Annotated in this window: 105 protein-coding genes and 2 pseudogenes (2 of these 107 cut by a window edge); 43 read left to right on the forward strand and 64 right to left on the reverse strand. The window is 72.5% G+C overall.

Annotated elements, in window-relative coordinates; translation table 11 throughout:
• The 18 genes from ABIQ69_RS00555 to ABIQ69_RS00640 all read right to left on the reverse strand — a co-directional run.
• A protein-coding gene (locus tag ABIQ69_RS00555) for an alpha/beta-hydrolase family protein (protein ID WP_350348449.1) crosses the window boundary here: on the reverse strand, positions 1-2 show a 2-nt sliver of it. It extends 1,741 nt beyond the left edge of the window; only 2 of the gene's 1,743 nt are visible here; only part of the start codon is in view: it crosses the left edge, with 2 bases visible at positions 1-2; its stop codon lies beyond the left edge, outside the window.
• Between the two features lie 5 nt (positions 3-7).
• Entirely contained in the window at positions 8-1,258 is a 1,251-nt protein-coding gene (gene arcA / locus ABIQ69_RS00560; protein ID WP_350348450.1) for an arginine deiminase, read from the reverse strand.
• Between the two features lie 17 nt (positions 1,259-1,275).
• Positions 1,276-2,724, reverse strand: coding sequence for a basic amino acid/polyamine antiporter (locus ABIQ69_RS00565; RefSeq protein ID WP_350348451.1), 1,449 nt, complete (start codon positions 2,722-2,724; stop codon positions 1,276-1,278).
• A complete protein-coding gene (gene nhaC / locus ABIQ69_RS00570) occupies positions 2,721-4,232 on the reverse strand; it encodes a Na+/H+ antiporter NhaC (RefSeq protein ID WP_350348452.1) in 1,512 nt (503 codons plus the stop codon). The genes ABIQ69_RS00565 and nhaC overlap by 4 nt, the downstream gene beginning before the upstream one ends.
• A gap of 156 nt (positions 4,233-4,388) precedes the next feature.
• Entirely contained in the window at positions 4,389-5,240 is an 852-nt protein-coding gene (gene pdxY / locus ABIQ69_RS00575; protein ID WP_350348453.1) for a pyridoxal kinase PdxY, read from the reverse strand.
• Positions 5,241-5,322: 82 nt separating this feature from the next.
• Positions 5,323-6,714, reverse strand: coding sequence for an FAD-dependent oxidoreductase (locus ABIQ69_RS00580; protein WP_350348454.1), 1,392 nt, complete (start codon positions 6,712-6,714; stop codon positions 5,323-5,325).
• On the reverse strand, positions 6,711-7,487 hold the full coding sequence (gene cobA, locus ABIQ69_RS00585) for a uroporphyrinogen-III C-methyltransferase (protein WP_350348455.1): 777 nt from the start codon (positions 7,485-7,487) through the stop codon (positions 6,711-6,713). The genes ABIQ69_RS00580 and cobA overlap by 4 nt, the downstream gene beginning before the upstream one ends.
• Positions 7,484-8,410: an ABC transporter permease gene (locus tag ABIQ69_RS00590; protein WP_350348456.1), complete on the reverse strand. Its 927-nt coding sequence runs from the start codon at positions 8,408-8,410 to the stop codon at positions 7,484-7,486. Before ABIQ69_RS00590 ends, cobA begins: the two co-directional genes overlap by 4 nt.
• On the reverse strand, positions 8,400-9,194 hold the full coding sequence (locus ABIQ69_RS00595; RefSeq protein ID WP_350348457.1) for an ABC transporter ATP-binding protein: 795 nt from the start codon (positions 9,192-9,194) through the stop codon (positions 8,400-8,402). Before ABIQ69_RS00595 ends, ABIQ69_RS00590 begins: the two co-directional genes overlap by 11 nt.
• A gap of 3 nt (positions 9,195-9,197) precedes the next feature.
• Entirely contained in the window at positions 9,198-10,277 is a 1,080-nt protein-coding gene (locus tag ABIQ69_RS00600; protein ID WP_350348458.1) for an ABC transporter substrate-binding protein, read from the reverse strand.
• A gap of 57 nt (positions 10,278-10,334) precedes the next feature.
• A complete protein-coding gene (locus ABIQ69_RS00605; protein WP_350348459.1) occupies positions 10,335-11,633 on the reverse strand; it encodes a GTP-binding protein in 1,299 nt (432 codons plus the stop codon).
• Positions 11,633-12,613 (reverse strand): sulfate adenylyltransferase subunit CysD, encoded by a 981-nt coding sequence (gene cysD / locus ABIQ69_RS00610; protein WP_350348460.1) that lies wholly within the window; start codon positions 12,611-12,613, stop codon positions 11,633-11,635. Before cysD ends, ABIQ69_RS00605 begins: the two co-directional genes overlap by 1 nt.
• On the reverse strand, positions 12,610-13,353 hold the full coding sequence (locus tag ABIQ69_RS00615) for a phosphoadenylyl-sulfate reductase (protein WP_350348461.1): 744 nt from the start codon (positions 13,351-13,353) through the stop codon (positions 12,610-12,612). The genes cysD and ABIQ69_RS00615 overlap by 4 nt, the downstream gene beginning before the upstream one ends.
• Positions 13,350-15,095: a nitrite/sulfite reductase gene (locus ABIQ69_RS00620; RefSeq protein WP_350348462.1), complete on the reverse strand. Its 1,746-nt coding sequence runs from the start codon at positions 15,093-15,095 to the stop codon at positions 13,350-13,352. Before ABIQ69_RS00620 ends, ABIQ69_RS00615 begins: the two co-directional genes overlap by 4 nt.
• Positions 15,096-15,190: 95 nt before the next feature.
• Entirely contained in the window at positions 15,191-15,919 is a 729-nt protein-coding gene (locus tag ABIQ69_RS00625) for a CbiX/SirB N-terminal domain-containing protein (RefSeq protein WP_350348463.1), read from the reverse strand.
• Between the two features lie 48 nt (positions 15,920-15,967).
• Positions 15,968-17,341 carry an MFS transporter gene (locus ABIQ69_RS00630; protein ID WP_350348464.1) on the reverse strand — a complete coding sequence of 458 codons (1,374 nt, stop codon included), beginning with the start codon at positions 17,339-17,341 and terminating at the stop codon, positions 15,968-15,970.
• Between the two features lie 100 nt (positions 17,342-17,441).
• Positions 17,442-18,263 carry an endonuclease/exonuclease/phosphatase family protein gene (locus ABIQ69_RS00635; protein WP_350348465.1) on the reverse strand — a complete coding sequence of 274 codons (822 nt, stop codon included), beginning with the start codon at positions 18,261-18,263 and terminating at the stop codon, positions 17,442-17,444.
• A gap of 63 nt (positions 18,264-18,326) precedes the next feature.
• Positions 18,327-19,301 carry an RIO1 family regulatory kinase/ATPase gene (locus ABIQ69_RS00640; protein ID WP_350348466.1) on the reverse strand — a complete coding sequence of 325 codons (975 nt, stop codon included), beginning with the start codon at positions 19,299-19,301 and terminating at the stop codon, positions 18,327-18,329.
• Positions 19,302-19,683: 382 nt separating this feature from the next.
• Between ABIQ69_RS00640 and ABIQ69_RS00645 the strand changes: the two genes are divergently transcribed.
• The gene (locus ABIQ69_RS00645; protein ID WP_350348467.1) at positions 19,684-20,268 is read left to right on the forward strand and encodes a TOPRIM nucleotidyl transferase/hydrolase domain-containing protein; all 585 of its coding nucleotides are present in this window, start codon (positions 19,684-19,686) and stop codon (positions 20,266-20,268) included.
• A 33-nt stretch (positions 20,269-20,301) separates the two neighbouring features.
• Here the strand turns inward: ABIQ69_RS00645 and ABIQ69_RS00650 are convergent, their stop codons facing one another.
• The 6 genes from ABIQ69_RS00650 to ABIQ69_RS00675 form a co-directional block, all read right to left on the reverse strand.
• Positions 20,302-21,657 carry a hypothetical protein gene (locus ABIQ69_RS00650; RefSeq protein ID WP_350348468.1) on the reverse strand — a complete coding sequence of 452 codons (1,356 nt, stop codon included), beginning with the start codon at positions 21,655-21,657 and terminating at the stop codon, positions 20,302-20,304.
• Between the two features lie 100 nt (positions 21,658-21,757).
• A complete protein-coding gene (locus ABIQ69_RS00655; RefSeq protein ID WP_350348469.1) occupies positions 21,758-22,513 on the reverse strand; it encodes a TIGR03943 family protein in 756 nt (251 codons plus the stop codon).
• A gap of 43 nt (positions 22,514-22,556) precedes the next feature.
• Positions 22,557-23,582 (reverse strand): permease, encoded by a 1,026-nt coding sequence (locus ABIQ69_RS00660; protein WP_350348470.1) that lies wholly within the window; start codon positions 23,580-23,582, stop codon positions 22,557-22,559.
• Between the two features lie 77 nt (positions 23,583-23,659).
• On the reverse strand, positions 23,660-24,217 hold the full coding sequence (locus tag ABIQ69_RS00665; protein WP_350348471.1) for a hypothetical protein: 558 nt from the start codon (positions 24,215-24,217) through the stop codon (positions 23,660-23,662).
• Between the two features lie 54 nt (positions 24,218-24,271).
• Positions 24,272-25,531, reverse strand: a complete 1,260-nt coding sequence (gene rlmN, locus ABIQ69_RS00670; protein ID WP_350348472.1) for a 23S rRNA (adenine(2503)-C(2))-methyltransferase RlmN — start codon at positions 25,529-25,531, stop codon at positions 24,272-24,274.
• 80 nt (positions 25,532-25,611) lie between these two features.
• Positions 25,612-26,370, reverse strand: a complete 759-nt coding sequence (locus ABIQ69_RS00675; protein ID WP_350348473.1) for a sulfite exporter TauE/SafE family protein — start codon at positions 26,368-26,370, stop codon at positions 25,612-25,614.
• A gap of 247 nt (positions 26,371-26,617) precedes the next feature.
• Between ABIQ69_RS00675 and dnaK the strand changes: the two genes are divergently transcribed.
• The 4 genes from dnaK to ABIQ69_RS00695 all read left to right on the forward strand — a co-directional run bounded on the left by dnaK (position 26,618) and on the right by ABIQ69_RS00695 (position 30,626).
• Entirely contained in the window at positions 26,618-28,486 is a 1,869-nt protein-coding gene (dnaK, locus tag ABIQ69_RS00680) for a molecular chaperone DnaK (protein ID WP_350348474.1), read from the forward strand.
• 2 nt (positions 28,487-28,488) lie between these two features.
• Positions 28,489-29,133, forward strand: a complete 645-nt coding sequence (locus ABIQ69_RS00685; RefSeq protein WP_350348475.1) for a nucleotide exchange factor GrpE — start codon at positions 28,489-28,491, stop codon at positions 29,131-29,133.
• Positions 29,134-29,220: 87 nt separating this feature from the next.
• Entirely contained in the window at positions 29,221-30,207 is a 987-nt protein-coding gene (locus tag ABIQ69_RS00690) for a DnaJ C-terminal domain-containing protein (protein ID WP_350348476.1), read from the forward strand.
• 2 nt (positions 30,208-30,209) lie between these two features.
• Complete coding sequence (locus tag ABIQ69_RS00695; protein WP_350348477.1) at positions 30,210-30,626, forward strand: MerR family transcriptional regulator; 417 nt, start codon at positions 30,210-30,212, stop codon at positions 30,624-30,626.
• A 53-nt stretch (positions 30,627-30,679) separates the two neighbouring features.
• On the opposite strand, the gene ABIQ69_RS00700 is transcribed toward ABIQ69_RS00695, so the two are convergent.
• From ABIQ69_RS00700 to ABIQ69_RS00710, 3 genes are all read right to left on the reverse strand, one after another.
• A complete protein-coding gene (locus tag ABIQ69_RS00700) occupies positions 30,680-31,306 on the reverse strand; it encodes a hypothetical protein (RefSeq protein ID WP_350348478.1) in 627 nt (208 codons plus the stop codon).
• Positions 31,307-31,483: 177 nt separating this feature from the next.
• Positions 31,484-32,353: an alpha/beta hydrolase gene (locus tag ABIQ69_RS00705; protein ID WP_350348479.1), complete on the reverse strand. Its 870-nt coding sequence runs from the start codon at positions 32,351-32,353 to the stop codon at positions 31,484-31,486.
• 107 nt (positions 32,354-32,460) lie between these two features.
• On the reverse strand, positions 32,461-34,233 hold the full coding sequence (locus tag ABIQ69_RS00710; RefSeq protein WP_350348480.1) for a 5'-nucleotidase C-terminal domain-containing protein: 1,773 nt from the start codon (positions 34,231-34,233) through the stop codon (positions 32,461-32,463).
• Positions 34,234-34,395: 162 nt separating this feature from the next.
• Here ABIQ69_RS00710 and ABIQ69_RS00715 point away from each other — a divergent pair, with 162 nt between their 5' ends.
• From ABIQ69_RS00715 to ABIQ69_RS00735, 5 genes are all read left to right on the forward strand, one after another.
• Positions 34,396-35,544 carry a methyltransferase gene (locus ABIQ69_RS00715; RefSeq protein ID WP_350348481.1) on the forward strand — a complete coding sequence of 383 codons (1,149 nt, stop codon included), beginning with the start codon at positions 34,396-34,398 and terminating at the stop codon, positions 35,542-35,544.
• A gap of 80 nt (positions 35,545-35,624) precedes the next feature.
• Positions 35,625-35,915, forward strand: coding sequence for an ATP-dependent Clp protease adapter ClpS (gene clpS / locus ABIQ69_RS00720; protein ID WP_350348482.1), 291 nt, complete (start codon positions 35,625-35,627; stop codon positions 35,913-35,915).
• On the forward strand, positions 35,912-36,403 hold the full coding sequence (locus ABIQ69_RS00725) for a DUF2017 family protein (RefSeq protein WP_350348483.1): 492 nt from the start codon (positions 35,912-35,914) through the stop codon (positions 36,401-36,403). The genes clpS and ABIQ69_RS00725 overlap by 4 nt, the downstream gene beginning before the upstream one ends.
• 57 nt (positions 36,404-36,460) lie before the next feature.
• Positions 36,461-37,618 carry a hypothetical protein gene (locus tag ABIQ69_RS00730; RefSeq protein WP_350348484.1) on the forward strand — a complete coding sequence of 386 codons (1,158 nt, stop codon included), beginning with the start codon at positions 36,461-36,463 and terminating at the stop codon, positions 37,616-37,618.
• Positions 37,619-37,780: 162 nt separating this feature from the next.
• Positions 37,781-38,452, forward strand: a complete 672-nt coding sequence (locus tag ABIQ69_RS00735) for a DUF6766 family protein (RefSeq protein ID WP_350348485.1) — start codon at positions 37,781-37,783, stop codon at positions 38,450-38,452.
• A 93-nt stretch (positions 38,453-38,545) separates the two neighbouring features.
• On the opposite strand, the gene ABIQ69_RS00740 is transcribed toward ABIQ69_RS00735, so the two are convergent.
• Positions 38,546-38,956: an SHOCT domain-containing protein gene (locus tag ABIQ69_RS00740; protein ID WP_350348486.1), complete on the reverse strand. Its 411-nt coding sequence runs from the start codon at positions 38,954-38,956 to the stop codon at positions 38,546-38,548.
• A gap of 246 nt (positions 38,957-39,202) precedes the next feature.
• Between ABIQ69_RS00740 and ABIQ69_RS00745 the strand changes: the two genes are divergently transcribed.
• From ABIQ69_RS00745 to ABIQ69_RS00765, 5 genes are read left to right on the forward strand one after another with little or no spacing between them, the layout of a single operon-like run.
• Positions 39,203-40,021 carry a mechanosensitive ion channel domain-containing protein gene (locus tag ABIQ69_RS00745; protein ID WP_350348487.1) on the forward strand — a complete coding sequence of 273 codons (819 nt, stop codon included), beginning with the start codon at positions 39,203-39,205 and terminating at the stop codon, positions 40,019-40,021.
• A 2-nt stretch (positions 40,022-40,023) separates the two neighbouring features.
• On the forward strand, positions 40,024-41,340 hold the full coding sequence (locus tag ABIQ69_RS00750) for an ion channel protein (RefSeq protein WP_350348488.1): 1,317 nt from the start codon (positions 40,024-40,026) through the stop codon (positions 41,338-41,340).
• 24 nt (positions 41,341-41,364) lie between these two features.
• Complete coding sequence (locus tag ABIQ69_RS00755; RefSeq protein WP_350348489.1) at positions 41,365-43,038, forward strand: SulP family inorganic anion transporter; 1,674 nt, start codon at positions 41,365-41,367, stop codon at positions 43,036-43,038.
• Between the two features lie 2 nt (positions 43,039-43,040).
• Positions 43,041-43,712 carry a GAP family protein gene (locus tag ABIQ69_RS00760; RefSeq protein WP_350348490.1) on the forward strand — a complete coding sequence of 224 codons (672 nt, stop codon included), beginning with the start codon at positions 43,041-43,043 and terminating at the stop codon, positions 43,710-43,712.
• A 1-nt stretch (position 43,713) separates the two neighbouring features.
• Positions 43,714-44,853, forward strand: a complete 1,140-nt coding sequence (locus ABIQ69_RS00765; protein ID WP_350348491.1) for an AI-2E family transporter — start codon at positions 43,714-43,716, stop codon at positions 44,851-44,853.
• Between the two features lie 271 nt (positions 44,854-45,124).
• Here the strand turns inward: ABIQ69_RS00765 and ABIQ69_RS00770 are convergent.
• Positions 45,125-46,408 (reverse strand): annotated as a pseudogene (locus ABIQ69_RS00770) (MFS transporter); the annotation flags it as partial.
• Complete coding sequence (locus ABIQ69_RS00775) at positions 46,405-47,928, reverse strand: DUF2252 domain-containing protein (protein ID WP_350348492.1); 1,524 nt, start codon at positions 47,926-47,928, stop codon at positions 46,405-46,407. The gene ABIQ69_RS00775 and the pseudogene ABIQ69_RS00770, both read right to left, overlap by 4 nt.
• Before the next feature lie 93 nt (positions 47,929-48,021).
• Between ABIQ69_RS00775 and ABIQ69_RS00780 the strand changes: the two genes are divergently transcribed.
• On the forward strand, positions 48,022-50,388 hold the full coding sequence (locus tag ABIQ69_RS00780) for an arylsulfatase (protein WP_350348493.1): 2,367 nt from the start codon (positions 48,022-48,024) through the stop codon (positions 50,386-50,388).
• 16 nt (positions 50,389-50,404) lie between these two features.
• Here ABIQ69_RS00780 and ABIQ69_RS00785 read toward each other — a convergent pair whose 3' ends face one another.
• Positions 50,405-52,060 (reverse strand): SulP family inorganic anion transporter, encoded by a 1,656-nt coding sequence (locus ABIQ69_RS00785; RefSeq protein WP_350348494.1) that lies wholly within the window; start codon positions 52,058-52,060, stop codon positions 50,405-50,407.
• A gap of 298 nt (positions 52,061-52,358) precedes the next feature.
• Between ABIQ69_RS00785 and ABIQ69_RS00790 the strand changes: the two genes are divergently transcribed.
• The 6 genes from ABIQ69_RS00790 to ABIQ69_RS00815 all read left to right on the forward strand — a co-directional run bounded on the left by ABIQ69_RS00790 (position 52,359) and on the right by ABIQ69_RS00815 (position 57,402).
• A complete protein-coding gene (locus ABIQ69_RS00790) occupies positions 52,359-53,426 on the forward strand; it encodes an AI-2E family transporter (RefSeq protein WP_350348495.1) in 1,068 nt (355 codons plus the stop codon).
• A gap of 74 nt (positions 53,427-53,500) precedes the next feature.
• Positions 53,501-53,929 (forward strand): DUF6325 family protein, encoded by a 429-nt coding sequence (locus ABIQ69_RS00795; protein WP_350348496.1) that lies wholly within the window; start codon positions 53,501-53,503, stop codon positions 53,927-53,929.
• Positions 53,930-53,973: 44 nt separating this feature from the next.
• Positions 53,974-54,294: an SHOCT domain-containing protein gene (locus tag ABIQ69_RS00800; protein ID WP_350348497.1), complete on the forward strand. Its 321-nt coding sequence runs from the start codon at positions 53,974-53,976 to the stop codon at positions 54,292-54,294.
• 73 nt (positions 54,295-54,367) lie between these two features.
• Positions 54,368-55,510 (forward strand): type III polyketide synthase, encoded by a 1,143-nt coding sequence (locus tag ABIQ69_RS00805; protein ID WP_350348498.1) that lies wholly within the window; start codon positions 54,368-54,370, stop codon positions 55,508-55,510.
• 4 nt (positions 55,511-55,514) lie between these two features.
• Positions 55,515-56,252: a methyltransferase domain-containing protein gene (locus ABIQ69_RS00810; RefSeq protein ID WP_350348499.1), complete on the forward strand. Its 738-nt coding sequence runs from the start codon at positions 55,515-55,517 to the stop codon at positions 56,250-56,252.
• Between the two features lie 4 nt (positions 56,253-56,256).
• Positions 56,257-57,402: an FAD-dependent monooxygenase gene (locus ABIQ69_RS00815; protein ID WP_350348500.1), complete on the forward strand. Its 1,146-nt coding sequence runs from the start codon at positions 56,257-56,259 to the stop codon at positions 57,400-57,402.
• 39 nt (positions 57,403-57,441) lie between these two features.
• Here the strand turns inward: ABIQ69_RS00815 and ABIQ69_RS00820 are convergent, their stop codons facing one another.
• The 3 genes from ABIQ69_RS00820 to ABIQ69_RS00830 all read right to left on the reverse strand — a co-directional run bounded on the left by ABIQ69_RS00820 (position 57,442) and on the right by ABIQ69_RS00830 (position 59,494).
• The gene (locus tag ABIQ69_RS00820; RefSeq protein ID WP_350348501.1) at positions 57,442-58,002 is read right to left on the reverse strand and encodes an alpha/beta hydrolase; all 561 of its coding nucleotides are present in this window, start codon (positions 58,000-58,002) and stop codon (positions 57,442-57,444) included.
• A gap of 101 nt (positions 58,003-58,103) precedes the next feature.
• On the reverse strand, positions 58,104-58,544 hold the full coding sequence (locus ABIQ69_RS00825) for a nitroreductase family deazaflavin-dependent oxidoreductase (RefSeq protein ID WP_350348502.1): 441 nt from the start codon (positions 58,542-58,544) through the stop codon (positions 58,104-58,106).
• A 32-nt stretch (positions 58,545-58,576) separates the two neighbouring features.
• On the reverse strand, positions 58,577-59,494 hold the full coding sequence (locus ABIQ69_RS00830) for a DMT family transporter (RefSeq protein ID WP_350348503.1): 918 nt from the start codon (positions 59,492-59,494) through the stop codon (positions 58,577-58,579).
• Between ABIQ69_RS00830 and ABIQ69_RS00835 the strand changes: the two genes are divergently transcribed.
• On the forward strand, positions 59,493-60,908 hold the full coding sequence (locus ABIQ69_RS00835; RefSeq protein WP_350348504.1) for a PLP-dependent aminotransferase family protein: 1,416 nt from the start codon (positions 59,493-59,495) through the stop codon (positions 60,906-60,908). The two genes, ABIQ69_RS00830 and ABIQ69_RS00835, sit on opposite strands and share 2 nt — an antisense overlap.
• 7 nt (positions 60,909-60,915) lie before the next feature.
• Here the strand turns inward: ABIQ69_RS00835 and ABIQ69_RS00840 are convergent, their stop codons facing one another.
• A complete protein-coding gene (locus ABIQ69_RS00840; RefSeq protein ID WP_350348505.1) occupies positions 60,916-61,617 on the reverse strand; it encodes a YceI family protein in 702 nt (233 codons plus the stop codon).
• Between the two features lie 122 nt (positions 61,618-61,739).
• On the opposite strand from ABIQ69_RS00840, the gene ABIQ69_RS00845 reads away from it, so the two are divergent.
• Complete coding sequence (locus ABIQ69_RS00845; RefSeq protein WP_350348506.1) at positions 61,740-62,255, forward strand: hypothetical protein; 516 nt, start codon at positions 61,740-61,742, stop codon at positions 62,253-62,255.
• Between the two features lie 6 nt (positions 62,256-62,261).
• On the opposite strand, the gene ABIQ69_RS00850 is transcribed toward ABIQ69_RS00845, so the two are convergent.
• Genes ABIQ69_RS00850 through ABIQ69_RS00860 form a run of 3 tightly spaced genes read right to left on the reverse strand, consistent with a single transcriptional unit; the run spans position 62,262 to position 64,350 of the window.
• A complete protein-coding gene (locus ABIQ69_RS00850) occupies positions 62,262-62,882 on the reverse strand; it encodes a class I SAM-dependent methyltransferase (protein ID WP_350348507.1) in 621 nt (206 codons plus the stop codon).
• Positions 62,879-63,745, reverse strand: coding sequence for a DUF3626 domain-containing protein (locus ABIQ69_RS00855; protein WP_350348508.1), 867 nt, complete (start codon positions 63,743-63,745; stop codon positions 62,879-62,881). Before ABIQ69_RS00855 ends, ABIQ69_RS00850 begins: the two co-directional genes overlap by 4 nt.
• A 41-nt stretch (positions 63,746-63,786) precedes the next feature.
• Positions 63,787-64,350, reverse strand: coding sequence for a helix-turn-helix domain-containing protein (locus tag ABIQ69_RS00860; protein WP_350348509.1), 564 nt, complete (start codon positions 64,348-64,350; stop codon positions 63,787-63,789).
• Between the two features lie 67 nt (positions 64,351-64,417).
• Here ABIQ69_RS00860 and ABIQ69_RS00865 point away from each other — a divergent pair, with 67 nt between their 5' ends.
• Entirely contained in the window at positions 64,418-64,987 is a 570-nt protein-coding gene (locus tag ABIQ69_RS00865) for a dienelactone hydrolase family protein (protein WP_350348510.1), read from the forward strand.
• Between the two features lie 41 nt (positions 64,988-65,028).
• Here the strand turns inward: ABIQ69_RS00865 and ABIQ69_RS00870 are convergent, their stop codons facing one another.
• Positions 65,029-66,057 (reverse strand): LLM class flavin-dependent oxidoreductase, encoded by a 1,029-nt coding sequence (locus tag ABIQ69_RS00870; protein WP_350348511.1) that lies wholly within the window; start codon positions 66,055-66,057, stop codon positions 65,029-65,031.
• A gap of 178 nt (positions 66,058-66,235) precedes the next feature.
• Between ABIQ69_RS00870 and ABIQ69_RS00875 the strand changes: the two genes are divergently transcribed.
• Complete coding sequence (locus ABIQ69_RS00875; protein ID WP_350350053.1) at positions 66,236-68,476, forward strand: AAA family ATPase; 2,241 nt, start codon at positions 66,236-66,238, stop codon at positions 68,474-68,476.
• Positions 68,477-68,506: 30 nt separating this feature from the next.
• On the opposite strand, the gene ABIQ69_RS00880 is transcribed toward ABIQ69_RS00875, so the two are convergent.
• Positions 68,507-69,778 carry an MFS transporter gene (locus ABIQ69_RS00880; protein ID WP_350348512.1) on the reverse strand — a complete coding sequence of 424 codons (1,272 nt, stop codon included), beginning with the start codon at positions 69,776-69,778 and terminating at the stop codon, positions 68,507-68,509.
• Positions 69,779-69,870: 92 nt separating this feature from the next.
• Between ABIQ69_RS00880 and ABIQ69_RS00885 the strand changes: the two genes are divergently transcribed.
• Positions 69,871-71,430 (forward strand): carboxylesterase/lipase family protein, encoded by a 1,560-nt coding sequence (locus ABIQ69_RS00885; protein WP_350348513.1) that lies wholly within the window; start codon positions 69,871-69,873, stop codon positions 71,428-71,430.
• A 23-nt stretch (positions 71,431-71,453) separates the two neighbouring features.
• On the opposite strand, the gene ABIQ69_RS00890 is transcribed toward ABIQ69_RS00885, so the two are convergent.
• The gene (locus tag ABIQ69_RS00890) at positions 71,454-74,843 is read right to left on the reverse strand and encodes a hypothetical protein (protein WP_350348514.1); all 3,390 of its coding nucleotides are present in this window, start codon (positions 74,841-74,843) and stop codon (positions 71,454-71,456) included.
• Positions 74,844-75,000: 157 nt separating this feature from the next.
• Here ABIQ69_RS00890 and ABIQ69_RS00895 point away from each other — a divergent pair, with 157 nt between their 5' ends.
• The 3 genes and pseudogenes from ABIQ69_RS00895 to ABIQ69_RS00905 all read left to right on the forward strand — a co-directional run bounded on the left by ABIQ69_RS00895 (position 75,001) and on the right by ABIQ69_RS00905 (position 76,480).
• Positions 75,001-76,050, forward strand: a complete 1,050-nt coding sequence (locus ABIQ69_RS00895; RefSeq protein ID WP_350348515.1) for a zinc-dependent alcohol dehydrogenase family protein — start codon at positions 75,001-75,003, stop codon at positions 76,048-76,050.
• Positions 76,051-76,076: 26 nt separating this feature from the next.
• Positions 76,077-76,256 (forward strand): annotated as a pseudogene (locus tag ABIQ69_RS00900) (pyridoxamine 5'-phosphate oxidase family protein); the annotation flags it as partial.
• Positions 76,257-76,306: 50 nt separating this feature from the next.
• Positions 76,307-76,480 (forward strand): hypothetical protein, encoded by a 174-nt coding sequence (locus ABIQ69_RS00905; RefSeq protein ID WP_350350086.1) that lies wholly within the window; start codon positions 76,307-76,309, stop codon positions 76,478-76,480.
• 36 nt (positions 76,481-76,516) lie between these two features.
• On the opposite strand, the gene ABIQ69_RS00910 is transcribed toward ABIQ69_RS00905, so the two are convergent.
• Positions 76,517-77,359 (reverse strand): NAD(P)H-binding protein, encoded by an 843-nt coding sequence (locus tag ABIQ69_RS00910; protein ID WP_350348516.1) that lies wholly within the window; start codon positions 77,357-77,359, stop codon positions 76,517-76,519.
• 62 nt (positions 77,360-77,421) lie between these two features.
• A complete protein-coding gene (locus tag ABIQ69_RS00915) occupies positions 77,422-78,534 on the reverse strand; it encodes an epoxide hydrolase family protein (protein ID WP_350348517.1) in 1,113 nt (370 codons plus the stop codon).
• 131 nt (positions 78,535-78,665) lie between these two features.
• Between ABIQ69_RS00915 and ABIQ69_RS00920 the strand changes: the two genes are divergently transcribed.
• On the forward strand, positions 78,666-79,331 hold the full coding sequence (locus ABIQ69_RS00920; RefSeq protein ID WP_350348518.1) for a TetR family transcriptional regulator: 666 nt from the start codon (positions 78,666-78,668) through the stop codon (positions 79,329-79,331).
• 42 nt (positions 79,332-79,373) lie between these two features.
• On the opposite strand, the gene ABIQ69_RS00925 is transcribed toward ABIQ69_RS00920, so the two are convergent.
• Positions 79,374-79,880: a MarR family transcriptional regulator gene (locus ABIQ69_RS00925; RefSeq protein WP_350348519.1), complete on the reverse strand. Its 507-nt coding sequence runs from the start codon at positions 79,878-79,880 to the stop codon at positions 79,374-79,376.
• A gap of 132 nt (positions 79,881-80,012) precedes the next feature.
• On the opposite strand from ABIQ69_RS00925, the gene ABIQ69_RS00930 reads away from it, so the two are divergent.
• The gene (locus ABIQ69_RS00930) at positions 80,013-81,377 is read left to right on the forward strand and encodes an MFS transporter (protein ID WP_350348520.1); all 1,365 of its coding nucleotides are present in this window, start codon (positions 80,013-80,015) and stop codon (positions 81,375-81,377) included.
• Here ABIQ69_RS00930 and ABIQ69_RS00935 read toward each other — a convergent pair.
• A complete protein-coding gene (locus tag ABIQ69_RS00935) occupies positions 81,278-83,656 on the reverse strand; it encodes a hypothetical protein (protein ID WP_350348521.1) in 2,379 nt (792 codons plus the stop codon). The two genes, ABIQ69_RS00930 and ABIQ69_RS00935, sit on opposite strands and share 100 nt — an antisense overlap.
• A 179-nt stretch (positions 83,657-83,835) precedes the next feature.
• Here ABIQ69_RS00935 and ABIQ69_RS00940 point away from each other — a divergent pair, with 179 nt between their 5' ends.
• Genes ABIQ69_RS00940 through ABIQ69_RS00965 form a run of 6 tightly spaced genes read left to right on the forward strand, consistent with a single transcriptional unit; the run spans position 83,836 to position 91,164 of the window.
• Positions 83,836-84,879, forward strand: a complete 1,044-nt coding sequence (locus ABIQ69_RS00940) for a LacI family DNA-binding transcriptional regulator (protein WP_350348522.1) — start codon at positions 83,836-83,838, stop codon at positions 84,877-84,879.
• Positions 84,876-86,468, forward strand: a complete 1,593-nt coding sequence (locus ABIQ69_RS00945; RefSeq protein WP_350348523.1) for an FAD-dependent oxidoreductase — start codon at positions 84,876-84,878, stop codon at positions 86,466-86,468. The genes ABIQ69_RS00940 and ABIQ69_RS00945 overlap by 4 nt, the downstream gene beginning before the upstream one ends.
• Positions 86,469-86,482: 14 nt before the next feature.
• Positions 86,483-87,760, forward strand: coding sequence for a sugar ABC transporter substrate-binding protein (locus ABIQ69_RS00950; protein WP_350348524.1), 1,278 nt, complete (start codon positions 86,483-86,485; stop codon positions 87,758-87,760).
• The gene (locus ABIQ69_RS00955) at positions 87,757-88,728 is read left to right on the forward strand and encodes a sugar ABC transporter permease (protein ID WP_350348525.1); all 972 of its coding nucleotides are present in this window, start codon (positions 87,757-87,759) and stop codon (positions 88,726-88,728) included. The genes ABIQ69_RS00950 and ABIQ69_RS00955 overlap by 4 nt, the downstream gene beginning before the upstream one ends.
• A complete protein-coding gene (locus tag ABIQ69_RS00960) occupies positions 88,718-89,554 on the forward strand; it encodes a carbohydrate ABC transporter permease (RefSeq protein ID WP_350348526.1) in 837 nt (278 codons plus the stop codon). The genes ABIQ69_RS00955 and ABIQ69_RS00960 overlap by 11 nt, the downstream gene beginning before the upstream one ends.
• On the forward strand, positions 89,551-91,164 hold the full coding sequence (locus ABIQ69_RS00965; protein ID WP_350348527.1) for a glycoside hydrolase family 13 protein: 1,614 nt from the start codon (positions 89,551-89,553) through the stop codon (positions 91,162-91,164). The genes ABIQ69_RS00960 and ABIQ69_RS00965 overlap by 4 nt, the downstream gene beginning before the upstream one ends.
• On the opposite strand, the gene ABIQ69_RS00970 is transcribed toward ABIQ69_RS00965, so the two are convergent.
• Positions 91,148-91,741, reverse strand: a complete 594-nt coding sequence (locus ABIQ69_RS00970) for a nitroreductase family protein (RefSeq protein WP_350348528.1) — start codon at positions 91,739-91,741, stop codon at positions 91,148-91,150. The two genes, ABIQ69_RS00965 and ABIQ69_RS00970, sit on opposite strands and share 17 nt — an antisense overlap.
• 169 nt (positions 91,742-91,910) lie before the next feature.
• Here ABIQ69_RS00970 and ABIQ69_RS00975 point away from each other — a divergent pair, with 169 nt between their 5' ends.
• Positions 91,911-93,701, forward strand: coding sequence for a S8 family serine peptidase (locus ABIQ69_RS00975; RefSeq protein ID WP_350348529.1), 1,791 nt, complete (start codon positions 91,911-91,913; stop codon positions 93,699-93,701).
• 72 nt (positions 93,702-93,773) lie between these two features.
• Here the strand turns inward: ABIQ69_RS00975 and ABIQ69_RS00980 are convergent, their stop codons facing one another.
• A complete protein-coding gene (locus ABIQ69_RS00980; protein WP_350348530.1) occupies positions 93,774-95,756 on the reverse strand; it encodes a helicase associated domain-containing protein in 1,983 nt (660 codons plus the stop codon).
• A 425-nt stretch (positions 95,757-96,181) separates the two neighbouring features.
• Entirely contained in the window at positions 96,182-96,898 is a 717-nt protein-coding gene (locus tag ABIQ69_RS00985) for a hypothetical protein (RefSeq protein ID WP_350348531.1), read from the reverse strand.
• A 283-nt stretch (positions 96,899-97,181) separates the two neighbouring features.
• On the opposite strand from ABIQ69_RS00985, the gene flgN reads away from it, so the two are divergent.
• From flgN to fliW, 4 genes are read left to right on the forward strand one after another with little or no spacing between them, the layout of a single operon-like run.
• A complete protein-coding gene (gene flgN, locus ABIQ69_RS00990; RefSeq protein ID WP_350348532.1) occupies positions 97,182-97,658 on the forward strand; it encodes a flagellar export chaperone FlgN in 477 nt (158 codons plus the stop codon).
• A 2-nt stretch (positions 97,659-97,660) separates the two neighbouring features.
• Positions 97,661-99,076: a flagellar hook-associated protein FlgK gene (flgK, locus tag ABIQ69_RS00995; RefSeq protein WP_350348533.1), complete on the forward strand. Its 1,416-nt coding sequence runs from the start codon at positions 97,661-97,663 to the stop codon at positions 99,074-99,076.
• A 6-nt stretch (positions 99,077-99,082) separates the two neighbouring features.
• Positions 99,083-99,964, forward strand: a complete 882-nt coding sequence (gene flgL, locus ABIQ69_RS01000) for a flagellar hook-associated protein FlgL (protein ID WP_350348534.1) — start codon at positions 99,083-99,085, stop codon at positions 99,962-99,964.
• A complete protein-coding gene (fliW, locus tag ABIQ69_RS01005) occupies positions 99,961-100,332 on the forward strand; it encodes a flagellar assembly protein FliW (RefSeq protein ID WP_350348535.1) in 372 nt (123 codons plus the stop codon). Before flgL ends, fliW begins: the two co-directional genes overlap by 4 nt.
• Positions 100,333-100,345: 13 nt before the next feature.
• Here the strand turns inward: fliW and ABIQ69_RS01010 are convergent, their stop codons facing one another.
• The 16 genes from ABIQ69_RS01010 to ABIQ69_RS01085 form a co-directional block, all read right to left on the reverse strand.
• On the reverse strand, positions 100,346-100,588 hold the full coding sequence (locus tag ABIQ69_RS01010; protein WP_350348536.1) for a carbon storage regulator: 243 nt from the start codon (positions 100,586-100,588) through the stop codon (positions 100,346-100,348).
• A gap of 48 nt (positions 100,589-100,636) precedes the next feature.
• Positions 100,637-101,647, reverse strand: coding sequence for a hypothetical protein (locus tag ABIQ69_RS01015; RefSeq protein WP_350348537.1), 1,011 nt, complete (start codon positions 101,645-101,647; stop codon positions 100,637-100,639).
• The gene (gene flhA / locus ABIQ69_RS01020) at positions 101,628-103,676 is read right to left on the reverse strand and encodes a flagellar biosynthesis protein FlhA (protein WP_350348538.1); all 2,049 of its coding nucleotides are present in this window, start codon (positions 103,674-103,676) and stop codon (positions 101,628-101,630) included. The genes ABIQ69_RS01015 and flhA overlap by 20 nt, the downstream gene beginning before the upstream one ends.
• Complete coding sequence (locus ABIQ69_RS01025) at positions 103,673-104,776, reverse strand: EscU/YscU/HrcU family type III secretion system export apparatus switch protein (RefSeq protein WP_350348539.1); 1,104 nt, start codon at positions 104,774-104,776, stop codon at positions 103,673-103,675. Before ABIQ69_RS01025 ends, flhA begins: the two co-directional genes overlap by 4 nt.
• Before the next feature lie 2 nt (positions 104,777-104,778).
• Positions 104,779-105,537 carry a flagellar biosynthetic protein FliR gene (locus tag ABIQ69_RS01030; RefSeq protein WP_350348540.1) on the reverse strand — a complete coding sequence of 253 codons (759 nt, stop codon included), beginning with the start codon at positions 105,535-105,537 and terminating at the stop codon, positions 104,779-104,781.
• Positions 105,537-105,812 carry a flagellar biosynthetic protein FliQ gene (locus ABIQ69_RS01035; protein ID WP_350348541.1) on the reverse strand — a complete coding sequence of 92 codons (276 nt, stop codon included), beginning with the start codon at positions 105,810-105,812 and terminating at the stop codon, positions 105,537-105,539. Before ABIQ69_RS01035 ends, ABIQ69_RS01030 begins: the two co-directional genes overlap by 1 nt.
• A complete protein-coding gene (gene fliP, locus ABIQ69_RS01040; RefSeq protein ID WP_350348542.1) occupies positions 105,812-106,660 on the reverse strand; it encodes a flagellar type III secretion system pore protein FliP in 849 nt (282 codons plus the stop codon). Before fliP ends, ABIQ69_RS01035 begins: the two co-directional genes overlap by 1 nt.
• Positions 106,657-107,199 (reverse strand): flagellar biosynthetic protein FliO, encoded by a 543-nt coding sequence (locus tag ABIQ69_RS01045; RefSeq protein ID WP_350348543.1) that lies wholly within the window; start codon positions 107,197-107,199, stop codon positions 106,657-106,659. Before ABIQ69_RS01045 ends, fliP begins: the two co-directional genes overlap by 4 nt.
• A complete protein-coding gene (gene fliN, locus ABIQ69_RS01050; protein WP_350348544.1) occupies positions 107,199-107,873 on the reverse strand; it encodes a flagellar motor switch protein FliN in 675 nt (224 codons plus the stop codon). Before fliN ends, ABIQ69_RS01045 begins: the two co-directional genes overlap by 1 nt.
• Positions 107,870-108,769, reverse strand: a complete 900-nt coding sequence (locus tag ABIQ69_RS01055) for a flagellar motor switch protein FliM (protein WP_350348545.1) — start codon at positions 108,767-108,769, stop codon at positions 107,870-107,872. Before ABIQ69_RS01055 ends, fliN begins: the two co-directional genes overlap by 4 nt.
• Before the next feature lie 62 nt (positions 108,770-108,831).
• Positions 108,832-109,641: a flagellar motor protein MotB gene (locus tag ABIQ69_RS01060; protein ID WP_350348546.1), complete on the reverse strand. Its 810-nt coding sequence runs from the start codon at positions 109,639-109,641 to the stop codon at positions 108,832-108,834.
• Positions 109,638-110,402, reverse strand: a complete 765-nt coding sequence (locus ABIQ69_RS01065; RefSeq protein ID WP_350348547.1) for a MotA/TolQ/ExbB proton channel family protein — start codon at positions 110,400-110,402, stop codon at positions 109,638-109,640. The genes ABIQ69_RS01060 and ABIQ69_RS01065 overlap by 4 nt, the downstream gene beginning before the upstream one ends.
• A gap of 2 nt (positions 110,403-110,404) precedes the next feature.
• Positions 110,405-110,656, reverse strand: a complete 252-nt coding sequence (locus ABIQ69_RS01070) for a flagellar FlbD family protein (protein WP_350348548.1) — start codon at positions 110,654-110,656, stop codon at positions 110,405-110,407.
• Positions 110,657-110,835: 179 nt separating this feature from the next.
• Positions 110,836-111,996 carry a flagellar hook protein FlgE gene (locus tag ABIQ69_RS01075; RefSeq protein WP_350348549.1) on the reverse strand — a complete coding sequence of 387 codons (1,161 nt, stop codon included), beginning with the start codon at positions 111,994-111,996 and terminating at the stop codon, positions 110,836-110,838.
• Between the two features lie 62 nt (positions 111,997-112,058).
• The gene (locus ABIQ69_RS01080) at positions 112,059-112,481 is read right to left on the reverse strand and encodes a flagellar hook capping FlgD N-terminal domain-containing protein (RefSeq protein ID WP_350348550.1); all 423 of its coding nucleotides are present in this window, start codon (positions 112,479-112,481) and stop codon (positions 112,059-112,061) included.
• 9 nt (positions 112,482-112,490) lie between these two features.
• A protein-coding gene (locus tag ABIQ69_RS01085) for a hypothetical protein (RefSeq protein ID WP_350348551.1) crosses the window boundary here: on the reverse strand, positions 112,491-112,840 show its final stretch. The gene runs 1,102 nt beyond the window's last position; only the last 350 of its 1,452 coding nucleotides appear in the window; its start codon lies off the right edge, out of view; it ends in the stop codon at positions 112,491-112,493.

Below are 112,840 nucleotides of genomic sequence, written 5' to 3' on the forward strand. Positions count from 1 at the left end.
ATGGCGGTCAGTAGTCGACGGGCTCGCGGATGATCGGGCAGGTCATGCAGTGCCCGCCGCCTCGACCGCGGCCGAGTTCGCCGCCGACGATGGTGATGACCTCCACGCCCGCCTTCCGGAGCAAGTCGTTGGTCTGCGTGTTGCGATCGTAGGTGTAGACCACTCCGGGCCTCAGGGCGACGGCGTTGTTCCCGCTGTCCCACTGCTGACGCTCCGACGCGTAGACATCGCCGCCGGTCTCGATGACGTGGAGCTTGGGCAGCCCGAGTCCGTCGGCCACGACCTCGACGAAGGGAGTGGTGCCCTCATCGGTGAGATGGATGGGGCTGCCCTTGCCGCCCGGCCGAAGCGAGAACGAGTGGATGCTGTCCACGATGTTCGGGAAGAGGGTGACGATATCGCGATCCGCGAACGTGAACACGGTGTCGAGGTGCATCGCCGCGCGGAGCTTCGGCATGCCCGCGACGATCACCCGCTCGGCCGCACCCTGTTCGAACAGGGCCGCTGCGACCTGGGTGATCGCCTGGCGGGAGGTGCGCTCGCTCATACCCATGAGCACCACGCCGTTCCCGACGGGCATGATGTCTCCGCCTTCGAAGGTGGCCTGCCCCCAGTCCTGCTCGGGGTCGCCCCACCAGACGACCGAGCCGGTGAAGTCGGGATGGAACCGGTAGATCGCCTTCATGAGCAGCGTCTCGTCGTGCCGTGCCGGCCAGTAGAGCGGGTTGAGGGTCACGCCGCCGTACAGCCAGCAGGTGGTGTCCCTGGTGTAGAGCGTGTTCGGCAGTGGCGGCATCAGGTACTCCCGCGCGCCCGTCGATTCGCGTGCGAGTGCCGCGTAGTCCGTGCGGTACTCGTCGGGCACGTCGGAGGTCGCCAGGCCGCCGATCAGGAATTCGGCCAGCTCCGCCGGCGAGAGGGTCTCGAGGAAGGCACGCGTCGCGTCGACCAGGCCGAGCCCGACCTCGTTCGCGGTGATCTTCCGGTCGAGCAGCCACTCGCGCGCATCGGCGATCGCCATCGTCTCCGCCAGGAGCTCGTGCAGCTCCACGACGTCGACTCCGTTCGCCCGGAGGCTCGCGACGAAGTCGGCGTGGTCGCGCTGCGCGTTCTCGACCCACAGCACGTCGTCGAAGAGCAGCGAGTCCGCATTGGTCGGAGTGAGGCGTCGGTGCGCGAGCCCGGGAGCGCAGACCAGCACCTTGCGGAGCGCCCCGACTTCGGAGTGGACGCCGTACGCGGAGGACGGAGTGTTCATTGGGATGCCTTTCTGAGCTAGATGTCGACGAATCCGGTGACGAGGCCGACGATGCAGGCGACGGCGCCGATGAGCACGACGACGAAGACCACCCACCCGGGCGCGGTGAACAGGCGCTGCCGTTGCTCGCGTCGCGCGAACCCGTACAGGAGGGTGGCCGGCGCGAGGAGCAGGCAGGCGAGCAGCAGGAACTGCAGCCCCGCCGCGAAGACCAGGAACAGCGTGTAGACCACGGCGATCGCGGCGACGACGAGCTCGCGGGTGCGCAGGGACCGCGGCAGACCCTCGTATCCGTCGCGAGTGATCGCGATCTTCAGCGCGTACCCGGCCGCGAGGGCGAACGGCATGAGGGCCAGGGACGCCGTGAGGTCGAGCATGAAGTCCAGGGCGCCGTCGACGAAGAGCACCACGACGAGGAGCAGCTGGATGAAGAGCGTCGAGACGAGCAGCGCGTTGCCCGGGACGCCCTTCGGCGTCCAGTTGGCGAGGAAGGCCGGCATGTCCTTGTCCCGGGCGGCCGCGAAGAGCACCTCCGCCGCCATGAGGCTCCACGCGAGGTACGCGCCGAGGACCGAGATGATGAGGCCCGCGCTGATGAACCAGGCGCCCCACGGGCCCACCGCGGCTTCGAGCACGCTGCCGACCGACGGCTGACGGACTTCGGCGAGCTCGGCCTGCGGGAGGACGCCGTAGGAGATGATCGAGATCGTCGCGAACAGGGCCAGCACCGACAGGAAGCCGAGGACCGTGGCCTTGCCGACATCCTCCCGCTTCTTCGCGTATCTCGAGTAGACGCTCGCGCCCTCGATGCCGAGGAACACGAAGACCGTGACGAGCATGGTGCCCTGCACCTGGCCGAACAGGCTCTCGCCGCCGATGTCGTACCCGCCGGTGAGGTTGCCGATGAACACCTCGGCGTCGAACGCGAAGACGACCACGACGACGAACAGCACGAGCGGGATGATCTTCGCCGCGGTGACGATCGCGTTGATCCCCGCGGCCTCCTTCACACCTCGCATGATGAGCAGATAGAAGCCCCAGACGAACACCGACGAGACCGCGACCGCCCAGATGGTGTCGCCGTCGCCGAACGCCGGGATCAGCGGTTTGAGCGTCGAGGTGATCAGCACCCAGTAGAAGGTGTTCCCCGCGCAGGAGCTCGCCCAGAACCCGAATGCCGAGAGGAAGCCGGGGTACACGCCGAACCCGGTCCGGGCGTAGACGTACACGCCGTTGTCGAGATCTGGTTTCCGCACGGCGAGGCTCTGGAACACGAACGCCAGCATCAGCATGCCGGCGCCGGCGATCAGCCACGCGATGACGGCGCCGTAGACGCCGGTCTGGCTCGCGAACCGCTGCGGAAGGGTGAAGACGCCAGCGCCGACCATCGACCCCACGACCATCGCGGTCAGGGCCGGGAGGCTGAGCTTGTCCTGCGCGGTGGTCCTCGTCGGCGTTGCGCTCATCCGTCGTTCTCCTCGCTGGTCAGTCCGCCGCCGGTTCTCGATGCCGGCGGTCGATCGGTCCGTTCGATCCTGAAACCGGTGAAGCCGTAGACGACGCTCAGGATCGGGCTGGCGATGTTGAAGAAGCAGTAGGGCAGGTACGCGAGCGTGGGGACGCCGAGGACGGCGGCCATGAATGCGCCGCACGAGTTCCATGGCACCAACGGCGAGGTGACGGTGCCGCTGTCGGCGGTCAAGCGCGAGAGCATCGTCGGCGCGAGCCCGCGGGCCTCGAACTCGGCGCGGAACACGCGCGTCGGCAGCACCAGCGCGATGTACTGGTCACCGGCGACCAGGTTGAGGCCGAAGGCGCAACCGAAGACCGTCAGGAACAGTCGGCCGGTGGTCTTGGCGCGATGGATGAGCGGGTCGATGAGGCGGGAGATCAAGCCGAATCTCTCGAGGACGGCCCCGAACGTCACGGCTCCGAGGATCAGCCACAGGGTCGGCAGCATGCTGTCCATGCCGCCCCGTGAGACGAGCTGGTCGATCTCCGGGATGCCGGTATCGATGGAGAACCCGTTGGCCATCGCCATCCACGCGGCGCGGATCGCATCGACGACGGCCGTCCCTGAGTCGCCGGCGAATGCTCGGACGACCTCCGGCTGCAGGAACGGGGCGAGCAGGCCCGCGAAGAGCGCCGAGAATGCCAGCGCGAGCGACGCCGGAACCTTGCGGATCGACAGCACGATCAGCAGGGCCAACGGCAGGAGATTCCACGGAGTGATCTGGTAGATCGAACTCAGGCTGCTCAGCTCGGTGTCGATGCCGACCGGATTCTCGACGTCGGGCGCGCCGACGAGACCCAGCACGAGGAATCCGGTCACCGCGATCACGAACGCCGGGACCGAGGTCCATGCCTGACGCTTGATGTGCTCGTAGATATCGGCCTTCACGAGCTGCGAGGCGAGCACCGACGTCTCGGACAGCGGCGAGAGCTTGTCGCCGAGGTACGCACCCGAGATCACCGCGCCGGCCGTGATCGCGGGCGATACCCCCAGCATCAGCGCGATGCCGACCAGACCCACGCCGATCGTCCCGGTCGTCGTCCACGAGCTTCCGATGCTCAACGCGATGAGCCCACAGATCACCGCGGCGGCGGCGTAGTACCAGGAGGGCTGGAGCACCTGGATGCCGTAGTAGACGAGCGTCGGAATCGTCCCCGAGAGGTTCCACGTCCCGATGAGCGCGCCCACCGCCAGCAGGATGAAGATCGCACTCGTGATCGAGGAGAGCGCCTCCTGGCCGGCCTCCTGCACCGACGACCACGGGTGCCCGTTCTTCACCGCGACGAGGGCGGCGATCATCGCGCAGAGGATCAAGGCCACCTGGATGGGGCCGTCGAGCGCGTCGAGACCGAAGACGGCCAGTGACCCGGCCAGCAGCACGCCCAACGCGAGCAGCGGAATGAGGGCGTCGACGAGCGATGGCGCACGGATCGCGCGCCGTGTGGCTCGTGCCTTCGCCAAACCGACCCCCGGGAGCCGGACAGTCCCCACCGGTCCGGCGCTTAGTGGCGAATCTACGCAGGTCGAGGCGAATTTGTCGAGAGCGGCCGGACCCTCGCTGGTGCGCGGCCGAGCAGCAGCCCTCGGCTCAGCGACCTCGGCTCAGCGCACCCCGGCTCAGCGCACGCGCTCGACCGTGAACTGCAGGCGCGGGTGCGCGAACGCCTCCTGCGCCTCGATGAGCTGCAGCTCGCGCTCGCCGGAGTCGAGCGTCGCCTGCAGCAGGTCGAACACGCTCGACGCGGTCGCCGCGAGGGCCTCGGCGCTCGACCCCGTGCGGAACCGGTGCGCGGTGAACAGCGCGGCCGTGACATCCCCCGAGCCGTTCGCCTTCAGCGGCAGGCGCGGCGTCTGCACGATCCACGCGCCCTCGTCGTCGACGGCCATCATCTCGATGGTGTCCTCGGGGGCGTCCGGGCGCTCGACGCTCGTCACGAGCACCGTGCGGGGGCCCATCGAGCGGGCGAGGTCGGCCGAGACGAGCGTCTCCTCGAGCGTGTGGGGCTCGGTCCCGGTGAGGAAGCCGAGCTCGAACTGGTTCGGCGTGATGAGATCGGCCGCCGGGACGACGCGCTCGCGCAGCAGCGGCGGGATCGCCGGGTTCACGAAGCATCCCGACTTCGCGTTGCCCATCACGGGGTCGCAGGTGTACGTCGCGGCAGGGTTCGCGGCCTTCACGCGGGCGACGGCGTCGAGGATGACGTCGCCGATGTCCTCGCCGCCCTGGTAGCCCGACAGCACCGCGTCGACCTGGCCGAGCACGCCGCGCTCCTCGATGCCCGTGATGACGTCGCGGACGTCGTCGGCCGAGAGCAGCGGGCCGCGCCACGCGCCGTAGCCCGTGTGGTTGGAGAAGTGCACCGTGTACACCGGCCACACCTCGACGCCGATGCGCTGCAGCGGGAACACCGCGGCCGAGTTGCCGACGTGGCCGTACGCGACCGAGGACTGGATGCTGAGGACCTTCACGTCCGGCATCCTCGCACGGGTTCGCGGCCGCCGCGGCATCCGATCACGGGATCCGCTCCGCCAGCTTCGCGCGTCGCGCCCGTCACCGGGTGAGGATGCCGGCGCGCGAGCGCGCGACCTGCTCCTCCCGCGGCACGACCTTCACGCGCTCGCGCGGGTGGGCGTCGGCGGCGCCGAGGGCGCGCTCGTGCGCGTCGAGGGCGAGCCAGCCGTCCCACGTCGTGACCTCGACCTCGCGGTCGGCGAGCAGCTCGAGGACGGCGTCGCGGTCGGCGACGGCGGGTGCGGTGAGGCGGCCCGAGACGGCGTCGGCGACGAGGTGCTCGATGGTCTCCATCGCGTCGGACTTCGTGTGGCCGATGAGGCCGACGGGTCCGCGCTTGATCCAGCCGGTGGCGTAGAGCCCGGGCACCGCCTCGCCTCGCTCGTCGAGCACGCGCCCGCCGGCGTTCGGCACGACCCCGCGCCGCTCGTCGAACGGCGCCCCGATCACAGGCGAGCCGAAGTAGCCGACGGCGCGGTACACGGCCTGCACGGGGTAGTCGCGGAACTCGCCGGTGCCTCGCACGGCACCCGGGGTGCCGCCGTCGGCGGCGGGCACCGGCTCGGTGCGCTCGAACCGCATGCCCTCGACGCGCCCGTCGCCGAGCACCTCGACCGGCGAGTGGAAGAAGTGCAGGTGCAGCCGCCGCGGGGCGCCCGTGCGCTCGCGCGTCCGCCACGACTCCATGGTGCGCAGCATGATCTTCACCTGGTTGTTCGGCGCCAGCGACGCGTCGACCGCGGCGAAGTCCTCGTCGGAGACGATGAGGTCGACGTTCGGCACCTCGCCGAGCTCCCGCAGTTCGATGGGCGTGAACTTCACCTCGGCCGGGCCGCGGCGGCCGAACACGTGCACGTCGGTCACGGGCGACGCCTCGAGGCCCGCGAGCACGTTGGCCGGGGCATCCGTCGAGCGCAGGTCGGCCGGATGCTTCGCGAGCACGCGCGCGACGTCGAGCGCGACGTTGCCGTTGCCGATGACCGCGATCTGCTCGGCTTCGAGCGGCCAGGTGCGCGGCACGTCGGGGTGGCCGTCGTACCAGGAGACGAAGTCGGCGGCGCCGTAGCTGCCGGGCAGGTCGATGCCGGGGAGGTCGAGGGTCGCGTCGCGCACCGCTCCCGTCGCGAGGATGACGGCGTCGTAATGGTCGTGCAGTTCGTCGATCGAGAGGTCGCGGCCGATCTCGACGTTGGCGATGAGCCGGATGACGCCGGCGTCGAGCATCTCGTGCAGCGAGTTCACGATGCCCTTGATGCGAGGGTGGTCGGGCGCCACGCCGTAGCGGATGAGGCCGTACGGCGCGGGCAGCGACTCGAACAGGTCGATGTCGACCTCGCCGCCGCGGTCGCGGACGGCCGAGGTGAGGATATTGCCGGCGTAGATGCCGGCAGGGCCGGCGCCGACGATGGCGACGCGGAGGGAGAGGGTCACGGGCTGGGGGCCTTTCGTGCTCGATCGGGCGCGGCCGAGGCGAGCTCGGCCGGCGCGTAGGGGCTGAGGGCGACGACGTCGCCGACCACGACGACGGCGGGCGAGCGGATGCCTCGTCGCGCGGCCTGCACCGCGATGGTGTCGAGGGTGCCGATGGTGACGCGCTGCCTCGGGCCGTAGCCGTCTTCGACGATCGCGACCGGGCAGTCGCCGCCGCGCGGCCCGCGGGCGAGCGTGAGGGCCGAGTTCGCGAGGGTGCCGATGCCCATGAGGAGGACCACGGTGTGGTCGCGCCCGCCGCCGAGCTCGGCGATCTGGTCGTGCGCCGTGACGACCGTGAAGGCCGTCGCCACGGCGCGGTGGGTGAGCGGGATGCCCGCGATCGCCGGGACGGAGACCGCGCTCGTGATGCCGGGCACGACCTCGCAGGCGACCCCGGCGTCGCGGCAGTGCGCGAGTTCTTCGCCGCCGCGGCCGAAGACGTACGGGTCGCCGCCCTTCAGCCGCACCACCCGCTTGCCCTCGCGGGCGAGCGTGACGAGGAGGTCGTTGATCGCGTCCTGCGGGACCGCGTGGTGGCCGGGCAGCTTGCCGACATCGATGACCTCGGCCGTGAGCGCGACCCCGTCGGCAGCGAGGCCGTCGAGCACCGCCCCGGCGCCCAGCCGGTCGGCGACGATCACGTCGGCCGCCTCGAGCGCGCGGAGCCCGCGCAGGGTGAGCAGCCCGGGGTCGCCCGGCCCGGCGCCGACCAGCGTCACCTGTCCGCTCATCGGCCCGCCTCCACGAGCAGGCCGCGGCGGCGGAGCATCCGGCGCTCGAGCGGGGCGAACACGACCAGCTCGATGAGGATGCCGATGACGAGGATGGTGAGGATCGTGGCGAGCACCCCCGCGAGATCGGCGAGCTCGCGGCTCTGGTCGAGCATCGAGCCGAGGCCGAACCCGATCGTGCCGCCCGTCGCGATGATCTCGGCGGCCATGAGCGACCGCCACGAGAACGCCCAGCCCTGCTTCAGCCCGGCGACGTAGCCGGGCAGAGCGGCGGGCAGCACCACGAGGGTCGCGAGCCGGGCCGGGCCCGCACCGAGCACCGTGCCCACACGGCGCAGCTGCGGCGGCACCTGCTCGACGCCCGCGATGAGGCCGTTCACGATCGACGGGATCGCACCCATCAGCACGACGAAGTACACGGTCGCGTCCGACAGCTGGAACCAGATGATGGCCGCCGGCACCCACGCCACCGATGGCAGCACCTGCAGGCCGGAGATGATCGGGCCCACGGCGCGGCGGAGGGGGCGCACCTCAGCGAGCAGCAGCCCCAGCGGCGTGCCCACCGCCACCGCGATGAGGAAGCCGAGGATGCCGCGTTCGAGGCTCGTGGCGACGGCGAGCTGCAGCCGGCCCGTCTCCCAGGCGGTGCCGAGCGCGCCGGCCACGTCGAGGGGGCCCGGCGCGAGGTCGGGGCGCGGCTGCGCGAGGACGACGTACAGCTGCCAGGCCGCGAGGAGGGCGAGGACGAAGACGATCGGCGGCACGACGCTCGTCGCGAAGCGGCGCCACGGACCGGGCCGGCGCTCGGCGTCGGTCTGGAGGCGGTCGAGGCCCGCGGCGAGCGAACGCAGCTCGTCGTCGGCGCGGGCGGGCGACGCGGCCGCCGGCTCGGCGGGACGGGTGAGCAGATCCTCAGGCGGCATTGCGACGGATCTCCTTCCGCAGCTCGTCGGTGATCTCGATGGAGAGGGCGGCGACCTCGGGCGACTCGATGCGGCGCGGGCCGGAGGCATCCAGCCGCCACTCGCCCGCGACCCGGCCCGGCCGGCTCGAGAGCAGCACCACGCGCTCGCCGAGGCGGGCCGCCTCGCGGACGTTGTGCGTGACGAATACGATCGTGCGGCCCGTCTGCCGCCAGACGCGCTCCAGCTCCTCGTGCAGCAGGTCGCGGGTGATCGCGTCGAGTGCGGCGAACGGCTCGTCCATGAGCAGCACCGGGCGGTCCTGGGCGAGGGCCCGGGCCAGGGCCACCCGCTGGCGCATGCCGCCCGACAGCTCGTGCGGCCGCTTGTCGGCGGCGTCGGCCAGGTTCACGGTGTCGAGGAGCTCCAGCGCGCGCGGACGGCGCTCGCGCCGCGGCACGCCGCGCAGGCGCAGCGCGAGCTCGACGTTCCGTCCGGCGGTGAGCCACGGCATCAGCGCGGACTCCTGGAACATCACCGCCGAACCCTCGCCCGGCGTCTCGATGCGGCCGGTGGTCGCACGGTCGAGGCCCGCGATGAGGTTCAGCAGCGTGGACTTGCCGCACCCCGACGCCCCCAGGAGGCACACGAACTCGCCGGGCGCGATCTCCAGGTTCACGTCGTCGAGCACGAGCGGGCCGTCGCCGAAGCGCTTGCCGACGTGCTCGATGCGGATCGCAGCGGGGCGAGACGTCGCGACATCGCGCGCGGGCGCGCCCGCCGGCGCCGGGGTGCGGACCGCCATGGCCTACTCCTCGCCGAGCCCGCCGGCCGAGACCGGCTCGCGGCCCTCGGCCTCGAGCAGCCCGTTCAGCAGCCGCAGGTCGAAGAGGCCCTCGATCGAGCCCTCCTTCTGGGTGCCGGCCTCGAGCCCGTTCTCGACGAGCGTCTGGAAGGTCGCGGCGACCGGATCGGCCGAGAACCGCACGTGCTCGAGCGCCCGGCTGATCACCGCGTCGGCCAGCGGCTTGCCCGTCTCTGCCTCGATCGCGCCGTTGATCACGACCGGGGCCTCGGCGGGGTGCTCCCCGATCCAGTCGATCGCGGCGACGTGCCCCTCGAGCAGCGCCTCGACGGTCTCGGGGTGCTCCTCGAGGAACTCGGCGCGCACGAGCAGCACCGTCGTGGGGAACGCGCCGCCCTCCCAGAGGTCGGCCTCGTCGACGAGCACGTGCGCGCCCGCGTCGACGATGAGGCGCGAGACCCACGGCTCGGGCAGCCACGCCCCGTCGAGCTGACCCTGCTGGAAGAGGGTGAGGGTCTGGGCGTTCTCGGTCGGCGTGATGTGCACGTCGCCGCCGCCCTGCACGTCGGTCTCGAAGCCCTCGTCGGCGAGCCAGCTGCGGAGCGCGACATCCTGCGTATTGCCGAGCTGCGGGGTGGCGAGCGTCGTGCCGGCGAGGTCGGCCGGCGAGTCGATGCCCTCGCGCACCACGAGCGCGGCGCCGCCGGTCGCGGCGCCCGCGACGATGCGCGCCGACGCCCCGCCCGACTGGATGAACGTGTTGATCGACGGGTTCGGCCCGATGTACGTCGCGTCGATCGCGCCCGCCGAGAGCGCCTCGACCGCGGCGGGGCCGGCGTTGAAGACCTGGGTGGTGAGCTCGGTGTCCTCGCCGAGCGCGTCGGCGAACAGGCCCTCCTCGAGTCCGACGAGCGCGGGCGCGTGGGTGACGTTCGCGAAGTACCCGAGCCGCAGCTCCGCCGCGGGCGAGGTCTGGGCCTCGCCGCCCGCGGCATCCGCCTGCGCACCGGTGGAGGCGCAGCCGGCGAGCATCATGGCCGCCAGTCCAAGTGCGGTGATCGTCGAGGTGGTCTTGATGTTCACGGTTCGCCTCCTTCGTGAGGTGCTACGGGGATGGTGCGGAGCCTGCGGCGGGATGCCTCAGGCGTGGGTGATCCCCGCGGCGAGCGTGGCGCCGTCCGCGGGGTGGATCACGAGGAACGACCCGGCGGACCGGTTCGCCTCGTACGGCTCGAGCGGCAATTCCGCCGCGAGGCGGAGGCTCACCCGGCCGATGTCGTTGGCCTCGAGCCGGGCGGCCGGCTCGTGGGCGAGGGTGTCGAGGTCGCGGCGCGAGTCGACCGACGCGACGAGCGCCTGCACCACCTGCGTGCCGTGCTTCACGAGCACCCGGTCGCCGCCCGCGAGCGGCCGTGCGTCGAGCTGGAACAGCTCCGCGGCGAGCTCGCGGCGACCGGCGGGCAGGGTGCCGGCGCCGGCGATGACGGCGCCGCGCGCGGCATCCACCTCGTCGGCGAGCCGCAGCGTGATCGACTGCGGCGCGATCGCCTCGTCGACGGATGCCCCGGCGACGTCGATGCCCGACACCTCGGTCTCGATGCCGGAGGGGAACACGGCGACGCGGTCGCCGACCCGGACGCGGCCGCTCGCGACGCGGCCCGCGAACCCGCGGTAGTCGCGGTAGGCCTCCGCGGCGTCGGGGTCGGCCGCGAGGTCGGGCGCGAGTCCGCCCTGCGGCCGGATGACGAGCTGCACCGGCAGCCGGAAGTCGTCGACCTCCACCTCGAGCTCGTCGTGCGCCGGGAGCGTCTCGAGCAGCTCGAGGAGTGCGGGGCCGTCGTACCAGGGCGTGTTGGTCGAGCGCTCGACGACGTTGTCGCCCTCGAGCGCCGAGACGGGCAGCACGTGCACGTCGCCGAGCGCGAGCTCGGTCGTCACCCGGCGCACCTGCGCCGCGACGTCGGCGAACGCCGCCTCGTCGTAGCCGAGCAGGTCGATCTTGTTCACCGCGACGATGACGTGCGGCACCCGCAGCAGCGCGATGACGGCGAGGTGCCGCCGGGTCTGCTCGAGCACGCCCTTGCGGCCGTCGATCAGCACCACGACGGCATCGGCCGTGGTCGCGCCCGTGACCATGTTGCGCGTGTACTGCACGTGGCCGGGGCAGTCGGCGAGGATGAAGCTCCGCGAGCCGGTCGAGAAGTAGCGGTACGCGACGTCGATGGTGATGCCCTGCTCGCGCTCGGCCCTGAGACCGTCGGTCAGCAGCGCGAAGTCGAACCCGGTGCCCTGCCCGAAGCCGCGCTCGGCCGAGGTGCGCGCCACCTGCTCGAGCTGGTCGGCGAGGATCGCCTTGGAGTCGTGCAGCAGCCGGCCGACGAGGGTCGACTTGCCGTCGTCGACCGACCCGGCCGTGGCGAAGCGGAACAGCGTGCCCATCAGAAGTACCCGTCCTTCTTGCGGTCCTCCATCGCGGCCTCGCTCAGCCGGTCGTCGGCGCGGGTCGCGCCGCGCTCGGTCACCGTGGAGCGAGCCACCTCGCGGACGACGGCCGACACGTCGGCGGCATCCGACTCGACCGCGCCGGTGCAGCTCATGTCGCCGACCGTGCGGTACCGCACCAGGCGGCGTTCGACCCTCTCCCCGGGCGCCGGAGGGCTCACCGGCCCGACCGCGCGCCACATGCCGTCGCGACGGTACACGTCGCGCTCGTGCGCGAAGTACAGCGACGGCAGCGCGATGCGCTCGCGTTCGAGATAGCGCCACACGTCGAGCTCGGTCCAGTTCGAGATCGGGAAGGCGCGTACATGGCGGCCGGGGGTGTGCCGGCCGTTGTACAGACTCCAGAGCTCGGGCCGCTGGCTGCGTGGATCCCACTGGCCGAACTCGTCGCGGAGCGAGATGATGCGCTCCTTGGCGCGCGCCTTGTCCTCGTCGCGGCGGGCGCCGCCGAACACGGCATCGTGCCGGCCCGCGGCGATCGCGTCGAGGAGGGGCCGGGTCTGCAGCGGGTTGCGGGTGCCGTCGGGGCGTTCCTGCAGCCGGCCGTCGTCGAGGTAGTCCTGCACGCGGGCGACCTCGAGCCGGAGCCCCAGCCGTTCGACCGTCTCGTCGCGGAACGCGAGGACCTCGGGGAAGTTGTGGCCGGTGTCGACGTGCAGCACCGGGAACGGGACCCGGCCGGGGCGGAACGCCTTCGCGGCCAGGTGCAGCACGACGACGGAGTCCTTGCCGCCGGAGAACAGCAGCACGGGGCGCTCGAACTCCGCGACGACCTCGCGGATGATGTGGATCGCCTCGGCCTCGAGCAGGTCGAGCGCGTCGAGCCGTGAGGGCGCGCCGAGCCGGGACGGCGCGCCGAGCCGGGAGGGCGCGCCGGCGGCGGCTCGCGCCTCGGTGCTGATGGCCGTGTCGGTCATAGGTGCAGCCCGCATTCCGTCTTGGAGAGCCCGGCCCAGCGGCCGGCCCTCGGGTCTTCGCCGGGGGCGACCGGCCGCGTGCACGGCGCGCAGCCGATCGAGGGATAGCCGCGGCCCAGCAGGTCGTTCACCGGCACCCCGAAGGCGCCGGCGTGGTCGAGGAGGTCGTCGAAGCTCCACGCCGCGAGCGGGTTCACCTTGACCAGCCCGTTCCGTTCGTCCCAGGCGACGAGCGGCGTGCCCGTGCGGGTCGGCGCCTCGTCGCGGCGCACCCCGGTGAACCACACCTCGTACCCGCCGAGCGCGTCCTGCAGCGGCGCGACCTTGCGGCGTGCGCAGCAGAGGTTCGGGTCGCGTGCGAACAGCTCGGCGCCGAACTCGGCGTCCTGCTCGGCCACGCTCTGCTCGGGCCGCACGTCGACGACCCGCACGTCGAGCGTCTCCGCCACCAGGTCACGTGTCTGCACCGTCTCGGGGAAGTGGTAGCCGGTGTCGAGGAAGAGCACGTCGACGCCGGGCAGCGAATGCGCCACCAGGTGGGGCAGCACGGCGTCGGCCATCGAGCAGGCGACGGCCGCGGCATCCGTGCCGAACTCGCGGGCCACCCAGGCGACGACCTCGTAGGCGGATGCCTCGCCCTCGGCGAGGCTCCGCAGTTCGACGGCGCCGCGCTCGGCGATGGCGCGGAGCTCGTCGTGCCCGCGTTTCGTCGCTGCCCGCGGGGCCAGCGCGACGCTCATCGCAGCGCCTCCTCGTCGGCCCGGTGCGCCCATTCGGCGAAGGTCTCGTCGCGGTCGGCGGCGCGCTCCGCGAGGAAGCGCCGCACGAGGCGCTCGACGTAGTCGGCGAGCCCGTCGGCGGTGACCTTGAGGCCCCGCACGGTGCGGCCGAGGCCGGGCTCCTCGCGGTCCGCCGAGGCGAGCCCACCGCCGAGGTGGACCTGGAAGCCGGGCGTCTGCCCGCCGTCGCCGTCGGGCAGCAGCTGGCCCTTGAGGCCGATGTCGGCGGTCTGGATCCGGGCGCACGAGTTCGGGCAGCCGTTGACGTGCAGCGAGATCGGGTGGGGCAGGTCGATGCCCGCGAGGCGTTCCTCGAGAGCGAGCACCGCGTCGGTCGCGGTCTGCTTCGTCTCGACGATCGCGAGCTTGCAGAACTCGATACCCGTACAGGCGATCGTGCCGCGGCGCAGGAGCGAGGGCCGGGCCTGCAGGCCCAGCCCGTCGAGCTCGGTGATGACCTGCTCCACATGCTCGGCGTCGAGGTCGAGCAGCACCAGCTTCTGGTGCGGCGTGGTGCGCAGGCGGCTCGAGCCGTGCCGTTCGAGCAGGTCGGCGAGCGCCGTGAGGGTCGAACCCGACACCCGGCCGACGAACGGGGTGACGCCGACGTAGACGCGGCCGTCCTTCTGCCGGTGCACGCCGACGTGGTCGCCCTGCGTGCGCGGCTTCGGTGCGGCGGGGCCGTCGGGCAGCGGGGCATCCAGGTACTCGGTCTCGAGGACCTCGCGGAACTTCTCCGCACCCCAGTCGGCGACGAGGTACTTCAGCCGCGCGCGGTTCCGCAGCCGCCGGTAGCCGTAGTCGCGGAAGATCGAGACGACGCCCTCCCACACCTCGGCCACCCGCTCGGGGGCGACGAACGTGCCGGTGCGCACCGCGAGATGTGCCGCCGTCGAGAGGCCGCCGCCGACCCACAGGTCGTAGCCGATGCCGAGCTCGGGGTGCTCGACCGCGACGAACGCGACGTCGTTGATCTCGTGCACGACGTCCTGGCTCGGATGCCCCGTGATCGCGGACTTGAACTTCCGCGGCAGGTTCGCGAACTCGGGGTCGCCGATGTACTTCCGCTGGATCTCCTCGATCTGCGGCGTCGGATCGATGAGCTCGTCGGCGGCGATGCCGGCGACGGGCGAGCCGAGGATGACGCGCGGCACGTCGCCGCACGCCTCCGTCGTCGAGAGGCCCACCGACTCGAGCCGGCGCCAGATCTCGGGCACGTCCTCGACGCGAACCCAGTGCAGCTGGATGTTCTGCCGGTCGGTGAGGTCCGCCGTGTCGCGGGCGAACTCGGTCGAGATGCCGCCGATCACCCGCAACTGCTCGGTGGTGAGCTGCCCGCCGTCGATGCGGACCCGCAGCATGAAGAACTCGTCCTCGAGCTCGTGCGGCTCGAGCGTCGCGGTCTTGCCGCCGTCGATGCCGGGCTTCCGCTGCGTGTACAGCCCCCACCAGCGGAACCGGCCGTGCAGGTCGGTCGGATCGATCGAGGCGAAGCCGCCCGCGGCGTAGGTCTGCTCGATGCGCTCGCGCACGGCGAGGCCGCCGTCCTGCTGCTTCCACGCCTCGTTCGCGTTCAGCGGCTCGGTGCCGTCGACCTTCCACTGCCCGTTCGGCTTGGACGACGGCCGGCTCGGGCGCACGCGAGTGGATGCCTCGGGCCGGGCGGATGCCTCCGGCCGGGCGGATGCCTCGCTGATCGTCATGCGGCGAAGCTAGGCGACCCCCGTCGGCGCGTCATCCCGGCCGTGTCGCCTGCCGACACGTCGGGTCATACGCCGTCACACGCGGAGAGACGACGTCACAGTGTTGACGCGACGGGTCCGTCGAGGCAGTCCCGGTAGCGGTCGACGACGAGGTCGACCAGCTCCGGCGCGGGGTCGTCGGCGTCGAGGAGCGGACGGGTGATGACGTCGCCGCCTGCCTTCGCGGCGAGGTCCTGGAAGTAGCCGGGGGCGAGCAGGTAGCTCGACACGACGACCTCGTGCCCGGCGCTCCGGGCGGCCTCGACGGCGTCGTGCAAGCGCGGCTCCGCCGCCGCGAGGAAGCCGACCTCCACCGGTCGTCCGAGCTCCTCGGCGAGGAGGGCCGCCTGGCGGCGGCAGTCGTCGTTCGCCCGTTCGTCGCTGGAGCCCGCGACCGCCAGCACCACGGCGTCCGCCGCGCGCGGCCCGTCGACGTCGACCCGCCGTCGTTCGTGCAGCCGGCGGGCGAGCACACGGGCGAGGCGCGGATCCGGACCGAGGGCGCCCGCGAGCTGCACCGACGGGTGCGCCGCGGTCGCCTCGACGAGGTCGACGTGCACGTGGTAGCCCGCGGACAGCAGCAGCGGCACGACGACCACGGGCGAGCCGGCGGGGAGGGCGGCGAGGGATGCCGCGACATCCGGCTCCTGCACGTCCACGTGTCCCAGGCGGACCGTCACGTCGGGCAGCCGCGCCGCGACCGCGTCGACGAGCCGGCGCACGGCGTCCTGCCCGGCGAGCGAGGCGGTGCCGTGCGAGATCGCGAGGAGCGCCGGGGTCGTCATGCCCCTATTGTGCCGCCGTCGGTGTGTCGCGGCGGTTGCGGCGGCGTGTCAGGCCGAGGTCTGCGGCCTCGCCGGCTCGGGCGCCCGCACGAACACCATCATCACGAGGCCCGCCGCGATGACGACCACGATGCCGAGGATGCCCCAGTACGTCGCCCCGAACACGGCGATGAGCGACGACCACAGCAGCGGCGAGAGGAAGCTGGCGGCACGCCCCGTGGTGGCGTAGAGGCCGAACACCTCGCTCTCCCGGCCGGCCGGCGTGACCCGGGCGAGGAAGGAGCGCGACGCCGCCTGCGCCGGGCCGACGAAGAGGCACAGGATGAGGCCGAACACCCAGAACACGAGCGTGCCGGCGTCGTGCAGGAAGAACACCGCGAGTCCCGCCACGACGAGGCCCGCGAGCGCGAACAGGATGACCGCGCGCGGACCGAACCGGTCGTCGAACCAGCCCGCGAGGATGGTGGAGACGCCGGCGACGAGGTTCGCGGCGATGCCGAAGATCATCACCTCGTTCGAGGTGAAGTGGAACGCGACCGCCGCGATCACCGCGCCGAATGCGAAGACGCCCGCGAGCCCGTCGCGATACACGGCGCTCGCGAGCAGGAACCAGAACGTCGGCCGCGACTCTCGCCAGAGCGCGACGATGTCCTTCACGAGCACGACGTAGCTGCGGAAGAACGAGACCTGCTCGCGGCGGGGTGCCGCCGGCGCCTCGGGCACGTAGACCAGCACCGGCCACGCGAACAGGAGGCCCCACACCGCGCAGCCGACCGCGATGACCCGGAACGCCAGGCCGTTCTCGGTCGGCATGCCCCACCAGTCGAACGAGGTCGCCACCACGACGAGCACGAGCGCGACGATGCCGCCGATGTAGCCGAGGCCCCAGCCGAGCCCCGACACCTTGCCGACGGTCTTCGGCGTCGACACCTGCACGAGCATGGCGTTGTAGTTGACGCCCGCGATCTCGCTGAAGACGGTGCCCGCGGCGATGAGCGCGACGCCCAGCACGAAGTACGACGGCTCGCCCTGCACGAGGAAGAGGGCGAACATCGTGAGGATGAGCGCGGCCGTGGAGCCGCCGAGCCAGAGCTTGCGCCGACCCGAGATGTCGGCCCGCTGACCGAGCACCGGCGCCAGCACCGCGATGAGCACGCCCGCGATCGTGATCGCCCAGCCGAGGCCGCTCGCGAGGTCGGCGAGCGCCGCCTCCTTCACGGGGTCGTCGTCGGCGAGGGCCGCGACGGACGGGTCGAGGAACGTGTCGCTCGTGAGGTAGAGCGCCGTGAAGACGAACGTGAGGATGACCGAGTTGAACGGCTGCGTCGCCCAGTCCCACAGCGCCCACGACCACACCTGCTTCCGCGGGATCTCGCGGTCGGCCTGCTGCTGGAGGCCCGTGGAGGGGGCGATGTCGGTCATGTCGGCAGTCTCATTCGGTCGGGTGAACGACGGGTGACGGATGCCGCGGACGGCCGCCGATCGTCGGTGATCTGCGCCGACCTTACCCCCTCGCGGGGCGTCAGGGCATGGTCGCCGTCGCGGGATCCGAGACGTGGAGGCTGATGTCGGCCACGACCGGGAAGTGATCGGACGGGAAGACGTCGTCCACTGGATCTTCCACCGTGAACGCGGCGGCGACGTCGACGGATGCCCCGCGCCCGATGAGCACGTGATCGATGCGGCGATCGATCTCCTTCACCGCCTCGAGCGGGGCGAACGGCACCGCAGAACTGAGCGTCACGGCCTCCGGGTCGCCGCCTCCGAGCTCCCACGTGTCGTCGGCGACCTCGGCGAGCGGGGCGAACTCCGGCTGCGAGGCGTCGCAGTTCAGGTCGGCGAGCAGGAACCGCGGGACGGCGGGATCACCTGACGCGAGCAGCTCGGCGAGCCGAGCCGTCTGGGCGAGGTGGTCGTCGGCGTAGGCCGGTTCCCACTCGGTCGCGGCGACGAGCACGTCGAACGGGGCATCCGGGCGCTCGATTCTCGCCTCGAGCGCCACCGGCGCGACCTGGCGGTGGCTGACCGGCAGCACATGCTCGCGCACCTCGGCGATCGGCCACCGGCTCACGAGGCCCACGCCCATCCGCGCGCCGGCCTGGTCGGGATGCTCCGGTGGATCGGGCACGGGCGGGAGCGACGGCGCCGCGAAGGCGTGGTGGAATGCGGTGCCGAGGTGCTCTGCGATGCGGGCGGCCTGCGTCAGGCCTTCGGCGTCGTACCAGCTCTCCTGCAGCCCGACGACGTCGGGAGCGAGGTCGTCGAGCAGTCTCAGCAGGGCACGCTCGCGCGCACGCCAGTCGGGTTCGAAGCGCCACAGCACGTTCCAGGTGACCAGTCGCATGGTCGAGCACGGTACGCCCGCGGGCGGCGCCGCGCACGGGGTTGCGCGGCGCCGCCCGGGCGCTCACCAGGTGCGGATCTCGCCGATCAGCTCGCCGAACAGCTCCTCGGCGTCGCACTCCAGCCGCTGCCGGGTGAACCAGGTGCAGATGTTCACGCAGTCGCGGTGCAGCAGGTCGAAGCCGCTCGGATTGGCGATGAGGTCGACGACCTGCGGCAGGTCGATCGCGACGACCCGGCCGCCCTGCACGAGCAGGTTGTACGGCGACAGGTCGCCGTGCGTCAGCCCGGATCGCGCGAGGATGCGCATGAACTCCACGATCTGCTGGAACAGGTCGCGGAGCTCCGAGGCATCCGCCCGCACCTGCGCGAGGCGCGGCGCGGCGACCCGGCCCTCGCCGATGAACTCCATCAGGACCTCGGTCTCGTGCACCTGCACCGGATACGGCACGGATGCCCCGAGCTGCCAGAGCCGCGACAACGCCTCGAACTCCGAGCTCGCCCACTGCACGCGCGCGACGGCGCGGCCGAACGTGCTCGACTTCGCGACGGCGCGGGCGTCGCGGCTGCGGCGGGTGCCGCGGCCCTCGGTGTAGATGGCCGAGCGGTGGAAATCGCTGTGCTCGCTGCCGCGGTACCGCTTCGCGGCGAGCAGCGTGCGCTGCCCGACCGCACGCGGACCGTCGAGTGGCGAACCCGGCACGGCCCGTTCGATGAGGTGCAGGTCGGCCTCCTTGCCGGTCTTCACGACGCCGAGCTCGGTGTCGATCGCCGCGGCGGAGGTGACGACCCAGTCGGGGCGGGGCTCGGGGCCCCGCTCGGTCGGGATCGTCGCTGGCCAGGTCGACCAGCGCTGGCCCTCCTCGGGCTCGGCATCCTGGAAGACGAGGTGGGCGGTCGCGCCGAACGGCGGGGACGCGGTGTCGAAGGAGTGCGCGTCAAAGGACGCGGAATCGAACGACGGGGTGTCGCGCGACGCGGTGCGGTCGAACGACGTGTGGTGGAACGAAGACGTCTCGGAAGACGAGAGGAATGACACGGTGTGTGCTCCAAGGTTCTGGAGGCCACCGGGTGCCGGCTCGACGAGCTACAGGCTGATGGGGGCCTCACGAGGAAGAAGGTCTGCTGAGCGCGCGACCATGACGGTGTTCATCAGCTGCTCCTTCCGATGCGTGAGGCGGATGCCGCGACTGCGGCGTGCTCGCACGAGAGTACGCCTCCCGGCCATCCCTGTAAACCCCCGATCCCGCGGTCATGCCCGGCCGGCCAGGCCGAGTCGGGCGCCGGCGGGCGTCGGTCTGGGAGCGGCATCCGTGATGTGGGCGCTATTCGCCGGTGCGACGGCGGCGTGACCGGCGGATTCCGCCGTCATGCCCGGCCGGGCAGGCCGAGTCGGGCGGGCCCGGGGCTAGCATGCAGGCATGGGCGCGGTGGGGATCGCATGCCGGACGGTCGTCCTCGTCGAGGGCGCGAGCGACCGGCTGGCGCTCGCCGCGGTCGCCGCGAGGCTCGGCGCCGATCTGCCGGCCGCGGGCGTCGACGTGCGCTCGATGGACGGCATCACGAACCTCCGCCAGCACCTCGCCGTCCTGCAGGCCGGTGCGGCCGGTGAACTGCCCGTCCTCGGGCTCTACGACGCGAACGAGGTCGGATATGTGGCGCACACCGTCGGCGTCGGCGCGAGCGGTGCGTTCGCCGAACTCGAAGCCCTCGGCTTCTACGCCTGCGTCCGCGACCTCGAGGACGAGGTGATCCGCGCCGCCGGACCCGACCTCGTCGAGCAGGCTCTGCACGCGGCGGGCGACCTGTCGCGCTTCCGCGTGTTCCAGGGTCAGCCGGCGCAGCGCGCCCGTCCGATCGAGGCGCAGCTGCACCGGTTCGCGGGCACCGCGTCGGGGCGCAAGGCCCGGTTCGCAGTGGACATCATCGACCTGCTGCCGGACGACCGGATGCCGCGTCCGCTCGTCGCCCTCGTCGAGACGGCCATGCGCACATCGGCGCGGTGAGCGGCGCAACGCCGGCCCGCCCGGGTTCGGAGCTCAGCCGCACCAATCCGATCCGCCGCCCGACTGGGTGCGCACGATCGCGCCGTCGGCGAGGTCGACGACCGTGGTGAGCCGGTCGCGCATCGCGGGCGCGTTCGGGTAGCCGTCGGACTCGGCGTCGACGTCGGCCGTCTCGACGGCGGCGTACCGGCCGTTCGGGGAGACGCAGTACCCGAGCAGGCGGCTGCGCGCCCCGGTGGCGTACCGCACCGCGGTGCCCTCGGGCCCCGCGACCGCGAGCAGCGACTGCGCCTGCACCGTGCCGTCGTCCGCGGTGGTCGTGAGCAGCACGGCGAGCGCGTGCGTGCCCTCGAGGTCGAGCTGCTCGACCCTGCCTGGGTAGGCGTTGTCGGGCAGCTCGGCCGCGGGCAGCACGTTCTCGCGGGCGTCGCCGGTCTCGAGGTCGATGACGAGGCCGCGATCCGGGTCGGCGACGACGAGGTCGGTCGTGCCGGGCACGAAGCCGCGGAGCTCGCTGTGGACGCCGAGCGGGGCGGGCGGGGTGAGGCCGAGCGCGTCGACGAGGAACAGGGCGCCGTCGAAGTCCTGCACGACGAGCGAGGTCGTGCCGGGCACGAACCGCCAGTCCATGACGCGCATCGGGGCGCCGCCGAGGCCGAGCACGGGTGCCGGCGCGGCCGTCTGGCCCGAGACGTCGAGGGTGAAGAGGGCGTTGCGGTAGGCGGGCTCGACGCCGCCCGGCCGCGGGGCGCCGTCGAGCACGAACGCGACGATCGGGTTGGTGGTCGACCCGGCGATGGAGCGGATGTGCCCCGGCTCCGGCAGCCGCAGGGTCTGGGTCTCCTGGCCGACACCCGCCACGCGGAGCGTGTGCAGCTCGTCGTCCTCGATCGCGACGGCGACCACCACGTCGGCGGCCTCGGCGAACGAGAGCAGACGCGGGGCTTCGAGGACGACCTCGGGGTCGCCGCCGGAGAGCGAGCCGCGGACGACGGCGTCGGGCCGGCCCGTGTCGCTTCGCCGGACGAGGGTGTGCAGCGAGCTCTCGGCGGTCGTGAAGCGATGCTCGATCGTCGCGGGCGTGGGCTGCGTCTCGCCGACGACGCCCTCGACGGTCACGGCGACCTCGGTGTCGTACGGCAGCGGACGGGCGAACTCGACGATGAGGCGGTCGCCCTCGACGGTCAGCTCCGCCGGCTCGTCGGGCTCGACCCGGAGCGATCCGTCGACGCGGGCGATCGGCTGGTTCAGCTCCAGCACCACCCGGGACCCCGCGAGCTGCGTCACACGCTCGGCATCGACGGCGGCCGTCTGCAGGCGCGGCCCCTGCAGCGCGCCGGCCACGCCGAGCGACGCGGTGGCGGCCGCGAGCACCGCGATCGTCGCCACGACGCGATGGCGGAAGGGGCGCGCGGCCCGCTCGGCCGGCGAGGAGACTGGCCGCGAGGACGGCTCGGGCTCGCGAGGCATCCGCTCGCGGGGCACCCGATCAGAAGACATACGGCTGCTCCGGCTGCTCGGTGGGCTCGACGGACTCCGGGACGAGGGCGAGCCCGTCGCCGTCGGGGTGGGCCGCGAAGCCGCCCGAGGCCTGCACCCAGTCGTCGACGGCGAACCGGTCGCGCCATCCTGGCAGATGCACCGGGACGCCCACCGGCTGGGCGTCGACCGCGCAGCAGGTGATCGTGAACCGCGCGAGGAAGAACACGTCGTCGGGGTCGCCCGGGGCGGGCGTCACGAACCCCGTCAGCTCGACCGGCTGGTCGCCGAAGGCGGCGGGGTCGGGGGTCTGCCGGATGAGCAGCGCCCAGTCCTTCACCGTGAACGTCGACGGGTCGGCGCCCGTGAGGTCGGGGGCGTCGCCGGCGAGGTCGGCGGTCGTGCGGTCGATGTCGCGCTCGACCGCGGTCTGGGCGGTGAGCGTCGCCGGCGGGAAGGCGAGCAGCGCGATCGCGGCGATCGCGATCACCGCGAGGCTGACGGATGCCCCGGCGACGGCCCGCCCCGTGCGGGAACGGCCGCGGCGACGGGACGGGGGCGGCGCGTGCCGGTGGTCCGCCGGCTCGTGGTCCGCTCGCTCGTGGTCCGCCGGATCGTCGTCGCCCGGTGCGAGCGGCACGAGTGCGAGTGCCGCGAGCGCGAGGATGCCGCCGACGACCGCCATCGCGACGGTGAAGCCGAAGTACCTCGGATGGATGTAGAGGGCCAGCTGGCCGGTCGCGGCGAGCCAGACGGTCGCGACCACGCCGACCAGGGTGAGGGCGACGCCCCTCCAGCGGGCGACGAGCCTAGGCCACAAGGTTCACCGCCAATCCGATCGCGGCGCTCGCGAGCGCGACGATCGCGGTGAGGAGCACGAGCGTGCGTGCGGTGAACGTGGTGCGCAGCAGCGCGAGCATCTTCACGTCGATCATCGGGCCGAAGACGAGGAAGGCGACGATCGCACCCGGCATGAACGTCGAGCCGAACGACAGCACGAAGAACGCATCGACGTTGGAGCAGATCGCGATGACGAACGCGAGCAGCATGAGCGCGAAGACCGACAGCACCGGGTTCTGCCCGAGCGTCACGAGCACGTCGCGCGACACGGCCACCTGGATGAGCCCCGCCACCGCCGAGCCGACGAAGAGCGCCGGCAGCATCGCGGACGTCTCGTCGGCGAACATGCGCGCCGCCCGGCGGGGCTTCGACCCGCCCGCGCCGTGGTCGTGGGCGCAGGCCGCCTGGAACGCGGGGGTCAGCAGGCTCATGGGCTCGGGGTGGCGGCTGAACACCCAGCCGACGAGGTTCGCGATGACGAAGCCGCCCGCGATGCGCGCCGCGAGGATGCCGTCCTCCCAGCCGAACGCCTGATACGTCGTGATGATCGTCACCGGGTTGAGGATCGGCGCGGCGAGGAGGAACGTCATCGACTCGCCGACGGTGAGTCCGCGCTGGATGAGCCCTCGGGCGAGCGGGACGTTGCCGCATTCGCAGACGGGCAGGAGGACGCCGAGGAGTGAGACGACCATGCGGCGGAGCACCGCGTTGCGGGGGAGCCGGCGGACGAGGAAGTCCTCGGGCAGCCAGAGCTGCACGGCGATGGAGAGCACGATGCCGAGGAAGACGAACGGCAGGCTCTCGATGACGACGCTCGCAGAGAGCGTGAGGAAGTCCTGCACCCGGTCGGAGAGCAGGTCGCCCAGCTCGGGCGGGGCGAGCAGCCGGGTCGCGACGAGGGCGAGCACCGCGGCGATGCCGATGCCGAGGCCGACCGCCGGGCGGACCGTGCGCCGGGGCGCGCGACCGGAGGTGAGGGCCTGGGGGAGGGTCATCCCCATCAAGGGTAGGCGACGCCGACGCGCACGCGAACGCGCCCTCCCGCGAGGTCGGGCGAGGTGCGGCGCGGGGTTCAGCCCGCTTCGGCCACCGAGCTCAGGAAGTCGGCGTAGCTGACGAAGACGGTGACCCCGTCGATGTGCACGATCGAGGGCGCGTAGTTCGCGTCGTAGTCCGCCGGCGCGGTGAGCGTGCCGGGCAGCGGGGCATCCGTCTGCTGCCATCCCTCGGCGACGAGCGCCGCCTGTCGCGCCTGCCAGGCGTCGTCCGGTTCCGGCAGCCGCGCGAACCACACCGCGATGTCGCTCTGCGGCTTCGTCCACGTGCAGGCGAGTGCGCCGTCGGCGACGAGGTCCTCCATGGCCGGCCCGAGGAGGAAGCCGGGCTCGCTCGCGAGGACCAGCCCGTCGGCGGCGAGCGCATCCGCGCCGGGCGCGGTGAGCACGGTCTCGCAGGTCGGTTCGCCGGCCGGCGCATCGGTGGGCTCCGCCGCCGGCGTCTCGGTCGGGCTCGAGCTCGGGTCTGCGGACGCGACCGGCGGCGCGGTCGTCGCGGGCGTCGAGGTGCACGCGGCGAGCAGTCCGATGGCGATCGCCGCCGTTAGCGCGGCGATCGGGCGGGTGCGCGACATGGCGCCACCCTAGGCGATCCGCGGCGCTCGCGGCTCAGGGCCAGCCCCGATGCGTCAGCCCGTCGTGGCGAGCTGCCCGCAGGCGCCGTCGATCTCCTTGCCGCGCGTGTCGCGGATCGTCGTCGGGATGCCGGCTGCCTCGAGCCGGCGCACGAACTCCTGCTGCACTTCGGGCTCGGAGGAGGTCCAGATCGAGCCCGGCGTCGGGTTCAGCGGGATGGGGTTCACGTGCACCCAGCCGCGGCCGCGGGCGTTGAGCTTCTCGGCGAGGAGGTCGGCGCGCCAGCCGTGGTCGTTCATGTCCTTGATGAGGGCGTACTCGATCGAGACGCGCCGGCCCGTCTTCTCGAAGTAGTCGCGGGCGGCGTCGAGCGCCTCGTCGACCTTCCACCGCGAGTTCACGGGGATCAGCTCGTCGCGGAGGCCGTCGTCGGGCGCGTGCAGGCTCAGCGCGAAGGTCACGGGGATGCCCTCGTTCGCGAGCTTGCCGATCGCGGGCACCAGCCCGACGGTCGAGACGGTGATGTTGCGGGCCGACATGCCGAGCCCGTTGGGTGCGGGGGCCACCATCGTGCGGACGGCCTGCATGATGCGGGCGTAGTTGGCGAGCGGCTCGCCCATGCCCATGAAGACGATGTTGGAGACGCGCTCCATCGAGTGGTCGTCGCGCTTCTTGCCGCCGAGGGCGCCCGAGGCGATGACCCGGTTGGCCTGCACGATCTGGTCGATGATCTCCGCCGCCGACATGTTGCGGGTGAGGCCCTGCTGACCCGTGGCGCAGAACGGGCAGTTCATGCCGCAGCCGGCCTGGCTCGACACGCAGAGCGTGATGCGCCCGGGATAGCGCATCAGTACCGATTCGACGAGCGCGCCGTCGTGCAGGCGCCAGAGGAACTTGATGGTGTCGCCGCGGTCGGTCTCGAGACGCTTGACCTCGGTGAGCAGCGGCGGGAGCATCCCTGCGACGAGCTCCTCGCGGCCCGCGGCGGGCAGGTCGGTCATGTCGGCGGGGTCGCTCGTCCACCGGGTGTAGTAGTGCCGCGCGACCTGCTTGACGCGGAACGCGGGCAGGCCGAGCTCCTCGGCCTTGGCCGCCCACTCCTCGGGCTTCAGATCGGCGAGGTGGGCCGGCGGCTTGCCGCGCTTCGGCGAGGCGAACTGGAGCAGCGGCCGCCCGTCGGCGCCCTTCTGCTGCTGCCAGCCCTCGGTCGCGGGGCGCACCTGGCGTGCGCCGGTGCGGCTTCCGGTGCGACGGATCGCCGCGGGCGCGACGGATGCCGCGGGCGCGGTGGTCTCGATGGCGTCGGAAGGCATGAGGTCAAGGGTACGCGGGCTGGTCGGGGAGAGGCTGGGTGCGGCTCCGGTTGCGACGAGTCGCGGGGCGGGGCATCCGATCAGGTGACGAGGAAGTACACCAGCGCGGCGAGCCCGACCGCGACGATCACGACGCGGTACGCCGTCTGCGGGATGTGCCGGCCGTAGCGGCCGCCGAGCCAGCCGCCGACGAACGAGCCGATCGCGATGGCGATGGCGGCGGGCCACGCCACCTCGGCCACCGAGACGAACACGATCGCCGCGGCGAGGTTCGCGACGGCGGCCATGGCGTTCTTGTAGGCGTTCGCGCGCACGAGGGTCCCGGCCATCGTCATCGACAGGAGGGCGAGCAGCAGCACGCCCTGCGCCGCGCCGAAGTAGCCGCCGTAGACCGCGGTGAGGCCGGCGACCGCCATGGTGGCCGCCGGGTGATCACGGTGGGATGCCTCGCCGTGCAGCCGCGCCGTCCAGCGGCGGATCATCGGGCCGAAGACGACGAGCAGCAGCGCGAGCACGATGAGCACCGGCACGATGACCTCGAACGCCTCGCCCGGCAGCTGCAGCAGCAGCAGCGCGCCGGCCACCCCGCCGGCGGCGGAGAAGCAGAGGATGACCCCGAGCCGGCGCCACTGGCCCGCGAACTCCCGGCGGTTCGCCCAGGTCGCGGCGAGCGAGGCGGGCAGCACGCCGACGTTGTTGGTGACGTTCGCGAGGACCGGCGGGTACCCGAAGGCGAGCAGGGCGGGGAAGGTCACGAGCGAGCCCGAGCCGACGACGGCGTTGATGGCGCCCGCGAGCACGCCGGCGACGCCGAGGACGGCGAATTCGAGGGGAGTCATCGCGTCGATTCAAGCAGGCGCCGAGTGGTCGCGCGGGAATACCAGACCGGCGCAGGAGGTTGAGCCGAGTACACTCAAGTTTCACCTCCGCGACTTGACAGGTTCACGAGCGGTTGCGACACTTGAGCCGTCGGGACTCAAGTCTTGGCGGTCACTGACTTCGGCTGCGGGCGAGGAACGCCGGGCCGACCGCCGAACGCGGGTGCGGGGCATCCGTTCGCCGCTCTCGGCAGAAGGAGATACACACATGTCACGTGCAGTTGGAATCGACCTCGGCACCACGAACTCGGTCGTCTCGGTCCTCGAGGGCGGCGAGCCCGTCGTCATCGCGAACGCGGAGGGCTTCCGCACGACACCCTCGGTCGTCGCATTCACCAAGGACGGCGAGGTGCTCGTCGGCGAGACCGCCAAGCGCCAGGCCGTCACGAACGTCGACCGCACCATCGCGTCGGTCAAGCGCCACATGGGCACCGACTGGAAGACGCCCGAGATCGACGGCAAGCGGTACACCCCGCAGGAGATCTCGGCGCGCATCCTGCAGAAGCTCAAGCGCGACGCCGAGCAGTACCTCGGCGACACCGTCACCGACGCGGTCATCACCGTGCCGGCGTACTTCAACGACGCCGAGCGCCAGGCCACCAAGGAGGCCGGCGAGATCGCGGGCCTGAACGTCCTGCGCATCATCAACGAGCCCACCGCGGCGGCCCTCGCCTACGGCCTCGACAAGGGCAAGGAGGACGAGCTCATCCTCGTCTTCGACCTCGGCGGCGGCACGTTCGACGTCTCCCTCCTCGAGGTGGGCAAGGACGACGACTTCTCGACCATCCAGGTGCGCGCCACCTCCGGCGACAACCGCCTCGGCGGCGACGACTGGGACCAGCGCATCGTCGAGTGGCTCATCAAGCGCTTCAAGGAGTCGACCGGCGTCGACGTCGCGAACGACAAGATCGCGCTGCAGCGCCTCAAGGAGGCCGCCGAGCAGGCCAAGAAGGAGCTCAGCTCCGGCATGTCCGCGAGCATCCAGCTGCCCTACCTCTCGCTCACCGAGAACGGCCCCGCGAACCTCGACGAGACGCTCACCCGCGCCCAGTTCGAGAACATGACGAGCGACCTGCTCGACCGCACCAAGAAGCCGTTCGAGGACGTCATCAAGGAGGCCGGCATCAAGGTCTCCGACATCGCCCACGTCGTGCTCGTCGGCGGCTCGACCCGCATGCCCGCGGTGTCCGAGCTCGTCAAGAAGGAGACCGGCAAGGAGCCCAACAAGGGCGTCAACCCCGATGAGGTCGTCGCCGTCGGCGCCGCCCTCCAGGCCGGCGTGCTGAAGGGTGAGCGCAAGGACGTCCTGCTCATCGACGTCACCCCCCTGAGCCTCGGCATCGAGACCAAGGGCGGCATCATGACCAAGCTCATCGAGCGCAACACCGCCATCCCCACCAAGCGGAGCGAGACCTTCACGACCGCCGACGACAACCAGCCGTCGGTCGCGATCCAGGTCTTCCAGGGCGAGCGCGAGTTCACCCGCGACAACAAGCCGCTCGGCACCTTCGAGCTGACCGGCATCGCCCCGGCCCCGCGCGGCATCCCGCAGATCGAGGTCACCTTCGACATCGACGCGAACGGCATCGTGCACGTGTCCGCGAAGGACAAGGGCACCGGCAAGGAGCAGTCGATGACCATCTCGGGCGGCTCGGCGCTGCCCAAGGAGGACGTCGAGCGCATGGTCCGCGAGGCCGAGGAGCACGCCGCGGAGGACAAGAAGCGCCGTGAGTCCGCCGAGACCCGCAACTCCGCCGAGCAGCTCGCCTACTCGGTCGAGAAGCTCATCAAGGACAACGACGACAAGCTGCCCGCCGACGTGAAGACCGAGGTGCAGGGCGACGTCGACGCGCTGAAGTCGGCCCTCGCGGGCGACGACGACGACGCCGTGAAGTCGGCGTTCGACAAGCTGTCGCAGTCGCAGGGCAAGCTCGGCGAGGCGATCTACGCCCAGGGCCAGCAGGCGCAGGCCAACCCCGGCGAAGACGCCTCGGCGACCGGCACCGAGGGCGGCGAGTCGTCCGATGAGGACGTGGTCGACGCCGAGGTCGTCGACGACGAGGACGAGAAGAAGTAATCATGGCCGACGAAGACCGGAACCACGACGAGCCGGTGATCCGCGACAAGCGGCGCATCGACCCCGAGACCGGTGCGGTCCGCCAGCCGGCACCCGAGGCGGCGGGCGACGAGCCCGCCGCCGAGGGCGCGGCGCCGCAGCCGGAGGAGACGGATGCCCCGGCCGGGGCATCCGACGACGACGAGCTGACTGTCGAGGACATCCTGAACGCCGCCCAGGCGGAGGTGCAGGAGCCGAGCGATGAGCACCTCGCCGACCTCAAGCGGGTCACCGCGGAGTACGCGAACTACCGCAAGCGCACCGAGGCGAACCGCGAGGTCGAGCGCGAGCGCGCGGTCGGCCAGACCGTCGCGGTGCTGCTGCCCGTGCTCGACGACCTCGACCGAGCCGAGAAGCACGGCGACCTCGAGGGCGACACCCCGTTCGCGACGATCGCCGCGAAGCTGCGCAGCCAGGTCGAGAAGCTCGGGCTCACCCCGTTCGGCGAGGTGGGCGAGCCGTTCGACCCGCAGCGGCACGAGGCGATCTTCCAGCAGCCCTCGCCCGACGTCGAGGTCGACACGGTCGCCGACGTCGTCGAGACCGGGTACACCCTCGGGTCGACCCTCATCCGGGCCGCCAAGGTGGTCGTGAAGACCCCGGCGTAGCCCGCACGGCCGGCTCGGGGCATCCCGCACGGATGCCCCGGCCGGCCCCGCTCAGTTTTCCCGCACGATCACGAAAGGAGGTGCCGATTGGCCAGTCAGGACTGGTTCGACAAGGACTTCTACGCCACGCTCGGCGTCTCCAAGGACGCCAGCGACGCCGACATCAAGAAGGCGTACCGCAAGCTCGCCCGCAAGTACCACCCCGACCAGAACCCGGGCGACGCCGCCGCGGAGGCGAAGTTCAAGGAGATCAGCGAGGCGAACTCGGTGCTCTCCGACGCCGACCAGCGCAAGGAGTACGACGCGGTCCGCGCGATGGGCTCCGGCGCGCGGTTCACCGCTCCGGGCGGCGCAGGCGCGGGCGGCTTCGAGGACGTGTTCGGCGGAATGTTCGGCCAGGGCGGCGGCACGCGCTACACGTTCCAGCAGGGAGGCGGCGACTACGACGACCTCCTCGGCGGCCTCTTCGGCAGCGGCCGGTTCGGTCAGCCGAGCGGCGGCTTCCGCGGCTACGGCGGCCCGACGCCCGGCCGGGATGTCACGGCGACGACCACGCTCGACTTCGTCACGGCGACCAAGGGCGACCAGGTCACGCTGCAGACCTCCGACGGCAAGCCGCTCACGGTGCGGATCCCCGCCGGCGTCGCCGACGGGCAGAAGATCCGCCTGCGCGGCAAGGGCCAGCCCTCGCCCGACGGGGGTGCGACGGGCGACCTCATCCTCACCGTGAAGGTGCGCAAGCACCCCGTGTTCGAACGCGACGGGCTCAACCTGCGCGTGAACGTGCCGGTGACCTTCGCCGAGGCGGCGCTCGGTGCCACGATCGAGGTGCCGACCCTTGGTGGCAAGCCGGTCAAGCTGAAGGTCGCACCCGGCACTCCCAGCGGCCGCGTGCTGCGGGTCAAGGGCCGGGGCGTCGAGACGGCGAAGGGCACGGGCGACCTGCTCGCCGTCGTGCAGGTCGCGGTGCCCTCGCACCTGTCGAAGGACGCGAAGGAGCGGCTCGAGGCGTTCGTCGCCGAGCTGCCCGACGAGAACCCCCGCGCGGACCTCATCGCCAAGGCCCGGGAGTAGCCGTGAACGAGACGAGCCCCATGTTCGTCATCTCGGTCGCGGCGGAGCTCGCCGGGATGCATCCGCAGACCCTGCGCCAGTACGACCGGCTCGGCCTCGTCTCGCCGACCCGCACGGCCGGGAAGTCGCGGCGGTACTCGATGCGCGACGTCGTGCAACTGCGCGAGATCGCCCAGCTCTCGGCCGAGGGCGTGAGCCTCGAGGGAATCCGCCGGGTGCTCGGCCTCGAAGACGAGGTCGCGACGCTTCGCCGCCGCGTGCGCGAGCTCGAGGCCGCGCTCGCCGACGAGATGCTGAACCGGCCCGGCCGGCGCGTGTTCGCGGCCGGGTCGCACGGCGAGGTCGTGACGCTGAAGGCGGGCACGCGCGTGCGGCGCGAGAACGCCGTCGTCGTGTGGCGGCCGCTCGAGCACGACTGAGCCGGGCCGCCGTTTGAGCGCGGGTCTGCGTGCGCGCCGTCATGCCTCCGCGCTCAACGCCCCCACGCCGAGGCGGGCGCCTCGATGACCTCGTACGGCCGCGAGCTCCAGTGCGTGCCGTAGCCGTAGTGGCTCGACGCCCACGGGGACGCCCAGATCGCCTGCGCCGTGGCATCCGCTGAATCGCCGCGCGTGAGCGCCGCGTCGACCGCCGGGTAGCGGCCCGACTTCAGGTTCTCGGCCGCGTAGTAGGCGGCCTCGACGAGCGTCGGATAGCTGCCGAGGCCCGAGCCGCCGCCCGACCCCTGCCCGTTGTTCAGCGGGTTGTTGCGGTTCCACCAGTTGTCGGCGCCGTTCTCCTGACGCATCCATCGCATCATGAACGTGACGTTCGCCTCGGTTAGCGGCCAGCCGCCCTCGACGAGCACGAGCTTCGCCCAGTCGAGGTTGGTGCCGCCGCTGATGAGCGTCTCGGGACCGGTCGACGCGGTGTACGACTCGCGCGACGCCGCGGGCTGCGTGGCATCGCCCGCGATGTCGACGCGCTGCACCTCGTCGCGCGCGGTCGCGGCGGCGAGCGACGCCTCCGCGACGGCGAGGTCGGCGGGCGGAGCGATCGGGGCGAGCGCGAGGGTCGCGACGATGCCGAAGACCGCGGCGGTCGAGAAGAGGGCGCTCACGCGACGGATGCCGCCCCCGCGCGCCGTGCGGGGACGCCGAACGGGCGTCGCACCCCGACGGGGCGCGACGTGACCACCCCCTGCTTGCTTCGACTGCCGCATGCGCAGCCGAGGGTAGCAAAGCCTTCCGGATGACTCCAGTGAGCAGACCCTGCGTCCCCCCGTCCCGCATGCCGCTCACCGTCGACCCACGAACGACAGCAGGGCGGATGCCACGTCCGCCGGCGCCTCCTCCGCCTGGTGGTGCCCGGAGTCGATTCCGTGGCCCTCGACGTGGTCGGCCCATGCGCGCCAGATCTCCCGGGGGTCGCCGACGAGCTCCTCGAGGTCGTCGCGGAGCGACCACAGCAGCAGCAGCGGCGCCTCGATCCGTCGCCCTGCCGCGCGGTCGGCGGCCTCGTGCGCGGCGTCGATCGTGAGGCCCGCGCGGTAGTCCTCGAGCATCGCTCGCACGACCGCCGGGTCGCGCACGGCCCGCATCAGCTCGGCGTGGTTCTCAGCCCCCATCGTCTCCGGATCGGCCTTCGCCCCGTACCAGGCCTCCGGGTCGGCCGTGATGACCCGCTCGGGGATCTCGGGCTGGGCGAAGAAGAACCAGTGCCACCAGGCGGTGGCGAAGCGGGCGTCGGCCCGCGCGAGGTGCTCGGTGATGGGGATGCCGTCCATCAGCACGAGCCGGTCGACGGCCTCCGGGTGGTCGAGCGCGAGGCGCAGGGCGACATAGCTGCCGCGGTCGTGGCCGACGAGGTGGAACCGGTCGGCTCCGAGCCGGCGCGCGACCGCCAGCATGTCGCCCGCGACGGCGCGTTTCGAGTGCGGCGCGTGGTCGGCGGCCGGCGCGGGACCCGTCGACCCGCCATACCCCCGCAGGTCGGGGGCGATCACCCGGTACCCGGCCTCGACGAGCCGTGGCGCCACCCGGTGCCAGGTGGCCGAGGTGCGCGGGTGGCCGTGGAGCAGCACGATCGCGGGGCCCTCGCCGCCGTGACGGACGCGGATGGCGGCCTCGGCGAGCTCGATGCGCTCATCGGCGAATCCTTCGAACATCCCACGAGCCAAGCAGGATGCCCCATCCCAGCGCACCGGGTTGCGCTGGGACGGGGCATCCGTCGATGTGCCGCGCGGTCAGGGGCGTGGCATCCGTTCGCTCGTCGTCAGCCGACGCGCACGCCGTCGACCGTCAGCCACCACGACTCGTGCCAGAAGTCGGCCGGATCGATGACCCCGCGCTCCTGCGCCCAGTCGATCAGCAGCTGGCGGATCTCCTTCTGCTCGTCGTAGACGACGGGAGCCGTCGCGATGTGCGGGAAGCCGCCGCCGCCCGAGCGACGGTAGTTGTTCACCGCGACGACGACCTGCTGGTCGGCGGCGAGCGGCGTGCCGTCGGCCAGCGTCAGCTGCTCGATGCGCGAGCCGAGCGGCTGCGACAGGTCGATCTCGTACGTCAGCCCCGAGATGATGTCGAGGTTGTAGTCGGGCGTGTTGCCGGCGCCCGTGTGCACGGCCGGGTCGAACGTGCCGCCCGCCGGCACCTGCGCGTAGTACTTCGCCGAGGCCTCCAGGTAGTCCTTCACCTGCGCGCCCGTCAGCTGCACGGCCTGCAGCGTGTTGTCGTAGATGTAGAGGCCCGCGATGTCGCGCACCGAGACGTCGCCCTGCGGGAACACGGCCGTGCGGCTGAACGGCGCGGCGATCGACAGGACGGGCAGCCCCTCGGCCGCCGTGCCCGCGACGCCCGCGGTCACCGTGTCGGTCTGCACCTGCTGGATGAAGTCGATGATCGGCGTGTCCTGGTACCGCGACGCGGTCGCCGGCAGCTCCTCGGTCGACTGCGCGACGACCTGGTTCACGTACGCGACGGTCGTGGCGTGCTGGTCGGCCACCAGGTCGAGGATCTCGGGCGACTCCGGGTAGTCCTTGGTGCGGATCGCGGATGCCTCCGCCCCGACGACGTCCCACTGCCCGCGCACCTTCTCGAGGTCGAGGTCGACCCGCGACACCGTCGAGCCCCACCGGTAGGGCTGGGTGAGCAGAACCGGCTCGCCCGTAACCTCGTTCACGATGACCTCGCTCGGCTTGTCGAGGTGGGTGTGGCCGACGACCATGACATCGATGTCGGGCACCTCTCGGGCGATGACGTCGGACGCGTTCTCGGGCGCGGCGATCGACTCGTCGTACGACGAGGCGCCGGTGCCCGAGTGCGAGAGCACGACGACGACGTCGGCTCCGGCCGCCCGGACCTTCGGCACCCACTCCTCGGCCGTCTCGACCATGTCGCGGAACTCGAGCTTCCCCTCGACGTTCGCCTTGTCCCAGATCGCGGAGCCCGGCGTGGTGATACCGAGGATGCCGACCGTCACGGGCTTCGCGCCCTTCACCTGCTTGCGGACGAGGGTGAACGGCTCGAGCGCGGGCTCGCCCGTCGCGACGTCGATCACGTTCGCGCCGAGGAGCGGGAAGTCGACGTCGTCCTCGTAGGCGCCGAGCAGGTCGAGGCCGTAGTTGAACTCGTGGTTGCCGACGACCTGGGCGTCGTACCCGATGGCGTCGTAGGCGGCCGCCATGGGGTGGGTCTCGCCGGTCTCCTGCACCGGCTCCTGCACGGCGTAGTAGTAGCTGAGCGGCGTGCCCTGCAGCGCGTCACCGTTGTCGACGACGAGCAGGCGGTCGTCGCCGACCTCGGCGCGCACGTCGTCGACGACGGACGCGACGGCGGCGAGACCGACCTTGTCGCCGGCCCGGTCGGTGTAGGGCGCGTTGCTGAAGTAGTCCCAGTTCGCGACGCGGCCATGCAGGTCGGTCGTGGCGAGCAGGGTCAGGTCGAGCGAGTGCGCGTCGTTCGGGGCGGCGACGGCGGGCATCGCGCCGACGCCGCCGAGCACGAGGGCGGCGGCGGTCGCCGTCCCGAGCAGTCGGGTGGTTCTCACGTGGGTTCCTTCCGGAGCGCGGCGGCCCGGATGGCCCCCGCATGGGGGACACCGTATTGCTCGCGCGTTCCCGGCATGTGAACCGCCGCGCACGTCGCGGTGAACGCCGTCCCGGAGGCATCCGTTCGCACCGCGCGTGCGTGCCGCTTGTAGCCTTCCGGGGTGGACTTCAGTGCGCTCCGGCGATCGCCCGACGTCGAGGGGCCGGGCCTCGCGGCCGCAGACGCGGCCGACCGGCTCATCCTCGACGAGGCGGCGGGCCTCCTGCACGAGGCACGTGAGACGCACGGCACGGATGCCCCGGTCGCGGTCATCGGCGACACGCACGGCGCCCTCGCCGTCGGCGCGGCATCCGATCACGGGCTGACCGACGTCCGCGCGCACCAGGATGCGCTCCTCGGCGAGCGGGCGATCTCGGCGAACGCCGACCGCCTCGGCGTCGGCGGCGCCGTGCGCACGCTGCCGCTCGATGCCGAACTCGTCGACGGCGCACGGGTCGTGCTGCTCCGCCTGCCGCGCTCGCTCGACGCGCTCGACGAGCAGGCCGCCCTCATCGCCGGGCACGCGGCATCCGACGTGGTGGTCGTCGCCGGCGGGCGCCTGAAGCACATGACGGTCGCGATGAACGACGTGCTCGGCCGGTGGTTCGAACGCCTCGACGTCACGCACGCCCGGCAGAAGTCGCGCGTGCTCCTCGCGCGCCGGCCGCGACCCGACGCCGGCGCGGCCGACGCAGGCGCGTGGCCGCGGCGGGCGCGGGACGCCGCACTCGACGTCGAGGTGGTCGCGCACGGCGGCGTCTTCGCCGGCACCGCCGTCGACATCGGCACGCGGTTCCTGCTGGAGCACCTTGATGCAGCGCTCGCCGGCGCGGCGCCCGCCACCGCCGTCGACCTCGCGTGCGGGACGGGTGTCGTCGCGGTCGAGCTCGCCCGGCGCCTCCCCGCGGTGAGAGTCGTCGCGACCGACCAGTCCGCCGCGGCCGAGGCGTCCGCCCGGGCGACCGCGGCGGCCAACGGCGTGGGCGACCGCGTCGAGGTGCACCGGGCCGACGGGCTGGAGTTCGCGGCCGAGGCATCCCTCGATCTCGTCGTGCTGAACCCGCCGTTCCACGCCGGACCGGCGGTCACGACCGCGCTCGCCGAGCGGCTGTTCGCCGATGCCGGCCGCACCCTCGCACGCGGCGGCCGCCTCGTCACCGTGTGGAACTCGCACCTGCGCTACCGGCCGGCGCTCGAGCGCCACGTCGGCCCCACCCGCCAGCTCGCCCGCAACCCGAAGTTCACCGTCACGGTCTCGACCCGGCCCTGACGTCCGCGCGCCCCGCCGGCATCGAGAGCGGGTGGCCGCGAACAGTGGAGGAGCCGGGGCGAGCGTGTCAGTCTGGAAGGGTGACCGACACGCTCGAACGAACCGACGCCGACCTCACGACCGACCGGGTCGTCGAGGGGTCGTGGCGCACGATCGTGTGGGACGATCCCGTGAACCTCATGACGTACGTCACCTATGTGTTCCAGAGCTACTTCGGCTACCCGCGCGAGGAGGCCGAGCGGCTCATGCTGCTCGTCCACCACGAGGGCCGTGCCGTCGTCGCGACCGGCAACCGCGAGGCGATGGAACGCCACGTCCAGGCGATGCACGGCTATGGCCTGCAGGCGACCATCTCGAGGGCCGAGGCGTGATCGTCGCCGGCCGCGGCGGGGGCGACGGGGTGCGCCTCGTCCTCGAGGCCGAGGAGGCGATGCTCCTGTCCGAGCTCGCCGATCAGGTCGACTCCGTCCTCCTGCTCGGGGCGGAGGACGACCCCGCACTCGGCCGGCTGCTGCCGAACGCGTACCCCGACGACGTCGACGCCGCCCGCGAGTTCGCGCGCTACACGCGGGGCAGCCTCGTCGACGGCAAGCGGCAGGCCGCCCAGTCGGTCCGCGACGCCACCGCCGTGGGCGACGGCGAGCGGCTCGTCGAGATCGAGCTCGACCAGGTGCAGGCGTGGGGGTGGCTGACCTTCCTCACCGACCTGCGGCTGATCCTCGCCGAGCGGGTCGGCATCATCGAGGAGGGCGAGCCAGAGCAGGACGAGCAGCGCGACGACTACCTCCGCGCGGCGTACGAGTGGGCCGGGTTCGTGCAGGGTTCGATGCTCGAGGTGCTCGACCCGACCGAGTCCTGACTGGCAGGCTGGGTGCCGCGACCGTCGTGAGGGTCGCCGAACCAGGGGGAGACACGGATGACCCAGGCCAAGGCCGAGCCGCACGCCACCGAACGCGCCACTCCGCTGAGCAGTGTGCTGCGCCGTCCGGCTGAGAACGCCGAGTCGCTCGAGTCGGTCGCGCTCGTGGTGGGTGCGATCGGGTTCGTCGTGATCGGCCTCATCGCGCTGGCCGCGTTCTGGGGCCGGGATCTGCCGATCTCGGGCGCGGGGTCGCTGGCGGAGTTCGTCGCGCTCTCGTCGGCGTTCGTCACCATCGCCGCCTTCGTGTTCGGCCGGCTCGTGCTGCGCACGCCGTCGCCGCAGCTGCGGGCCGAGGTCGGCACGGGGCTCGACGTGCCGGGCGCGAGGCTCCACTGGTTCGACCTCACGGCCCTCGCGCTCGCGCACGCCGTGATCGTCCTGCTCGGGTGGACGGGCCTCGGCGACCTGCTCGAACGCAGTTTCATCGGCGCGGTGGTCTTCACCTTGCCCGGGGCTCTGCTCGCGGGAGTGGGCGCGGCGGTCACGATGTACGCCGTCTTCCTCTCGGCCGCCAGGCTGACCCCGATGCTCCTCTCGCTGGTGCTCGCGATCTTCCTCGTCGTCGGGGCCCTCGCGAGCATGCTCAGCTCGAGCGACCCGCTCTGGTGGCAGAAGAACCTCTCGGCCCTCGGCATCTCGGGCGACTTCTCGGCGCTCGCGTTCAACGTGACGCTCATCATCGCGGGCGCCATCGTCACCACGATCGCGCGGTACGGCACGGCCTCGCTGCCCACGTCGACGCCTCGGGAGCTGCGCAACCGCAACCTGGTGCGCCTCGGTCTCGTGCTCATCGGCGTCTTCCTCGCCTGCGTCGGCGTCTTCCCGGTGAGCGAGTTCTTCGTGCTGCACAACAGCGTCGCCACGGGGATGGCGGTGGCCTTCGCCGCGATCGTGATCGGCCTGCCGTGGCTCGTGCCGTCGATGCCCCGCGTGTTCGTGATCCTCGGGTACGTCTATGTCGGGGTGATCGTGGTGCTGGGCGTCTTCTTCGCGACGGGCTACTACAACCTCACTGCGGTCGAGCTGGTCGCGGCGGTGCTCATCTTCAGCTGGATCATCGTCTTCCTCCGGAACGCCGGCGCGATGCGCAGCGAGCACCCGGCGCCGCCGACGCCGGTCCGACAGGCCGAGGCGGTGCCCATCAGCGGCTGACGAGCGCGGGGCAGGTCGGATGCCCCGTGGCAAGGGGTTCCGCTGAGCTCGCCCCGCCCGATACGGTCCAGCCATGCGAGTCGTCTTCAGTACCTGGCTGGCCGGGATCATCATCGGGTTGGTGTACATGCTCGTCATCGGGTTCTCGGGGCGGTGAGGGGGATGCGGATCAGGCAGCACTTCCTCAGCCTCTTCTTCGGCGCGATCTTCCTGCTCGCGCTCGCCGGGCAGTCGATCGCGGGGCTCTTCGCCTTCAACGAGGAGCAGGAGGCGCACGGGGCGGCGACGGTGTCGTGGCTGGAGTTCGTGACCTCGTCGGACTTCGTCGTCGACGTGGCCGAGAACTGGCAGTCGGAGTACCTGCAGTTCTTCCTCTTCATCCTCGCGACGATCTGGCTCGTGCAGGCGGGTTCGCCCGAGTCGAAGAAGCCGGGCGACGAGGGTATCGGCAGCGACGAGCAGCAGCTGGTCGGGCCGCACGCGAAGCCGGGTTCGCCGAAGTGGGCGAAGGCCGGCGGCTGGCGGCAGACGATCTACTCGAACTCGCTGCTGCTCGTCATGGGAGGCATCTTCCTCGTGTCGTGGTTCGCGCAGGGCCTCGCGGGCACCACCGTCTACAACCAGGAGCAGGCCGAGCACGGGCTGCCCGAGATCACGCTCGGCGAGTACCTCCTCTCGGCGGACTTCTGGAACCGCACGCTGCAGAACTGGCAGTCGGAGTTCCTCGCCGTGGGCAGCATGGTCGCGCTCTCGATCGTGCTGCGCCAGCGCGGCAGCGCGGAGTCGAAGCCGGTCGGCACGCCGCACGAGGAGGGTGCGGTCAGCGCGGAGTGACCGGACGGAGCCGGCGCCACGGCGTCGGGCCCCGGAACGCGGAGACGGGGCGGGCGCATCGCGCCCGCCCCGTCTCGTGTCGAACGTTGAGCGTCAGACCGTCTGCGACGGGTGCGCGAGGGCCTTGGCCTTCAGCAGGTCGTACTCCTGCTGGCTGATGGTGCCGCTGTCGAGCAGTGCCTTCGCCTTGGCGATCTCGTCGGACGGGCTGGCGGCGGTGCCGGCGGTCTGACGGATGTAGTCGTCGGTCGCCTGCTGATACTGCTTCGCCTCCTTCTGGGCGCGCTCGGCCATGCCGTTACCGCGGGCGATCAGGTAGATGAGCGCGGTGATGAACGGGAAGAAGATGAGGAAGATGATCCACACCGCCTTCCACCACCCGTTCAGCTTCTGGTCGCGGAACAGATCCGTGATGATCGCGATGACGGCCCACAGGTAGGCGATGAACGCGAAGATCCAGATCGTCCACCAGATGACGTCCCAGAAACTCTCCCAGAAACTCATACACGAGCCTTTCTTCGGTTGTGAGATGCCGGCCGCTGGGGGCGGTCGGCGGGTCGCCACTCCGACCATCGGGAGATGCCCCTGGTAAGCGGATCCATCCCCCCGGATCCTCGTGTTCCCCGGTTGCACCATAGCGCGCGGGAGTCGGCCGTGTCATCGTGTTCCCCGGATGACGCGCATCGCGGGTGCGTGTCGCTGTACGGGGGCGACGGCGCCCGGTAGCCTCGCGCTCAGGGGGAGGTCGGGATGAGCGACTGGTGGACGACGCTCGACATCGACGCATGGAGCATCGTGGCGGTCGTGGCGACGCTCCTCGCGACCTGGCTGCTCGCCCGGCTCGCGGCGAAGGGTGCGCGCAGGGTCGTCGCGCGCGTGCCGAGCCTCGAGGCGCCGGTCGGGGTCCTCGCCGCCCGCATCACGGGGTACGCCGTCTGGCTCGTCGGGGTCGGCGTCGCGCTCACCTTCCTCGGCGCCTCGGTGCAGCCGATCCTCGCCATCGCGCTCATCGTGGCGGTCGTGCTCGCGCTGGTGCTGCGCGGCATCGCCGACAACTTCGCGTCGGGCGTGGTGCTGCAGACGAGGCATCCCATCAACGTCGGCGACGAGATCGCGAGCGGCGACGTCGTCGGCGAGGTGGTCGAGCTCAACGGTCGCTCCGTCGTGGTGCGCACCGTCGACGGCCGCACGGTCCACCTGCCGAACTCGCTGGTACTGCAGGAGCCGCTCACGAACCACTCCGCGCACGGCGCGCGCCGGAGCGAGGTGCAGGTGCGTGTGACGGATGCCTCGACCGGAGACGCCGCCGACCTGCGTGCCCGCCTCGCCGAGGCCACCGCCGCCGCACCGGGTGTGCATCATCGGGAGACGGTCGCCGTGCTGCCCGTCAGCCGCGGCGGCGGGCGCGAGGTGCTGCGGGTGCAGTTCTGGCACCATCCGACGCACGGTGCCGCCGTCTCCGCGGCGGTCGTCGACGCGCTGGCCGACGCGCTCGCCGCGCGCGGCGTCGACGCCGTCGTGACGAGCGATCCGCCTCCGCCCGCGCTCGCCGAACCGACGGGGGTCTGACGATGGCGGGCGCAGCCGCACCGGCACCGGCCGAGCGGGAGCTCACGCCGAAGCTCCTGCTCGTCCTCTCGGTGCCTGCCGTGGTGGTGGGCGTGGTGACCGCGCTCGTGCTGTGGCTGCTGGACGCCGCGGCTGACGGCCTCGAGGGCGTGATCTGGACCACTGTGCCCGACGCGCTCGGCATCGCGGAGGGAACTCCGTGGTGGACGGTCCTCGTGCTCACAGCCACGGGGGTCGCGGTCGGCCTGGTGATCTGGCTCGTGCCCGGGCATGCGGGCCCCGATTCGGCGACGACCGATCTGCTCGGCCCGCCGCTCCGGCCGTCGGTGCTGCCCGGGCTCGCCCTCGCCGCGATCCTCGGGCTCGCGGGCGGCGTGAGCCTCGGGCCTGAGAACCCGATCATCGCGATCAACGCCACGCTCGTCGCCGCAGCGCTGGCGCGGCTCATGCCGGCGGTGCCGACGCAGCTCGCGGTGGGCCTCGCCGCCGCCGGCACCATCGGCGCCCTGTTCGGCACGCCCGTGGCGGCGGCGCTGGTGTTCACGAGCGCGCTCGCGGCGCAGCCCGGCGGCGGCCAGTTGTGGGACCGCATCTTCCTGCCGCTCGTCTCCGCGGGCGCGGGCGCGACGACGATGCACCTGCTCGGCGCTCCGCCACTCGGATTCCAGCTGCCGGCGTACGGCGGACCGACCCCCCTCGACGTCCTGACCGGGGCGGTGATCGCCTGCGGCACCATCGTCATCGGGTTGGCAGCGCTCGCGGTGTTCCCCTGGGTGCACCGCGCGTTCCACGCGTTGCGGCATCCGTTCCTCATCCCCGTCGCCGGCGGCATCGCGCTCGGGCTGCTCGGCGCGCTCGGCGGCCCGATCACCCTGTTCAAGGGGCTCGATCAGACGGCCGAGCTGTTGGAGAATCCCGATGGATACTCCGCGGGGGAGCTGGCCACCTTCGCGCTGGTCAAGCTGCTCGCCCTCGTGATCGCGGCATCTGCGGCGTTCCGCGGTGGCCGCGTGTTCCCCGCGGTGTTCATCGGCACAGCGCTCGGACTGCTCGGCCATGCGCTGATCCCGGCGGCGCCGTTGGCGCTCGCCGTGGCGTGCGGCGCGCTGGGCATGGTGCTCGTCGTCGCGCGCGACGGCTGGATCGCCCTCTTCCTCGGGGTGGCGCTCGTCGGCGACGTGTCGGTGCTGCCCGTGCTCTGCCTCGTGATCCTGCCCGCGTGGCTGCTCGTGTCCCGCGTGCCGGAGTTCCGCATCGAACCGGACCCGCTGGAAACGCCCCCTGCGCCGCTCTCGCCTCCCGGCGCACCGCGCCGCTAGGGTCGTGCCTGGGGAGGGGGATCCATGCAGAAGCCGCTCGCGGGGCTCGGCCGGCGCAATCTCGTGCGGGAGCTCACCGCGGGGGTGACGCTGCTCGCGATCGCCATCCCGCTGAACATCGGCTACGCCCAGATCGCGGGACTTCCCGCCACCGCCGGCCTGTACGCGCTCATCGTCCCGACCGTGGTCTACGCGCTCACCGTGTCGAGCCGGCAGCTCGTCGCCTCGCCCGACGCCGCGGCGGCGGCCCTCGTCGCCAGCTCCATCGGCGGGCTCGCGGCGGCCGGATCGGCCGACTACGCCACGCTGGCGCTCGCGCAGGCGATCCTCTGCGGGGCCATGTTCCTGCTGCTGGCCGTCTTCAAGCTCGGCTTCCTCGCGAACTTCCTCTCGAAGCCGATCCTGGTGGGTTTCGTCGGCGGCCTGGCGCTCGACATCCTCGTCAGCCAGATCGCGAAGATGCTCGGCGTGAAGATCGACTCGGGCGGCGAGTTCGTCGACAAGGTCGTCGGCCTCGTCACGGGGCTCGGGACCGCGAACCTGCTGTCGATCGCGATCTCGGTCGCGGCGGTGGCGGTGCTGCTCGGCGGGCGCCGGCTGCTGCCCGTGGTGCCGTGGGCGCTCGTGGTGCTCGTCGTCGCGACCATCGTCGTCGTGCTCGCCGACCTCGACGACGCGGGCGTCGACGTGCTCGGCGAGGTGCCCGCGGGGCCGCCCGCGCTGACGTGGCCGATCATCGACTGGTCGATGTGGCTGGCGCTCATCCCCTCGGCGATCGCGCTCACGCTGGTGACCACCGCGGAGGGCCTGCTCGTCTCCCGCTCGTACGGCGAGAAGCGCGGCTACCGCACGAATCCCAACCGGGACCTGTTCGCCTTCGGCCTCGGCAACCTGGCGGCGGGCGCGAGCGGCAGCTTCGCGGTCGGCTCCTCGACCTCGCGCACCGCCGCGATGGACCAGGCCGGCTCGCGTACGCAGCTCCCCTCGCTCGTGCTCGCCGTCGGCACGCTGCTGCTCCTGCTCTTCGGCACCGCGTTGCTGGCCGACATCCCCTCGCCCGCGATCGGCGCCATCGTGGGCGTCGCGATCCTGCCGCTCCTCGGCATCCGCGACTTCGCCAGGCTCTGGCGTCAGGACCGGTTCGAGTTCGTCGTCGGCGCCGCCTGCTTCCTCGTCACGCTCTTCATCGGCGCCATCCCCGGCATCCTCGTCGCCTTCGTCCTCGCGCTGATCAACCTCGCGAAACGCGCCGCCAACCCCGCGATCGACGTGCTGGCCGCCGGCGGCGAGCCGACCGACTCCCTGCTCGACGAGGCCCCGCGCGGGGCGCTCACCGCGCCGGGTGTCATCGTGGTGCGCCTGGCCGCACCGCTGTTCTTCGCCAACGGCAGCGTGTTCGACGACGCCGTGAAGCGCGCGGTGCGCAGCGCCGGCGAGCGGGCGGTCCGGCACGTCGTCATCGACATGGAAGCCGTCACCGACGTCGACGTCACCGGCGCCGAGAGCTTCGAGGCGCTGCTCGCCTGGCTCGACGGCGAAGGCATCGAGCTGTCGTTCAGTCGCGTGCGACCGGACGCTCGGGCCCGGCTCACCGAGCTCGGACTGCTCGGCGACCGCCGGGTGTTCGACACCAACCGCGCGGCGCTCGCCGCGCTGGCCGGCACGGCGGCGCCTCCGGCGACGCGGAAGGAGGACTGAGCATGGGCTCCGTCATCGGGGACATCCTGCCCCTCGCGCTCGGCATCACGATCAGCCCGGTGCCCATCATCGCGGCCATCCTGATGCTGCTCTCGCCGAAGGCGAAGGGCACGAGCGTCGGGTTCCTCCTCGGCTGGGTGCTCGGCATCGTCGTGGCGGTCGTGCTGTTCACGCTGCTCGCCTCGATCATCCCCGAGCAGGATCCGGATGCCTCCAAGCCCATCGCCGGCACGATCAAGATCGTCCTCGGGCTGCTCCTCCTCCTGCTCGCGCTGAAGCAGTGGCGCGGCCGGCCGAAGGCCGGCGAGGAGCCGGCGATGCCGAAGTGGATGGGCGCCATCGACCAGATGACGGCGGTGCGCGGCCTCCTGCTCGGCTTCGCGCTCTCCGCGGTCAACCCGAAGAACCTGCTCATGGCGGTCGCCGCGGGCGTGGCGATCGGCACAGGCGGCCTCGACGCGGGCGCGGCGACGCTGGCGATCGTCGTGTTCACGGTCGTGGCCGCGGCCTCCGTGGCGGTGCCGGTGATCGCGTACCTCGTGGCATCCGATCGGATGTCGCGCCCGCTCGAGTCCCTCCGCGGCTGGCTCGTCCACAACAACGCCACGGTGATGGCGGTGCTGCTGCTCGTGATCGGCGTCGTCGTGATCGGCAAGGGGATCGGGAGCTTCTGACATGACGGGGTCGACCGAGCGCGCCGGGCTCGCGCACGGCACCCGGGTGCTGCTCACCGTGGCGGCTGCGATCGTCGTCTTCGTGGGCGTGTGGCTCGCGCGCGACGTGCTCGCGCCGGCGGCGGTGGCCGCCGTGGTGGTGATCGTCGCGCACCCCGTGCGGCATCCGCTCGAGCGCGCCGGCTGGCCGCGCTGGGCGGCGACGACCGCCGTCATCGTCGTGGCCTACCTGATCCTCGCGGCGCTCGCCGCCCTCCTCGTGTTCGCGTCGGCGCAGTTCGTGCGGATGCTGCCCGACTACGCCGACGAGCTGCGGGACACCGCGGAGGCCATCGGGTCGCTCCTCGGCGGGCTCGGGGTCTCCGACGAGGCGGCCGAGGCCGGAGCGAGCCTGCTGCATCCCGACACGCTCGTCGGCGTGGCCACCGCGGTCGCCGACGCCGTGCTCGGCTTCGCCACCGCCTTCTTCTTCGTGCTCGCCTACGTCATCTTCATGGCCGCCGACGCCGCACGTTTCGCCCGCGGCGGCACGGTCTTCGGCGGACGGGACGGGGCCGGCGACGCGATCGGGCGCCGGTACTTCACCGGCGTGCGCCGGTACTACATCGTGAACGCGACCTTCGGCGCGATCGTCGCCGTCGTCGACGGGCTCGCCCTCTGGGCGCTCGGCGTGCCGATCCCCGCGGTCTGGGCGATCCTCGCGTTCGTCACGAACTTCATCCCGAACATCGGGTTCGTGCTCGGGGTCATCCCGCCCGCCGTCCTCGCGCTCGTGATCGGCGGCTGGCCGCTCGCGCTCGCGGTCATCGCGATCTACTCCGTCGTGAACGTGGTCCTGCAGGTGCTCGTGCAGCCGAAGTTCGTCAGCGACGCGGTGAGCCTCAGCCTCACGCTGACGTTCTTCTCCGTGGTGTTCTGGGCGCTCGTCATCGGCCCGATCGGGGCGCTGCTGTCGATCCCCCTCACGTTGCTCGTGCGCGCGCTGCTGCTGGAGCCCGACGAGCGGGCGGTCGTGCTCAGGCGCCTGTCGGGGGATCCGCAGGCGCCGCCGGAGGCGGTCCCGCCGCCGACTCCGCCCCCGGTCGGGCCCGCGGCCGGCGACCCGGAAGGTTCCGCGTCGACGGCAGCGCCAGGAGCGTGACGGCCGCGCAGACGAGGATGCCCGTCTTGACGCCCGTCAGCTGCGCCGTCGCGTAGGCGTCGACCAGGTCGTCGACCTGATCGGGGGCGACGACCTCCCCGAGGGCGGCCTCGAGCTCGCCGGGCGGTACGTACTCGATCCCCTCCGAGAGCCGGGTGCCGGCCTGCTCGGCGACCGACGCCTCGACGTCGGGGTCCTCGCCGATGAGGCTCAGGGTGGCACTGCCGAGCGCGGCCACCATGACCGCGCCGACGAGCGCGGTGCCGAGCGAGGAGCCGAGGTTCTGGGCCGTGTACTGCAGCCCGCCCGCCTCGCTCCGGGCCTCCGGCGGCACGGCCGACTGCACCACGTTGCCGAGCTGCGATGCGAGCAGGCCGGCACCGAGGCCGAGGAGCGCCATGCCGATCGCGAACGGGACGCCCGAGAGCTCGGGGTCGATCGTGGCGAGCAGGACGAGGCAGGCGAGCGCCACCGTGACGAGGCCCGCGCGCGTCATGGCGCGCGCGCCCAGCCGCCCGCCGAGGCGGGCCCCGAGGGCGGCGGCGACGAGCATCGCCACCGAGGTGGGCAAGAGGCGGATCCCGGTCTCGAGGGCGTCGAACCCCTGGACGACCTGGAGGTACAGCGGGATCGCGAAGAAGAGGCCGAGCAGCACGAAGTTCTGCGTGAGCAGCCCTGCGAGGCCGGCCCGCAGCGCCGGGATGCGAAGGTTCCCGAGGTCGAGCAGCGGCGTCCGGCCGGCGCGCACGACGTGCCGTTCCCACGCGGCGAACACCCACAGCACGCCGAGGCCGGCGGCGATGACGAACGGGGTGAGCGCGAAGCCGAACGGCGTCACCGGCGAGTCAAGCGGACGGATCCAACCCCAGGTACCGCTCTGCAGCACGCCGATGACCACGAGCGCGAGGCCGAGTGCCGACAGGACGGCGCCGGTCACGTCGAGCCGGCTGGTCGCCCGGTCGCCCGCGCGTTCGAGGATCCACCCGCTGACGGCGAGCACCACGACCACGATGACGACCTCGCCGGCGAACACCCACCGCCACGAGTACGCCGTGGTGAGCCATCCGCCGAGCAGCGGGCCGATCGCGATGCCGGCGCCCGCGACGCCGCCGATGAGTCCGTACGCCCGGGCGCGGGCGGGCCCCTCGTAGTTGCCTGCCACGAGCGCGGCGAGGGCCGGCAGCACCAGCGCGGCGCCCGCTCCTTCGATGACCGACCAGCCGACGATGAGCACGCCGACCGTCGGGGCCAGGGCGGTGAGGGCCGAGCCGACCGCGTAGATCACGAGACCGATGCGGAAGGCGCGCAGCCGCCCCATCAGGTCGCCGATCTTCCCGCCGGTGAGCATGAGCGCCGCCATCACGAGCGCGTAGAGCGTGATCGCGAGCTGGATCATCGAGACGGTGGTGTCGAACTCCTCGACGAGCTGGCTGATCGACACGCTCATCACGGAGCTGTCGAGCACCATGATGAACTGCGCGAGGGCGAGCGGCACGACCGCGCGGGAGCCCGCCCCCACCTCGGGTGCCGCCGTGGGCCCGGCCCCTGTGGTCATCGGGATGCCTCCGCTCGATCGGTGTCGCCGCGGTGGTCGGGCCCCGGCAGGTCGGACGCCGCCACCCGGCCCGACGCGATCGCGGCGAGGAGCGCCGCGTGGTCGGCCGCGGTCCGCGTCGCGTAAGCGTCGGCGAAGTCGGCGAGGGCGTCGGCGAACTCCCGGCCGTCGCCGAGATAGCCGGAGATTACCGCGGCATCGCCGCCGCGGGCATGGGCCCGGGCGAGCACGAGGCCGCAGGTCTCGGCGTAGAGCCCGAGTGCGACCGGGTCCATGCGCTCGGGCGTGAAGGAGGCCTTCATGTCGCGGAACTGGCGGACGAAGAAGTCGTGGGGGAGGCCGTCGGCGCCGAGCCCTTCGGTCCAGCCGAGCAGCACGTCGCTCAGCGCCTGCATCACGTGCTGACCGTCGACGACGCGTCTCCCCTGGTGCGCGTACGCGCTCGGGCCGTCTACGGGTTCGATCACCGACCGCTGCGCCTCCTTGGCCTGCAGCACGAGGACGTCGCGGCGACCGTTGCCTCGGAGGAGCACGACCCACGCGCGGGTGCCGACGCTGCCGACCCCGACGACCTTCAGGGCGGCGTCGACGACCCGGTACTTCGCGACGATGCGCCGGCGGTTCGGCGGGAGAGACGCCTCGTACCCGGCGAGGAGCGCGTGCAAACGGTCGTGTGCATCGGCCTCGGAGATCGCGCCCCGTTCGACGAGGGTGTCGAGCGGCGTCAGGATCGGCGGATCGACCCGGAACCTCACGGCGCCGTCGAGGCGTTCGGTGAGGGCGCGCGCCGCCTGCCGGCTCGTCCTCGTGCGCGCCTTGACCACGCCGCGGTGCGCACGCTCGACCGCCTCCGCCGGCAGACGCCCGGCAAGATCGGCGAGGACGCGCTCGAACTCGAGATGGCCCGAGAAGGTCGCGAGCACCGACATCCGGGATGCCTCGCGCACCGCGTCGCGGTAGGCGAGGGCGAACCGGCGGGTGAGGCCGCTCCGCTCGGCATCGGGCAGGCCGTTTGCGCGCGCGGCGACCTCGAAGCTCGCCGCCATCCGCTTGACATCCCATTCGAACGGGCCCTCCGCGGTCTCGTCGAAGTCGTTGAGGTCGAGCACGAGGCGGCGCTCGGGCGAGGCGTAGAGGCCCACGTTGCCGAGATGCGCATCACCGCAGAGCTGCACGCGGATGCCGCTGTCGCCGAGCGCCTGCAGATCGAGGGCCATGATCGCGGCGGCGCCGCGGAAGAACGCGAACGGCGACGCCGCCATGCGCGCGTGCCGGAGGGCGATGAGCTCCGGCAGCCTCGTCGCCGCCTGCGCCTCGAGCACCGCGACGGGATCCCGCACGCCCGGGCCGAGCGTCGCGTTCGCCGAGAGCGGCAGGATGTCACGCGCCGCCCGCCCCTGCGCGCGCCGCAGCTTCCGGGGTGCCAGGCCGGGATGTCCCAGGCGCGGCGATGCGGCGACGGACGGCGGGCGCCCCCGCGTGCGGCCGTCGCGGACGACCTCCCCCTGCCCGGCGTCCACGATGCGCTCAGGATAGGGCGTTCGCTCGGCCGCCGACACCCCCGCTCCAGGTGACCCTATGCACCGCCGCGGTCGGCCGGTAGCGTCGGGAACGTGACCGGCAGGTCGCCGGTCCATGCGCAGGGGGGAATCCGCGTGAACGAGGACTTCAACGGCAGGATCGAGCTGGACGTGCGGGACTCGGTGCCCGACTGGTCTCCGTACGAGCTGAAGCGGGCGCCCGAGGGGGCGCCGAACGTGCTGGTCGTGCTCTACGACGACACGGGCCTCGCGTCATGGTCGCCGTACGGCGGACGCATCCAGATGCCGACGATGGACCGGCTCGCGGCGAACGGTCTCACCTACACGCAGTGGCACACCACCGCACTGTGCTCGCCGACCCGGTCGACGTTCCTCACCGGGCGCAACCACAACGTCAACGGCATGGGCTCGATCATGGAGGGCACGAACGGGTTCCCCGGCTACGCCGGACGCATCCCCGACGACTGCGCCACCATCGGGCACATCCTGCAGGACCACGGCTACTCGACGTTCTGGCTCGGCAAGAACCACAACGTTCCGGAGGAGGACGTCGCCTCCGGCGGGAGCCGGTCGCAGTGGCCGCTCGCGATGGGCTTCGACCGCTTCTACGGGTTCCTCGGCGGCGAGACGAACAACTGGTACCCCGACCTCGTCGAGGATAACCACTTCATCGAGCAGCCGTACTCGCCGGAGGAGGGGTACCACCTCTCGAAGGATCTCGCCGACCAGGCCCTGAAGATCCTCCGCGACCAGCAGTCCTCGAACCCGTCGAAGCCCTGGTACCTGTGGTTCTGCCCCGGTGCGAACCATGCGCCGCACCACGCGCCCGAGGAGTACATCGAGAAGTACCGGGGCAAGTTCGACGACGGGTACGAGGCGTACCGCGAGTGGGTGCTCGAGCGCATGATCGAGCGCGGCATCATGCCCGAAGGCACCGAGCTGACGCCGTTCAACCCACTGCCCGACGACGTGGCCAACGCCGCCGACTACGTGAAGCCGTGGGACTCGCTGAGCGACGACGAGAAGCGGCTGTTCGCACGCTTCGCCGAGGTGTTCGCGGGGTTCTCGGAGTACACCGACGCACAGGTCGGCCGCATCATCGACTACCTCGACGAGACCGGGCAGCTCGAGAACACCATCGTGTTCTACTGCGCCGACAACGGGGCCTCCGGCGAGGGCAGCCCCGACGGCTCCGTGAACGAGAACAAGTTCTTCAACGGCTACCCCGACGACCTCGCCGAGAACCTCGCGATGATCGACCGGCTGGGCTCGCCCGACACGTACAACCACTACCCCACGGGCTGGGCGGCGGCCTTCTCCACCCCGTTCCAGATGTTCAAGCGCTACTCGCAGTTCTCGGGCGGCACCTGCGACCCGATGGTGATCTCCTGGCCGAAGGGCATCGCCGCCAAGGGCGAGCTGCGCCACCAGTACCACCACTCGACCGATGTGGTCGCGACCGTCCTCGACGTCGTCGGCATCGAGATGCCGACCGAGGTCCGCGGCCGCGCGCAGCGTCCGCTCGACGGCGTCTCGATGCGGTACAGCTTCGACGCCGCGCCCGACGGGCCGACCCGGAAGCACGCTCAGTACTACGCCATGCTCGGCACGCGCGGCATCTGGCAGGACGGCTGGAAGGCGGCGGCCATCCACGCGCCCATCAGCGGCACGGGCCGCTTCGAGGACGACGTGTGGGAGCTCTACCACGTCGACGAGGACCGCTCGGAGTCGAGGGACCTCGCTGCGGAGCATCCCGAGAAGCTGCAGGAACTCATCGACGCCTGGTTCCGCGAGGCGAAGGCGAACCGTGCGCTGCCGCTCGACGACCGGAGCGCCCGCGAGCAGCTGACCGTGGAGCGGCCGCAGGCCGAGCCGCCGCGCACCCGGTACGTCTACTACCCGGATACCGCGGCGATCCCCGAGAGCGTCGCCGTCAACGTGCGGGGCCGGTCGTTCAAGATCATCGCGGACGTGCGGTTGGAGGCAGACGCCGAGGGCGTGATCTTCGCCCACGGTTCGCGGTTCGGCGGGCACGCCCTGTTCATCAAGGATCACCGCCTGCACTACGTCTACAACTTCCTCGGCATCCCGCCGGAGCAGACCTTCACCTCGGAAGCGCTCGAGGTCGGGCCGCACGCGCTCGGCATGGAGTTCGTCCGCGAGGGCGCGGGCGAGCACGGTGAGTCGGTCGGCACGTGCCGGCTCTACGTCGACGACCGGGTCGTCGCCGAAGGGCCCATGCGCGCGCAGATCGGCAAGTTCACCCTCTGCGGCGACGGGCTGTGCGTCGGCTACGACAGCGCCGACACGGTGAGCCGGCAGTACACGAACCCGTTCCCGTTCCGCGGCGGCACGCTGCTCGGCGTCGCCGTCGACGTGAGCGAGGAGCAGTACCTCGACCTCGAGCTCGAGGCGGCCGCGATGCTCTCGCGGGAGTGACCGGTGGGGCGACGGGTCAGCCGCGCCCGTCGCCCGCCGTCTCCCCGGCGACCGCGTCGTCGACGGTGCGGAACACGCGCTGCTCGGCGACGAGTCCGCGGAACCAGCGCGTCCGACCGAGCACCTCCGCGACGGCGGGCTCGAGCCCCGCGAGCCGCAGGCTGACGCCCGCCTCGGCGAGCTCCCGGTCGAGGTCCTGGAACGTCTCGATGACGGTCACGGACACGTCGTTCAGCACGGCGGCGTCCAGCACGACCACCCGGATCCCCTCCTCCTCGCGCAGCCGGTCGAGCGCGGCGCGCTCGGTCGCCTCGGCGTTGGCGGTGAACAGCCCGCCGCCGAGCGTCACGACGGCCGTGTCGGGGGTGCGCCGATCCACCTGCAGCCGCACCTTCGACAGGGCGAGGAGCACCAGGAGGAGGGTGATCAGCACGCCGGCGGCGACCGCGACGAGGAGGCCGGCGACCAGCCCGATGACCGCGGTCGTGAGCGCGATCCAGAAGTCGCGCTTGGAGATGCGCCAGACGAGCACGATCGCGCGGACGTCGATGAGCCCGATGACCGCGACGAAGACGAGCGAGGCGAGGGTCGCCTGAGGCAGCAGCGAGAGCACCGGGCCGAGGAACAGCCCGACGAGCACGGCGAGCGCCACGGTCACCAGCGCCGCGACCTGGGATCTCGCTCCCGCGTTCTGGTTCACCGCGCTCTGCGAGAAGCCGCCCGCAGCCGGGAGCGTCGAGAACGCCGAGCCGACGATGTTCGCCGCGGCCGTCGCGAACAGCTCCCGGTTGCTGTCGACGGGCGGCTCGCCGGGTTTGCGGATGCCTCGCGCCACGGCGGCGGACTCGAGGAAGGCCATCACGGCGATCGCGAGCGCGCCGGGCAGCAGCGCCCCGATGTGCTCGAGGCTCGGCAGCGCCGGCACCGGCAGCCCCTGGGGCACCGGCGCGATGAGCTCGACGCCGGCGGGCTGCAGCACTCCGGCGGCGGCCAGCACGATGCCCCCGGCCACGACGATGAGGGGCGCGGGGACGCGCGGGAGGAACCGCTTCATCAGGAGCAGCACGGCGATGCTCGCCGCCGACAGCATGATGGTCGCCGGGTTGGCCTGCGGCAGCGCGACGACGGCCGCCTCGACCCCGGCGAAGAAGCCCTCGCCCGTCGGGTCGCCGCGCTCGCCGAGGAGTTTCGGCAGCTGACCCACGGCGACCGTGGCGCCGACGCCGATCTGGATGCCGATGATCGTCGGCCGGTTGATCACCTCCACCAGCCCGCCCAGACGGAGGAGGCGGGCGATGAGCAGGATGAGGCCGACCAGCAGCGTCAGCGTGATGAGGTCGCGCGGGATGTCGTCGGATCCGGCCGTCACCCCCGCGGAGACCAGCGTCGTGGCCGTCAGGGTCGCGATGGTCGAGGTCGTCGAGACGCTCATCGCGCGCGAGCCGCCGAGCGCCGCGTAGACGAGCATGGGCACCATGCAGGTGTAGAGGCCCGCCTGCACCGGGAGGTCGGCGATCGTCGCGTACGCCATCGCCTGCGGGATGACGACTGCGCCGGCGGTGGCACCGGCCAGCAGATCGCGTCGAAGCCACTCGCGGCGGTACCCCGCGAGCGTCGGGAACAGCGCCGCGCGGAACGCGCGCACTGCCGGCCGGGTCGACGGATCGGACATGCTTCCTCCTGCGGCGGATCGCGGCACGTCGCCGGACGTCCCACGAGCATGCTCCCAACCGGCGACGGTTCGCACAACGCACCGCGCGGCCCCGCGGCGGATGGATGCGCCCGCCTGGCTTCCGGCGGTACGCTCGCGGCAGACGACCGCGGGGGGCGCGATGTGGTGGAACCGGAGCAAGCGGACGGAGACCGGCGATCGAGCGAGCCGTGACGGCACCCCCGGACCCCCGACCGCTGACGGCCCCGCATCGGCGACAGCGGTCGCAGCGAACGCCCATCGCGGCGCGTTCATCGCGATGGGACTCGGCGGGGCGACCGTCGCGGCCTTCGGCCTGTCGGCCATCGGGTCGATCTTCGTGCCGACGTTCTTCGCGCTGGTCCTCACGATCTGCGCACAGCCGATCCGCCGAGGACTCGAGCGACGAGGCATCCCACGCGGGCTCGCGACGGGCTCGGTGATCCTCGCGACGACGCTGCTGCTGCTCGGGTTCGGTGCGGCGCTGTCGATCGCGGTGGCGCAGTTCGCCACGCTGCTGCCGCAGTACGCCCCGGAACTGCAGGACTGGGTCGCCGGCATCGGCGACTGGCTCTCCTCGCTCGGCATCGGCGAGGAGCAGGTGCAGCACATCCTGTCGGGCTTCGACCCGACGGCCCTCGTCGGCTTCCTGAGCGGGCTGCTCGGCAACGCCACGAGCCTGCTCGCGGCCTTCGTGGTGCTGCTCACCATGCTGATTCTGATGGCGATGGACTCGGGCTACGGGCCGACTCTCCTCGGCCAGCTCCGGCCGCGGAAGCCGGCGCTCGTCGCGGCGGTCACCCGCTTCACCTCCGGGGTGCGCCGGTACATGGTCGTCACGACGCTGCTCGGCGTCGCCCAGGGGCTCGTCAACTGGATCGCCCTCGTCATCCTGGGCGTTCCCGGCGCGCTGCTCTGGGGCCTCCTGGCGTTCCTCTGCAGCTTCATCCCGAACATCGGGTACTTCATCGCGCTCATCCCGCCGCTCATCTTCGGCGGACTCGTCGGCGGCTGGCCGACGGTCATCGCGGTCATCGTCGTCTACGGCATCATCAACGCCGTCATCCAGTCGATCATCCAGCCGAAGGTCGTGGGCAACGCCGTCGCGCTGAGCCAGACGCTCACGTTCTTCTCGGTGCTCTTCTGGGCGGTCGTGCTCGGGCCCATGGGCGCGATCCTCGCCATCCCGCTGAGCCTGCTCGTGCGCATGCTCTTCGTCGACTCGAACCCGCAGGTCGCCTGGATGCTGCCCGCGATCGGCGAACTCGACGAGACGAAACGCATCATGGACGACGAGGATGCCGCGGCGAAAGAGGAGCGGCAGCGCCGGAGGCATCCGTCGCCCTGACGGGGCTCTGGTGCCGAGCGGTTCCCGAGGGCTAGTCTCGGACCGATCGCGGGGAACGATCGAAGGGGGAGACGATGGCGGACTTCGAGTACGGACCGGTCGAGCTGTTCCTGGTGGGATTCGAGGGCGACCGCCTCGATCCGGGCACCGTCGAGGCGCTCGCCGACCTGGTGGAGGCCGGCGACATCCGGCTGATCGACCTCGTCATCGTGTCGCGCGAGCCCGACGGCCGGGTGCAGCTCGTCGAGGTCGACGACCTCGGCGACGAGATCGACGTGACGGCGCTCTCGCTCGACGCCAGCGGCCTGGTCGGCGAGGAGGACGTCGCGGAGCTCGCCGGCGCCATCCCGCCGGGCACGTCGGCGGCCCTGCTCGCGATCGAGCTCGTGTGGGCCAAGCAGCTCGCGTCGCGGTTCAACCGTGCGGGCGGCGTCGTCCTGCATTCGGAACGGATCCCGGCGCCGGTCGTGAACGCGGTCCTCGCCGAGGCGGAGGGGGAGTAGTCATGCCGGTCTTCAGGAGAGTCGGACGCCCGGGCCTGATCGGCATGGCCGCGCGCACCGCGGTGGTCGCGGGCACGGCGACGGCGGTGTCGGGCGGGATCGCCCGGCATCAGCAGGCCAAGGCCGAGCAGCAGTACGAGGCTCAGCAGTACGAGGCGCAGCAGCAGCAGGCCGCGATGCAGCAGGCGGCGCAGCAGGCCGCGGCCCAGCAGGCGGCGTACTCGCAGCCCGCCGCTCCCGCAGCCGCACCCGCCGCCGGCGGCGTCGATGTCGTCGCCGAGCTGACGAAGCTCGGCGACCTGCGAGCGCAGGGGCTGCTGAGCGACGACGAGTTCGCCGCCGCGAAGGCGAAGCTGCTCGGCTGACCGCAGTGTGCGTCCTGCGGGCCGCCGTGTCGACCCCTTGTTCCGGACTCGTTCCGCGGGTCAGGCTTCACGCATGACGATCGCGCTGCGAGGACTGTCCACCGTCGTTCCCTCCACCGTGCTGGTGCAGGAGGAGGTCCGCGACGTCTTCGGCGCGCAACCGGGCCTGAACCGCCTCGCCCAGCGGATCATCTCCACCTCGTTCGACGTCTCCGGCATCGAACGCCGGCACACCGTGCTCTCCGAACTCACGTGGGACGAGCACGAGGGCGAGGCGGTCTTCTTCGACCAGGCGAGCGGCGAGCTGCTGTTCCCCGGCACGAAGGCGCGCAACGAGCTCTACGCGACCGAGGCGACCGCGCTGTACGTGCAGGCCGGCGGCGCCGCCCTCGAGGCGACGCCGGGCATCGACGCCGCCGACGTCACCCACGTCATCACCGTCTCGTGCACCGGCTTCTACGCGCCGGGCCCCGATTTCGCCATCGCGCGCGACCTCGGCCTGCCCGCGGGCGTCGAGCGCTACCACCTCGGCTTCATGGGCTGCTACGCCTCCATCCCCGCGCTGCGGCTCGCGCGGCAGATCTGCGAAGCGGATGCCTCGGCCGTGGTGCTCGTCGTGAGCGTCGAGCTCTGCACGCTGCACCTGCGCTCGTCGAACGACCCCGACACGATCGTCGCCTCGTCGCTGTTCTCCGACGGGGCCGGCGCCGCGATCGTCACGGGGCGTCCGGCGGAACCGGGCGAGCGCTGGTTCGAGCTGGAGCGGTTCGCCACGCGCATCACGCCCGACGGCGAGGGCGACATGGCGTGGAAGATCGGCGACCACGGGTTCGAGATGGTGCTCTCCAACGCGGTGCCCGCCATCATCGGCGAGCACATCACGGGAGCGCTCGAGCCGCTCTTCGCGGCCGAGCCCGAGCTGACCGAGGCGCTCGCGGCCGACACGTCGGGTGAGGCCATCGAGCACTGGGCGATCCACCCCGGCGGGCGGAGCATCCTCGACAAGGTCGAGGCGCGGCTCGCGCTGAGCGAGGCGCAGCTGGTGCCGGCGCGCGAGACCCTCCGCGACTTCGGCAACATGTCGAGCGCGACGGTGCTGTTCGTGCTGCGACGCATCCTCGACGACCAGGCCGCGCGCGACGGCGACCGGGTGGCGTCGATGGCCTTCGGCCCCGGCCTCACCGTCGAGTCGGCGCTGCTCAGGGTGCGGGGCTGACCGGGTGCCGCTGCGGGTGCGCGACGTCGACGCGCGCGAACTGATGGACGATCCCGCGGCCGATCCCGCGATGCTCGAACGCACGTACGCCCGCTTCGGGCTGGTGAACGCGATCGTGTCGGGGCACCGGGAGACGTACCGGCGGTGGATCAGGCCGCGGTTGTCCGCCGACCGGGTCGCGCGGGTGCTCGACGTCGGCACGGGCGGCGGCGACCTGCCCCGGCGGCTCATCCACTGGGCCGCCGCCGACGGGCTGCGACTCGAGATCGTCGGCATCGACCCCGATGCCCGCGCCATCTCGTTCGCCCGACGCGCGCAGGCCGAGCGGCCGCTGCCCGGGCTCGAGCTGCGGCAGGCCTCGACGGCGGACCTCGCCGACGCCGGCGAGCGGTTCGCGGCCGTGCTGTCGAACCACGTGCTGCATCATCTCGACGGGCACGAGCTCGGGCGGCTGCTCGCCGACTCCGAACGGCTCGTCGACGACGGCGGCGTCGCCGTGCACGGCGACATCGCCCGCACCAGGTGGGGGTACGCCGGGTTCGCGGCGGTCACCTGGCCGTTCCAGGCGGGACTGCTGCGCGGGTCGTTCATCCGCCCCGACGGGCTCACGTCGATCCGCCGGAGCTTCACACCCGAGGAGCTTCAGGCGGTGCTGCCTGGTCGCTGGCGGGTGCGCCGGGCGTTCCCGTCGCGGCTCGAGGCGGTGTGGTCGGCTAGCCTGCTGGCAGGTGCGGGGAGGTGACCGGGTGACGGAGGCAGGCGGGGCGACTCGCCACGACGTGGTGATCGTCGGTGCCGGAGCCGTGGGCCTGCTGCTCGCCTGCCTGCTTGCGATGCGCGGCCTCGACGTCGTCGTGCTCGAGCGACGCGACACTCCGGGCCGGCGCACCCGCGCCATCGGCATCCACCCCCCTGGGCTGCGAGCCCTCGACGCGGCGGGCGTCGGTGCTGCCGTGCGCGCGGCCGCCGCGCCGATCCGAACGGGCGTGGTCTCCTGCCGGTCGCGGGTGCTCGGCCGGATGACGTTCCGGGGCGAGCCGATCCGCTCGCTCCCGCAGCACGAGACCGAACGACTGCTCGAGGCGCGACTGCACGAGCTTGCACCCGACGCGCTGCGACGCGGCGTCGAGGTGACCGGCGTCCGCGACCGCGGGACCGGCGTCGAGGTCGTCGCCGCCGACGGCCGGACCGTCGCTGCGGCCTACGCGATCGCGGCCGACGGGGTGCGCAGCACGATGCGCGACCTGAGCGGGTTCGGCTGGCGCGACCGGCGCGGTGCCGGCGAATACGTCATGACCGACACCGTCGACACGACCGGGGAGCCCGAGACCGCCCTGCTGCACTTCGAGCCGGCTGGCGTCGTCGAGTCGTTCCCGCTCCCGGGCGGGCGCCGGCGGTGGGTCGCCCGCGTCCGGAGACGCCCGGCCTCCGTGACGCCCGACACACTCGTCACCATCGTGCAGGCGCGGCTCGAGGCATCCCTCGACCCGGCCGCGATGGACCCGCCGACTGCGTTCACCGCCCGCCAACGGCTCGCCGACCGGTTCGCCGACGGCCGGATCGCGCTCGCCGGAGACGCGGCGCACGAGGTGAGCCCCATCGGCGGCCAGGGCATGAACCTCGGCTGGCTCGACGCGATCCATCTCGACCGCGCGCTCGCGGCCGCCCTCTCGCGCGGAGCGGGCGCATCACCGCACGAGGCGTTCGGCGCGTACGCCGTCGCTCGCCGCCGGGCCGCCTCGCGCGCGATGCGGCAGGCGGCGTTCAACATGAGGATGGGCGCGCCCGTGGCGGGCGTCCGGCTGCGACTCCGGAACGCCGCCGTGCGCACCCTCGCGGTGCCGCCGCTCCGGCGGGTGCTCGCCGACGCGTTCACGATGCGCCGGCTCTGAGCCCGCGGGGAACCGGCCGGCCGTCGGAGTCGGAGGCGGTCAGGCGACGGCCGCGAGCGCTTCCGGCAGCATCGTGACGCCGTCGGAGGCCAGGAAGTGGCCAGCGCCCGGCACGACCTGCGCCGACGTGCCGAGGAGCCCAGCCAGCCGATCCGTGTGCTCGGCGGGCACGATCAGGTCGTCGTCCGATCGCAGCACCGTGATCGACTCGACGCGATCCCGGATCGCGGAGACGTCGACGCCGTCGCCGATGAAGCCGTCGAGGGACGGCAGCGCCGGCAGCGGGTCGACGAACCCCGAGACGAGCACGAGCGCGCCCAAGCGCCAGGGCTCGCGGAGCGAGGCGAGGTGTCGCAGCGCGGCGAGGCATCCGAGGCTGTGCGCGATCACGGTCAGGTCGGGCCCCGGTACCCCGAGTGCCTCGGCGGTGGCGGCCGCCCAGCGCTCACGGGAGGGCGATCCGGGGTCGGGAAGGGCGGGGACCGTTGTGGGCGTGCCCGCGCGGGTGAGTCGGTCGGCGAGCCATCCGAACCAGTGGTCATCGGGCGTCGCCCCATAGCCGTGGACGATCACGGCTCGTCTGCCGGTGCTGGTGGTCATGGCACTGGAGGATAGACCTTGACACCAGTGTGAAGGTCAAATCGGCCGAGACGTCGCGCTCGGTCAGCCGTCGGCCTCGGCGTCGGCGTCGGCAGTCGAGTTCAGCCGTCGGTGCGCGTGAGCAGGAACAGCGGGATGAGCCGGTCGGTCTTCGTCTGGTAGTTCGCGTAGTCGGGCCAAGCGTCGACCGCACGCGCCCACCAGGTCTCGCGCTCGGCGCCCTCGAGTTCGCGGGCCACATAGTCGTGCTTCTCGGCACCGTCCTGGAGCTCGACGTGCGGGTTCGCGATGAGGTTCCAGTACCACTTCGGGTGCTCGGGCGCGCCGCCCTGCGAGGCGACCACGACGTACTCGCCGTCGTGCTCGACGCGCATGAGCGGCGTCTTCCGGAGCTTGCCCGACGTCGCGCCGACGCTCGTCAGCACGATGATCGGCTTGCCACGCAGCGTGTTCGCCTTCGCGCCATCGGATGCCTCGTACGACTCGGCCTGCTTCCGCGCCCAGTCGGATGTGCTCGGTGCGTACTCGCCCTGCAGCGGCATGTGGGCCCCCTCCGTCGTGATGTCCTTCCAGGCTAATCCGGCGTGAGGCGGCTCCGGACCGCGAGCGCCGCGCACCCGATCACCGCGAGTCCGCCGACGACCGTGGCCCAGCCGACGGACTCGTGCAGGATGAGCGCGGCCCACAGGATGTTCATGACGGGTTGCACGAGTTGCACCTGGCTGACCTGCGCCATCGGCCCGATCGCGAGGCCGTGGTACCAGGCGAAGAACCCGAGGAACATGCTGACGACGCCGAGGTAGGCGAACGCGAGCCACTCGGCGGGCGTGGCGGTCGGGGGCTCCTGCGCGAGGGCGACCGCCGTGCACGCGACCATGACGGGAGCGGCGACCACCAGCGCCCACGACACGGTCTGCCACGCTCCGAGCTCTCGCGCGAGCAGCCCGCCCTCGGCGTAGCCGATGGCGGCCGCGAGGACGGCGGCGAAGAGCAGCAGGTCCGACCAGTGCCACGCGCCCAGCCCGCCGTTCTGCAGGGCGGCGAACACCGTGACGGCGAGTGCCCCGAGTCCGGCGAAGATCCAGAAGCTCCGCAGCGGTCGCTCCTTTGCGCGCAGCACGGCCATGGCGGCCGTCGCCGCGGGCAGCAGGCCGACCACCACGGCGCCGTGACTCGCCGGCGCCGTGGTGAGCGCGAAGGAGGTGAGCAGCGGGAATCCGGCGACGACGCCGCCTGCCACGACGGCGAGGCGCACCCATTGGCGCCCGCTGGGCAGCCGCTGGCGGGTGAGCGCGAGTGCGGCCGCGGCGAGCACGGCGGCGACGACCGCCCGTCCGGAGCCGATGAACAGCGGCGAGAGCCCTCCGACGGCGAGCCGCGTGAACGGCAGCGTGAACGAGAAGGCGGTGACGCCGAGCAGGCCCCACCAGAGGCCGGCGCGACTGGATAGCAGTGTCGATCGCGTGGCAGTAGCGCTACTCTGTCCTGTCATGGATCAGAGTAGCACCGGGCGCATCGTCCGAGGCCTGCGCGAGTGGCTCGCCTCCGCGTCGCCCGGTCAGCAGCTGCCGTCGACCCGCGCGCTCGCCGCCGAGTATCGCGCCGGCCCGGTCACCGTGCAGAAGGCCGTCCAGCAACTGATCTCCCTCGGCCTCGTCGAGAGCCGTCCCGGCGTCGGCACCTTCGTGCGCGGCAGGGCCGCGGCGACGCCCGTCGACTACAGCTGGCAGACTGCGGCGCTCGGCGCCCAGCCGGCCAGGAGCGCCGCGCTCTCCGCGACCCAGCGCGGCGCGGCGCCTGACGCCATCGCGCTGCACTCCGGCTATCCCGCACGCGAGCTCCTGCCGGAGCGCGCCGCCCGGCAGGCGCTGGCCCGGGCGGCGCGGACGGACGTCGCGGTGACCAGGGCTCCTGCGGCCGGGCTGCCCGACCTGCGGGCCTGGTTCGCGGGCGAACTGGCTCGGGCGACCCCCGCCGGCATCGCTCCCGTCAGCGCACGCGACGTCATCGTCATCGCCGGCAGCCAGGGCGGGCTCAGCTCGATCTTCCGAGCGGTCGCGGGGCGGAGCCGCCCCGTGCTCATCGAATCGCCCAGCTACTGGGGCGCGATCCTCGCGGCGGAGCAGGTCGGGGTGACGCTCGTGCCGGTGGCCAGCGGACCCGACGGGCCCGATCCGGCTGAGGTGGAACGCGCGCTCGTGCAGACGGGCGCTCGGGCGTTCTATGCGCAGCCCGCGTTCGCCAATCCGACCGGGGCGAGCTGGCCGGCGGCCACCGCGGCGGGCATCCTCGAGGTCGTCCGCCGGTACGGGGCGTTCCTCGTCGAGGACGACTGGGCGCACGACCTCGCCATCGACGCCGACCCCAGGCCGATCGCCGCCCTCGACGCGGGAGGGCACGTCATCTACCTCCGCTCGCTCACCAAGAGCGTCTCGCCCGCGGTGCGGGTCGCCGCCGTCATCGCGCGCGGACCCGTCAGGGAGCGGCTCCTCGCCGACCGCGCCGCCGAGTCGATGTACGTGAGCGGGCTGCTGCAGGCCGCCGCCCTCGACGTGGTCACGCAGCCCGGATGGGCGGGCCACCTTCGTCGGCTCCGCGAGGAGCTGCGCGGCCGGCGCGACCTCCTCCTGCAGAGCCTTCGCGAGCTCGCGCCGTCCGCCCACATCGAGCGCGTGCCCGCCGGAGGGCTGAACCTCTGGGTGCGGCTGCCCGATGCGACCGACGTCGACCGGCTGGTCGCGGAGTGCGCTGCGGCGGGCCTCGTCATCGCTCCGGGCCGGGAGTGGTTCCCCGCCGAGGAGCCCGCGCCGTACGTGCGGCTGAACTACGCGGCCGAAGACCCGGGGCGCTTCCCCGAGGCAGCGCGGATCCTCGAGGAGTGTCTCGGTCGAAGCCCGCGGTGGTGAGACGCGTCTACGCCCGCGTCAGCTCGAGCGAGAACTCGACGAACCCGTCGGGCTCGACCGACACGAAGCCCAGGTTCGGCGCTTCGACGCCGTAGTCGGCGAACGTGATGGGGATGCTCCCCGCCACCTGCCCGGTCTCGCCGTTCAGCACCGCCTGCAGCTCGACCGTGACCGGCTTCGTCACGCCCGCGAGCGTGAGGTCGCCCGTGGCCTGCACCGTCTGCACGGCCCCGACAGTCGGCGCGGCATCGACGGTGATCGGCTCGGTCAGCACGAAGCTCGCCGTCGGGAACTCGGCGACCCGCATCGCGGTCGACCGGAAGTACTCGTCGCGGTTGCCCGAATCCGTCTCGATCGAGGCGACGTCGACCTCGAACGCCGCGGACGTGAGCGTCAGGCCCTCGACCTCGAGGTCGCCCGTCACCTGCGAGGTGCGCCCGGTCACGGTGACATCCGTGCCGTTCAGCACCTCGTCGACCCGGTAGCCGGCGAACGATCCGTCGGTCGCGGTCCACGCACCGCTGAGATCGGATGCCTCGGCCGAGGCATCCGCGCCGTTCGACGGCCGCGCCGTGACGCTCGGCGCCGCGTCGGCTTCGCCGACGATGAGGTCGCGGTAGACGATGGGGCCCGCGATGGCGGCGGTGGCGCCGAGCACGAGGACTCCGGCGACGATCGAGGCGGTGATGATCTTGGTGCGCTTCTGCATGGTCGGCTTCCCCCGTGGTGTCGGCGTGCGCGGCGTGTGGTCGGACTTCGACCATGGCGGTCGAAGATATGAGAACGCATGGAATCGGCCCGGACGCCGCCGACATGACGCATCATGACGTCATGAGCCATGCGCCGGAGCCCGCCGATGACCCGCACGTGCTCGGCCCGGGTCTGCTGCCGACGCCGTTCACCGCGGACGAGATCCGCGCGGCGACGGGGCGCGGCAAGACCATCCGGATCCTCGTCGAGGCGCCGGGCGGCGTGCGGTTCGAGCGCATCAACCGGTTCACCGACTGCGACGGCGACGGGGCGACCCTCGCGCGATGGCGCCTCACGGCCGTCGGGGCGGCCGCGGACGCCGTCGACGGCGAGATCGCGCGCGGCCGGGTCGCCTGGCGCGAACTGCAGGGTCACGCGGCCTTCCCGGCCGATCGCACGACCGTCGTGGAGGAGACTGTGGAGCTGCCGCTCGGCCGGCTCGCGTGCCTCCGGTACGACACTCGCGACCGGCCCGACGACCCCGTCGAGACCTTCTGGGTCGCGCGCGAGCACCCCGGCATGCCCGTGCGCTACGAGGTGCCGACGCCGGGCGGCGTCGAGCGGAGCACGGTCGTCTCGATCGAGCGCGCGGGCTGACGCAGCTCAGGCGGTGCGCGTCGCGACGACGATCGCCTGCGGGCGGGATCCTGGCCCGGGCGCCACCCCGGGATCGAAGCGGACGTGGACCGCGTCGATCGTGAACCCCGCCGATTCGATCCGCCCGGCGAGCTGCTTCGCGGGCCAGTAGTACGCCGTCACCACCGCATGCTCGAACGGCTCGAGCCTCGCCCCCGTGAAGAACCCGACCAGGAGCGAGCCGCCCGGCGCGAGCGCCCGTGCGAACTCCGCGAGCGGGGGGTCGATCGCCTCGGGGTCGGTGTGGATGAGCGAATACCACGCGAGGATGCCGCCGAGGCTCGCGTCCGGGGCATCCAGTCGCTCGGCGCGGCCCTCGTGGTACCGCGAGTCCGGGTACAGGCGCCTCGCCTGCGCGACGAACTCGGGCACCGGTTCGACCCCCTCGATGTCGACGCCGGCCCGGCGCAGGAGATCGGTCCACTGTCCGGGCCCCGAGCCGACGTCGAGCACGGGCCCCGTGACACCGGTCGCCCACTCGAGGATCCGCCGTCGGTCGTCGTCGGGCACATGCTCGACCTCGCCCACCGCCTCGACGTACTCGGCGACTCGGGAGCCGTAGGCCGCCCGGACCGCGTCGAACGTCACGGCTCGACCGGCCAGGTGCGGCCGAACCGGGCGACATGGTGCCACACGTACTTCACGAGCTGCGGGTCGAGGCGGCGTTCGGCGCGCGCCCGGCCGACGATCGTCGGCGTGAGCACCCCGTCGACCGCGATCTCCCTGGCTGCCTCGACGGCCTCGGGGCCGCGGTACTCCGGATTCGCCTCGACGACGGCCAGGTCGAGGCGGTAACCGGGGTGTCGTTCGATGAGGAGGCCGGCTGCCTCCGCGAGAGCCAGCGTCTCCTCGTCGTCGAAGTCGGGGTCGACGACCAGTGCCTCCACGTCCGCCGGAACCTCGACGCCCCCGTGCACCTGCGCCTCGATGTAGCGGTTGAGCGGCTCGTCCACCCGATCCGCCCGATACGCCTCGAGGAGACGCATGCGCTCGGCGACGCCGAACAGCCGCGGCTGGAACGCGCTGTCGGGGTAGACGAAGGTCGCGCGGCCGACGACCGCCGGGCGCAGGCGCAAGTAGGCGGAGCCGAAGCGGGGTGCCGCTCCGTACGGGTCGCGGTCGAGATGCAGGGCGCCGTACGCCGGCCGGTGTTCCGGCCCGTGCTCGTCATATGCGCCCCCGAACAGCCGGCTCTCCCACTCCCAGCGGTCGCCGCCGGGCCGCGCGGTCAGTCCGCCGTTGCTCGTTCCCGTCACGAACTGCGACGCGTACCGGCCCTGCTCCAGGATGCGCCGGAGCACCGGCTCGCCGCGGAGGTCGGCCTCGGGGTGGAAGTGCAGCACGATCCGCGCCTCCGCCGGCATCGCCACGCCCGGCTCCGCACGTTCGGCGATGGCTCGGACGGCGGTGCGCCACGGGCTGGGCGCCGTCTCCATCCGCCCGGTCTCCATCCCCCCAGTCTGGCAGCGGGCCGGCGCGTGTGACGTCGGGTTCACTCCGCCGGGGGGAGGGTCGGATGCGTCATGGGGTAGAGGCCGATCGCGAAGCCGTAGGTGGTCTCGCCCGACCTCGGCGTCCGGTCGAACTCCTCGACGAGCTCGGCCATCCGATCCCAGAACTCGGACGCCTGCGCTTCGGAGATGCGCGCATGCCGGATGAAGCCCCAGAGCCGCCCGTCGTCGAACGCCGCCGCCGATTCGCGGGCGGCGACCTCGAAGTCGTTGAAATCGCGGGGCATCGCCTCGCCGGCGGGCGACCGCTCCGCCGCCACGAAGAACAGTCGCGCCGTGCGCCCGTAGAAGCGCTCCTCGATGGCCCGCACTTTCCGAGTCCGCACGACCCGGACCAGGCCGGCGCGGGCGAGCACGTCGACATGGTGGGCGACGGTGCTCTTCGGGCGCTCGAGGGCCGTCGCGAGCTCGGTGACCGTCGCCGCCCGCTCGTGCAGCAACTGCAGGATCGTGGTGCGCAGGGCGTGGCCGATCGCCTGGACCTGGGCGGGCTCGGTGAGGGCGATCCGATCGGCGAGGTCGTAGTCCGGGGGGTTGTCGGCCATGATGCATCAGACTAACATTCCCGAATGTTCGAAGAATGTCGATCAATGAGCGAGAGGGGCCGCTGACATGGCCGAGGTGCTGCTCTACCACCACATCCAGGGCCTGACCGATGGCGTACGCGCATTCGCGGACGAGCTACGGAACGCCGGTCACACCGTGCACGCGCCCGACCTGTTCGAGGGGCGCACGTTCGCCGGCATCGAGGAGGGGTTCGCGTTCGTTCGCGAGACGGGATTCGACGCGATCCGCGACCGCGGCACCGCCGCGGCCGATGAGCTCGGATCCGACCTCGTCTACGCGGGCTTCTCGTTCGGCGTGACGATCGCGCAGGGACTCGCGCAGACGAGACCCGGCGCCCGCGGCGCCCTCCTCCTCTTCTCCTGCCTCCCGGTCTCGGAGTTCGGGGAGTCGTGGCCCGACGGCATGCCGGTGCAGATCCACGGCAAGGAGGACGACGAGTACTTCGCCGAAGACCTGCCGGCCGCGCGCGAGCTCGCGGCGTCCACGCCCGACGCCGAGCTGTTCATCTACCCGGGAGGGCAGCACCTGTTCGCCGACTCCTCGCTCGGCGACTTCGACCCAGAGGCATCCGCGTTGCTCATGGAGCGGGTGAAGGCATTCCTCGGCGCGCTCTGACCGGCGTCACCCGGGCGCCAGGAGCCGCGTGGCGACCGCGATCAGGCGGTCGTCGGCTCCCAGCCGAGGCTCGGCGCGACGTGCTCGGCGAACGCGGCGACGAGGCGCAGGTTGAACTCCACGCCCAGCTGGCTCGGGATGGTCAGCATCAGCGTGTCGGCCGACCGGATCGCGGCATCCCGCTGCAGTTGCTCGACCAGTTTGTCCGGCGTCGCCGCGTAGGTCTTGCCGAACGTCGAGCGGATGCCGTCGATCATGCCGACGCCGTCGCCGTCCTGGCGCCCGCCGAAGTACAGCTCGTCCTCCGCGGTCGTGATGGGGAAGATCGAGCGGCTCACCGACACCCGCGGCTCGCCCGGGGGGCCGGCCTCGCGCCAGGCTGCGCGGAAGGCCTCGATCTGCTGCGCCTGCAGCTCGTCGAACGGGAGGCCCCGGTCCTCGGTGAGCAGCGTCGAGGACATCAGATTCACCCCGACGCGGCCCGCCCACTCGGCGGAATCGCGGTTGCCCGCACCCCACCAGATCCGCGAGCGAAGCCCGGGCGAGTACGGCTCGATGCGCTGCATCCCGTGGCCGCCGCCGAACTGCGACGACGGGTCGCGCTCGGCGAGGCCCTCGCCCTCGATCGCCTGCAGGAAGCGCGCGAAGTGATCGCGCGCGAGGTCCGCGCCCCGCGGGTCGGTCGACCCCGTGTAGCCGAACGCCTCGTAGCCCCGGATCACGGTCTCGGGTGACCCCCGGCTGACGCCGAGCGCCAGCCGCCCGCCCGAGATGAGGTCGACGGCCGCCGCCTCCTCGGCGAGGTGCAGCGGGTTCTCGTAGCGCATGTCGACGACGCCCGTGCCCATCTCGATGCGCTCGGTGCGGGCCGCGATCGCCGCGAGCAGCGGCATCGGCGACGCCTGCTGGCGCGCGAAGTGGTGCACGCGGAAGTAGACGCCGTTCACGCCCAGGTCGTCCATGCCCTGGGCGAGGTCGATGGCCTGCAGCATCGAGTCGGCCGCGGAGAGCTCGCGCCCACCGCCCAGGGGACCGTAATGGCCGAACGAGAGGGTTCCGAAGCTCCGCATGCCTGTTCCAACGCCGGCCCCGCGCGGCGCATTCCAGGCAGCCCTGGTGGGGGCGGGGCATCCGGTCTAGCGTGAATCGCGGGGGAGATTCCGCGGGGGATGCGGAATACCAGCCGTTCTCGCAAAGTTGAGTTGACTAGACTCAAGTCTTGAACGAAGGGATCACCGCGTGGCCAACATGCAGGGGGCGCCGAACTCGCAGGAGGAGCAGCAGTCGGCGCTCGAACAGTTCGGCGTCAACCTCACCGACCTCGCCAAGGCGGGCAAGCTCGACCCGGTCATCGGCCGTGACGCCGAGATCCGCCGCGTCAGCCAGGTGCTCACCCGGCGCACCAAGAACAACCCCGTGCTCATCGGCGAGCCGGGCGTCGGCAAGACCGCCGTGGTCGAGGGCCTCGCGCAGCGCATCGTCGCGGGCGACGTGGCCGAGTCGCTGAAAGACAAGCAGCTCATCTCGCTCGACATCTCCGCCCTCGTCGCAGGCGCCATGTACCGCGGCCAGTTCGAGGAGCGCCTGAAGAGCGTGCTCAAGGAGATCACCGAGGCGGAGGGCGAGATCATCACCTTCGTCGACGAGCTGCACCTGCTCATGGGCGCGGGGGGCGGCGAGGGCTCGGTCGCGGCATCCAACATGCTGAAGCCGATGCTCGCGCGCGGCGAGCTGCACCTCATCGGCGCGACCACGCTCGACGAATACCGCGAGTACATCGAGAAGGATGCCGCGCTCGAGCGCCGCTTCCAGCAGGTCTACGTCGGCGAGCCGTCGGTCGAAGACACCGTCGCGATCCTCCGCGGGCTGAAGGGCCGCTACGAGGCCCACCACGGCGTCACGATCACGGATGCCGCGCTCGTGGCCGCCGCCGCCCTCTCCAACCGGTACATCACCGCCCGCCAGCTGCCCGACAAGGCGATCGACCTCATCGATGAGGCCATGTCGCGGCTGAAGATGGAGATCGACTCCAGCCCGGTCGAGATCGACCAGCTGAAGCGCGCCGTCGACCGGCTGCGGCTCGAAGAGCTCGCGCTGAAGAAGGAGAAGGACGACGCCTCGCGCGAGCGGCTCGACAAGCTCCGCGAGACCCTCCTCGAGAAGGAGCGCGAGCTCGCCGGACTCGAGGAGCGCTGGGCGCGCGAGCGCCAGGGGCTGAATCGTGTCGGCGACCTGAAGAAGCGCCTCGACGAGGCCGTCACGCAGCGCGACCTCGCGCTCCGGCAGGGCGACTACCCGAAGGCGTCGAAGCTCGAGTACGAGACGATCGCGCAGCTGCAGCGCGACCTCGCCGCGGCCGAGCAGGCGGATGCCGCCGGCGACGCCGGTGAGCCCCGCATGGTCAACGAGCAGGTCACCGAGGAGGACATCGCCGCGGTCATCTCGGCGTGGACGGGCATCCCGGTCGGCAAGCTCATGCAGGGCGAGACCGAGAAGCTGCTGCATCTCGAAGCCGAGCTCGGCAAGCGCCTCATCGGGCAGAAGCCGGCCGTCGCGGCCGTGGCCGACGCGGTGCGGCGTTCCCGCGCCGGGTTGAGCGACCCGAACCGGCCCACGGGCTCCTTCCTCTTCCTCGGCCCGACCGGCGTCGGCAAGACCGAGCTCGCGAAGGCGCTCGCCGAGTTCCTCTTCGACGACGAGCACGCCATGGTGCGCATCGACATGTCGGAGTACGGCGAGAAGTTCTCGGTCTCGCGGCTCGTCGGGGCGCCTCCCGGGTACGTCGGCTACGAGCAGGGCGGGCAGCTCACCGAGGCCGTGCGTCGTCGCCCGTACTCGGTGATCCTGCTCGACGAGGTCGAGAAGGCGCACCCCGAGGTGTTCGACGTGCTGCTGCAGGTGCTCGACGACGGCCGCCTCACCGACGGGCAGGGCCGCACGGTCGACTTCCGGAACGTCATCCTCATCCTCACCTCGAACCTCGGGTCGCAGTACCTCATCGACCCGTCGCTGAACTGGAGCGAGAAGGAGCAGGCCGTCCTGCAGACCGTCCGGCAGGCGTTCAAGCCCGAGTTCGTGAACCGGCTCGACGACATCGTCGTGTTCTCCGCGCTCAGCGAAGGAGAGCTCGCCGAGATCGTGAACCTCTACATCGACCGGCTGTCGGCGCGGTTGCACGAGCGCCGCCTCGAGCTCGGCGTCACGCCCGACGCGCGCGCCTGGCTCGCCGAGCGCGGGTACGACCCGCTGTACGGCGCGCGGCCGCTCCGCCGGCTCATGCAGAAGGAGATCGACGACCGGCTGGCGCGGGCGCTGCTCTCGGGCGAGATCCGCGACGGCGACCGCGTGGTCGTGGGGCTCGCGCCAGACGGCGACGCGCTCGCCGTGAGCCGAGGCGAGGGCGTCGCGCACCGCGGGTCGGATGCGTCGTCGGCGGATGCCGCGCCGGGCGGCCCCGACGACATCGTCGACGCGGAGATCATCGAGTAGGTCGGTGCGCGAGCCGGGCCCGCCCGCCGGTCAGTCGCGGGCGGGCTCGGGCTCGGCGGTGATGCCGTTGGCGTGGGCCGGGAGCCGGCGCTCGAGGGCGAACGCGAGGGCGCAGATGCCGACGCAGCTCAGCACCATGATCGCGATGTACCAGGCGTCGAGGTCGTGGTCGAGGAGGAGCCCGGCGACGACCGGCCCCGTGATGGTGCCCGCCTGGAACGCCGCGGAGTTGATGGCGTTGTAACGGCCGCGGTTCCGGTCGGAGGCGAGGTCGTTGTAGACCGCGGGCACGGTCGGCTGCATGAGGGTCTCGCCGAAGGCGAAGACGCCCATGAACGCGAGCACGCCGACGGCCGCCGCGATACTGCCCGGCAGCAGCCCGGCGGCGCCGAGGACGAGCCACGAGGCCGCCCACACCAGAGCCATGACCCACATGACGCGGGTGCGCCGCTTGCCCGTGATGTGCTTCAACACCGTGAACTGGAGCAGCACGATGACGGCCGTGTTGACGGCGAACGCGAACCCGATGGTCTGCGTCGACACCTCGGCGACCTGGCGGGCGAAGGCCGGGAAGCCGGCCTCCATCTGCCCGTAGCCCATGAACACCGCGAGGAAGGACAGCAGGGTCATCCACCGGATCGCGGGCTGGCGCAGGATCTCGCGGTACCCGACGGTGGGCGCCGCCTCGGCATCGTCGTCGGGGTCGACGTGGCTGCGGACGTGGCGGAGCGGCCCGAGCAGCAGCGCCACGGGGATGAGGCAGCTGATCGCGTCGGCGAGGAAGATCGCGGTGAACGTCTCTGGGGCGTCGACGTCGACGAAGAACCCGCCGAGGATGCCGCCGACCCCGATGCCGAGGTTCACGAGGGCGAAGTTCACGCCGAAGTACTGCTGCCGGAGGTCGCCCTCGACGACCGTGGCGATGAGCGCGTTGAAGCCCGGCCAGGAGACGCCGAAGTTCACCCCGATGAGGACGAGGGCCACGGCGGCCACGGCGGGGTGGGTGGCGAAGGCGAGCAGGGTGCAGCCGGCGATCATCGCGGCGAGGCCGACGAGCAGCACCCGGCGTGCGCCGTACCGGTCGATGAGCGTGCCGCCCGGGCCGGTGACGACGAGGCCGACGACGGCGATGACGCTCATCAGCGCGCCGGACAGCCCGAGGTCGAACCCGCGCACCTCGTGCAGGTAGATGATCGTGAACGGCAGGGTGAGCCCGCGGCCCAGGGTCTGGATCGCGACGGTGGACAGGAGCCAGCGCCCCTCGGTGGGGAGGGCGCGCCAGAAGGAACCGATGCCGAGCACCAATGCAGTCTGCCGCACGCCGCCGACATCGGCACATCGCCGGCCGGGCCGCCAGGCACGGCCCGTTCACCCGCGGCGTCTACGCTGCCGGCATGCGGGTTCGGGGCAGCGGTGCGGGCGATCGCCCCGTCGCCGAGACGTCGGCCGGAGCGGTCCGCGGCCTCCGGCGCGACGGGGTGCGCGTGTGGCGGGGCATCCCGTACGCGGACTCGACGGCGGGCCCGCACCGGTTCCGCGGCCCGCGACCGGCGCCCGCGTGGCCGGGCATCCGCGACGCGTCGAGGTTCGGACCGGTGGCCCCCCAGCTGCGTCGCGGCCAGTTCATCGGCGCCGCGGCGCACCTGCCGAGAAGCGAGGACTGCCTGAGCGTCAACGTCGTCGCCCCCGACGGCGCGCCGCCCGCGAACGGATGGCCCGTCATGGTGTTCCTCCACGGCGGCGGCTACAGCGTCGGCTCGTCGGGCGAGTACCCGCGGCAGGGCGAGCGGCTGGCCCGGCGCCACGGGATCGTCTACGTCAGCTGCAACTACCGCCTGGGCGCGCTCGGATGGCTCGACCTGCGGGCGTACTCGACGCCGGGGCATCCCATCGAGGCGAATCTCGGCCTCCGCGACCAGGTGGCCGCGCTCGAGTGGGTGCGCCGCGAGATCCGCGGCTTCGGCGGCGACCCCGAGCGCGTCACCCTGTTCGGCGAGTCCGCCGGGGGCAACTCGGTGACGACCCTGCTCACGGTGCCGGCCGCCGAGGGACTGTTCGCGCGGGCCATCGCGCAGAGCGCACCCGCGAACGCCGTCTATGCGACCGACGTCGCGCAGGGCTGGGCGGGGGAGTACGTGCGGCTGCTCAGCCGGATCGTCGACGACGACGACCTCGACAGCGAATCGCGATCGGATGCCGCGGCCATGCTCCGTTCGGCGCATCCGATGCAGCTCGCCGAGGCGACGACGGCGCTCACGATCCGCACCCCCGACGAGCAGCCGGGAACGATCGCGCTCGCGCCCGTCATCGACGGCGAGTTCCTGCCGATGCGGCCGCTCGACGCGTTCCGCGACGGGGTCGCGCACCGGGTGCCGCTCATCATCGGCACGAACGACCGCGAGGGGTCGCTGTTCGAGGGGCGCATCGACATCCTCCCGACGACGAAGCCGCGCATCCGGGCGATCTTCGCCAACACCGGCAAGCGCGCGCGGAAGGAGATCAAGCGCCAGTACCCGGGGCTGCCCGCCCGGCGCCCGGCGGCGGATTTCGCGGGCGATTTCACGTTCTGGTTCCCGAGCGTGAAGGTCGCCGAGCGGCACTCGCGGTTCGCGCCGACGTGGTGCTACCGGTTCGACGCGGCGCCGCGGACGGCGCGGCTGCTCGGCCTCGACGCCACCCACGGACTCGAGCTGTTCGCGCTCTTCGAGAAGTTCGACACCCCCGTGGGCGTCGGGCTCACGCTCCTCGGGGGCCGGCGGATGTTCCGCACGGTCGGCCGTCGCATGCAGGCGCACTGGGCGGCACTCGCCGCGACCGGCGAGCCCGGCCCCGGCTGGCCGCGGTACGACGAGCTCGACCGCCGCACGCTCGTCTTCGATCGGAGCGACCGGGTCGAGCCCGACCCGCGGCGCGGGCGACGGCTCGCCTGGCAGGCGTTCGTGCCCCACGTGTGAGGGCAGGCGCGCGGCTCCCGGGCTCAGACCCGGCGGCGCCGGCGGGCGAGCCCGGTCGCCGCGAGCCCCGCGCCCGTCGCCGCGAGCATGACCGCGGCCGCGAGCGCGAGCCACGGCTCGACCCCCGTGCCGGCGAGCCCGCCCGAGCCGCCGCCGGAGTCGCCGTCGGACCCGCCGTCCGACCCGCCGCCACCTGGCGGCCCGACGGGCGGGGTCGGCTGCGGGGCATCCTCGTGCGTGTTCGTGATCGTGCACGTCACCGAGACGTCCTCGGCGACGAGCATGACGAGGTCGGGCGCCTCGAACTCGCCGCCGTCGCACGACCACTCGGATGCCGCGTACTCGTCGGCGCCCGCCGCATCCGACGCCTCGGCGAGGCGGAAGGTGCCGTCCTCGACGGGGTAGGCCGTCACCGCGGGATCGCCGGTGACGCCCGAGCCGGTGCGGGCGGGGTCGTCGACCTCGGTCCATGAGAGCGTCCAGTCCTCGGCGCTCAGCTCGCCGCCGACGACCTCCTTCACCAGCGTGAGCCGGGGCGGGTCGAAGACGTTCGTGACGGTGCAGGTGACGTCGTCGCCCGCCTCGAGGGCGAGGATGTCGCCGTCGAGGTCGGCCGCGTCGAACCCGGTGCCCGTGCACGTCCACTCCGTCGCGGCGTAGTCGATCGACGGGGGCGGGGCATCCGGATTCACGGCCTCACCGAGCAGGTACGACCCGGCGGTGACCGGCTGCGCGACGATGTCGGGGCTCCCGCCCGCGCCGGAGACGTCCGTGCCGCCGGCCTCGCCCTGCCCCTCGGCGGAGACCACCCAGTTCGACGGCACCCCGCCGGGTCCGTCGGGCCCGTCGTCCACGACCTTGACGAGGGTGAGCACCGGCGGGGTGTACACGTTCGTCGCGGCGCAGGTGACGTCGACGCCGAGCGGCAGTTCGATCGCGGGCACCGAGCCGACGGGCACGACGACCGGGTCGAAGCCCTCGCCGGTGCAGACCCACGCGCCGAGCAGGTAATCGGCCGTGCCGGGCCCGGTCGGCGTCTCGGCGAGCACGTGGACGCCCGCGTCGACCTCGGTGGCGGGCACGCCGCCCGCGCCGGCGATGGTGCCCGAGGTGCCGGTGGCCGAGAGCGTCCAGTCGGCGGCCGTGGCCGTGCCGCCCTGCACGACCTTCTGCAGCGCGAGCGTCGGCGGGATGGGCGTGTTCGTGGCGGTGCAGATCGCGACGTCGCCGTAGCGGAGGGTCGCGGTCTCGGTCGCGGGGTCGAAGCTCGTGCCGGTGCAGTCCCACGACACGTCGTACCCCTGCGGTCCGTCCTCGCTGAAGACGTACTCCCCGGTCGGGGTGACGAGGTTCGTGACGCCGGGCGTGGCAGAGAGGCCGGCGAAGGCGGCGTTGCCCGGGCCGCGCGTCTTCAGGGTGAAGTCGGCCACCGTCGCCGTGCTGCCCGGCGCGTCGACGAGCTCCTTCACGAGCGTGATCCTCGGCGCGATCGCGGCATTGGTCACCTGACACATCGCGTCGACGCCGCCGGTGACCGTGAAGGTGTCGTCGTCGACGCGGGTCGTGCCGCTGCAGGTCCAGCCGAGCGACTCATATCCGGCGGGGCCGTCCTCCGAGAGGGTCCAGGTCGAGCCCGCGGGGACGGGCACCCGGGTGACCGACGGCTCGTCCATGGCTCCCGAGAAGCTCGACGCGTCGGAGGTCGCGGTGAGCGTCCAGTCGGTCGGCGCGTCGGGGAAGCCGAACTCGGCGAGCAGCTGCTTGCGGAGCGTGAGCGTGGACTGGGTCCACCGATTCACGACCGTGCAGGTGACGGACTCGTCGCCGGGCGGAACCTCGACGACGTCGCCCGTCGAGACGATCTCGCCGGTGTCGTCGAGGACGCACTGCCACTCGCCGGCCGAGTAGAGGGCGGCGTCGGCCGCGGCGCTCGACTCCGAGAGCGTGTACGCACCGGGGTCCACCGCCACGAAGGTCACTGCGTCGGAACCGCCCGCGCCGCTGACGGCCGTGGGGCCGGCGGCCGACAGCGTCCAGTCGCCGGGGACGAGCGTGCCGCCGCCGCCGTTCACGACCTGCTTCACGAGGCTGAGGTGCGGCTGCACCGCGTCGTTCTCGATCCGGCAGACGACCTCTTCGCCGGCCGCCACGGTCGCGGCGGTCACGAAGCCGTCGCTGTTCGAGCAGTCCCAGCCGGCGGTCGTGTAGCCGAGGGTCGGGCCCGACTCCGCGAGCGCGAACTCGCCCGCGGCCACCGGGGTGCGCGTGACCTCGGGTGTTCCGGTGACCCCCGCGATCGAGTCATCCGTGCTCGTGGCGCTCAGCGTCCACGCGGTGGGCGGCTGGGCGCCGACGACGACCTTCTCGAGCGTCAGCCATCCGCCGGTGAAGTCGTTCACGATGGTGCAGACCACATCGACGGCGCCCGCGACCTCGACGGCGCCCGCGGTGACCGGCACGGGCTGCCCCGACACGTGATCGACGCACGTCCACTCGCCGGCCGCGTACCCGGCCGGACCGTCCTCGGCGAGTTCGTACGTGCCGGGAGCGACGCCCACGTGACTCACCTCGTGCGACCCGCTCGCGCCGCTGATGCCGGCGGTGGGGCCATCGGCCGTGAGGGTCCACGCGGCCGGATCGTCGAGCGGAGCGCCGGCAGGCCCGGTGACCTCTTTCACGAGCGTGAGCTGCGGCAGCTGGGCCGAGTTCACGACGGTGCAGGTGATCTGCTGATCGAGGCCGACCTCGATCACGTCACCGTCGGCGACCGGCACGTCCTCGCCGCTCGTGGCATCCACGCAGGTCCAGCCGAGCGACGTGTATCCGGAGCCGCCGTTCGACTCGCTCAGCCGGTACTCGCCGATGCGGACGTCCGCCTGCACGCCGGTGGTGCCGACGACGTTCGTCGGTCCCTGCGCGTGCAACGTCCACCTCGAAGCGGGCGCCGTGCCGCCGCGCACCTCTTTCACCAGGGTGAGTGTGGACTGGACGGCCACGTTCTCGACGGTGCAGGTGACCTGGGCGTCCTCGGCGAGGGTGACGGTGGGCGTCGGGTCGGTGAAGACGCCGAGGCTGCCGCAGTCCCAGTTGACGAACCGGTACCCGGGCGGGGTCAGCTCGGTCTCGATCTCGGAGATGACGTAGGTGCCGGCCGGCACGACCTCGCTCTGGATGCCGTTCAGCCCCTGCCCGCGGAACGTCTCGCCCGTCTCGACGTTCACGGCCTGCACGTCCCATGCGCCACGGTCGCCGAAGCTCGCGCCGGTGTCGAGGTTCTCGATGCGTTTGAAGAGCGAGAGCCGCGCCTCACCGGCCGCGGCGGCCGGCGACGAGGCGGCGAGGATTCCTCCGCCCACGAGGGCGACTGCGATCGCGGCGGCTGCCGCGCGCATCGTGCGTCGTCGGGCGTGCATCGAACCTCCCCCTGATGCCGGGGCGGTTCGGTCCCGGCACCTCCACCGTACGCGGAGCGCGGCGGGACGTCACGTGCGATCTCGGCGACGCCCTGCGGCGCCGCACGCCCGCGGTCCGGGCCTCCCGGGCGGGGTGACACCGTTCTAGGCTCATCCCATGCTCGCCACCGTCATCCACGCCGCCCGCGACATCCGCGTCGATCACGTTCCCGACCCCGTCCTCTCCACCGGTCGCGACGCGATCGTGAAGGTCGTCGCGGCGTGCGTGTGCGGATCCGACCTCTGGCCGTACCGGGGCATCACGCCCACGCGTGAGCCGCACCGCATCGGCCACGAGTTCGTCGGCGTCGTCGAGGCCGTCGGCGACGAGGTCGAGCGTGTGAACGTCGGCGACTTCGTGATCGCCCCGTTCTACGTGTGCGACAACACGTGCGTGAACTGCCGAAACGGCGTCTCGACGTCGTGCCTGCACGGCGGCTGGTGGGGCGGCGACGACCGCGACGGCGGGTTCGCCGACGGCGGGCAGGGTGAGCGCGTGCGGGTGCCGCTCGCCGACGGGACGCTCGTCGTCGTCCCCGGCCCGGTGGCCGACGAGGAGGTGCCCGGCCTCCTGACCCTCGCCGACGTCATGGGCACCGGCCACCACGCGGCGGTGTCGGCCGGCGTCCGCGAGGGCAGCACGGTCGCGGTCGTCGGCGACGGCGCGGTCGGACTCTGCGCGGTCATCGCGGCGCGCCGGCTCGGGGCATCCGTCGTCATCGCGATGTCGCGGCACCGCGAGCGGCAGGACCTCGCACGCGAGTTCGGCGCGACCCACATCGTCGCCGAGCGCGGCACCGCAGGGGTGACCGCGGTCCGCGAGCTCACGGGCGGCATCGGCGCCGACTGCGTGCTCGAGTGCGTCGGGACGAAGGAGTCGATGGACCAGGCGATCCGGTCGGCGCGTCCGGGCGGGATGGTCGGCTACGTCGGCGTGCCGAATGGCGGCCCAGAGCTGCCGGTGCGCCGGCTGTTCGACACCAATGTCGGCGTCAACGGCGGGGTGGCGCCGGTGCGCGGCTACATCGAGGAGCTGCTGCCCGACGTGCGGTCCGGCGCGATCCGGCCGGGTCGGGTCTTCGACCTCGAGCTGCCGCTCGCCGACGCCGCCGAGGCGTACGCCGCCATGGACGAGCGCCGCGCGATCAAGGTGCTGCTGCGGCCGTGACCGGAACGGCTGAGCGGATGCCTCCCATGCGGGCGCTGTCCGGGCGCGTCGCCGATCGGCTCGAGCGCGAGACGGTGATGTGGTTCACGACGGTGAACGGACGCGGCACACCGGTGCCGACGCCCGTCTGGTTCGTGCGGACCGGCGACGAGTTGCTGCTGCTGTCGCAGCCGGGCACGCCGAAGCTCGCGAACCTCGCCCGCAATCCGCGCGTCGCCTGCACTTCAACACCGGTGACGACGGCAACGACGTGGCGGTGTTCACCGGCACGGCCCGGGTCGGCGAGGAGCCGCTCGACGATGCGGACTGGCGGGTCTACGCGGAGAAGTACGCGGCGGAGTTCGCGCCCATCGGGATGACGCCGGAGGAGTACCGGGCGAGCTACTCGGTGCCGGTCCGGGTCTCGGTGGAGCGCGTCCGCTCCTGGTGACGGCTGGGGCGGCGGGTGCCGCCCCAGCCGCGTCGATCAGCCGCCGAAGTCGGCTCGGTGATCGGCGGCCCACTGGGCGTAGGTCCGCGCGGGGTGCCCGGTGATCTGCTCGATGACGTCGTTGACCGGCGCGGGCTTGCCGACTGCCTGTGCCATGAGCGCGAACAGTGCGGCCAGGAACTCGGGGTCCATGAACTGGCTCATCTGCTCCAGCACGGGCTCCGGGTCGAGGTCCTCGACGGTGAGCGTGCGCCCGAGCGTCGTGCCGAGGAGGTGGACCTGTTGGGTCTGGGTCAGCGATTCGGGTCCGGTCAGGTCGTAGGCCCGCTCCGCGTGCCCGCCGCCGATCAGGATGCGGGCGGCCACCTCGGCGACGTCGCGCTCGTGCACGGCACTGAAGGCCGCTTCGGTGTACGGCGCGCGGATGACGTCACCGCCCTGGAGCTGCATCGCGAATGTCAACGAGTTGATGGCGGGGAACAGCAGCCGCAGGAACGTCCACTCGATTCCGGATGCCTCGATGGCCTGCTCGACCTCGCGGTGGTACCGGGCGATCACGTCGGGCTGCCGCTCGGCGCCCGGGACGACCGCGCCCGAGGACAGGAGTACCAGCCGCTTCACCCCGGCCTGGCCCGCGGCCGCCAGCAGCGGGGCGACATCCATCCCGTACTGCAGAACCAGGAAGGCGGCCTCGACGCCGGCCAACGCCGCCGGCAGCGTCTCGGGCTTGGTCAGATCGGCCCGGACGACGTCGACGCCCTTCGGGAGCCCGGCCCGCTGCGGAGTGCGGGTCAGGGCCCGCACCGGGGCACCCGCGGCGACCAACTCATCCACCGCCTGACGTCCGAAGTGAGCGGTGGCACCGATGACGAGATACATGGGGTTTCCTTTCGTGGGAACTGAGGGGGTCCGAGGTGGGTCCGCCGGCAGCCGGCAGCTGATCAGCGGACGTCGCCGACGGAGGCGAAGAAGGTGGTGATGTCGTCGGCGGTCTGCTGCGGCTCGAGGTGGGCGGCGTAGTGGCCGCCGCGCTCGTAGGTGGTCCACCGCCGGATGTTCGCGTGGTCGCGCTCGGCGAACCGGCGGATGGTGGCGAAGTCTCCCTTCGCCTGGGCGAGCGCGGTCGGCACCGTCGTGGGCCCGGGGCGCTCGCCCGCCTCCTGCGCCCGCTTCTGCGCGAGGGCGTTCTCCCGGTACAGCCGCAGCGCCGAGCCCTGCGTCCCGGTGAACCAGTAGACGGCGGCGTTGGCGACCGTGAACGCCGGGTCGAGGTCACCCATGAGCTGGACGTTCCAGCCGAGCAGCCCGGCGGGCGAGTCGGCGAGCGAGTGCGCGAGCGTCTGCGGCTGCTGGGACTGCAGGACGTTGAACGCACCGATGTTCTCCCAGAACCAGCCGAGGTGGGCGAGCGCGGCCTGCTCGTGCTCGTCGAGGTCGACCAGCTCGGCCGGGTCTCCCGAGGGGAACGAATAGAGCTGCGTCACGTGCACGCCGACGACGTGGTCGGGGTCGAGCCGGCCGACCTCGGGCGAGATCATCGAGCCCCCGTCGTTGCCCACCGCACCGTACCGCTCGTAGCCGAGCCGGTGCATGAGCTCGACCCAGGCACGTGCGATGCGCGCGTTGTCCCAGCCGCGTTCGGTGGTGGGGCCGGAGAACCCGAAGCCCGGGATCGACGGCAGGACGACGTCATAGCCCGCGGCGGTGAGGGGCTCGATGAGGTCGAGGTGCTCGACGACGGAGCCCGGCCAGCCGTGCGTGAGGATGAGGCCGATGGCGTCCGGGCGCCCGGAGCGGACGTGGATCGCGTGCACCCGCTGACCGTCGATGACGGTCTCGATCTGCGGGTACGCGTTGATCCGTGCCTCCAGGGCGCGCCAGTCGAAGTCCTCGAGCCAGTACCGCACGAGCTCCCGGACGCTGCCCACGCTCGTGCCGTCCTCGCCGTCCTCCCCGATCTGGTCGGTGAACCGGGTGCGGGCGAGGCGCTCACGCGCGTCGTCGATCTCGGCCTGCGGGATGTCGATCCGGGTGGGCGTGACCTGGGCGTTCATGGTGCCTCCGTTGATCCTGAGTTCGGAACGGAACGTAACGTTCCGCTGAAATGACAGTAGCGGAACGTTCTGTTCCGCACAAGTGATATCGTCGAGACGTTCCTGACGACCCCCGACCATCGGAGTGGACGATGAGCACCCCGAGTACGGAAGCCCCGCTGAGCGGCCGGCGCGCCCAGGCGGCCCGCAACGACACCGCGATCCTCGACGCCGCCCGCGAGGTCTTCATGGCGGCGCCCGACGCCCCCGTCGCGGCGGTCGCCAAGGCCGCCGGCGTGGGCATCAGCGCCCTGTACCGCCGGTACCCCGGCAAGGAGGAGCTGCTTGCGACGCTCTGCCTCGACGGGCTGCGGCGCTTCGTCGACGTCGCACGGTCCGCCCTGGACGTCGCCGACCCGTGGGACGCGTTCCAGGCGTTCCTGCGCGGCATCGTCGACGCGGACGTGCACTCCCTCACCGTCCACCTGGCGGGGCGCTTCACGCCGACGCCGGAGCACGGCGCGCTGGCCGAGGAGTCCGGGCGGCTCGCGGGGGAGATCCTGCACCGGGCGCAGGAGGCCGGGGCAGTGCGGTCCGACGTCGTCGACGCCGACCTGCCGATGATCTACGAGCAGCTCGCCGCGATCCGCCTCGGAGACGCCGAGCGGGTCGCCGAGCTGCGACGCCGGTACCTCGAGCTCCACCTGGCCGGGCTGCGCGCGGACGCCGCGCCGCACGAGGCGCTGCCCGGCTCTGCGCCGTCGCAGGCCGAGCTCGGCGCCCGCTGGCGCCGGGACGTCACGGGAACCGCGGGCTAGCACTCTGGCCTCGCGCGCCATCCGCGCGCCCTCGGCCGCGGCTCAGGCGTCGATGTCGTCGAGCCGGGCGATCACGACCTCGAGCAGGCGGGCGAGCTCGCCGCGCTCGTCGTCGCTGAGGTCTTGCAGCACATCGGACTCGACGACGTCGGAGCCGCGGATCGCGAGGCTGAACAGCTCCCACCCCTCGTCGGTGAGGCTCACCAGGATCCGCGTGCGGTTGCCCGGGTCGGCCGCACGCTCGACGAGCCCGCGCTCGGCGAGCTTGTCGAGCCGGTGCGTCATCGAGGAGGGCGCGACGTTCGAGAGATCGGCGAGCTGGCTCGGGGTGAGTGCCTCGCCGGCCTTCGCGAGCGAGGTGACGACGGCCCACTCGCCCGCCGTGACGTCGAGGTCGGCGAGCTGTCGCGCGTACCACTGGTCGAGCTTCTTGGTGAGGCTCTGCACGGCGGTGATCACCCGTTGCACCGACTCCTCGCCGCCCGCGGCGACGTAGGTCGTGACGGCGCGACGGTGCAGCTCGGGTGCGGTCGGGCGTCGCTTGGGCATGCGGGAATTCTCGCATGCGAACTTCGGTTGCTAATATTTCGATATCGAAGACTTCGGATTCGAACTCGATGGATGCCTCGGGCCCCATGCCCGGGGCATCCGTTCGTCTGCTCACCCGGGAAGGAGACCGCCGTGCGCGCCAAACTGCTCATCCTCGCCTCGGCCATCGGCATGCTGGGCTGGGGCGCCGTGCTGCCCTACCAGTACGCCTACGCCGCCGACACCCGCGGCTGGGGCGCGTTCGTCGCCGCCGCGGCCTCCTCCCTGTTCTCCGTGGGTGCGCTCGTGGCGGCGCCGCTCGCGGGGCGCCTCGCCGACCGGTTCAACCCCGTGCACGTCGCCGTCGTGGCACAGCTCATCGGAGCGGCGGGCGTCGCCGCTCTCGTCTTCGTCGACCACCCTGCGGCGTTCCTCGGCGGCATGCTCGTCTTCGGGCTCGGCCTCTCGGCCGCGGTGCCCGCGAAGCAGGTCCTCGCGCTGCAGTGGTCCTCCTCGGACGACCGCCGCCGCGTCTTCGCGTACAAGTTCACCGGCGAATCGCTCGGCATGGCCGCCGGCGCCTTCCTCGCCGGGCAGATCGTCGATCTCGACCGGCCCGACGGACTCGACATCGGCTTCGCCATGGCCGCGGCCGGCTTCGTCCTCTCCTCAGGCCTCATCGCCCTCGCCGGACGCGGCGCGGTCGCCCACCCCGAGTTCCCGACGTCCACCTCGTCGCTGCCCGCCGTCGGAGACGCCCGGCCCGACGCGCGCACCGGGGTGCTCCGGGCGATCGCGACGACGCCGGCGCTCCGCTGGACGGCGGTCGTCACGGTCGCCCTCGCGCTCGGGTTCTACGCCCAGTTCGAGTCCGGCCTGCCCGCGTACGGCATCACCGTGCTGGGCGTCGACCCGTCCGCGATCGGCATCGCGGCCGCCGTCAACTGCATCGTCATCGTGGCCCTGCAGGTCGTGATGGTGCGCCTCACGGCCAAGCGGAGCGCGCCCGCCCTGCTCATGGCCGTCGGCGGCATCTGGGTGCTGTCCTGGCTCGTGCTCTCCGCCGCGCAGTTCGCCCCGGGAGTGGCATCCGCCCTGTTCGTCATGACGTACGGCATCTTCGCCGTCGGCGAGACGATCTACAGCCCGGTGCTGAACCCGCTCACCGCGTCGCTCGCGCCCAGGGGCATGGTCGGCCAGACCCTCGGTACGATCTCAGCCCTGCAGACCTCGTTCTCGGCCGCCGGCCCCCTCATCGCGGGGGTGCTGCTCGGCGCCGGCCTCGCCGACGCGTTCCTCGGCATGCACCTCGTGGTGAGCGCGATCGCGGTGTTCGCCGCCTGGCGGGTGCACCGCGCGCTCGCCGCGACGAGCCCGGACGGCGACGGCGACGCCATCGGGCGCCGTCGGTCGGCGGATCACGCGCGACGCACGCCCACCAGGCGAGGCCCGCTCGCCGCGACCGGGCGTCCGGCTGAGGCGGATTCGGGATCGGCCGCGACCCGGAGTCCGGCGTAGATCCGTGGCGCGCCGTCGAGCACGATCTCGGCGGTGCGCCCGGCGACCGGGAGCGAACGACGGCGTCCGATCGCATCGATCTCGACGAGCGAGTCGCCGACGGTGGTCACGGCCAGCGGAACCTTGGTCGGCCAGGGGTCGACCCAGACCTCGGGGGCGGGGAAGGAGTCGGTGCCCGTCTCGTGCTCGGCGTTCAGCACGTAGCCGTCCGCCCGGCTCCACAGCACGACCAGATCCCCGTCGGCACGCCGGAAGTGCAGGCCCTTGAGGTCGGCCTGGCCGAGGTCGAGCCATCCGCCGAACTCCGCCTCGTCGAGCAGGCGAGCCGCGTTCGCGTAGGCGAGCAGCGACGGCTTCGCGCTGAGATCGCGGTTCATGAGCCCGAAGTGGTACTCGACGTTGTCGGGGTTCGCGACCTGGGGCATCCCGAGCACGCTGTCGTGGAACTGGTACCAGAGCACGCCGCGGATGCCCTCCGCCTTCGCGAGCGCGAGCGTGAGGAAGACATTCTCGGCGGCGTGCCGGTAGGTGTCGTTCCACCATGCGTTCGGACGGGTGCAGGCATAGGCCTCGGTGAGCCAGATCTCCTTCTCGCCGTACTGCTGCATGAGCGCCTTCAGCTTCTTCAGGCCGCCGAAGAAGTTCCAGTACCCGCCGTTCGCCGACGCGTCGTCGTCGTCCTCGGGGTCGTAGTCGGGCGTGAAGTTGCCGCGACCGGGGTGGAACGCGAACGCGTCGATGAGGTCCCACCCGCCGGCGGCGTGGAACGCCTTCACCCACGGCTCGTCCATGCCCGCGAGGCCGTTGTTCATGATCTTCATCGTCGAGCCGATCGCCGCCGCGCGATCGACCACGGGCCGCAGCGCGAGATCGACGTACGCCTGCGCCGCGACCCCCGTGTTGAAGGGGCGGTTCAGCTCGTTGCCGACCTCGAAGTACTCGGCGCCCGCCGCGATCGCCACGTCGAGGTTCGCCGCGGCCCAGGCCGCCGCTTCCGCGGAGGTCGCGGTCAGCGACGGCTGCAGCTCGATGTTGTGCGACATCCCTCTCGCGTCGAACGCCGAGGGCGGCAGGCCGGGGCCGCCCTCGTACGAGATGCGCACTCGGCTGACGCCCGCCCGCTGCCAGAGGTCGAGGAGCGCGTCGGCCGAGGGGCGCAGCAGCCAGGGGTAGTTCGCGATGCCGAACATGCTCGCGGCCGACGGCCCGGCCGCCGGCTCGGCAGGCATCACCGCGAGGTTCGTCCGCGCGAAGGCCTCGTCCGCGCCGGCGCGGACGGTCACCTCCGTGACGTAGACGCCCTCGGCGGGCGGCGCGAACGTGAAGGTCGGCGCCGCGGTGGTGCGGGCGCCGACGTCGACGAGGCGCGTCTCGTCGGCGAGCACGTCGCCGTCGTACCCGCGGACCCACCAGTGCACCTCGACCTGCTTCGCGGTCTCCGCACCGTTCGCGACGAGGGCGGTCAGCGTGATGGGCGCGTCGTTCGGCGCCAGCAGGTTGAAGTCGCGGTCGGTCCAGAGCTCGATGCCGAGCGCGTCGCCGAGCCCGATCGAGGCCGTCGCCGAGGGGCGCGTGGCGGTGAAGAAGAAGTCGGCGGTGCTGAGGTATCCCCCGCCGTCGGCGGGGACGCCGGGGGAGTGGATCCAGGTGGCGCTGGTCCAGGCCTGGCGCGAGCGTTCGAGCAGGAACATGCCGTGCTGCGCGCCCCAGGTGGAGGTGTGCGCCACGCCGACCATCTCCTCGAACGGGATGCCGCCGCCGGCATCGCGCGTCCACCTCGTCACCGCGACGTAGCCGTCGGGCTCGGTGGCGCCGGCGATCGCGCGGCTGAAGAGGAAGCCGTCGGGGATGAGGGTGGAGGCGCCGTCGACGTGCCACTCGAGGTGCACGTGTTTCGTGGAGACCGTGATGGTGCCGACGACGGTCGTCGGCCCGGCTGCGGCGCCGAAGACGTACTCCATGCGGATGGCCGGCTGCCCGTCGGCCGTGGTGACGAGGCTCGGCGTCCCGCCGGTGGAGACGTGGATGCCGCTCACGGAGTCCTTCACCTGGAACCGCGAGCCCTGCGATCGGGTGACGCCGGCGCCGTCGCGGATCGCGATGCGTCCGCCGACGCTCGCGAGCACGCTGATCCCGGATGCGGACAGGGTCACGTCTCCCGCGGCCGCCGAGGCGGTGACAGGTGAGCGCTCCGCGAGGACCACGACGCCGGCGGCGAGGCCCGCGCCCAGGAATCCACGGCGGCTGAGCCCGCGCGGGCTCTTCGGTGTCGACGACATCGTCGCTCCTCCTCCGCGTGTCGACGGTGACACGCTGCTAATACCTATTATCAACGGGGTCTTGACCATGCTCGGCCGAGCGGAGGCGACTTGTCAAGAGGAGTTGCGCATTTTGATGATGCGTATTAGCGTCACTGCTCGACGTTCCGCCAATAGGCATTATCAGTTCAGGAGTTCAGATGGCATCGAAGCCTCGTCGGATCACCCAGCGGGAGATCGCCCGCATCGCCGGGGTGAGCCAGACCACCGTGTCGATGGTGCTCAACGATCGCGACGGCTCCAACGTGCGCATCCCCGAGGAGACCCGCGCCCGGGTGAAGGCCGCCATCGAGGCATCCACCTACGTCGCCGATCCGGCGGCCCGCCGGCTCGCCGGCCTCGACAACCAGATCGTCGGCGTCTTCACCTACGAGGCGGCGCTCTCCCCCGAGAGCATGGACTTCTACGGCCCCCTGCTGAACGGCATCGAACGGGCGGCGGAACGGATCGGCTGCGACCTGCTGTTCTTCACCAGCTCCCCCGTCGAAGACGGCCGGCGGAGCCTGTTCCACCGCAAGACCCGGCTGCGCCTCGCCGACGGCTGCATCCTGCTCGGTCAGCAGATGGATGCCGCAGAACTCGAGCGCCTCGTCGACGAGCGCTTCCCGTTCGTCGCCGTCGGCCGCCGCGACGAGACCGAGGCGCGCGTGCCCTATGTCGGGCTCGACTACGTCACCCCGACCCTCGCCCTCGTCGACCGGGCCCGCGAGCTCGGCCACGAACGTGCCGTCTACCTGCGTCGCGACCGGACCAGCCCGACCGCCCGCGACCGCCTCGGCGCCGTCGAGACCGCCGACGCCGAGGCGCGGCTGGCCTTCGCGATCACCGGCGAGGGCGACCTCGACGGGCTCGCCGAGCTCGTCCGTTCGCACGCTGCGACCATCGTCTTCGCCGAGGACGTCTTCCTCGCCGAGGACGCGATCCACGCGCTCACCACGGCCGGCGCAGCCGTGCCGGGCGAGGTCTCCATCGCCGCCCTCGCCGAGGTCCGGGGTCACCGCACGGGTGAGCGGGCGCTCACGGGCTTCCGCGTCCCGCGCGAGCGCGTCGCCGCCGCCGCGCTCGAACTGCTCCAGCAGCTGATCACCGCGCCCGCCGACGAGTGGGACGAGCTCGACCTGCAGCGCGTGCTCCAGGCCGAGGTCGAAGCCGGCGAGACCCTCGTCGAACGAGCTGCGCGGTGAGGGCGCTCGAGGCCGATGTCGCCGTCATCGGCGGCGGGCTCGGCGGCGTCGCCGCGGCCCTCGCCGCGCTCGAGCGGGGCCTCCGGGTCGTGCTCACGGAGGAGCACGCGTGGCTCGGCGGCCAGCTCACCTCCCAGGCCGTGCCGCCCGACGAGCACATCTGGGTCGAGCAGTTCGGCGTCACCGCGAGATACCGCGCGCTTCGCGAGGGCATCCGCGACTACTACCGGCGCCACTACCCGCTCACCGAGGCGGCCCGCGCGGACCGCGCGCTGAACCCCGGCCGGGGCCGGGTGAGCCGGCTCTGCCACGAGCCGCGGGTGGCCGAGGCCGTGATCGGCGCGAGGCTCGCGCCGTTCGAGGCGAGCGGGCGGCTCGTCGTCGTCCGGGGCGCCGCGCCCGTCGACGCCGTCATGGACGGCGATGTCGTCCGCGAGGTCGTCGTCGCCCACCGCGACGGCGAACGCGTCACGATCCGTGCCCCGTTCGTCCTCGACGCGACCGAGACGGGCGACCTCCTGCCCCTCACCGGCACCGACTACGTCGTCGGCAGCGAGTCACGCTCCAAGACGGGCGAGCCGAGCGCCCCCGAGGTCGCGGACCCGGCCAATGTGCAGTCGATCGCCTGGTGCTTCGCCTTCGACCACGTCGACGGCGACCACACCATCGACCGACCCGACGACTACGACCACTGGCGTGCCCTCGAGCCATCGTTCTGGGGCGCGCCGATGCTCTCGTTCGTCGCCCCCAACCCCCGCACGCTCCGGCCCGAGGCGCGCACGCTCGAGGTCAACCCCGACGTCGAGCGGAACGGCGACCCGCGCATCGACGCGGGCGACCAGGACCTCTGGACGTTCCGCCGGATCGCGGCCAGGCAGACCTTCCGCGAGGGCTTCTACGACAGCGACATCGTGCTCGCCAACTGGCCCCAGCTCGACTACCTCGGCGGCTCCATCATCGACACCGACGACCGCGAGCGGCACCTCGCCGCGGCCAAGGCGCAGTCGCGGGCGTACTTCTACTGGCTGCAGACCGAGGCGCCCCGGCCCGACGGCGGAACCGGCTGGCCCGGTCTGCGGCTGCGAGGCGACGTCACCGGCACCGAGGACGGATTCGCACAGGCCCCGTACATCCGCGAGTCGCGCCGCATCCGCGCCCGTCGCACGATCGTCGAACAGGACGTCTCGGTCGCCGTCCGCGGACATGCCGGGCCCGCGACCTTCCCCGACTCCGTCGGAGTCGGCATGTACCGCATCGACCTGCACCCCTCCACCGGCGGCGACAACTACATCGACGTCGAGTGCGCGCCCTTCGAGATCCCGCTCGGCGCGCTCGTGCCCGTGCGGACGAAGAACCTCCTCCCCGCCGCCAAGAACATCGGCACCACCCACATCACCAACGGCGCCTACCGCCTGCACCCCGTGGAGTGGAACGTCGGCGAGGCGGCGGGGGAGCTCGCGGCGTTCTGCCTCGAGCACCTGATCCATCCGGGCGACGTCGTCTCGGATCCGGAACTGATCGAGCAGTTCCAGCACCGGCTCACCGCAGCGGGAGTCGAAATCCACTGGCCCGAGATCCTCGGCTACTAGGGAAGAGAACACACATGATCACAGCAACGAAGCTGGGCGGCGCGCTCGCGCTCGCCACGGCCGTCGGCCTCGCGGTCACCGGCTGCCAGAGCGGCCCGAGCGAGGCGCCGCCGACCACCGCCGCTCCCGGCAGCGTCGACCTGCGGATGACCGTCTGGACCTCGAACGAGGACCAGCTGGCGCTGTTCGACTCGATCGCCGAGTCGTACCGGGCCGACCACCCCGAGATCGGCACCATCACCTTCGAGAGCCTGCCGTTCGCCGACTACAACACGACGCTCACGACCCAGATCGCGGGCGGCAACGCACCCGACCTCGCCTGGATGGGCGACCTCTCGAAGGACCTCATCGCGTCCGACGCGCTCGTCCCGCTCACCGAGACCCTCGAAGCCACCGAGGGCTGGGAGTACGACGACCTGCTCGAGAGCGTCACGGCCGAGTTCTCGGTCGACGGCGAGCTGTACGCCTACCCGTTCTCGAACTCGCCGTTCGCGCTGTACCTCAACACCGACCTGCTCGCCCAGGCGGGGCAGACCCTCGACGACGACCCCACGTGGGAGGAGGTCTCGGCCGTCGGCGCGGCGGTCAACCAGGCGACCGGCAAGGGCGGGTTCGTCATCCGCGACTTCAACTACTCCTCGTGGAACACGCTCGGCACGGTCTGGCCCGGCTGGGGCGCCGCCGCGTGGAACGCCGACGGCACGAAGTGCACGATGGACAGCCCGGAGATGGTCGACGCGTTCCAGTTCGTGCACGACGCGATCTACGTCGACGGGTCGATGCCCGGCCCCGGGACCACCGCCGACTTCTTCGCCGGCGACTCGGCCTTCACCGTCGCCCAGGTCTCCCGAGCCTCGCTCCTCGACGGCTCCTTCGCCTACGACGTGATCCCCCTGCCCGCCGGGCCCGAGGGCGACTACTCGGTCATCGGCCAGGCCGGTGTCGGCGTGCTCTCCTCGAGCCCGCACGTGCAGGAGGCCACCGACTTCCTCGCCTACCTCACCAACCCCGAGAACGCGGCGCTGCTCGCCCAGTACTTCCCGCCGCCCCGCGAGTCGCTGCTCACCGGCGAGAAGCTGGCGGAGAACAACCCCAAGCTGACCGCCGAGCAGCTGCAGACCGTGGTCGTCGACCAGATCCCCGACGCGATCACGCTGCCGAACCACACCAACCCCGCCGAGATCGCACAGACCGGCAAGACGGCGCTCGACGCGATGTGGACGCCCGACGCCGACGTGGAAGCCGTCCTCGGCTCGATGTGCGACGCGATCCAGCCTCTGCTGGCGAAGTGACCGCGACGCAGGTGAACCCGACGACCCGGGAGGCGGCCGACACGCCGCCCCCCGGGCCGCCGGCCGTGCGCGGCATCCGTCGCCCGTTCTGGACCACCCGGAGGCGCGACGCGCTCACCGGCTACCTCTTCGTCGCGCCCCAGCTCCTCGGCGTCGGCGTGTTCGTGCTCGTGCCCGTCGTCCTCGCCGTCTGGTACAGCCTGAACGAGTGGAACATCTTCCGCGGCGAGCTGACCTTCGTCGGCGGCGCGAACTATGCCGCGCTCCTGAACGACCCGCAGCTTCCCTCGGTGCTCGCGGCGACCGCCTGGTTCTCCATCGGCGTGGTCGTGCTGAACATCTCGCTCGGGCTCGCGCTCGCGGTGATGCTGAACCGGCGCTTCCGCGGCGTGACCGTCTTCCGGACGCTGTTCTTCTCGCCCGTGGTCGTCTCCGTGGTCGCGTGGACGCTGGTCTGGGGCTTCCTCCTGCAGGACAACGGCGGGATCAACGCCGCGCTCGAGACGATCGGCCTCGATGGCACCAACTGGCTGCTCCAGGGCGACACGGCGATGATCTCGGTCATCGTCACCCAGGTCATCCGCAGCGTCGGCGTGAACATGGTGCTCTTCCTCGCCGCGCTCCAGGGGGTGCCCGGCGAGCTCTACGAGGCGGCCCGCATCGACGGCGCCCGCAACAGCACGATCTTCCTGCGGATCACGCTCCCGCTCATCTCCCCGACGCTGCTGCTCACGGCGATCCTCACCATCGTGGGCGCGCTGCAGTCGTTCGCGCAGATCGCGGTGCTCACCGAGGGCGGCCCCGGCCTCGCGACGACCGTGCTCGTCTACTACGTGTTCCAGCAGGCGTTCGAGTTCAACGACATCGGCTACGGCTCGACGCTCGCGCTGATGCTGCTGACGTTCGTCATGCTGCTCACCCTGCTGCAGTGGCAGCTCCGACGGAAGTGGGTCTTCTATGAGGACTGAGCTGCTCAGGCGCGCTGCGCTCGTCGTCGCGCTCGCCGTGCTCGCCATCCCGTTCGTCATCCCGACGGTGTGGATGATCGCGTCGTCGTTCAAACCGCTGTCGGAGATCTTCCAGTCGCCGCCGACGCTCTTCACCGGCTCGCCGACGCTCGACGCCTACGTCGAGGCCTTCACGTTCCAGCCGTTCGCGCAGCAGTACGTCAACAGCGTGTACATCGCCGTCGTCGTGACGCTGATCACGCTGGTCGTCTCGAGTCTGGCCGGGTACGCCTTCGCCCGGGTGCGCTTCCCGGGCGCGAACGCGCTCTTCCTCGTCGTCCTCGTCGGACTGCTGGTGCCGAGCGAGGTGACGATCGTGCCGCTGTTCCAGATGTTCAAGCAGGCGGGACTCGTGAACACCCACTGGCCGCTCATCCTCGTGACCGCGCTCGCCGGCCCCTGCGTGCTCGCGACGTTCATCATGCGCCAGTTCTTCATCGCCCTGCCCGGCGAGCTCGAGGAGGCGGCCCGGCTCGACGGACTCGGCCGTCCCGCCATCTGGATGCGGATCGCCCTGCCCCTCGCGAAGCCCGCACTGTCGGCGGTCGCGATCCTCACCTTCCTCGCCTCGTGGAACCTCTACCTCGAGCCGACCGTGTACCTCACCTCGCCCGAGCTGTTCACGCTGCCGCAGGCCCTCACCCGCTACACCGACGCGTACGGCGGCGAGATGTGGAACACCCAGCTCGCCGCGGCGACGATGACGGTCGTGCCGATGCTCGTGGTGTTCGTCATCGCCCAACGGCAGTTCGTCGAAGGGCTCGCCCATTCGGGGCTGAAGGGATGAGCGCCGACGAGTGGTGGCGCACCGCGGTCGTCTACGAGGTGTACCCGCGCAGCTTCCGCGACGGCGACGGAGACGGCGTCGGCGACCTCGAGGGGGTCAGGCAGGGGCTGCCGTACCTGTCGTGGCTCGGCGTCGATGCGATCTGGTTCACCCCGTGGTACCGGTCGCCGATGGTTGACGGCGGCTACGACGTCGAGGACTACCGTGCGATCGACCCGACGTTCGGCACGCTCGAGGACGCGGAGCGGCTCATCGCCGAGGCCGCGCAGCTCGGCATCCGCACCATCATCGACCTCGTCCCGAACCACGTCTCGTCGGCGCATCCCTGGTTCCAGGCGGCGCTCGCATCGGAGCCCGGGTCGGATGCCCGGCGGCGGTTCTGGTTCCACCCGGGACGCGGGCCGGAGGGCGCCGACCCGCCCACGAGGTGGAAGAACAACTTCGGCGGGCCGTCCTGGTCGCGGACGACGCTGGCCGACGGGCGGCCGGGCGAGTGGTACCTCCACCTCTTCGCCCCGGAGCAGCCCGACCTCGACTGGCGCCACCCCGACGTGGCGCGCGAGCACGAGGTGCTGCTGCGGTTCTGGTTCGACCGCGGGGTGGCCGGCGTCCGCATCGACTCGGCCGCGCACATCATGAAGGACCCCGAGCTGCCGGAGGACGACGGCAGCCATGCCCCCGGGCGCCACCCCAACCTCGATCGCGACGAGGTCCACCCCGTGTACCGGCGGTGGCGGGAGATCGCCGACGAGTACGACCCTCCTCGGGTGCTCGTGGGCGAGGTCTGGATCCCGGACCGGCAGCGGTTCGCCAGGTACCTCGACCCCGACGAGCTGCACACCGCGTTCAACTTCGACCTCATGACCCGGCCGTGGGATACCGCGTCTTACCGCGACTCGATCTCCCTCATGCTCGAGGCGCACGCACCGACCGGGGCGCCCTGCACCTGGGTGCTCTCCAATCACGACGTCACGCGCCCCGTCACCCGCTTCGGGCGCGAGCACAGCGGCTTCTCATTCGAGGAGAAGGCGTGGAACGTGCCGACCGACCTCGCACTCGGCCGCCGGCGGGCGGAGGCCGCGGCCCTGCTCGTCGGTGCCCTGCCCGGGTCGCTCTACATCTATCAGGGCGACGAGCTCGGGCTGCCGGAGGTCGAGGACCTCGACCTCGCGGAGATCCAGGACCCCATGTACTTCCGCACCGGCGGGGCGAACCCCGGCCGCGACGGGTGCCGCGTCCCGCTTCCCTGGCGCGGCCAGGAGCCGCCCTTCGGCTTCTCACCGGACGGCGTGCGCACCTGGCTGAGCCAGCCCGCGGCCTGGGCGACGCTCACGGTGGCGGCGCAGGTCGAGCGCGAGCAGTCGACGCTGAACCTGTACCGGTGGATGCTCCGCCACCGAGCCGACCTGCCCGCCGACGGGTTCGCGTGGATCGACACGGGCGCAGCCGACGTGCTGGCGTTCCGTCGCGGCGACACCGTGTGCGTCACGAACTTCGGCTCGGCCGACCAAGACTTGCCCGACGGGCTGTACGTCTACCTCGCGAGCGCTCCGTCGCGGCGCGGCGTGATCGCGGCGAACTCGACGGTGTGGGCTACTCCCCGACGATGACGAGCTCGTCGAGGGGCTTGCGCACCCGCGGGGCGACCTCGCGCTCGCGCAGGCCGTCGGGGAGCGATTCGACATGGCCGAGCACCCCGATGGCGGTGACGGAGACGACCTCGAGCGAGTCGTCGAGCTCGAACGCGTCGTGCAGTCGCTGGGCGTCGAATCCGCCCATCTGGTGGGTGTGCAGGCCCTCGTGCTGCGCCTGCACGGTGAGGTGCGCGACGGCCTGGCCGAGGTCGTAGCGGGCCCATGGGCGGGGCCGGCCCTCGGGGTCGACGGTCTCGGCGAGGTTCACGACCAGCACGGCGGCCGAGTCGGCCCAGGCCTGGTTGAAGCCCAGCAGCCCGTCGTGGATCTTGGCGAACGCGTCGGTGCCGCGCCGGGCGACGATGAACCGCCACGGCTGCACGTTGTTGGCGGAGGGAGCCCAGCGGGCGGCTTCGAACACCGTGCGGAGCGTCTCGGTCGGGACGACGGCGGTGGGGTCGTAGGCGCGGGGGCTCCAGCGCTCGACGAGGGCGGAGATGAGCGGGGCCTCGGTGTCGGCGGTCCGGTCGGTCAGTTCGGTGACGAGCGTCATGGTGGTGCAGCTTTCTCGGATGAGTTCCAGGGTGCCGGGGCCCCATCGTCCCGATTCATTCAAACGCATCGAGCCTGAGGGTATTCCGCGCGAGCCCTTCCCCCCGAACAGGGGGTATGCCAGAGTGGCCGCACCGATCCACAGAGGGAAAGGACACTTGATGCCACGGATGAGATCCATCGCGGCAGCGTCGGCGATCGCACTCGCGATCACGGCGCTGGCGGCCTCCCCGGCCACCGCCACCACCGCCACCGAGGAGGACGCGAGCGGCACGCGCGAATACGTCGTGCTGTTCGCCGAGGGAGCCTCCGCCGACGAGACCCGCGCCGCCGTCGAAGCCGCCGGCGGCACCATCGTCAGCGAGAACAGCGAAGTCGGCGTCGCCACCGTCGTGACCACCGAGGCGGGCTTCGCCGACGCGGCCGCCGCGCAGGCGGTCATCGAGGGCACCGCGCAGAACCGCGTGATCGCGGATGTGCCGGACGCCGCGCGCACGGGCAACGGCGAAGCCCGGAAGACCGACGCGGTCGAGCAGGAGACCCGGCAGTCGGCCGGCGCCCCCGCTGCGACCCAGCGCGGGCAGGGCCACGGCAACGGCAACGGCAACGGCAACGGCCACGGGCGCGGCAACCTCACCGCCGAGCCGCTCGCCGACCTGCAGTGGGACATGCAGCAGATCGGCGCCACCGTCGACGGCTCGTACAAGTGGGAGCAGGGCTCGAAGAAGGTGCGCGTGGGCATCCTCGACACCGGCGTCGACGGCACGCACCCCGACATCGCGCCGAACTTCGACGCCGAGCTCAGCCGCAACTTCACGGTCGACATCCCCTACGACGCCAACGGCGAGCCCGTCGACGGTGCGTGCGAGGAGGACCCCGACGGCTCCTGCGAGGACCCCGCCGACGTCGATGAGAACGGGCACGGCACGCACGTGGCATCCACCATCGGCTCGCCGATCAACGGCATCGGCATCGCCGGCGTCGCGCCGAACGTCGACCTGGTGAACCTCCGTGCCGGTCAGGACTCCGGGTACTTCTTCCTGCAGCCGTCGGTCGACGCGCTGACCTACGCGGGCAAGAACGGCATCGACGTGGTCAACATGAGCTACTACGTCGACCCGTGGCTGTTCAACTGTACGAGCCACCCGGCCGACTCGCCCGCCGACCAGCAGGAGCAGCAGACGATCATCCAGGCGATGCAGCGGGCGCTCGACTACGCGCGCAACCGCGGCGTCACGCTGGTCGCGGCCGCCGGGAACGAGGCATCCGACTACACGAAGGTGCTCACCGACGGCGGCAGCCCCGACTTCGCCGACGTGCCGGGCGAGGTGGCGTACACGCGCGACCTGCTCGACCCCGAGTCGTGCGTGTCGATGCCGTCCGAGGCGGAGGGCGTCGTCTCGGTCTCGAGCACCGGTATCTCCGAGCGGAAGGCGTACTACTCCAACTACGGCAACGGCTACATCGATGTCGCGGCGCCCGGTGGCGACGTCTACGACACCGCGGACGACACCCGCGACGTCACCAAGGGCATCCTCGCCGCGTACCCCGCGGCACTGGCCGAGGCCGAGGGCGCGATCGACGAGAACGGCGAGGTCGTGGTCGACTGGGCGGTGAAGAGCTGCGACGAGTCCGGCGAGACCTGCGCGTACTACCAGTACCTGCAGGGCACCTCGATGGCGTCGCCGCACGCGGCCGGCGTCGCCGCGCTCATCGTGAGCAAGTACGGTCTGCCCGACCTGCTGCGCGGCGGCAAGTACCTGCCCGCGCAGGTGGTCGAGGCGAAGCTCGCCCACAGCGCCGTCGACACGGCGTGCCCGGTTCCCGCCGAGTTCACCTACACCCGACACCTGCCGAATGGCACGACGGCGACCGCCACGCACGTCTGCGAGGGCGGCGCGACGGACAACGGGTTCTACGGCGAGGGCATCATCAGCGCGACCCGCGCGATCGGCCGCTGACGCGGCCAGGTGGGCGGATGCCGCGACTCGGCGGCATCCGCCCACCGTCGTGTCCGGACGGGCCCGTGACGCTCAGGCGCCCCGGCGGTCCCAGCCCGGCATGTTGTCGTCGAGCCACCGGCGGTGGTGGCTCCGCATGGGCAGGCCGTCGCGGCGACGCGCCCGGTCGATCCACTCCCTGAGCACGCGGTCGGCGTGCGCCCGCGCCTCCGGCGCCAGTCCGACGCCCGGCCACGGGGCGGCCGCCCGCGTCCGCGACCCGGGCGGGCGGATCCGCCCGGACCATCCCGGCAGGTGCGCGTCCAGCCACGCGATCCGGTTCGGCTGCAGCTCGCCGCGACGGCGGGCCGTCCGCTGGGCGTCGAGCCACGTGCCGAGCGCCCGGGCCCGCGGGCTGGTCGACCGCGGAGACGGCAGGCGACCCGCGGCGGACGTGAACCGTTCGACCTCGATGGCCTGGGCGAGCCAGGCGGCGAGGCGGCTGTCGCGCCACTCGGGCACGTGCTCGTCGAGCCACGCGCAGCGGTCGGCGGCGAGGCGCCCGGTGCGCTGCGCGGCCCGCTGGTTCGCGAGCCACACACCGAGCTCGCGTTCGAGCTCGGACGTGCCCGCGGCGCGGGTCGGCAGGCGCCCGTGCTCGGCGCGGAAGTCGAGCAGGCGCTCGGCGGTGGCCCGCCACGTCGCGAGGTGGTGGTCGTGCCAGCCCGGCAGATGGCGCGAGAGCCAGGTGCGCCGGCTCTCGGGCAGCAGGCCCGCGGCCTCGAGGGAACGCTGCCGGCCGAGCCAGACCGCGAGCGTGCGGGCACCCGGCTCGGGGCTGCGCACCGTGGGCGGGTGGCCGTGCCGGATGATGAACGCGGCGGCGGCGCGGGCGCGCGAGCGCCAGGCGTCCTCCTCAGTGCTGGCCCAGCCGGGAAGCAGGCGGTCGAGGTCGGCGCGGCGGTTCGGCAGGAGCCGGCCGGCTCGGGCTGCGCTGCGCTGTCCCGCGAGCCACACGGCGAGCCGGCGTTCGCCCTCGGCCGCGGCGGCCGAGCGCGCCGGGAGCCGGCCGTGGGCCTGCAGGAACGCCGCGGTCTCCTCGAGCCGGTCGCGCCACCGCTCCTCGGCCGGGCCGCTCGGGTCCAGCCAGCCCGGGACCCGCTCGTCGAGGGCCGCGTGCGACGCCTGCGACAACGTGCCGCGCGCCGCTGCGGCGCGCTGGGCTGCGAGCCAGCGGGCGAGCCGCTGCTCGCCGGGACCGCCGTCGCGCGCCGGCAGGCGGCCCCAGCTGCGCGCGAAGCCGGCGACGGCGTCGGCCAGCTCCATCCACGCCGCGAGGCGGGCGTCGGCCCAGCCCGGGATGGCCTGCTCGAGCCACGCCGACTGCTCGGCCTCGAGCCGGCCGGCCGCCGCCGCAGCCCGCTGATCGCGCAGCCAGCGGGCGAGCCGTCGCTCGGACGCATCGCCGCTCGAGCGCGGCAGTCGGCGCTGCTCGGTCCGGAAGCGGGCGAGCGACTCGGCGACGAGGTACCAGGACTCGGCGGACGGCGAGCGCCAGTACGGCAGGTTCAGATCGAGCCAGGTCCGCCGGTCGTCCGACAGGCGGCCGGCGTCGTGCGCGCGGCGCTGCGTGCGCAGCCACGTGCCGAGCCGGCGCACCTCGACATCGGCCGAGGTGGACGAGGGGTACGCGCCGTGCTCGGCCACGTACAGCCCCACGCGGACGGCGGCTGCGCGCCACGCGTGGTCGGCCGGCCGGCGCCAGCTCGGCACCTCCGCGTCGAGCCACTCGGCGCGGGCTCGCGGCAGGCGGCCGCGGTGCGCGGCCTCCCGCTGGTACTTCACCCAGCGCGCGAGCCGGCGTTCCTCGGCGTCGGCTCCGGCGCCCGTGCCGGGCAGCCGGCCGTGCTCGCGGGCGAAGGCGGCGAACGCGTCGGCGCGGGCGAACCAGTCGGCCTCGGTCTCGACGGCGTACAGGCCGGCCCCCCAGGCGCCGGCGCCCTCGGGCACCCGCCACTCAGCATTCGCCACGCGCGTCACCGCGCCGACCTCCTCCACCGAGCCTGCACCGGTCATTCCGTCCCCCATCGGTCGCCTCGCCGCAACCCGTCGCGGCCGCCGGCCGCGACTTGGGCGGAGATCCGCCCCCCGACGGATCTCCGCACGACCGCCGGCAACCCCCCGGAGAAGAGGCGATTCCCCGCTTGCGCGACAGCTGTCGTGATTCTCACAGCGTTGATTCAGGAAGCACAACAGGCCCGAGAAGGGGGGTGACGGATCCGCATCGCGTTCCGCGCGCGACGGGGCCGACTTCCGCGGAATCACGCGGATCGCCGGGGGATGCCGGGTGGATGTCATCGCATCAAAACACCCCCGAAAGGGGGGTCGTCCCGATCGCGGCGTGTCGCCGTGGCGGGGCGTCGGACGGCCCTCGAGCGGTCGGCCCCGGCTCGCTCCGCCGCGTCGCCCGGAGACCCGCCGGGCATCGCGCGAACGCTCGATCAGTCGTGCCAGACGTCCGGCCAGGCGAGCGCGAGACGCCAGCTCAGCTCGCTCTCCGGCCAGCGCCGGACGAACGCGGCGACGCGCCGGTGGTCGCCCGCAGCCATCCACGGCTCCTCGAGCCGGGCCGGCCCGCCGCGGCGCCGCGCGAGCCGCCCCGACGCCTCCGCCCGCGAGCGCAGCTCGAGCCGTTCGAGCACCTCGGCAGGCGACGCGGCCTCCACGCCATGCTCGAACCAGCGGGAACGCTCGGGCTGCGAGGCATCCTCGATCGCCGGGCCGTCGACCCGGTGCAGCCGTGGCCCCGTCGCCGACTCCTCGTAGTGGCGCCGCTCGCCGGTGCCGAGCACCCGCAGGCGCTGGTAGCCGCCGCAGGCGTGCCGCTCCGGGCGGCCGCGCCCGTCGAGCAGGCGGGTCTCCTCCACACCGCCCGACGTGACCCACTGCTCCGCCCGGACCCGGCCGTCGGCGTCGAGCCATCGGAGGCAGCCGGCCGCATCCTGACCGTCGAAGACGAGCGGCACCGTCGGATCGTGCTCGGGCGACGGGATGCGGCGGCCGAACAGCCACGCCTCGCGGACGCTCAGGCGCTCGACCGCCCATCCGCGGGCACGATGGCGTTCGCCGCGGCGCCAGTACGAGACGCCGTCCGGATGCCGGTGTCGTTCGGTCCAGCCCTCGACGGGATGCGGACGGAGGGGGGTGGTCGGGTTCACGGGCGGGGGCTCCTCGGGTGGGCGCCGTCGGGGGAGGACGGACGCAGGGCGACCGGCGATCGGGCGGCCGCGCGCGGGGGTTCGCGGGCGGCCGGCCGAAGGCGCCGGGGGGTGCGTGATCGGGTGTTCGGGGGCGGGGCCGGTGCGTCCCCCGTTCGGCGGACCGAGCGGGGCGCACTCACACCATGCGCGGACACGTTCCGGCGCTTACCACCGGGCCGTCGACGACCGATGGTGAACACCGGCGGGACGAGCCCGCCGCACGAGCGCGGAAGGAGCCGGGATGGGCCTGCACGAGCTGTCCGCCGTCCTGTGGCGCGAACGCGAGCTGCTCGACGTGCTGCTCTACAAGCTCGACGTCGAACGGCTGCTCCTCGCGACCGACCGGCACCGGTGGCTCGGACGAGCGGCGCACGAGATCGCCTACGTCACCGACCGGCTGAAGGAGGTCGGCCTGGCGCGGGCGGTGGAGTCCGGCGAGGCTGCCGAGGAGCTCGGCGTCGGTGCCGACGCCACGCTCCGGGAACTCGCCGAGGCCACCGAGGATCCCGTATGGCGGGACATCCTCGAAGCCCACCTCGCGGCGCTCCGCGACGTGACCGCCGAGATCGCGGCCCTCCGCGACGCCAACGAGCTGCTGCTGCGCCGCACCGCGACGACCGCGCCGCCCGGTGGCCGGCCGGCCGGCCACGACACCTACGACGCATCCGGCCGGACCCGCGTCGCCCACGCCGCCACGCTCGTCGACGAGGAGACCTGACCATGAGCACCTTCGCCGGACTCACCACGAGCTACACCGGCCTCTCCGCCGCCCGGGCGGCCATCGAGCTCGCCGGCCAGAACATCACCAACGTGCACACGCCGGGCTACACCCGGCAGCGGGTCGACCTGTCGGCCAACCCCGCGCTCGGCACCGTCGGCGTGCTCGCGCTGCCCCGGAGTGGCGCGGGCCAGGGGGTCACCGTCACGGGGATCAGCCGGCTCGCCGACGACCTGCTCACCGCGTCGGTGCGCACCGCGTCGGCGGCCGCCGGCTACCACGCGAGCCGCTCGGACCTGCTCGCCCAGCTCGAGGACGGACTGCACGAGCCCGGCGCGAACGGGCTCTCGGCGCAGCTGCAGGAGTTCTGGGCGTCCTGGCAGGACCTGGGCAACGCCGCGGGCGACGGGGCCGCCGCCGCCGTCGTCATCGAGGAGGCCACCGCTCTCGCCTCCCGCATCGGCGAGGGCTACCGTGCCGTCGCCGACCAGTGGAAGGCGGCACGCGCCGATGCCGCCGCGATGGTCGAGGACGTGAACCAGGCCGCCGCGCGCGTGGCCGAGCTGAACGACGTCATCCGCCGCACCTCGCTCGGCGGCGGCTCGGTCAACGAGCTCCTCGACGAGCGCGACCGGGTCGCGGGCGACCTCGCCGCGCTCGCCGGCGGCGTGGTGCACGACCGCGGCGACGGCACGGTCGACGTCCTCGTGGCGGGCAACCCCGTCGTCGCGGGAACCGTCGCTCACCGTGTCGCCCTCGCCGGGCCGACGACCCCCGGCGGCGGTCCGGTGCAGCTCGAGTGGGAGCGCCGACCCGGTACGCCGATCGCCCTCGACGGCGGAGCGCTCGCCGGCACCGTCTCGATGCTCGCGCCCGCCTCCGGCGGATCGGGCGGCCCGCTCGCCGAGGCGCTCGCCTCGTACGACGCGTTCGCCACGACCCTCGCCGCGCAGGTCAACGCCGTGCACCGCCAAGGCGTCACCACGACCGGCGCGACCGGGCTCGACTTCTTCGCCACCGACCCCGCGCTGCCGCCCGCCCTCGGCCTGCGGGTGGTGCCGACGGGCGCCGACGGCATCGCCGCCGCCGCCCCGGGCGCCGGAGCCCTCGACGGCTCCAACGCCGACCGCATCGCCCAGCTCGCGAAGGGCGCCGGGTCGCCCGACGCCGTCTGGTCGGCGTTCGTCGCCCGCGTCGGCGTCACCGCCGGCGCCGAGCACGACCGCGCCGCGGTCACCGAACTGGGCCGGGCGAGCGCCCTCGCCCGGCAGCTGTCGACCTCGTCGGTCGACCTCGACGAGGAGAACCTCAACCTCGTCGCCGCCCAGACCGCGTACCAGGGAGCGGCACGGGTGTTCACCGCGATCGACGAGATGCTCGACGTCCTCGTCAACCGCACCGGCCTGGTCGGGAGGTAGGAGCCCATGATCCAGCGAGTCACCAGCACCACGATGATGCAGGCGTCGATGCGCAACCTGCAGTCGGCCACCGCCCAGCTGGCGCGCGCGCAGGAGCGCGCCTCCGGGTTCCAGGCGATCACGCGGCCCTCCGACGATCCGGCAGCCACCGCCGCCGCGATCGGCGTGCGCGGAGCGCAGCGGGCGAACGCCCAGTACGCCCGCAACATCCAGGATGGGAACGGCTGGTTGAGCACGATCGATTCCGCCCTCGACAGCACCACCAAGCTGCTGCAGCGGGCGCGCGACCTCACCCTGCAGGGCGCGAACGACGGCGCGATGTCGCCCACGCAGAAGGAGGCGATCGCGGCCGAGATCGAGTCGATCCGCGACCTGCTGCTCGCCCAGTCGAACACGAGCTACCTCGGCCGCTCGGTCTTCGCGGGCACCTCCGACGCCGGGCACGCGTTCGCCGCCGACTACTCCTTCACCGGCGGGCTCGGATCGGTCGAGCGCCGCATCGACGACGGCACCACGGTCCGCGTCGACGTCGACGGGTCGGAGGTGTTCGGCACGGGCGCCGCGTCGGCGTTCGCGACGCTCGACCGCATCGCGGCCGACCTCCGCGGCGGCGGCGACGTCCGCGCCAACCTCGCCGCCCTCGACGGCCACCGGGAGGCCGTGCTCCGCGTCCACGCGGGCGTCGGCGCCCGGCACGGCACCGTGCTCGCCGCCGTCGACCGCAACCTCGGCGACAAGATCGGGCTCGAGGCCGCCCGGTCGAGCCTCGAGGACCTCGACGTGGCCGAGGTCGCCATCGAGCTGTCGATGCGCGAGGTCGGGCACCAGGCGGCGCTCGCCGCGACGGCCCGCGCGGTGCGGCCGACGCTCATGGACTACCTGGCATGACCCGCCTCGACTTCCTGGCGCCGCCGTACGGGTTCACCTCGACGGCGTTCGAGCTCGTCGCGGTCGGCGGCTCCGACGGGCTCGCCGCCCTCCGCGAGGCGGCGGGCAGTGCGCGGCTGTTCGTGCTCGAGGCGGCCCGGCACCTGCCGTCGTACCGCCCCGAGCTGCCCGCGATCGACGTCGAGGAGCTCGGCGGCCGGGAAGGCCTCGCGCTCTACCTCGTGGTGAACCCGTCGGGCGAGGCGATCACGGTGAACCTCGCCGCCCCGATCCTGGTCGCCGCCGACGGGCGAGCGCGCCAGGTCATCCTCGACCGCGGCGGCTGGCCGATGCGGATGCCCCTCGCCGAGGTGCTCGCGGCCGCGTAGCCGGCCGGACGGGTCAGTTCCCGGGTCTCGCGAGCAAGCGCGCGAGCGCGGCGGCCGCCTCGGGCGAGGCATCCACGGCGGCCTCGCGATTGGCGGAGGCGACGTCGACGACGATCTCCTCGCGCTGGATGCGGCGATCCCGCGGGGCGTGGATGCCGAGGCGCACCGAGTTGTCGCCCCGCACCTCCAGCACCGTGACGACGATGTCGTCGCCGATGAGCACGCGTTCGTTCGACTTCCGTGTCAGTACCAGCATCCCTGCATCTCCTCCCGGCCGCAGACTCCCCGGCGGCCGTCACCCAGGTCATGCGCGGCGCGGCACCGGCTCTACCCAGCCGACGCGGAGTCCGAGCCCGCCGACCCACGACGGATCGCGGGTGAGCCCGACGCCGACGACGCCGATCGCGTGGAGGCCGACCTGCTGCGCGAGTCGTCGCAACCACTGCGCCGAGTCATCGGCCGTCCGGCCGGCATCGACCGCCGCCCACACCTCGTCGGGCCGGAGCTCCGCGAGCCAGCCGAAGTCGTCGTCGAGGGCCGCGGCCGAGCCGGTGACGAGCACCGCCCGGTCGGACTCGACGGCCGCCATCCGCGCCTCCAGTGCGCGACGCCGCGCGGCGGCCGGGTCGCCGCCGACGGGTGAGCGGCGAGACGCGGCACCGGATGCCTCGTCCACGACGTCTCCCGAGGCGCCGGCCCCGCCCGGGCCGTCGAGGCGCAGGTAGCGCCGCTGGGCGGTCGCGGTGAGCCCGCGGACGAGCCGCTCGGCGTCGTCGCCGAGTCCGACCACGGCCACGAGGTCGCCCGCGGCGGGGGCGAGCGCGATGAGGCCCGCGGCATCCGCCGGAGGGACGCCCGCGCCCGCGCGCGAGGGGGAGGCGGGCAGGGGGATGGCGGACGGCGCGGGCGGCGGGACATCCCCCAGCGCGTGCTGCAGACGCGCGAGCAGGTCGCCGAAGTCGTCGCCCGCCGACGCGCCGGTCTGCCCGCCCGCCGCCGGGCCGGCATGCGCGGCCGCCGACGCTCCGGGCGACCCGGACGCTCCGGCAGGTCCGCGTCCATCGCCCTGGTCGGCCTCTGCGAGGAGCGAGAGGATGCCGCCGCGATCGAGCCGCTCGGGCGCCACGCCGCCGGCGGGGGCCGCGTCGTCGGGGACCACGACGGTCGCCTCGATCTCCTCGCTCGCGAGGAAACGGCCGACGCCGCGGCGGGTCACCCGGGTCGCCTCGACGATGCGCGCCTCGGGCCCGAAACCGAGCAGCACCTCCTCGCGCAGCTGCTCGAGGGTCTTCGCCCTACGCCGGAAGCTCGGCATCGGCTCGGATCACCCCCACCGTCTCGATCGCGGCTCCGCCGGCCGTGGCCTGCTGGTACGAGAGCACGGGCGTGCCCGGCAGCTGCGCCTCGACGAGCCGGTGGATCGCGGGCCGCAGCGCCGGCGCGCACACCAGCACGGCGCGTCCGCCGTCGGCGTCGCCCGCGGCGACCTGCCGGCGGATGCCGCCGAGCACCTGCTCGATGGCGTCGGGCGGCAGCAGGATCTGGCTGCCCTGCTCGCTCGGCCGGAGCCCCTCGAGCATGCGCTGCTCGAGCAGCGGGTCGATCATGAGCACGCGCAGCGACCCGCCCTCGGCGTAGGCGGCCGGGATCACCGCGCCGAGCGCGTCGCGGGCGGCCTCGACGAGCTGCTCGGGGTCGGTGGTGGTCTTCGCCTTGAGCGATACCGCCTCGAAGATGCGCCCGAGGTCGTTGATCGGCACGCGTTCGGCGAGGAGCCCCTGCAGCACTCGCTGCACCTCGGCGAGCGAGAGGGGTGAGGGGGTGAGCTCGTCGACGGCGGCGGGGTTCTCCGCCCGGACCCCCTCCGTGAGCACGCGCACGTCCTCGCGGGAGAGCAGGCGCGCGGCGTGCTCCGTGACGAGGCTGGAGAGGTGCGTGACGATCACCGACACGCGGTCGACGACGGTCGCACCCGCGAGCTCGGCGGTGCGTCGGGCCTCGACGGGGATCCACTTGCCCGGCAGGCCCCACACCGGCTCGACGGTCGCGTCGCCCGGCAGCGCCTCCAGGCCGTCGCCGAGCGCGAGCGCTCGGCCGGGCGGGGCGGTGCCGCGCCCCGCCTCGACGCCCGCGACGCGGATCGAGTACGTCGAGGGCGGCAGCTCCACGCTGTCGCGGGTCCGCACCGGCGGGATCACGAAGCCGAGCTCGAGCGCGATCTTCCGCCGGAGACCCTTCACGCGGGCCAGGAGGTCGTCGGCGGACCCGTTCACGAGGTCGACGAGGTCGGGCGCGAGGCCGATCTCGAGGGCGTGCACGCGGGCCTGTCCGAGCAGGTCCTCTGGGGTCTCGGCCTTCGGGGCGGAGGCATCCAGCTCCTCCATCCGCACGGCCCGCTCGGCCTCGCGCTCGCGCGTCCGCACACGCTGCGCGAGCACGAGCAGCGCCGCCGCGGCGATGAGGAACGGGATGATCGGCATGCCGGGGATGAGCCCCATGAGCCCCGCCGCGGCCGCGGCGATGAGCAGCGCCGTGCGCGACTGGGTGAGCTGGGCGGAGGCGTTGCCGCCCATGTCGGCGTCGGTGTTCGACCGGGTGACGACCATGCCGGTCGAGACCGCCATCAGCAGCGCCGGGATCTGCGTGACCAGGCCGTCGCCGATGGTGAGCAGCGTGTACGTGTCGAGCGCGTCGCCGATGTCCATGCCGCGCTGCAGCATCCCCATCGCGATGCCGCCGACGATGTTGATCAGGATGATGACGATGCCCGCGATCGCGTCGCCCTTCACGAACTTCGACGCGCCGTCCATCGCGCCGTAGAAGTCCGCCTCCGCGGAGACCTCCGCGCGGCGGCGCCTCGCCTCCGACTCGGTGATGAGTCCGGCGTTCAGGTCGGCGTCGATCGCCATCTGCTTGCCGGGCATCGCGTCGAGCGTGAAGCGCGCCCCGACCTCGGCGACGCGCTCGGCGCCCTTCGTCACGACGACGAACTGGATGACGACGAGGATGAGGAACACGACCGCGCCGATGACGATCGAACCGCCCACGGCGACGTGCCCGAAGGCCTGGATCACCTGCCCCGCGTAGCCTTCGCCCAGCACGAGCCGGGTCGACGCGACGTTCAGGCCCAGACGGAACAGCGTCGCCACGAGCAGCAGCGATGGGAAGACCGAGAAGTCCAGCGGCTTCTTCACGAACATCGTCGTCAGCAGGATCACGAGGGCGAACAGGATGTTCACCACGATCAGCCCGTCGAGCAGCCACGCCGGCACGGGCACGATGAGCAGCAGCAGGATGCCCACCACGCCGAGCGGGACGGCGATCATCGAGACGTTCCGGTTCATGGGCGACCTCCGGTGGGTTGCATGGTGGAGAGCGAGTGGATGCCGCGGAGCGCGGCGCGTCCGCGCCGCCTCAGCACCGCGACGAAGGCGAGCAGCACGGCGACCGCCTGGTACAGGTCGACGGGGATCTCGTGGCCGACCGCGCAGCCGGCGTGGAGGGCGCGGGCGAGCGGGATGTCGCGCACCATCGGCACGCCCGTGCGCTCGGCCTCCTCGCGGATGCGGGTCGCGACGTGGCCTTTGCCCTTCGCGACGAGCCGGGGCGCGCTCTTGCCCGGCTCGTAGCGGAGGGCGACGGCGACATGGGTCGGGTTCACCACGACGACGTCGGCGTCGGCGATGGCGGCGATCATCCGATTCCGGCTCATCGCGAGCTGCCTGGCCCGGCGCTGGGACTTGATCAGCGGGTCGCCGTCGGTGTGCTTGTGCTCGTCCTGCAGCTCGCGCTTGGTCATCATCGTGTGCTTGCGGTTGCGGCGGGCGACGACGAGGACGTCGGCCGCGGCGAGCCCGAGCCCGGCCGCGACGGCGGCGAGCACGAGCCAGGTCGTGCCGTCGGCGGCGGCCTGGAGCACGGCGTTCAGCGGCAGGCCGCCCGCACCGAGCAGCACGGGCATGAGACCCTGCACGACGAGGAGCAGCACGCCCGCGACGACGGCGGACTTCACGAGCGCCTTCACGCCCTGCCAGACGGCCTGCATGCCGAATATGCGCTTCAGCCCGCCGACCGGCTCGAGGTGCTCGAACCGCACGAACTTCTTCCGCAGGTGCACGCCGCCCTGCAGGGCGGCCGCGGCGAGGACCGCGCCCGCGACGACGGCGAGCATCCAGCCGACGCTCGGCAGCACCGACGCGAAGCCGACGTCGAGCGCGTGCACCGCCGCGAGCGGGTCGGGGTCGGCGGCGGCATCCGCGACGGCGGCGAACTGGGCGACGGCGGCGTCGGTGGCGGCGCTGATGGTCGCTGGGATCATCAGGGCGGCCGCGCCGATGCCGACCCACGCCGTGAGGTCCTGCGAGCGCTGCAGCTTGCCCTGCTCGTAGACCTCGCGCAGCCGCTTCTCGGTCGCGCGTTCGGTGCGTTCGCCGCTGTCGGACATGCTCACCCCGCCTCCCGCATGGCGGCCATCGCGTCGGAGGCGAGCGCCTCGACGACGGCGGGCAGCGCGACGAACACGGTGCCGGCGAGGGCGAGGGTGAGCAGGATCTTCAGCGGGAAGCCGAGCGAGAAGGCGTTGAGGGCCGGAGCCACGCGGGTGAGGAGGCCGAGGCCGAGGTCGGCGAGGAAGAGCACCACGATGAGCGGCGCCGCGATCTGCGCCGCCGCGACGAGCATGCCGGTCACGGCGTGGATCGCCTGCTCCGCGGATGCGGCGAGGTCGATGGCGCTGCCGACGGGGATCGCGTCGAACGAGGCGAACACCCCGCTGAAGACCACGAGGTACGCCCCCGACGAGACCAGCAGCGCGATGCCGGCGAGATGGAACAGGCGGGCGAACTGCGCGCCCTGCACCATGGACTGCGGGTCGTACCCCATGGCCAGCTGGAACCCGCCGAAAAGGTCGAGCAGGCTCCCGGCCGACTGGATCGCCGAGAAGATCACGAGGACGAGGAATCCGAGGGCCGCCCCGGTGACGAGCTCGGCGACGATCGCGCCGAAGAACGCCCCGCCCTCGGCCGGCACGTACCCCGCCGCGACGCGCGGCGACACCGCGAGACCCAGCCCGACCGCGAGCGCCGCCTTCACTCGCCCAGGCACCGCGCCGTACGAGAACGGCGGCGCGATCACCACGAACGCGGCCATCCGCACGCTCGCGAGCATCACCGCCTCGAGCCAGCCCGCATCGATCGTGAACCCCATCAGCCGCCCCCGACGAGCGACGGGATGCGCGCGAACAGGTCGAGCGTGAACGCCACGATCTCGCTGATCATCCAGTGCCCGCACACCACGAGCGCGATGCCGACGGCGACCGCCTTCGGCACGAACGAGAGCGTGACCTCCTGGATCTGGGTGATCGACTGCACGAGCGAGACGGCGAACCCGACGACGAGGGCCGTCACGAGCACGGGCGCACCGAGCTTCGCCGCCACGATGAGGCCCTGCAGCCCGATGTCGAGCACGGCCGCGCTGTCCATCAGCCGCCTCCCCGGTAGCTGGAGACGAGGGTCGTGGCGAGCAGTCCCCACCCGTCGACGAGGATGAACAGCAGGATCTTGAACGGCAGCGAGATCATCACCGGCGGCAGCATCATCATGCCCATCGACATGAGCGCCGCGGAGACGACGAGGTCGATCACGAGGAACGGCACGAAGACGACGAAACCGATGATGAACGCCGACCGGAGCTCGGAGATGAGGAAGGCGGGGATGAGGGTCGCGAAGTCGACGGCCGCGGCATCCTCGGGGTTCGGCAGCCCGGCGGCCCGCGTCATCAGGGCGAGGTCCTCCTCGCGGGTGAACGAGAGCATCCACTCGCGCAGCGGCGCGCTGCCGGCCTCGACGGCCTGCCCGAAGTCGAGCGTGCCGTCGAGGTAGGGCTGCACGCCGAGCTCGTTCACCTGGGTGAGCACGGGCTGCATCACGAAGATCGACAGGAACAGCGCGAGGCCCGCGAGCACCTGGTTCGGCGGTACGGCGGGCAGCGACAGGGCATTCCGCGCCATCGCGAGCACCACGAAGATCTTCGTGAACGAGGTCATCATGATCAGCAGCGACGGGGCGACCGCGAGCAGCGTGATCGAGATCAGCGTGACGATCGCCGACGACGGGGTGCCGTCGGGGCCGTTGATCTCCACGCCGTAGCCGCCGCCGTTGTCCGCCGGCGGGGCCGGCTCCGCAGGCGGCGCGGGGTCGATGGGTTCGGCGAAGCCCGGCAGGGTCTGCGTCGCCACGAGGAGCAGCGCGATGACGGTGGAAGCGGCCGCGATCGCGGCGACCCGTGCGGGCTTGCCCGACCGGCGGCTGCCGGTCGAGGCGGGCGTCATAGGCCGAGGCCCTCCTTCACCCCGGCGAGCGAGCGCTTCCATGTCTCGGCCGAGAGGATCGACCCGCGGCGCGTTCCGTGCGGTGCGGGTGCGGTGGGCAGGGCGGATGCTGCCGCCAGTGCGGGTGCCGCGGGCAGTGCGGATGCCGCGGACAGGGCGGATGCCGCGGACGCGGCATCCGACTCGGCCGGGTCGTCCGCGAGCGGCGGGACGGCGGCGAGCACGCGGCCGAAGTCGGCGCGCGGCTCGCGGCCGGACTCCTCGTCAGCGGGATCCGCCGCGGCGCCGGCGGGCGACGGGCGATCGCTCAGCACGGTCACGCCGTGCTCCGTGACGCCCAGCATCAGCCGGCGCCCGTCGGCGTCGACGACGACCATCGACGCCTTCGGCGCGAGCGACTGCCGGGCCACGACCGTGACGAGCTGCGTCTTCCTGGTCCGCGCGCGGCTCCTGGTGACGCGCCGGTGCGCGTACCAGACGACCGCGAGCACGACGCCGAGCGAGACGGCGACGCGCAGCACGAGGAAGACGGTGTCCACTACTGCGGGCCGTCTTGGGCGTCGAGGATGCGGGTCACGCGCACGGCGTAGTCCTGGTCGACGACGACGACCTCGCCGTGCGCGATGATGCGGCCGTTCAGCAGGATGTCGGCCGGCGCCCCGGCCGAGCGGTCGAGCTCGACCACGGCGCCCGGCTCGAGGTTCAGGATGTCGCGCACCGTCATCCGGGTGCGCCCGATCTCCACCGTGAGCGCCATCTCGACGTCGTTGATGCGGGCGAGGTTCGCCCCGTCCTCGCCGCCGGCGGGGCGGCGGCCGGCGAGGCGCTCGCGCGTGGCCAGCCAGCCGGCGACACGGCCCGACTCGTCGAGCAGCTCGAGCACCGTGGCATCCTCGGCGGCCAGCAGGCTCGCGTCGCGCCGCACCTCGCCGAGCACCCCGGTGCCGAACGTGCGGGCGGCGGCCGCGAGCGCCGGCTGCACGAGATGCGCCGCGTCGAGGCCGTCCTCGCCGTCGAGCGAGCCCGCGGCGGCGAACCCGACCGCCACGTCGACCGTGCTGGCGCCGACCAGGGCGGCCTCGAACGCCTCCGCGGCATCCGTCACCGGCGCGGACGCCGGGCCGCCGACGCTCCACGCGTGCTCGCTCGGCAGGGTGCGGACGAAGGCCTCTGCGGCCTCGAGCGCGGTCGACGGGGGCGCGGTGAGGGTCATGATGCGGTCTCCAGCGTGTCGATGATGGTGCAGGCGAGGCGGGTGCCCGTGCGGCCCACGGCGGCGCGACCCAGCACGTGCCCGTCGACGCTCACCCGGAACGGCGTGCGGGCCGGCTGGCGGAGCGGGATCAGGTCACCCACCGCGAGGTCGAGCACCGCGCGCGGCGTGACCGGCACGGGGTCGAGCTGCACGGCGAAGTCGACGGGGGTGAGCGACACCTGCGAGGCGACGAGCGATCGCGCCCGGTCGGTGGCGACCACGGGGTTCGCGTCGCCGAGGCCCCGGAGGAGCACGTCGGCCGGGAACGCGACCGTCGCCGGCGCGGACTGCTCGCCGCACTCCACGGTGAACGACGCCACGATCATGAGCGCCGACGTCGAGGCCGCCTGCGCGAACTGGGCGTTGTGGTGGATCGTGTCGAACTCCAGGTCGGCGGGCAGCACCCGGCCGAGCGAGTACCGCAGGTCGTCGAGCAGATCGTCGCCGAGGGCGAGGACCAGCTGCTGCTCGATCTCCGTGAAGGTGCGCTCGGGCTCGCGGTGCTCGCCGGTGCCGCCCAGCATGTGGCTGAGCCAGGTGAGGGCCGCGACCGCGGGGAACTGGATGACCGCCTTCTCGGCCTCGTCGCCGATGCGGCAGAGCACCATGGTCGTCGAGGCCGGGAGCGACGCGGCGTACTCGTCGTAGGTGTGCATGTTCACCTGGTGGAAGGTCGCCTGCGAGCGGGTCCGCACGTTCGCGGTGAGCTGCGTGCCCCACTGCCGGGCGAAGGTCTCGAACGCGAGCTCCAGCACGCGCGAGTGCTCGCGTGCGAGCGTCGTGGGGCGGCGGAAGTCGTACGCGTGGACCGTCGCGGCGGTCGCCTGGGACGGCGGCGGGGTTCTGCGAGGCACGTCGTGGACTATCGGCTGCCGCGACGGGCCGGTTAGCGCGGGCGAGAGGCCGGGTGCACGGCTCAGCCCGCACCCTGCTGGCCGATGCCCGCGTACAGCTGGGGCAGCAGCTCGCGCACCGCGTCGGGCTCGTCCGAGAGCACGACGACGTCGACGCGCCGGTTCAGGGCGGCGGATGCCTCGTCCGCACCGTTCGCGACCGGTCGGGCCGACCCGAACCCGACCGCCGCCGCGCGCGGCGCGGCGATGCCCGTCTGCTCGACGAGGAAGCGCACCACCTGCGTCGCGCGGCCGCTCGCGAGCTCCCAGTCGGTCGGGAACGGGCCGGGAGAGCCGTGCGGATCGGCGTGGCCCTCGACCCGCACCTCGTCGTCGACCGTGCCGAGCACGCCGCCGACGACGCCGAGCACGGCGCGTGCCTTCTGGCTGAGCTCCACGCTGTTGCCCTCGAAGTAGGTCTCCGCGCCGACGAGGCGGACCGTGAGCCCGCGGTCGTCGATGTCGTAGGCGACCGCGTCCTGCAGGCCCTGCGCCGCGAGGCCCGCATCGATGCGATCGCGCAGTTCGAGCAGCCGGTCGAGCTCGCGCCGGGCGAGGTCGAGCGCCGACGGGTCGGAGGGCTCGTCGGTGCGGAGATCGGCCGGCACGACATACCCCTCGGAGATGTCCGTGTGCTCCGACGGCTCCTGCCCGAACCCGGTGGCCAGCGAGTTGCTGAGCGCCTCGAACTTCTCCGCGTCGACCGACGACATCGCGAACAGCACGATGAACATGCACATGAGCACCGTGACCATGTCCATGTACGAGGCCATCCAGCGCTCGTCGTTGTGCACGTCCGAGTCGGCGCCGCGCCGACGCCGCCTGGCGCTCATGCGGCCTCGAGCTGCTCCACGCCCGGCGCGATGGCGCGCAGGCGCTCGCCGAGGATGCGCGGCTGGCTGCCGGACTGCACCGCGAGCGCGCCCTCCATGACGAGGGTCATGTTCTCCGCCTCGAGGGTCGTCAGCCGGGCGATGCGATCGCCGAGCGGCAGCCAGATGAAGTTCGCCGAGAGCAGGCCCCAGAGGGTCGCCACGAACGCGGTCGCGATCGATGGCCCGAGTGTGTCGGGCGAGTCGAGCTTCTCGAGCACGTGGGTGAGTGACACGACGGTGCCGATGATGCCGACGGTGGGCGCGTAGCCGCCGAGCGCCTTGAAGAACCTGGCCGACTGCATGCCGACCCGCTCCTTCGAGGCGACCTCCTCCTCCAGCAGTGTGCGGAGCTCGTCGCCGTCGGTGCCGTCGGCGATGTTCTGCAGCGCGTTCCTGAGGAACGGGTCCTCGGTCTCCGCGGCATCCTGCTCGAGCGACAGCAACCCCTCGCGCCTGGCCTTCTCGGCGAGCTCGACGAGCCGGTCGATGGTGTCCTGCGGCTTCGCCGTGCGGCCGCGGATCGCACGCGGCACGGCCCGGAACGCCCGCATCGCGTCGGAGAGGGTGGCGCCGGCGATGCCGACGGCGATCGTCGCGCCGAAGACGAGCACCATCGGCGCGGGGATGAGCAGGGCGTCGACGTGGGCGCCCTCGAGGGTGATCATCGCGTACAGCGAGCCGAACGCGAGGACGATGCCGATGAGGAATGCGAGGTCCATGGTCAGTCCGCTCTCGGTGCGACGGCGAGCCGGGGCCCGGGCCGGGGATCGTCGCCTACGAGCTCCTCGGCGCGGGCGAGCACCCGGGCGCGGAACTCCACGATCTCCCGAACGATCTCGGCGAGCGACTCGGTGACGACGTAGCTGGTGCCGTCGACCATCAGCAGGGTCGTGTCGGGGCTTTCGTGCACGCGCTCGATGAGGTCGGCGTTCAGCGCGAACCGACTGCCGTTCAGTCGCGTGACGACGATCATGCACTTCCTCCGGACGTGAGGGCCCGGCGAAGGGGCCGCTCTCCACTGTCGGCGGCGGGCGGGCGAGCGTTAGGGCGGGGCCCGCCGCGCCCGCCGCGCCACCGAACGCCGCCCGGAACACAGCGAATCCGGGCCGGGACGCCGGCGAGGCATCCCGGCCCGGATCGGGCGCGCGGGCGTCAGCGCTTCAGGTTGGTGAGCTCCTGCAGCACCTCGTCGGAGGTGGTGATGATGCGGGCGTTCGCCTGGAACCCGCGCTGGGCGATGATGAGGTTCGTGAACTCCTGCGAGAGGTCGACGTTCGACATCTCGAGGTAGCCGCTCGCAAGGGCGCCGTAGCCCGGGTCGCCGGCGGCGCCGAGCTCGACGGCGCCCGTGTTCGCGGTCGCCCGGTACCGGGAGTCGCCGGCCTTCTCGAGCCCGCCGGGGTTCACGAAGGTGGCCAGGGCGATGCGCCCGACGGCCTCGGTGGCGCCGTTGGAGAAGGCGCCGGTGATGGTGCCGTCGGGGCCGATCGAGTACGAGTCGAGGGTGCCCGCGGCGCGGCCGTCCTGCCCGGCGACCTTCAGCGTGCTGAGGTCGGCGTAGCCGGTCACGCCGGCGAGGTCGACCGTGACGCCGCCGACGGTGAGCGTGGTGGGGCCCGTGGGCAGGCCGTCGGCGAAGGTGAGGGTGTCGAGGGTCGCCGTGCCGTCGCTCACCTCCCAGCCGGCGGCGTTGCGCGTGAACGTCAGCGTCACCGTCGTGGCCGTGCCGTCTGGACCGTAGACGTCGAGGTCCCGCACGATCTCGGTGCCGGCCGCGGCGTCGCTCGGCAGGTTGCCCGAGAAGCGCACCTCCGTCGTCGCGACGGCGGGCGAGACCGCGCCGCGCGGCAGCGTGATGTTGGCGAGGCCGCCGCCCTGGTTGACGACGCCGCCGACGGCGTTCCAGCCCATGACGAGCGCGCCGTCGGGCGTGACGAGCCGGCCCTGCGCGTCGAAGTCGAAGCCGCCGGCGCGCGTGTACAGCGTCTCGCCGCCGGCCTGCACGACGAAGAAGCCGTCGCCGGAGATCATGAGGTCGCTGGCGCGGCCGGTCGCCTGCGCCGAGCCCTGCGAGAAGTTCGTGCTGATGCCGGCGAGCTGCACGCCGAGGCCCACCTGGGCGGGGTTGGTGCCGCCGATCGCGGCGCCCGGCGCCCCGCCGCCCTGGATGAGCTGCGACAGCGTGTCCTGGAACTGCGTGGCCGAGCCCTTGAAGCCGGCGGTGTTGACGTTCGCGATGTTGTTGCCGGTGACGTCGAGCATCGTCTGGTGGGCGCGGAGCCCGGAGATGCCGGAGAAGAGCGAGCGGAGCATGGTCTGGCCTTTCGGTTCGGCGCCGGGCGCCCGGCGGTGCGGACGGCGGCGCGGGTCTGGGGTTACTTGCGGACGGCGGTGATGCGGTCGAGGGCGATGGCCTTGCCGTCCACGTCGATGAGCGGCACGGGTCCGGCGAACGAGACGGTGCCGGCGACGCCGGTGACGGGCTTGCCGTCCTTGTCGAGGTACTCGACCGTGCGGCCGATGAGCTCGGCGGCGGAGCTGCGCATCTGCAGCGAGAACGCCTCCTCCTGCTGGGTGGCGAGCGCGTTCAGGCGCTCCATCATCGCCAGCTGGGTCGTCTGCCCGATCATCTCGTTGGTGTCCATGGGCGAGGACGGGTCCTGGTGGGCGAGCTGGGTGACGAGCAGCTTCATGAACAGCTCGCCATCCATCTCCTGCTTGGGCACGCGGGTGGTGGGCGGCTGGGTGTAGAGGCCGGAGGTCCCGCCGGCTGCGGTGGCGCTCACTGGGTCGGTCATGGATGCTCCTCAGGCGATGACGTCGAGCCCGCCGCCGGGCTGCCCGGGGGCTGCCGCGAACGTGCGGGCGGGGTCGAGGCGGTCGGCGGAGTGGCCGGGCCGCGGGTCGGTGGCGGCGGCGCTGCGCCGGTCGGCCGGTTCGTCGCGACGGGGGCCCGGGCCGGTGTGCGGATCGGGGTCGGCACCCTGGTCGGGGCGGCGCCCGCCGCTGCCGGCATCGTCGGCGGCGAGGTCGATGCTCGCGCCGACCCCCGCGGCGGCGGCGTCGCGACGCAGCTCGCCGAGCACGTGGCGGAGCGCCTCGCGGCCGGCGTCGCCGGGGGCGTGCACCTCGATCCGGATGCCGTCGCCGTGCGAGA

This window comes from Agromyces sp. G08B096, from assembly GCF_040267705.1.
Lineage (GTDB): Bacteria > Actinomycetota > Actinomycetes > Actinomycetales > Microbacteriaceae > Agromyces.

Bases quoted from the DNA above. Each gene is read 5' to 3' on its own strand.
- ABIQ69_RS00620 (WP_350348462.1), bottom strand. From the start codon at position 15,095: ATGACGATCAGCGAGGCATCCGCCCGGCCGGAGGCATCCGCCCGGCCC.
- cobA (WP_350348455.1), bottom strand. From the start codon at position 7,487: ATGAGCGGACAGGTGACGCTGGTCGGCGCCGGGCCGGGCGACCCCGGG.
- ABIQ69_RS00565 (WP_350348451.1), bottom strand. From the start codon at position 2,724: ATGAGCGCAACGCCGACGAGGACCACCGCGCAGGACAAGCTCAGCCTC.
- ABIQ69_RS00960 (WP_350348526.1), top strand. From the start codon at position 88,718: ATGAGGACTGAGCTGCTCAGGCGCGCTGCGCTCGTCGTCGCGCTCGCC.
- ABIQ69_RS00865 (WP_350348510.1), top strand. From the start codon at position 64,418: ATGGCCGAGGTGCTGCTCTACCACCACATCCAGGGCCTGACCGATGGC.
- ABIQ69_RS00660 (WP_350348470.1), bottom strand. From the start codon at position 23,582: ATGACCCTCCCCCAGGCCCTCACCTCCGGTCGCGCGCCCCGGCGCACG.
- ABIQ69_RS00950 (WP_350348524.1), top strand. From the start codon at position 86,483: ATGATCACAGCAACGAAGCTGGGCGGCGCGCTCGCGCTCGCCACGGCC.
- rlmN (WP_350348472.1), bottom strand. From the start codon at position 25,531: ATGCCTTCCGACGCCATCGAGACCACCGCGCCCGCGGCATCCGTCGCG.
- fliP (WP_350348542.1), bottom strand. From the start codon at position 106,660: ATGACGCCCGCCTCGACCGGCAGCCGCCGGTCGGGCAAGCCCGCACGG.
- ABIQ69_RS00875 (WP_350350053.1), top strand. From the start codon at position 66,236: ATGCAGGGGGCGCCGAACTCGCAGGAGGAGCAGCAGTCGGCGCTCGAA.
- ABIQ69_RS01060 (WP_350348546.1), bottom strand. From the start codon at position 109,641: ATGAGCGCCAGGCGGCGTCGGCGCGGCGCCGACTCGGACGTGCACAAC.
- ABIQ69_RS00915 (WP_350348517.1), bottom strand. From the start codon at position 78,534: ATGAACGCCCAGGTCACGCCCACCCGGATCGACATCCCGCAGGCCGAG.
- ABIQ69_RS00830 (WP_350348503.1), bottom strand. From the start codon at position 59,494: ATGACAGGACAGAGTAGCGCTACTGCCACGCGATCGACACTGCTATCC.
- ABIQ69_RS00635 (WP_350348465.1), bottom strand. From the start codon at position 18,263: ATGCGACTGGTCACCTGGAACGTGCTGTGGCGCTTCGAACCCGACTGG.
- fliN (WP_350348544.1), bottom strand. From the start codon at position 107,873: ATGACCCTCACCGCGCCCCCGTCGACCGCGCTCGAGGCCGCAGAGGCC.
- ABIQ69_RS01025 (WP_350348539.1), bottom strand. From the start codon at position 104,776: ATGTCCGACAGCGGCGAACGCACCGAACGCGCGACCGAGAAGCGGCTG.
- ABIQ69_RS00895 (WP_350348515.1), top strand. From the start codon at position 75,001: ATGCTCGCCACCGTCATCCACGCCGCCCGCGACATCCGCGTCGATCAC.
- ABIQ69_RS00605 (WP_350348459.1), bottom strand. From the start codon at position 11,633: ATGGGCACGCTGTTCCGCTTCGCCACGGCCGGGTCGGTCGACGACGGC.
- fliW (WP_350348535.1), top strand. From the start codon at position 99,961: ATGACCCGCCTCGACTTCCTGGCGCCGCCGTACGGGTTCACCTCGACG.
- ABIQ69_RS00630 (WP_350348464.1), bottom strand. From the start codon at position 17,341: ATGACCGACATCGCCCCCTCCACGGGCCTCCAGCAGCAGGCCGACCGC.
- ABIQ69_RS00975 (WP_350348529.1), top strand. From the start codon at position 91,911: ATGAGATCCATCGCGGCAGCGTCGGCGATCGCACTCGCGATCACGGCG.
- ABIQ69_RS00855 (WP_350348508.1), bottom strand. From the start codon at position 63,745: ATGGAGACCGGGCGGATGGAGACGGCGCCCAGCCCGTGGCGCACCGCC.
- ABIQ69_RS00755 (WP_350348489.1), top strand. From the start codon at position 41,365: ATGCAGAAGCCGCTCGCGGGGCTCGGCCGGCGCAATCTCGTGCGGGAG.
- ABIQ69_RS00595 (WP_350348457.1), bottom strand. From the start codon at position 9,194: ATGGCGGTCCGCACCCCGGCGCCGGCGGGCGCGCCCGCGCGCGATGTC.
- ABIQ69_RS00760 (WP_350348490.1), top strand. From the start codon at position 43,041: ATGGGCTCCGTCATCGGGGACATCCTGCCCCTCGCGCTCGGCATCACG.
- ABIQ69_RS01030 (WP_350348540.1), bottom strand. From the start codon at position 105,537: ATGGGGTTCACGATCGATGCGGGCTGGCTCGAGGCGGTGATGCTCGCG.
- ABIQ69_RS00910 (WP_350348516.1), bottom strand. From the start codon at position 77,359: ATGTATCTCGTCATCGGTGCCACCGCTCACTTCGGACGTCAGGCGGTG.
- ABIQ69_RS00805 (WP_350348498.1), top strand. From the start codon at position 54,368: ATGACGATCGCGCTGCGAGGACTGTCCACCGTCGTTCCCTCCACCGTG.
- ABIQ69_RS00615 (WP_350348461.1), bottom strand. From the start codon at position 13,353: ATGAGCGTCGCGCTGGCCCCGCGGGCAGCGACGAAACGCGGGCACGAC.
- ABIQ69_RS01015 (WP_350348537.1), bottom strand. From the start codon at position 101,647: ATGCCGAGCTTCCGGCGTAGGGCGAAGACCCTCGAGCAGCTGCGCGAG.
- flgL (WP_350348534.1), top strand. From the start codon at position 99,083: ATGATCCAGCGAGTCACCAGCACCACGATGATGCAGGCGTCGATGCGC.
- ABIQ69_RS00675 (WP_350348473.1), bottom strand. From the start codon at position 26,370: ATGACTCCCCTCGAATTCGCCGTCCTCGGCGTCGCCGGCGTGCTCGCG.
- ABIQ69_RS00625 (WP_350348463.1), bottom strand. From the start codon at position 15,919: ATGACGACCCCGGCGCTCCTCGCGATCTCGCACGGCACCGCCTCGCTC.
- ABIQ69_RS00840 (WP_350348505.1), bottom strand. From the start codon at position 61,617: ATGCAGAAGCGCACCAAGATCATCACCGCCTCGATCGTCGCCGGAGTC.
- ABIQ69_RS00920 (WP_350348518.1), top strand. From the start codon at position 78,666: ATGAGCACCCCGAGTACGGAAGCCCCGCTGAGCGGCCGGCGCGCCCAG.
- ABIQ69_RS01010 (WP_350348536.1), bottom strand. From the start codon at position 100,588: ATGCTGGTACTGACACGGAAGTCGAACGAACGCGTGCTCATCGGCGAC.
- ABIQ69_RS01070 (WP_350348548.1), bottom strand. From the start codon at position 110,656: ATGATCGTCGTCACGCGACTGAACGGCAGTCGGTTCGCGCTGAACGCC.
- ABIQ69_RS00685 (WP_350348475.1), top strand. From the start codon at position 28,489: ATGGCCGACGAAGACCGGAACCACGACGAGCCGGTGATCCGCGACAAG.
- ABIQ69_RS00740 (WP_350348486.1), bottom strand. From the start codon at position 38,956: ATGAGTTTCTGGGAGAGTTTCTGGGACGTCATCTGGTGGACGATCTGG.
- ABIQ69_RS01080 (WP_350348550.1), bottom strand. From the start codon at position 112,481: ATGACCGACCCAGTGAGCGCCACCGCAGCCGGCGGGACCTCCGGCCTC.
- ABIQ69_RS00925 (WP_350348519.1), bottom strand. From the start codon at position 79,880: ATGCCCAAGCGACGCCCGACCGCACCCGAGCTGCACCGTCGCGCCGTC.
- ABIQ69_RS00750 (WP_350348488.1), top strand. From the start codon at position 40,024: ATGGCGGGCGCAGCCGCACCGGCACCGGCCGAGCGGGAGCTCACGCCG.
- ABIQ69_RS00890 (WP_350348514.1), bottom strand. From the start codon at position 74,843: ATGCACGCCCGACGACGCACGATGCGCGCGGCAGCCGCCGCGATCGCA.
- ABIQ69_RS00820 (WP_350348501.1), bottom strand. From the start codon at position 58,002: ATGACCACCAGCACCGGCAGACGAGCCGTGATCGTCCACGGCTATGGG.
- ABIQ69_RS00745 (WP_350348487.1), top strand. From the start codon at position 39,203: ATGAGCGACTGGTGGACGACGCTCGACATCGACGCATGGAGCATCGTG.
- ABIQ69_RS00825 (WP_350348502.1), bottom strand. From the start codon at position 58,544: ATGCCGCTGCAGGGCGAGTACGCACCGAGCACATCCGACTGGGCGCGG.
- ABIQ69_RS00940 (WP_350348522.1), top strand. From the start codon at position 83,836: ATGGCATCGAAGCCTCGTCGGATCACCCAGCGGGAGATCGCCCGCATC.
- ABIQ69_RS01075 (WP_350348549.1), bottom strand. From the start codon at position 111,996: ATGCTCCGCTCGCTCTTCTCCGGCATCTCCGGGCTCCGCGCCCACCAG.
- ABIQ69_RS00845 (WP_350348506.1), top strand. From the start codon at position 61,740: ATGAGCCATGCGCCGGAGCCCGCCGATGACCCGCACGTGCTCGGCCCG.
- ABIQ69_RS00590 (WP_350348456.1), bottom strand. From the start codon at position 8,410: ATGCCGCCTGAGGATCTGCTCACCCGTCCCGCCGAGCCGGCGGCCGCG.
- ABIQ69_RS00970 (WP_350348528.1), bottom strand. From the start codon at position 91,741: ATGACGCTCGTCACCGAACTGACCGACCGGACCGCCGACACCGAGGCC.
- ABIQ69_RS00980 (WP_350348530.1), bottom strand. From the start codon at position 95,756: ATGACCGGTGCAGGCTCGGTGGAGGAGGTCGGCGCGGTGACGCGCGTG.
- ABIQ69_RS00965 (WP_350348527.1), top strand. From the start codon at position 89,551: ATGAGCGCCGACGAGTGGTGGCGCACCGCGGTCGTCTACGAGGTGTAC.
- flgN (WP_350348532.1), top strand. From the start codon at position 97,182: ATGGGCCTGCACGAGCTGTCCGCCGTCCTGTGGCGCGAACGCGAGCTG.
- flhA (WP_350348538.1), bottom strand. From the start codon at position 103,676: ATGAACCGGAACGTCTCGATGATCGCCGTCCCGCTCGGCGTGGTGGGC.
- arcA (WP_350348450.1), bottom strand. From the start codon at position 1,258: ATGAACACTCCGTCCTCCGCGTACGGCGTCCACTCCGAAGTCGGGGCG.
- ABIQ69_RS00935 (WP_350348521.1), bottom strand. From the start codon at position 83,656: ATGTCGTCGACACCGAAGAGCCCGCGCGGGCTCAGCCGCCGTGGATTC.
- ABIQ69_RS00885 (WP_350348513.1), top strand. From the start codon at position 69,871: ATGCGGGTTCGGGGCAGCGGTGCGGGCGATCGCCCCGTCGCCGAGACG.
- ABIQ69_RS00860 (WP_350348509.1), bottom strand. From the start codon at position 64,350: ATGGCCGACAACCCCCCGGACTACGACCTCGCCGATCGGATCGCCCTC.
- dnaK (WP_350348474.1), top strand. From the start codon at position 26,618: ATGTCACGTGCAGTTGGAATCGACCTCGGCACCACGAACTCGGTCGTC.
- ABIQ69_RS00795 (WP_350348496.1), top strand. From the start codon at position 53,501: ATGGCGGACTTCGAGTACGGACCGGTCGAGCTGTTCCTGGTGGGATTC.
- ABIQ69_RS00645 (WP_350348467.1), top strand. From the start codon at position 19,684: ATGGGCGCGGTGGGGATCGCATGCCGGACGGTCGTCCTCGTCGAGGGC.
- ABIQ69_RS00800 (WP_350348497.1), top strand. From the start codon at position 53,974: ATGGCCGCGCGCACCGCGGTGGTCGCGGGCACGGCGACGGCGGTGTCG.
- flgK (WP_350348533.1), top strand. From the start codon at position 97,661: ATGAGCACCTTCGCCGGACTCACCACGAGCTACACCGGCCTCTCCGCC.
- ABIQ69_RS00665 (WP_350348471.1), bottom strand. From the start codon at position 24,217: ATGTCGCGCACCCGCCCGATCGCCGCGCTAACGGCGGCGATCGCCATC.
- ABIQ69_RS00735 (WP_350348485.1), top strand. From the start codon at position 37,781: ATGCGGATCAGGCAGCACTTCCTCAGCCTCTTCTTCGGCGCGATCTTC.
- ABIQ69_RS00765 (WP_350348491.1), top strand. From the start codon at position 43,714: ATGACGGGGTCGACCGAGCGCGCCGGGCTCGCGCACGGCACCCGGGTG.
- cysD (WP_350348460.1), bottom strand. From the start codon at position 12,613: ATGACCGACACGGCCATCAGCACCGAGGCGCGAGCCGCCGCCGGCGCG.
- ABIQ69_RS00785 (WP_350348494.1), bottom strand. From the start codon at position 52,060: ATGTCCGATCCGTCGACCCGGCCGGCAGTGCGCGCGTTCCGCGCGGCG.
- ABIQ69_RS00790 (WP_350348495.1), top strand. From the start codon at position 52,359: ATGGGACTCGGCGGGGCGACCGTCGCGGCCTTCGGCCTGTCGGCCATC.
- ABIQ69_RS01035 (WP_350348541.1), bottom strand. From the start codon at position 105,812: ATGGACAGCGCGGCCGTGCTCGACATCGGGCTGCAGGGCCTCATCGTG.
- ABIQ69_RS00835 (WP_350348504.1), top strand. From the start codon at position 59,493: ATGGATCAGAGTAGCACCGGGCGCATCGTCCGAGGCCTGCGCGAGTGG.
- ABIQ69_RS00705 (WP_350348479.1), bottom strand. From the start codon at position 32,353: ATGTTCGAAGGATTCGCCGATGAGCGCATCGAGCTCGCCGAGGCCGCC.
- ABIQ69_RS00730 (WP_350348484.1), top strand. From the start codon at position 36,461: ATGACCCAGGCCAAGGCCGAGCCGCACGCCACCGAACGCGCCACTCCG.
- ABIQ69_RS00870 (WP_350348511.1), bottom strand. From the start codon at position 66,057: ATGCGGAGCTTCGGAACCCTCTCGTTCGGCCATTACGGTCCCCTGGGC.
- ABIQ69_RS01065 (WP_350348547.1), bottom strand. From the start codon at position 110,402: ATGGACCTCGCATTCCTCATCGGCATCGTCCTCGCGTTCGGCTCGCTG.